General features: G+C 37.3%; 101 protein-coding genes, 14 pseudogenes and 3 other annotated features (2 of these 118 only partly in view). Of the genes and pseudogenes, 102 read left to right on the top strand and 13 right to left on the bottom strand.

Annotated features, from left to right (window positions below; translation table 11 throughout):
• Positions 1-349 carry the start of a COX15/CtaA family protein gene (locus ACEWFJ_RS08945; RefSeq protein WP_429719635.1) on the bottom strand. The gene continues 599 nt to the left of window position 1, outside the view, so 349 of the gene's 948 nt are visible here — the first part of the coding sequence; its start codon is at positions 347-349; its stop codon lies beyond the left edge, outside the window.
• A gap of 513 nt (positions 350-862) precedes the next feature.
• Between ACEWFJ_RS08945 and cyoE the strand changes: the two genes are divergently transcribed.
• From cyoE to ctaG, 6 genes and pseudogenes are all read left to right on the top strand, one after another.
• Entirely contained in the window at positions 863-1,786 is a 924-nt protein-coding gene (cyoE, locus tag ACEWFJ_RS08950) for a heme o synthase (protein ID WP_473691655.1), read from the top strand.
• 92 nt (positions 1,787-1,878) lie between these two features.
• Entirely contained in the window at positions 1,879-2,928 is a 1,050-nt protein-coding gene (coxB, locus tag ACEWFJ_RS08955) for a cytochrome c oxidase subunit II (protein ID WP_473691657.1), read from the top strand.
• 33 nt (positions 2,929-2,961) lie between these two features.
• The gene (ctaD, locus tag ACEWFJ_RS08960; RefSeq protein ID WP_473691659.1) at positions 2,962-4,824 is read left to right on the top strand and encodes a cytochrome c oxidase subunit I; all 1,863 of its coding nucleotides are present in this window, start codon (positions 2,962-2,964) and stop codon (positions 4,822-4,824) included.
• Complete coding sequence (locus tag ACEWFJ_RS08965; protein WP_098305624.1) at positions 4,824-5,447, top strand: cytochrome (ubi)quinol oxidase subunit III; 624 nt, start codon at positions 4,824-4,826, stop codon at positions 5,445-5,447. Before ctaD ends, ACEWFJ_RS08965 begins: the two co-directional genes overlap by 1 nt.
• A gap of 3 nt (positions 5,448-5,450) precedes the next feature.
• Positions 5,451-5,787, top strand: a pseudogene (gene ctaF / locus ACEWFJ_RS08970) (cytochrome c oxidase subunit IVB).
• 216 nt (positions 5,788-6,003) lie between these two features.
• On the top strand, positions 6,004-6,909 hold the full coding sequence (gene ctaG / locus ACEWFJ_RS08975) for a cytochrome c oxidase assembly factor CtaG (protein ID WP_473691661.1): 906 nt from the start codon (positions 6,004-6,006) through the stop codon (positions 6,907-6,909).
• A gap of 317 nt (positions 6,910-7,226) precedes the next feature.
• On the opposite strand, the gene ACEWFJ_RS08980 is transcribed toward ctaG, so the two are convergent.
• Entirely contained in the window at positions 7,227-7,592 is a 366-nt protein-coding gene (locus ACEWFJ_RS08980) for a YugN family protein (protein WP_098305618.1), read from the bottom strand.
• A 214-nt stretch (positions 7,593-7,806) separates the two neighbouring features.
• On the opposite strand from ACEWFJ_RS08980, the gene ACEWFJ_RS08985 reads away from it, so the two are divergent.
• The 6 genes from ACEWFJ_RS08985 to ACEWFJ_RS09010 all read left to right on the top strand — a co-directional run bounded on the left by ACEWFJ_RS08985 (position 7,807) and on the right by ACEWFJ_RS09010 (position 11,210).
• Positions 7,807-8,838, top strand: coding sequence for a CAP domain-containing protein (locus ACEWFJ_RS08985; RefSeq protein WP_473691663.1), 1,032 nt, complete (start codon positions 7,807-7,809; stop codon positions 8,836-8,838).
• Positions 8,839-8,924: 86 nt separating this feature from the next.
• Entirely contained in the window at positions 8,925-9,338 is a 414-nt protein-coding gene (locus tag ACEWFJ_RS08990; protein WP_473692402.1) for a YlbD family protein, read from the top strand.
• An 11-nt stretch (positions 9,339-9,349) separates the two neighbouring features.
• Positions 9,350-9,595 (top strand): YlbE-like family protein, encoded by a 246-nt coding sequence (locus ACEWFJ_RS08995; RefSeq protein ID WP_098305612.1) that lies wholly within the window; start codon positions 9,350-9,352, stop codon positions 9,593-9,595.
• A 76-nt stretch (positions 9,596-9,671) separates the two neighbouring features.
• Positions 9,672-10,244 carry a histidine phosphatase family protein gene (locus ACEWFJ_RS09000; RefSeq protein ID WP_429707299.1) on the top strand — a complete coding sequence of 191 codons (573 nt, stop codon included), beginning with the start codon at positions 9,672-9,674 and terminating at the stop codon, positions 10,242-10,244.
• A 76-nt stretch (positions 10,245-10,320) separates the two neighbouring features.
• Positions 10,321-10,773 (top strand): YlbF/YmcA family competence regulator, encoded by a 453-nt coding sequence (locus ACEWFJ_RS09005; protein WP_473691665.1) that lies wholly within the window; start codon positions 10,321-10,323, stop codon positions 10,771-10,773.
• 161 nt (positions 10,774-10,934) lie between these two features.
• Positions 10,935-11,210 carry a YlbG family protein gene (locus ACEWFJ_RS09010; protein WP_098305606.1) on the top strand — a complete coding sequence of 92 codons (276 nt, stop codon included), beginning with the start codon at positions 10,935-10,937 and terminating at the stop codon, positions 11,208-11,210.
• Between the two features lie 204 nt (positions 11,211-11,414).
• On the opposite strand, the gene ACEWFJ_RS09015 is transcribed toward ACEWFJ_RS09010, so the two are convergent.
• The gene (locus ACEWFJ_RS09015) at positions 11,415-11,804 is read right to left on the bottom strand and encodes a DUF7147 family protein (protein ID WP_098305602.1); all 390 of its coding nucleotides are present in this window, start codon (positions 11,802-11,804) and stop codon (positions 11,415-11,417) included.
• A gap of 440 nt (positions 11,805-12,244) precedes the next feature.
• Between ACEWFJ_RS09015 and rsmD the strand changes: the two genes are divergently transcribed.
• Positions 12,245-12,820 (top strand): 16S rRNA (guanine(966)-N(2))-methyltransferase RsmD, encoded by a 576-nt coding sequence (gene rsmD, locus ACEWFJ_RS09020; protein WP_098305600.1) that lies wholly within the window; start codon positions 12,245-12,247, stop codon positions 12,818-12,820.
• Positions 12,808-13,296, top strand: coding sequence for a pantetheine-phosphate adenylyltransferase (gene coaD / locus ACEWFJ_RS09025; RefSeq protein WP_473691668.1), 489 nt, complete (start codon positions 12,808-12,810; stop codon positions 13,294-13,296). Before rsmD ends, coaD begins: the two co-directional genes overlap by 13 nt.
• Here the strand turns inward: coaD and ylbJ are convergent.
• Positions 13,291-14,523 carry a sporulation integral membrane protein YlbJ gene (ylbJ, locus tag ACEWFJ_RS09030; RefSeq protein ID WP_098305596.1) on the bottom strand — a complete coding sequence of 411 codons (1,233 nt, stop codon included), beginning with the start codon at positions 14,521-14,523 and terminating at the stop codon, positions 13,291-13,293. The genes coaD and ylbJ overlap by 6 nt on opposite strands.
• 107 nt (positions 14,524-14,630) lie before the next feature.
• Between ylbJ and ACEWFJ_RS09035 the strand changes: the two genes are divergently transcribed.
• Positions 14,631-15,422: a patatin-like phospholipase family protein gene (locus ACEWFJ_RS09035; protein ID WP_141524950.1), complete on the top strand. Its 792-nt coding sequence runs from the start codon at positions 14,631-14,633 to the stop codon at positions 15,420-15,422.
• Positions 15,415-16,440, top strand: a complete 1,026-nt coding sequence (locus tag ACEWFJ_RS09040) for a SepM family pheromone-processing serine protease (RefSeq protein WP_473691670.1) — start codon at positions 15,415-15,417, stop codon at positions 16,438-16,440. The genes ACEWFJ_RS09035 and ACEWFJ_RS09040 overlap by 8 nt, the downstream gene beginning before the upstream one ends.
• A 115-nt stretch (positions 16,441-16,555) precedes the next feature.
• Here the strand turns inward: ACEWFJ_RS09040 and ACEWFJ_RS09045 are convergent, their stop codons facing one another.
• Positions 16,556-17,797 (bottom strand): nucleotidyltransferase, encoded by a 1,242-nt coding sequence (locus ACEWFJ_RS09045; RefSeq protein WP_473692404.1) that lies wholly within the window; start codon positions 17,795-17,797, stop codon positions 16,556-16,558.
• Between the two features lie 153 nt (positions 17,798-17,950).
• On the opposite strand from ACEWFJ_RS09045, the gene ACEWFJ_RS09050 reads away from it, so the two are divergent.
• From ACEWFJ_RS09050 to ACEWFJ_RS09060, 3 genes and pseudogenes are all read left to right on the top strand, one after another.
• The gene (locus tag ACEWFJ_RS09050; protein ID WP_429707307.1) at positions 17,951-18,451 is read left to right on the top strand and encodes a YceD family protein; all 501 of its coding nucleotides are present in this window, start codon (positions 17,951-17,953) and stop codon (positions 18,449-18,451) included.
• Between the two features lie 61 nt (positions 18,452-18,512).
• Positions 18,513-18,686 (top strand): 50S ribosomal protein L32, encoded by a 174-nt coding sequence (rpmF, locus tag ACEWFJ_RS09055; RefSeq protein WP_001984764.1) that lies wholly within the window; start codon positions 18,513-18,515, stop codon positions 18,684-18,686.
• Positions 18,687-18,815: 129 nt separating this feature from the next.
• Positions 18,816-19,336, top strand: a pseudogene (locus tag ACEWFJ_RS09060) (RsfA family transcriptional regulator).
• A gap of 29 nt (positions 19,337-19,365) precedes the next feature.
• Here ACEWFJ_RS09060 and ACEWFJ_RS09065 read toward each other — a convergent pair.
• The gene (locus ACEWFJ_RS09065; RefSeq protein ID WP_473691718.1) at positions 19,366-19,836 is read right to left on the bottom strand and encodes an N-acetyltransferase; all 471 of its coding nucleotides are present in this window, start codon (positions 19,834-19,836) and stop codon (positions 19,366-19,368) included.
• Positions 19,837-20,153: 317 nt separating this feature from the next.
• Between ACEWFJ_RS09065 and ACEWFJ_RS09070 the strand changes: the two genes are divergently transcribed.
• From ACEWFJ_RS09070 to pyrE, 40 genes and pseudogenes are all read left to right on the top strand, one after another.
• Positions 20,154-21,032, top strand: a complete 879-nt coding sequence (locus ACEWFJ_RS09070) for a 2-dehydropantoate 2-reductase (RefSeq protein ID WP_098305584.1) — start codon at positions 20,154-20,156, stop codon at positions 21,030-21,032.
• Positions 21,033-21,110: 78 nt separating this feature from the next.
• Positions 21,111-22,727, top strand: a complete 1,617-nt coding sequence (gene bshC / locus ACEWFJ_RS09075) for a bacillithiol biosynthesis cysteine-adding enzyme BshC (RefSeq protein WP_473691720.1) — start codon at positions 21,111-21,113, stop codon at positions 22,725-22,727.
• Between the two features lie 380 nt (positions 22,728-23,107).
• On the top strand, positions 23,108-24,040 hold the full coding sequence (gene rsmH / locus ACEWFJ_RS09080) for a 16S rRNA (cytosine(1402)-N(4))-methyltransferase RsmH (protein WP_473692406.1): 933 nt from the start codon (positions 23,108-23,110) through the stop codon (positions 24,038-24,040).
• A gap of 15 nt (positions 24,041-24,055) precedes the next feature.
• Positions 24,056-24,412, top strand: a complete 357-nt coding sequence (gene ftsL, locus ACEWFJ_RS09085; RefSeq protein ID WP_253630254.1) for a cell division protein FtsL — start codon at positions 24,056-24,058, stop codon at positions 24,410-24,412.
• 21 nt (positions 24,413-24,433) lie between these two features.
• Positions 24,434-26,594 (top strand): annotated as a pseudogene (locus ACEWFJ_RS09090) (penicillin-binding protein).
• 83 nt (positions 26,595-26,677) lie between these two features.
• On the top strand, positions 26,678-28,591 hold the full coding sequence (locus tag ACEWFJ_RS09095; protein WP_473691722.1) for a stage V sporulation protein D: 1,914 nt from the start codon (positions 26,678-26,680) through the stop codon (positions 28,589-28,591).
• 161 nt (positions 28,592-28,752) lie between these two features.
• A pseudogene (locus ACEWFJ_RS09100) lies at positions 28,753-30,229 on the top strand (UDP-N-acetylmuramoyl-L-alanyl-D-glutamate--2,6-diaminopimelate ligase).
• Between the two features lie 22 nt (positions 30,230-30,251).
• A complete protein-coding gene (gene mraY, locus ACEWFJ_RS09105; protein ID WP_473691724.1) occupies positions 30,252-31,223 on the top strand; it encodes a phospho-N-acetylmuramoyl-pentapeptide-transferase in 972 nt (323 codons plus the stop codon).
• Positions 31,224-32,576: a UDP-N-acetylmuramoyl-L-alanine--D-glutamate ligase gene (gene murD / locus ACEWFJ_RS09110; RefSeq protein WP_473691726.1), complete on the top strand. Its 1,353-nt coding sequence runs from the start codon at positions 31,224-31,226 to the stop codon at positions 32,574-32,576. It begins immediately after the preceding gene.
• Positions 32,577-32,850: 274 nt separating this feature from the next.
• Positions 32,851-33,947 (top strand): annotated as a pseudogene (gene spoVE / locus ACEWFJ_RS09115) (stage V sporulation protein E).
• 170 nt (positions 33,948-34,117) lie between these two features.
• Positions 34,118-35,221 (top strand): undecaprenyldiphospho-muramoylpentapeptide beta-N-acetylglucosaminyltransferase, encoded by a 1,104-nt coding sequence (gene murG, locus ACEWFJ_RS09120; RefSeq protein WP_429718139.1) that lies wholly within the window; start codon positions 34,118-34,120, stop codon positions 35,219-35,221.
• 50 nt (positions 35,222-35,271) lie between these two features.
• Positions 35,272-36,177 (top strand): UDP-N-acetylmuramate dehydrogenase, encoded by a 906-nt coding sequence (murB, locus tag ACEWFJ_RS09125; protein WP_473691728.1) that lies wholly within the window; start codon positions 35,272-35,274, stop codon positions 36,175-36,177.
• 98 nt (positions 36,178-36,275) lie between these two features.
• Positions 36,276-37,022 carry a cell division protein FtsQ/DivIB gene (locus ACEWFJ_RS09130; protein WP_473691730.1) on the top strand — a complete coding sequence of 249 codons (747 nt, stop codon included), beginning with the start codon at positions 36,276-36,278 and terminating at the stop codon, positions 37,020-37,022.
• A 103-nt stretch (positions 37,023-37,125) separates the two neighbouring features.
• Positions 37,126-37,277: pseudogene (locus tag ACEWFJ_RS09135) on the top strand (DUF1290 domain-containing protein); the annotation flags it as partial.
• 150 nt (positions 37,278-37,427) lie between these two features.
• Positions 37,428-38,746 (top strand): annotated as a pseudogene (gene ftsA, locus ACEWFJ_RS09140) (cell division protein FtsA).
• 39 nt (positions 38,747-38,785) lie between these two features.
• Positions 38,786-39,933, top strand: a pseudogene (ftsZ, locus tag ACEWFJ_RS09145) (cell division protein FtsZ).
• 401 nt (positions 39,934-40,334) lie between these two features.
• Positions 40,335-41,252, top strand: coding sequence for a sigma-E processing peptidase SpoIIGA (gene spoIIGA, locus ACEWFJ_RS09150; protein ID WP_473691732.1), 918 nt, complete (start codon positions 40,335-40,337; stop codon positions 41,250-41,252).
• 19 nt (positions 41,253-41,271) lie between these two features.
• A complete protein-coding gene (gene sigE / locus ACEWFJ_RS09155; protein WP_098305552.1) occupies positions 41,272-41,991 on the top strand; it encodes an RNA polymerase sporulation sigma factor SigE in 720 nt (239 codons plus the stop codon).
• Positions 41,992-42,181: 190 nt separating this feature from the next.
• Positions 42,182-42,961 carry an RNA polymerase sporulation sigma factor SigG gene (gene sigG, locus ACEWFJ_RS09160; RefSeq protein WP_473691734.1) on the top strand — a complete coding sequence of 260 codons (780 nt, stop codon included), beginning with the start codon at positions 42,182-42,184 and terminating at the stop codon, positions 42,959-42,961.
• 200 nt (positions 42,962-43,161) lie between these two features.
• A complete protein-coding gene (locus ACEWFJ_RS09165) occupies positions 43,162-43,440 on the top strand; it encodes a YlmC/YmxH family sporulation protein (protein ID WP_473691736.1) in 279 nt (92 codons plus the stop codon).
• 114 nt (positions 43,441-43,554) lie between these two features.
• Positions 43,555-44,364, top strand: coding sequence for a peptidoglycan editing factor PgeF (gene pgeF / locus ACEWFJ_RS09170; RefSeq protein WP_098305546.1), 810 nt, complete (start codon positions 43,555-43,557; stop codon positions 44,362-44,364).
• Between the two features lie 5 nt (positions 44,365-44,369).
• On the top strand, positions 44,370-45,044 hold the full coding sequence (locus ACEWFJ_RS09175) for a YggS family pyridoxal phosphate-dependent enzyme (protein WP_473692408.1): 675 nt from the start codon (positions 44,370-44,372) through the stop codon (positions 45,042-45,044).
• A gap of 19 nt (positions 45,045-45,063) precedes the next feature.
• Positions 45,064-45,525 (top strand): cell division protein SepF, encoded by a 462-nt coding sequence (locus tag ACEWFJ_RS09180; protein WP_473691738.1) that lies wholly within the window; start codon positions 45,064-45,066, stop codon positions 45,523-45,525.
• Between the two features lie 6 nt (positions 45,526-45,531).
• Positions 45,532-45,798, top strand: a complete 267-nt coding sequence (locus tag ACEWFJ_RS09185; protein WP_429707338.1) for a YggT family protein — start codon at positions 45,532-45,534, stop codon at positions 45,796-45,798.
• Between the two features lie 12 nt (positions 45,799-45,810).
• The gene (locus ACEWFJ_RS09190; RefSeq protein WP_473691740.1) at positions 45,811-46,584 is read left to right on the top strand and encodes a YlmH family RNA-binding protein; all 774 of its coding nucleotides are present in this window, start codon (positions 45,811-45,813) and stop codon (positions 46,582-46,584) included.
• 94 nt (positions 46,585-46,678) lie between these two features.
• On the top strand, positions 46,679-47,185 hold the full coding sequence (gene divIVA, locus ACEWFJ_RS09195; RefSeq protein WP_098305536.1) for a septum site-determining protein DivIVA: 507 nt from the start codon (positions 46,679-46,681) through the stop codon (positions 47,183-47,185).
• A gap of 51 nt (positions 47,186-47,236) precedes the next feature.
• Positions 47,237-47,456 (top strand) — a binding site (T-box leader).
• A gap of 82 nt (positions 47,457-47,538) precedes the next feature.
• Positions 47,539-50,304 (top strand): isoleucine--tRNA ligase, encoded by a 2,766-nt coding sequence (ileS, locus tag ACEWFJ_RS09200; protein ID WP_473691742.1) that lies wholly within the window; start codon positions 47,539-47,541, stop codon positions 50,302-50,304.
• Positions 50,305-50,432: 128 nt separating this feature from the next.
• Positions 50,433-50,765: a TraR/DksA C4-type zinc finger protein gene (locus ACEWFJ_RS09205; protein WP_473691744.1), complete on the top strand. Its 333-nt coding sequence runs from the start codon at positions 50,433-50,435 to the stop codon at positions 50,763-50,765.
• Between the two features lie 121 nt (positions 50,766-50,886).
• Positions 50,887-51,345 carry a signal peptidase II gene (gene lspA, locus ACEWFJ_RS09210; protein WP_098305530.1) on the top strand — a complete coding sequence of 153 codons (459 nt, stop codon included), beginning with the start codon at positions 50,887-50,889 and terminating at the stop codon, positions 51,343-51,345.
• 3 nt (positions 51,346-51,348) lie between these two features.
• Entirely contained in the window at positions 51,349-52,257 is a 909-nt protein-coding gene (locus ACEWFJ_RS09215) for an RluA family pseudouridine synthase (RefSeq protein WP_098305528.1), read from the top strand.
• Positions 52,258-52,457: 200 nt separating this feature from the next.
• Complete coding sequence (pyrR, locus tag ACEWFJ_RS09220) at positions 52,458-53,000, top strand: bifunctional pyrimidine operon transcriptional regulator/uracil phosphoribosyltransferase (protein ID WP_098305526.1); 543 nt, start codon at positions 52,458-52,460, stop codon at positions 52,998-53,000.
• A gap of 148 nt (positions 53,001-53,148) precedes the next feature.
• Entirely contained in the window at positions 53,149-54,435 is a 1,287-nt protein-coding gene (locus tag ACEWFJ_RS09225; RefSeq protein WP_473691747.1) for a solute carrier family 23 protein, read from the top strand.
• 148 nt (positions 54,436-54,583) lie between these two features.
• Positions 54,584-55,498 carry an aspartate carbamoyltransferase catalytic subunit gene (locus tag ACEWFJ_RS09230; protein ID WP_473691749.1) on the top strand — a complete coding sequence of 305 codons (915 nt, stop codon included), beginning with the start codon at positions 54,584-54,586 and terminating at the stop codon, positions 55,496-55,498.
• Complete coding sequence (pyrC, locus tag ACEWFJ_RS09235) at positions 55,482-56,768, top strand: dihydroorotase (RefSeq protein WP_473691751.1); 1,287 nt, start codon at positions 55,482-55,484, stop codon at positions 56,766-56,768. The genes ACEWFJ_RS09230 and pyrC overlap by 17 nt, the downstream gene beginning before the upstream one ends.
• The gene (locus ACEWFJ_RS09240) at positions 56,765-57,862 is read left to right on the top strand and encodes a carbamoyl phosphate synthase small subunit (protein WP_473691753.1); all 1,098 of its coding nucleotides are present in this window, start codon (positions 56,765-56,767) and stop codon (positions 57,860-57,862) included. Before pyrC ends, ACEWFJ_RS09240 begins: the two co-directional genes overlap by 4 nt.
• On the top strand, positions 57,847-61,065 hold the full coding sequence (gene carB / locus ACEWFJ_RS09245; RefSeq protein ID WP_473691755.1) for a carbamoyl-phosphate synthase large subunit: 3,219 nt from the start codon (positions 57,847-57,849) through the stop codon (positions 61,063-61,065). The genes ACEWFJ_RS09240 and carB overlap by 16 nt, the downstream gene beginning before the upstream one ends.
• Complete coding sequence (gene pyrK, locus ACEWFJ_RS09250; protein ID WP_429714154.1) at positions 61,062-61,841, top strand: dihydroorotate oxidase B electron transfer subunit; 780 nt, start codon at positions 61,062-61,064, stop codon at positions 61,839-61,841. The genes carB and pyrK overlap by 4 nt, the downstream gene beginning before the upstream one ends.
• Positions 61,838-62,749 (top strand): dihydroorotate oxidase B catalytic subunit, encoded by a 912-nt coding sequence (gene pyrD / locus ACEWFJ_RS09255; protein ID WP_154710753.1) that lies wholly within the window; start codon positions 61,838-61,840, stop codon positions 62,747-62,749. The genes pyrK and pyrD overlap by 4 nt, the downstream gene beginning before the upstream one ends.
• Before the next feature lie 2 nt (positions 62,750-62,751).
• Positions 62,752-63,467, top strand: a pseudogene (gene pyrF, locus ACEWFJ_RS09260) (orotidine-5'-phosphate decarboxylase).
• Positions 63,464-64,096, top strand: coding sequence for an orotate phosphoribosyltransferase (gene pyrE / locus ACEWFJ_RS09265; RefSeq protein WP_098305508.1), 633 nt, complete (start codon positions 63,464-63,466; stop codon positions 64,094-64,096). The pseudogene pyrF and the gene pyrE overlap by 4 nt, the downstream one beginning before the upstream one ends.
• A gap of 62 nt (positions 64,097-64,158) precedes the next feature.
• Here the strand turns inward: pyrE and ACEWFJ_RS09270 are convergent, their stop codons facing one another.
• Together ACEWFJ_RS09270 and ACEWFJ_RS09275 are read right to left on the bottom strand one after the other, a co-directional pair.
• A complete protein-coding gene (locus ACEWFJ_RS09270) occupies positions 64,159-64,413 on the bottom strand; it encodes a YbeF family protein (protein WP_255258074.1) in 255 nt (84 codons plus the stop codon).
• Between the two features lie 101 nt (positions 64,414-64,514).
• A complete protein-coding gene (locus ACEWFJ_RS09275; RefSeq protein ID WP_473692410.1) occupies positions 64,515-64,580 on the bottom strand; it encodes a 3-alpha domain-containing protein in 66 nt (21 codons plus the stop codon).
• Positions 64,581-64,820: 240 nt separating this feature from the next.
• Positions 64,821-65,045 (top strand) — a binding site (T-box leader).
• Positions 65,046-65,093: 48 nt separating this feature from the next.
• Positions 65,094-65,318 (top strand) — a binding site (T-box leader).
• 269 nt (positions 65,319-65,587) lie between these two features.
• On the opposite strand from ACEWFJ_RS09275, the gene ACEWFJ_RS09280 reads away from it, so the two are divergent.
• The gene (locus tag ACEWFJ_RS09280; protein WP_473691758.1) at positions 65,588-66,952 is read left to right on the top strand and encodes an amino acid permease; all 1,365 of its coding nucleotides are present in this window, start codon (positions 65,588-65,590) and stop codon (positions 66,950-66,952) included.
• 231 nt (positions 66,953-67,183) lie between these two features.
• Here the strand turns inward: ACEWFJ_RS09280 and ACEWFJ_RS09285 are convergent, their stop codons facing one another.
• Together ACEWFJ_RS09285 and ACEWFJ_RS09290 are read right to left on the bottom strand one after the other, a co-directional pair.
• Complete coding sequence (locus ACEWFJ_RS09285; RefSeq protein ID WP_098305502.1) at positions 67,184-67,714, bottom strand: DinB family protein; 531 nt, start codon at positions 67,712-67,714, stop codon at positions 67,184-67,186.
• Between the two features lie 187 nt (positions 67,715-67,901).
• Positions 67,902-68,567 carry a TetR/AcrR family transcriptional regulator gene (locus ACEWFJ_RS09290; protein WP_473691760.1) on the bottom strand — a complete coding sequence of 222 codons (666 nt, stop codon included), beginning with the start codon at positions 68,565-68,567 and terminating at the stop codon, positions 67,902-67,904.
• Positions 68,568-68,717: 150 nt separating this feature from the next.
• On the opposite strand from ACEWFJ_RS09290, the gene ACEWFJ_RS09295 reads away from it, so the two are divergent.
• Both ACEWFJ_RS09295 and ACEWFJ_RS09300 read left to right on the top strand, forming a co-directional pair.
• Positions 68,718-69,686 carry an aldo/keto reductase gene (locus ACEWFJ_RS09295; protein ID WP_473691762.1) on the top strand — a complete coding sequence of 323 codons (969 nt, stop codon included), beginning with the start codon at positions 68,718-68,720 and terminating at the stop codon, positions 69,684-69,686.
• A gap of 316 nt (positions 69,687-70,002) precedes the next feature.
• Positions 70,003-70,515: a DinB family protein gene (locus ACEWFJ_RS09300; RefSeq protein ID WP_473691764.1), complete on the top strand. Its 513-nt coding sequence runs from the start codon at positions 70,003-70,005 to the stop codon at positions 70,513-70,515.
• 262 nt (positions 70,516-70,777) lie between these two features.
• On the opposite strand, the gene ACEWFJ_RS09305 is transcribed toward ACEWFJ_RS09300, so the two are convergent.
• Complete coding sequence (locus ACEWFJ_RS09305; protein WP_473691766.1) at positions 70,778-71,845, bottom strand: M24 family metallopeptidase; 1,068 nt, start codon at positions 71,843-71,845, stop codon at positions 70,778-70,780.
• 396 nt (positions 71,846-72,241) lie between these two features.
• Positions 72,242-73,950 (bottom strand): annotated as a pseudogene (locus ACEWFJ_RS09310) (Rqc2 family fibronectin-binding protein).
• A gap of 104 nt (positions 73,951-74,054) precedes the next feature.
• Between ACEWFJ_RS09310 and ACEWFJ_RS09315 the strand changes: the two are divergent.
• The 17 genes and pseudogenes from ACEWFJ_RS09315 to spoVM all read left to right on the top strand — a co-directional run bounded on the left by ACEWFJ_RS09315 (position 74,055) and on the right by spoVM (position 92,204).
• Positions 74,055-76,775 carry a calcium-translocating P-type ATPase, SERCA-type gene (locus ACEWFJ_RS09315; RefSeq protein WP_473691768.1) on the top strand — a complete coding sequence of 907 codons (2,721 nt, stop codon included), beginning with the start codon at positions 74,055-74,057 and terminating at the stop codon, positions 76,773-76,775.
• A 97-nt stretch (positions 76,776-76,872) separates the two neighbouring features.
• A complete protein-coding gene (locus ACEWFJ_RS09320; RefSeq protein ID WP_098311139.1) occupies positions 76,873-77,748 on the top strand; it encodes a YicC/YloC family endoribonuclease in 876 nt (291 codons plus the stop codon).
• 66 nt (positions 77,749-77,814) lie between these two features.
• The gene (remA, locus tag ACEWFJ_RS09325) at positions 77,815-78,078 is read left to right on the top strand and encodes an extracellular matrix/biofilm regulator RemA (RefSeq protein ID WP_020059206.1); all 264 of its coding nucleotides are present in this window, start codon (positions 77,815-77,817) and stop codon (positions 78,076-78,078) included.
• A 13-nt stretch (positions 78,079-78,091) separates the two neighbouring features.
• Positions 78,092-78,708: pseudogene (gmk, locus tag ACEWFJ_RS09330) on the top strand (guanylate kinase).
• A gap of 1 nt (position 78,709) precedes the next feature.
• Positions 78,710-78,922: a DNA-directed RNA polymerase subunit omega gene (gene rpoZ / locus ACEWFJ_RS09335; RefSeq protein WP_473691771.1), complete on the top strand. Its 213-nt coding sequence runs from the start codon at positions 78,710-78,712 to the stop codon at positions 78,920-78,922.
• A gap of 382 nt (positions 78,923-79,304) precedes the next feature.
• A complete protein-coding gene (gene coaBC / locus ACEWFJ_RS09340) occupies positions 79,305-80,510 on the top strand; it encodes a bifunctional phosphopantothenoylcysteine decarboxylase/phosphopantothenate--cysteine ligase CoaBC (RefSeq protein WP_473691773.1) in 1,206 nt (401 codons plus the stop codon).
• Positions 80,507-82,912, top strand: a complete 2,406-nt coding sequence (gene priA, locus ACEWFJ_RS09345) for a primosomal protein N' (RefSeq protein WP_473691775.1) — start codon at positions 80,507-80,509, stop codon at positions 82,910-82,912. The genes coaBC and priA overlap by 4 nt, the downstream gene beginning before the upstream one ends.
• An 11-nt stretch (positions 82,913-82,923) precedes the next feature.
• A complete protein-coding gene (gene def, locus ACEWFJ_RS09350) occupies positions 82,924-83,400 on the top strand; it encodes a peptide deformylase (RefSeq protein ID WP_473691777.1) in 477 nt (158 codons plus the stop codon).
• A gap of 16 nt (positions 83,401-83,416) precedes the next feature.
• A pseudogene (fmt, locus tag ACEWFJ_RS09355) lies at positions 83,417-84,360 on the top strand (methionyl-tRNA formyltransferase).
• The gene (gene rsmB, locus ACEWFJ_RS09360) at positions 84,357-85,691 is read left to right on the top strand and encodes a 16S rRNA (cytosine(967)-C(5))-methyltransferase RsmB (protein ID WP_473691779.1); all 1,335 of its coding nucleotides are present in this window, start codon (positions 84,357-84,359) and stop codon (positions 85,689-85,691) included. Before fmt ends, rsmB begins: the two are co-directional and overlap by 4 nt.
• 57 nt (positions 85,692-85,748) lie before the next feature.
• Positions 85,749-86,783, top strand: a complete 1,035-nt coding sequence (rlmN, locus tag ACEWFJ_RS09365; RefSeq protein WP_473692412.1) for a dual-specificity RNA methyltransferase RlmN — start codon at positions 85,749-85,751, stop codon at positions 86,781-86,783.
• A 4-nt stretch (positions 86,784-86,787) separates the two neighbouring features.
• Positions 86,788-87,540, top strand: a complete 753-nt coding sequence (locus ACEWFJ_RS09370; protein WP_253630224.1) for a Stp1/IreP family PP2C-type Ser/Thr phosphatase — start codon at positions 86,788-86,790, stop codon at positions 87,538-87,540.
• Between the two features lie 8 nt (positions 87,541-87,548).
• A pseudogene (gene pknB, locus ACEWFJ_RS09375) lies at positions 87,549-89,518 on the top strand (Stk1 family PASTA domain-containing Ser/Thr kinase).
• Between the two features lie 133 nt (positions 89,519-89,651).
• On the top strand, positions 89,652-90,533 hold the full coding sequence (rsgA, locus tag ACEWFJ_RS09380) for a ribosome small subunit-dependent GTPase A (protein ID WP_473691782.1): 882 nt from the start codon (positions 89,652-89,654) through the stop codon (positions 90,531-90,533).
• A 2-nt stretch (positions 90,534-90,535) separates the two neighbouring features.
• Complete coding sequence (gene rpe, locus ACEWFJ_RS09385) at positions 90,536-91,180, top strand: ribulose-phosphate 3-epimerase (RefSeq protein WP_429716109.1); 645 nt, start codon at positions 90,536-90,538, stop codon at positions 91,178-91,180.
• A 236-nt stretch (positions 91,181-91,416) separates the two neighbouring features.
• Positions 91,417-92,058 (top strand): thiamine diphosphokinase, encoded by a 642-nt coding sequence (locus ACEWFJ_RS09390; protein ID WP_473691784.1) that lies wholly within the window; start codon positions 91,417-91,419, stop codon positions 92,056-92,058.
• 65 nt (positions 92,059-92,123) lie between these two features.
• The gene (gene spoVM / locus ACEWFJ_RS09395; protein ID WP_098309662.1) at positions 92,124-92,204 is read left to right on the top strand and encodes a stage V sporulation protein SpoVM; all 81 of its coding nucleotides are present in this window, start codon (positions 92,124-92,126) and stop codon (positions 92,202-92,204) included.
• 72 nt (positions 92,205-92,276) lie between these two features.
• Here the strand turns inward: spoVM and rpmB are convergent, their stop codons facing one another.
• Positions 92,277-92,465, bottom strand: a complete 189-nt coding sequence (gene rpmB, locus ACEWFJ_RS09400; RefSeq protein WP_000124776.1) for a 50S ribosomal protein L28 — start codon at positions 92,463-92,465, stop codon at positions 92,277-92,279.
• A gap of 372 nt (positions 92,466-92,837) precedes the next feature.
• On the opposite strand from rpmB, the gene ACEWFJ_RS09405 reads away from it, so the two are divergent.
• The 23 genes and pseudogenes from ACEWFJ_RS09405 to sucD form a co-directional block, all read left to right on the top strand.
• Complete coding sequence (locus ACEWFJ_RS09405; RefSeq protein WP_098309663.1) at positions 92,838-93,200, top strand: Asp23/Gls24 family envelope stress response protein; 363 nt, start codon at positions 92,838-92,840, stop codon at positions 93,198-93,200.
• A gap of 22 nt (positions 93,201-93,222) precedes the next feature.
• Positions 93,223-94,899, top strand: coding sequence for a DAK2 domain-containing protein (locus tag ACEWFJ_RS09410; RefSeq protein ID WP_473691801.1), 1,677 nt, complete (start codon positions 93,223-93,225; stop codon positions 94,897-94,899).
• Positions 94,900-95,472: 573 nt separating this feature from the next.
• The gene (gene recG, locus ACEWFJ_RS09415; protein ID WP_473691803.1) at positions 95,473-97,521 is read left to right on the top strand and encodes an ATP-dependent DNA helicase RecG; all 2,049 of its coding nucleotides are present in this window, start codon (positions 95,473-95,475) and stop codon (positions 97,519-97,521) included.
• 87 nt (positions 97,522-97,608) lie between these two features.
• Positions 97,609-98,199 carry a transcription factor FapR gene (gene fapR / locus ACEWFJ_RS09420; protein ID WP_098309771.1) on the top strand — a complete coding sequence of 197 codons (591 nt, stop codon included), beginning with the start codon at positions 97,609-97,611 and terminating at the stop codon, positions 98,197-98,199.
• Complete coding sequence (gene plsX / locus ACEWFJ_RS09425) at positions 98,196-99,188, top strand: phosphate acyltransferase PlsX (RefSeq protein ID WP_473691805.1); 993 nt, start codon at positions 98,196-98,198, stop codon at positions 99,186-99,188. Before fapR ends, plsX begins: the two co-directional genes overlap by 4 nt.
• A gap of 15 nt (positions 99,189-99,203) precedes the next feature.
• Entirely contained in the window at positions 99,204-100,148 is a 945-nt protein-coding gene (gene fabD / locus ACEWFJ_RS09430) for an ACP S-malonyltransferase (RefSeq protein WP_473691807.1), read from the top strand.
• A complete protein-coding gene (gene fabG / locus ACEWFJ_RS09435; RefSeq protein ID WP_336483135.1) occupies positions 100,148-100,891 on the top strand; it encodes a 3-oxoacyl-[acyl-carrier-protein] reductase in 744 nt (247 codons plus the stop codon). Before fabD ends, fabG begins: the two co-directional genes overlap by 1 nt.
• Before the next feature lie 154 nt (positions 100,892-101,045).
• The gene (gene acpP, locus ACEWFJ_RS09440; RefSeq protein ID WP_230573469.1) at positions 101,046-101,279 is read left to right on the top strand and encodes an acyl carrier protein; all 234 of its coding nucleotides are present in this window, start codon (positions 101,046-101,048) and stop codon (positions 101,277-101,279) included.
• Between the two features lie 60 nt (positions 101,280-101,339).
• A complete protein-coding gene (gene rnc, locus ACEWFJ_RS09445) occupies positions 101,340-102,077 on the top strand; it encodes a ribonuclease III (RefSeq protein WP_336483134.1) in 738 nt (245 codons plus the stop codon).
• A 66-nt stretch (positions 102,078-102,143) separates the two neighbouring features.
• Entirely contained in the window at positions 102,144-105,713 is a 3,570-nt protein-coding gene (gene smc / locus ACEWFJ_RS09450) for a chromosome segregation protein SMC (protein WP_473691810.1), read from the top strand.
• Between the two features lie 15 nt (positions 105,714-105,728).
• Complete coding sequence (gene ftsY / locus ACEWFJ_RS09455; RefSeq protein ID WP_473691812.1) at positions 105,729-106,718, top strand: signal recognition particle-docking protein FtsY; 990 nt, start codon at positions 105,729-105,731, stop codon at positions 106,716-106,718.
• Between the two features lie 221 nt (positions 106,719-106,939).
• Positions 106,940-107,272, top strand: coding sequence for a putative DNA-binding protein (locus tag ACEWFJ_RS09460; RefSeq protein ID WP_429707406.1), 333 nt, complete (start codon positions 106,940-106,942; stop codon positions 107,270-107,272).
• A gap of 12 nt (positions 107,273-107,284) precedes the next feature.
• Positions 107,285-108,634 (top strand): signal recognition particle protein, encoded by a 1,350-nt coding sequence (ffh, locus tag ACEWFJ_RS09465; protein WP_429714119.1) that lies wholly within the window; start codon positions 107,285-107,287, stop codon positions 108,632-108,634.
• 100 nt (positions 108,635-108,734) lie between these two features.
• Positions 108,735-109,007, top strand: coding sequence for a 30S ribosomal protein S16 (rpsP, locus tag ACEWFJ_RS09470; RefSeq protein WP_090912726.1), 273 nt, complete (start codon positions 108,735-108,737; stop codon positions 109,005-109,007).
• A 14-nt stretch (positions 109,008-109,021) separates the two neighbouring features.
• Positions 109,022-109,249, top strand: coding sequence for a KH domain-containing protein (locus ACEWFJ_RS09475; protein ID WP_429716121.1), 228 nt, complete (start codon positions 109,022-109,024; stop codon positions 109,247-109,249).
• A gap of 120 nt (positions 109,250-109,369) precedes the next feature.
• Positions 109,370-109,885, top strand: a complete 516-nt coding sequence (rimM, locus tag ACEWFJ_RS09480) for a ribosome maturation factor RimM (protein WP_473691814.1) — start codon at positions 109,370-109,372, stop codon at positions 109,883-109,885.
• Positions 109,885-110,619: a tRNA (guanosine(37)-N1)-methyltransferase TrmD gene (gene trmD, locus ACEWFJ_RS09485; RefSeq protein WP_473691816.1), complete on the top strand. Its 735-nt coding sequence runs from the start codon at positions 109,885-109,887 to the stop codon at positions 110,617-110,619. Before rimM ends, trmD begins: the two co-directional genes overlap by 1 nt.
• Before the next feature lie 142 nt (positions 110,620-110,761).
• Positions 110,762-111,106, top strand: coding sequence for a 50S ribosomal protein L19 (rplS, locus tag ACEWFJ_RS09490; protein ID WP_098309676.1), 345 nt, complete (start codon positions 110,762-110,764; stop codon positions 111,104-111,106).
• Between the two features lie 98 nt (positions 111,107-111,204).
• Positions 111,205-111,755, top strand: a pseudogene (gene lepB, locus ACEWFJ_RS09495) (signal peptidase I).
• 22 nt (positions 111,756-111,777) lie between these two features.
• Positions 111,778-112,641 carry a ribosome biogenesis GTPase YlqF gene (gene ylqF / locus ACEWFJ_RS09500; protein ID WP_154711794.1) on the top strand — a complete coding sequence of 288 codons (864 nt, stop codon included), beginning with the start codon at positions 111,778-111,780 and terminating at the stop codon, positions 112,639-112,641.
• A gap of 299 nt (positions 112,642-112,940) precedes the next feature.
• Positions 112,941-113,717 (top strand): ribonuclease HII, encoded by a 777-nt coding sequence (locus ACEWFJ_RS09505; RefSeq protein ID WP_473691819.1) that lies wholly within the window; start codon positions 112,941-112,943, stop codon positions 113,715-113,717.
• 192 nt (positions 113,718-113,909) lie between these two features.
• Positions 113,910-115,070 (top strand): ADP-forming succinate--CoA ligase subunit beta, encoded by a 1,161-nt coding sequence (gene sucC / locus ACEWFJ_RS09510; protein WP_098309680.1) that lies wholly within the window; start codon positions 113,910-113,912, stop codon positions 115,068-115,070.
• A gap of 20 nt (positions 115,071-115,090) precedes the next feature.
• Positions 115,091-115,343 carry the beginning of a succinate--CoA ligase subunit alpha gene (gene sucD / locus ACEWFJ_RS09515; protein ID WP_473691821.1) on the top strand. Its footprint extends 650 nt past the window's final position, so 253 of the gene's 903 nt are visible here — the first part of the coding sequence; it begins with the start codon at positions 115,091-115,093; the stop codon falls past the right edge of the window.

Here is a 115,343-nt window from a genome sequence, read left to right on the forward strand (position 1 = left end):
GAACTTGTCCCCATACAACTGCAGCTGCTCCCATGAGTGCTTGAGCTACTAAAAATGCGAAAGACAGAATGGCAAGGGTTTTTGTTTCCCGAACATGTCCGTAGTATTTCCAAGCTAAGACACATAGTAGTGTAACAAGAATCCCTGCAGAGCCTGAAGTAAGACGATGACTCAGCTCAATAATTGTGTGCATTGATAGGTGCGAGGAAAGCAATTCCCCGTTACATAGCGGCCAAGATTTACCACACCCTTGTCCTGAACCAGTCTTAGTAACTAATGCTCCGCCAAGGAGAACACATAATAAATCAAAACTCGTAATGACTGCTAACCATTTTATAAAACGTTGCAATCCTTTTCACCAGCTTCCTATTCTAAAGTTATTGTGTAATATTTTAATGAAATAAATATTATAGAAACAGAAATGCACTACAGTCCTATGATATATAAAATCTTATAAAATAGCAAAGGGGGACAGGAAAGGAGAAGGTAAGATGAAATAATACTAAAATCTAGAAAATAAATTGCTGATTTTAACAAAATTAGGGAATTTTATAAATAAATAAACGGAAATACATGCGGAATTTGACAAAATGGTTTATTATAAAAGATAATTACGTGCTATTATGAAGTGAGTAGGGAAAAACTTTTTAATCATAGACACAAAAAGTTCATGTTTTCTTCACAATTTTTTCATGAAATATGTTTTAATATATTCGAGTGAGAAGTGTATATTAATAGCAGAACCATAAAACAACATTTCTACTGTAATAATATTGTTATATAGAAGCTAAAGAGTGTTTTATTTCGAATAAAATGCTCATTGCAGAGTAATTATGATGAAAGTTTTAGAGGGGTTGAAACGATGAGCCATGCAACAAGTCAATTGCATGAGGAATCAACCGTAACGGATGTGCCGGAAACAAGTCGTGTACAAGATTTGTTAGCGCTTGTAAAAATGGGAATTGTAAATTCAAATACATTAACGGTATTTACTGGTTTTTGGTTGGCTCTACATTTTAATGGATTAAACTTTGTGGATCAGCTGGATAAAATGTTTTTCACAATTGCTGGTTCTGCACTTATTATGGCAGGATCATGTAGTTTGAATAACTACATTGATCGTGATATTGATCATTTAATGGAACGAACAAAAAATCGTCCGACAGTAACTGGAAAAATGAAACCCAATTTTGTATTAACATTCGGTATTGTACTATTATTATTAGGTTTCGTATTCTTGCTTTTTACAACACCGATGGCTGCATTTATTGGTTTTATTGGAGCTTTCACATATGTTGTTCTTTATTCATTATGGACAAAGAGAGCATATACACTTAATACAGTAGTAGGTAGTGTATCAGGAGCAGTTCCACCTTTAATTGGTTGGGCAGCTATTGATCCAAGTTTGAATCATCCTATTGCTTGGATGTTATTCTTAATTATGTTTATTTGGCAAATCCCACACTTCCTCGCTCTTGCGATGAAACGTGTTGAAGAATATCGCAATGCAGGTATTCCAATGCTTCCTGTTGTGTATGGATTTGATATTACAAAACGTCAAATTATGATTTGGACAGTATGCTTATTGCCACTGCCATTTTATATGAGTGCACTTGGAGTAACATTTATGATAATTGCAACATTGCTTAACATCGGTTGGATCGTGTTAGGGTTTTATGGCTACCGTAAGAAAGACGACATCAAATGGTCCGTGCAAATGTTTGTATACTCCTTGAATTACTTAACAATCTTATTTATTTCAATGATTGTTGTAACATTCTTCTAAGACAACGACATAAGGGGATTTCTTTACATTGAGATTTACTTTACTTACTATAAAGTACAATCTAAATAACAAAGAAAGTGGGGGTTGTTTGCATGAAGAAACAGTGGCGATTGCTTTCGCTTGTTTCACTAGTGGCTTTACTGTTAGGGGGATGCGGTAAAGCCTTTCAATCTACTTTGATTCCACAAGGTGAAGTAGCAAAAATGCAATATGATTTATTGTTATTAGCCAGTGCAATCATGGTTGGTGTCGTTCTTGTTGTTACGATTATTTTCTTATATGTAATTGTGCGTTTCCGTCAAAGAAAGGGACAGGAAAACTATATTCCGAAGCAAGTAGAAGGAAATCACAAGCTAGAAATTATATGGACAGTCATTCCAATTTTACTTTTATTGGTATTGGCTGTCCCTACTGTTACATATACGTTTAAACTTGCTGACGTTAGTGCAATGGAGAAAAAGAATATTGATAAAGATACAATCGTTGTTGATGTAACAGCGAATCTTTATTGGTGGGAATTTTCTTACAATAATGAAAAATTAGTAACTTCGCAAGATTTAGTCATCCCTACAGGTAAAAAAGTGTATTTAAATTTAAAGGGTTCTGATATTAAACATTCATTTTGGGTCCCATCTTTAGCAGGGAAAATGGATACGAATCCGGATAATACGAACAAAATGTGGATTAAAGCAGACAAATCGGGCACGTATAACGGTTTTTGTGCAGAATTTTGTGGACCATCTCATGCTTTAATGCAGTTTAAAGTTAAAGCTGTTGATGAAAGCGAGTACAAAAAATGGGTTGCTAGTATGAAAGACTTAGATGGCAAGAAAGCTGTTGCTTCTACGCAAGAGCAGGAAGGTAAACAAATCTTTGAAAAGAGTTGCATCGGTTGTCATGCTGTTGGATCAAATGATAGCAGACCGCCTACTGCACGTATTGCACCGAATTTAGCCAACTTCGCAGATCGTGATATGGTTGCAGGTATTGCTGAAAATAATGACGAAAATGTGAAGAAGTGGTTAAAAGACCCTGAAAGCATGAAACCAGGAAACAAAATGACTGGAAAATACGGTAATCTTACTGACGATCAAGTAGATGCATTAAATGCATACTTAAAAACATTAAAAGTTGAAAAGTAAAGAGAAACTATTTGCGAAGGGGAGGTTGAAAACGTGAGTTCTGTAGCAAAAAAACAGGGAGTGGGCTCTGTAATTTGGGATTATTTAACGACAGTAGACCATAAAAAAATTGCCATTCTCTATTTAATTGCAGGTGGGTTATTTTTTATCATCGGGGGAATAGAAGCATTATTTATTCGGGTTCAGTTAGCGATTCCAAACAATGCTTTTCTCGTTGGGGATATGTACAACCAAGTGTTAACAATGCACGGAACAACAATGATTTTCTTAGCGGCAATGCCACTTGTATTTGCAATGATGAATGCGGCGGTACCGCTTCAAATTGGTGCACGAGACGTTGCGTTTCCATTTATTAATGCTCTTGGATTTTGGCTGTTTTTCTTTGGGGGCGTATTTTTAAACTTAAGTTGGTTTTTAGGTGGGGCGCCTGATGCAGGTTGGACATCGTATGCATCGTTATCACTCGCATCAAAGGGACACGGTATCGACTTCTATGTCCTTGGTTTGCAAATTGCGGGTATTGGAACATTAATAGGAGGAATTAACTTCCTTGTTACCATTATTAATATGCGGGCACCTGGAATGACATATATGCGGATGCCGATGTTTACATGGACAACTTTTGTAACATCTGCACTTATATTATTTGCATTCCCACCACTTACAGTAGGCCTAGCCCTGTTAATGTTAGATCGTTTATTTGGCACAAGTTTCTTTAACCCAGCTTTAGGAGGAAATACGATTATATGGGAGCATTTATTCTGGATCTTCGGTCACCCAGAAGTATACATTCTTATACTCCCTGTTTTCGGAATATTCTCAGAAATCTTCGCGACATTCTCTAAAAAACGTTTATTCGGATATTCATCTATGGTATTTGCAACGGTATTAATTGGATTTTTAGGATTCATGGTATGGGCACATCATATGTTTACAGTAGGTCTTGGTCCAGTAGCAAATGCGATCTTTTCTGTAGCTACAATGGCAATTGCTGTTCCAACAGGTATTAAAATTTTTAACTGGCTCTTTACGATGTGGGGTGGAAGCATTCGCTTTACAACACCAATGATGTGGGCCCTTGGTTTTATTCCATCATTCGTTATGGGTGGGGTGACAGGGGTTATGCTTGCATCAGCTCCTGCTGATTATCAATTTCACGATAATTACTTCGTTGTAGCTCACTTCCATTACGTAATTGTTGGTGGGGTTGTGTTCGGATTATTTGCAGGTGCTCATTATTTTTGGCCGCTTATGTTTAATAAACTCCTAGATGAGACGCTTGGTAAAATTACATTTTGGTTGTTCTTTATTGGCTTTCATTTAACGTTCTTTATTCAGCACTTCCTTGGTTTAATGGGTATGCCGCGTCGCTATTTTACGTATTTGCCAGGACAAGGATTAGAAGTTGGGAACTTAATTAGTACGGTAGGGGCAGTATTTATGGCTCTCGGAACAATCGTACTGTTAGCTAATGTTGTAAAAACATCCTTTTCTAAAAAACAAGCTGGTCGCGATCCTTGGGATGGTCGTACATTAGAATGGTCAATTCCAGCGCCGACACCTGAGTATAATTTTAAGCAATTACCGTTTGTACGTGGATTAGATCCATTCTGGATTGAAAAACGTGAAGGGAAAAACGAAATGACGCCAGCAGAACCGGTTGGGGATATTCACATGCCAAACGGATCTTTCCTACCATTTGTCATTTCCTTAGGTTTATTTACTGCAGCATTTGGAGCGATGTATATGCACGCGGGGAAAGAGAAAATGTGGCTAGTAGTAGCGATTATTGGTCTTATTATTACATTTGGAGCAATGCTCTTACGATCTGTAATTGATGATCATGGATACCATATTCATAAAGAAGATTTAGAAGATAAAGGGGGCAAGGCGTAATGCATGCAGAGGAAAAATTAACAAATGAAACCTTTCCAGCAGAGCCTGAAAAAGCAACCCTCGAAGGAAAGAATAAATTTATTGGATTTTGGTTGTTTCTAGGAGGCGAGACAGTACTATTTGCGTCCTTGTTCGGAACATATTTAGCGCTGAAAAATTCAACAAATGGTGGACCATCATCACAAGAAATGTTTCAAATGCCGCTTGTGTTCATTATGACAATGCTTCTTTTAACGAGTAGTTTAACAAGTGTTTATGCAATATATCATATGAAGAATTTTAACTTTAAGCAAATGCAGCTTTGGCTTATTATCACTGTATTGCTTGGGGTTGGATTTTTAGGCTTTGAGATTTATGAATTTAATCATTACGTTCATGAGTTTAAACATACGATGAGAAGTAGTGCATTCGGTTCTGCATTTTATGCGTTAGTTGGTACGCACGGGTTACACGTACTATTTGGATTACTTTGGATTTTAACTTTAGTAATCCGTAATGCGAAGCGTGGCTTAAATTTATACAATGCTCCAAAGTTTTACGTCGCATCAATTTATTGGCACTTTATCGACGTAGTTTGGGTGTTTATTTTCACTGTAGTATATTTGATGGGAATGGTGGGATAAACAATGGCAATAAAACAAACAAATATAAATAATCCTAAAGTTGATCTTGCATATCGCAGAAAAAAGTGCGGAAGAAATGAAGCATCAAGTCATTACTTTTGGATTAATGATTTTTTTGACAGTCATTGCATTTGTAGCAGTCGCATATCCAAAAACATTTAGTCCGCTTTTTTCCGTACCACTTATTTTATTGTTAGCTGCTGTACAAGTTATTTTTCAATTGTATTATTTTATGCATATGAGTCATAAAGGGCATGAAGCTCCATCGATGTTTTTGTATTCAGGTTTAATAGTTGGGTTAATAACGATTTTAACTTTTACGACACTTATTTGGCTTTAAAAAGAAAGGGGATTGAATGTTTCATCAATCCCCTTTTACTTATCCTGCTATTCGCGGGCAGTAAGACCCCCACCTCAAGATTCAGAGAGAAGCGAGGAAGATAGGTGGGGGATAACTGCCCGTAAAAGCTCGATTGGTTCAACTAACCATCAGTGAGAGATGAAAAAGCTCTCCACTGATGGAAGTTTCACTTTATAAAAGGGAGGGTGTAAAAAAGTGAGCAACTTATGGATATTTGGTTTTGAAGCACTGTGGAGCCCAATCTTTTTTCTTTTTATGTTAGCTGTTGTGATTGGTTATCTTTTAATTATTGGGAAGTATCGATATCGCTTCCCAAATGGCGAAGAAGTAAGTAAACGGAAAATCTTTTATTTTATAAGTGGTATGTTACTTTTGTATTTTGTTAAAGGAGGGCCAATTGATTTGCTTGGACATATTGTGTTTAGTGCACATATGTTTGAAATGGCAATCATGTATATGGCTGTACCTCCACTGTTATTACTTGGATTACCGAATTGGTTGTTTCAATACATAACATCATTTCGATTCATTCGTATGATGTTACATATATGGGCAAATCCTATTGTAGCTTTACTTGTTTTTAACGGACTATTTTCTATGTATCACTTGCCGGTTGTGTTCGATGCAGTAAAGCAAAGCCAAATTGGACATCCAGTTGTTCTTGCTGTATTATTTTTTGCGGCTATGATGCTGTGGTGGCCTATATTTAATCCATTACCAGAATATCAAACACTAAGTGATATTAAAAAAATCGGTTACATGTTTGCTAATGGTATGTTATTAACGCCAGCTTGTGCACTTATTATTTTTGCAAATGTGCCATTGTTTGCGACCTATACAGATCCAAGTGTATGGATGAAGGCAATGGAACTTTGTGTACCAGCTGGAACGTTATCTAACTTAAATATTACAGGTCCTGACTTCTTACATTGGCTTCCTGTTCTAGAGGATCAGAAAACAGGAGGCATTATAATGAAGATTGTACAAGAAATTGTGTACGGTACAGTGATTGGGTATGTTTTCTTCTCATGGGCGCGTAAAGAACGAAAAAAGGATGCAGAACAGATTCATGCATTACCCCCGTATTTGCAGTCAAAATAAAGTAAACTTTCATAAGTGTGGGGATTCTTCATCCCCACACTTATGGAAAGCTCTCACCAATCGAACGCATGCTAGTAGTTATTCATGACCTGTCTTCTTTGATTTCCTTGAGTCTTGAGGTGGGAGCTTACTGTCTACGAATAGTGAGATAAATTTACAAAATAAAAAGAAGGTGTATCGTTATGTACACCTTCTTTTTGTTGTAACTGGTAGTAAGCCTTCTTTCAAGGGGGAACCTCGCTGCTTATGAGAGTATCATGGTTTGGGCAAATCATGAGTGGAGAATGCAGATCACCATTCACGGAAGTTTCATTTTATTATTCTATAATCGCTAAATCTTGCAACTCTTTTTCGATGTTTTGAAGTAATTGTTCACTTTTTTGAAGAACATTTTTTGGGAATTTTTCTTCTTCCCCGTACTCTACACCATGTGGATAATAATGTTTACCGAGAAGAGGTGTCAATAATTTAATTTGGGCATGTCGTCCTCCAACATCTCCTTCTATGGCAAAACCTTGTATACGTAAATAATACACATCTTTCAGCATTTCAAATTTATAGTCGTATGTAACTCTCTCGTAATCCCATTGTCCAGCTAGTACAAAATGATGCTTGTCCATTACCTCAGTTAGAAGTGTGAAGTCGACAACTGTACCTTCAAGTTTCGTATTTGTAAATTGCATGAAATAGCCTCCTTATAATAAACGTAAAATCCCCTTGAATTTATAATAGTACGAATAGTTAAAAAATACAATTCGTATGGAGAGAAAAGGTAGAATGTCTACTTTTATGCAAGAAATATGATATAGTGAACATAGTGTGGTACACACAAAATGGAGAAAAAACAGTTTTGTTTGTGTATACCTCAATTTCATGGGTATTCAGGAGGTATATAATTTGAAAATGTTGTTCCGTATTATAGTAATTACTATTCTTATTTTAGCGATTGATTTATACGGGAAATTACTCGTTTCTCAATATATATTACAATCCCCTCATTTAAAATCAGAGCATAAAATTGTGAAAATGAAAAAAGAAAATAAAGGTGTGCCAGAAACAATTCCACAGCTCCTAGGTAGTGACCCTGAAAATTTATTAGCGAATTGGGGCGAACCGGCGCGAATTGAACCATCTGCTTATGGTTATGAATGGTGGGTATATAATCAAGACTTATCGCACTATGTGCAGTTTGGAATTATAGATCATAAAATTGTTACGATTTATGTTGGCGGAGAGAAAGTGAATATTTCACCATTTCATATTGGTGAAAAGTATGAAGATGTTTATAAAAGGAATCCGTTTTCATATGAAATTTCACTTAAAATGGGAAAAAATAGTTATCAATTTGAATTGTCCGATGTTGAAGTAACAGAACAACCACTTGCTTCTATAGAAGGAGGGTGGGCGCAATTATATTTTGACCATTTTACACATAAGCTTGTCGGCGTTCGTTATATGGATGATGAAACATTAATAAAACAAAAGCCATATCAACTTGTTTATTCTGGAGAATTAACGAATCCACAACCATTATCACCAGAGCAAATGAAGCAAGTCGAACAAGGAAATGCACAGCAAATTTTAGATTTGACAAATATAATTCGTAGTCGTTATCACCTTCCATTATTAGTATGGGATCAACAAACGGCGGTAGTAGCATATGAACATAGTAAAGATATGAAAGATAACAATTATTTTTCGCATGATTCACCTTCGTTTGGAGCATTAGGTGATCGTTTGCAAAAAGGAAATGTATCATTCCAACTAGCAGGAGAAAACATCGCGACGCAGTATAGTGATGGAATTGCGGCAGTGCAAGGGTGGTTAAATAGCGAGGACCATCGAAAGAATTTACTAAACGAACAATTCACTGGTTTAGGAATTGGAGTGTATGATAATTTTTATACACAAAATTTTATTCAAAAGTAAGGTGTATGAATTGCCTAAAAATAGGCGAACCATGCGCCTTTTTTTCTTACAATATAGTAGAAGATACATCTGGTGAGGTGATTGTAATGACAGCGGTGAAAGGAGATTTACATCCTTCTATTCAAAAATTCAAAGAGTTTGTACGCCAGCATCCAAAGATGGTTCATGACGTTCGAAATGGAAAGAAATCGTGGCAACAATTTTATGAAGAGTGGTATTTACTTGGAGAACAAGATGATGTATGGAATCATTACAAGGTGAATGGAGAGGCAACTTCTTCTTCCGTACAAGAAGATCGCGAAGAAAAGTCTGGAGACTTTATGGGACAAATGGTATCGTTTTTTAAAAAGTTAGATGTGGAACAGGTGCAGCAACATTTAGCGAATATGACGACTGCACTTGGAAGCGTGCAGCAAGTTATTCAACAGTTTCAAGGGAACCAGGCAACAAAACAGCAGCGTAATTCTGAAAATAATCCGTTTTTCTTTCAAAAAGATTAGGAGGAAAAGTGATGAGAAAAGAACTCATCGAATTTGTAAGATCGAATGAAGATTTACAGAAATATATTCGGGAGCAACCGTCTTGGTATCGGAAACTTTCTAGAGATCCAAGCGAAAAAGATGCATTTGAATTGGCGGCCATGCAATATTTTAAAAAGACTATTCCAGACAAGGTAGCTAAGTTTCAAAATCAGTTATCGGTTGCTTCTATAATGATAGATATGTTTCAATATATGAAACAGCAAAACGTTAATTAGTTGGAAGTAAAAATTGTGTCCGTCATGCGAAACTTTTGTTACAATGAAAAAGAATTCTGGAAAAAGGAGTTACAGCATGACGGAAATTTGTTTAGTACGACATGGACAAACTGATTGGAATTTTCAAGAGATTATTCAAGGAAGAGAAGATATTCCTTTGAATGAAATTGGAAAACAACAAGCAGCGCAGAGTGCAGAAGCATTACGAGCTGAAACATGGGATGTAATCATTAGTAGTCCCTTAGTGAGAGCACACGAGACGGCACAAGCAATTGCTGATGCGATCGGGATAAATATAATTCAGCATGATGAACGTTTTATGGAACGTAATTTTGGTGCAGCGTCAGGGAAACCAGTTGATGAAGTAAGGCAGCTCATTGCTGATGGGAATGTCGAGGGGCTGGAAACAGAGGAAGAAATTGTAGAGCGTTGTTTTTCTGCATTAAAAGATGTTGCTTATCAGTATGATGGAAAACGAATTATTATTGTTGCGCACTCTCATGCAATTAAAGCGATTCTTCATGCGATTGTTCCAAAGGAAATTACGTTTAAAACGTCTTTAAAAAATGCGTGTATGAGTTATGTAAAACAATCAAAAGGGAAATGGACCGTATTAAGATACAATATTGCAGAACACATCTCTTTATAATTTGTTTTCAAGATGGGAAGCAAAGTTAGTAGTTCCGTTATAAATGTGATATGATTAGTATTCGGAGGTGTCTCTTATGATACTAGCGACGCTTGAGAGCGTAATGATTCTAGATGAAGCCGAACAATTAGCGAAAGCAGTTGTTTGTTCAGATATAGGTGAGCGTTATCGCGAATGCCATCATGCATTGCAGAAAAATCAAGAAGCACAAACATTAATTAAACAGTTTATAGCTCTGAAGGAACGATACGAAGAAGTACAGCGCTTTGGGAAATATCATCCAGATTTCACTTCAGTTTCTGCGCAAATGCGAGAATTGAAACGGGCAGTAGATTTGCATGAAGCGATAGTTGCTTTTAAAAAAGCAGAAAATGAATTGCAAAAGCTATTAGATGAAGTCAGTACAATGATTGGAATGGAAATCTCGACTTCTATTAAAGTTCCAACAGGGAACCCGTTCTTTGACGCAGGTGGATGTGGAGGCGGTTGTGGTTCTGGTGGTAGCTGTGGGTGCAAAAAAACGGGGTGATTTGCCCCGTTTTTTAGAATATAGAAGAAAACGGATACAAAAAACACCCGCTAGTATCTTTTGATGTTTGAAAAACTGATGAATAATTGTATGTAAAGTTATAAATTTCTGTGTGCTTTTTGTAAAATAAAAAGAATGAAATTATATAAAAGGAGAAAATTATGTTTGGGCAACGACAAAGTATGATTGTCTATCTAAATTCCTTAAAACACGCTAAAATTTTAAGGAAATACGGAAACATTCATTACATATCGAAGCGGTTTAAATATGCCGTTGTGTATTGTGATATGGAGCAACTGGAATATATGATGCAAAAATTAAATAAGCTTCCGTTTGTAAAAAAGGTAGAGCCATCTTATCGCCCATTTTTAAAAACGGAGTTCGAAAATTCTAGACCAGATCGTGCAAAAGAATATGATTATAATAAGATTGATTAAAAACCCACCAAAACTTTGGTGGGTTTTTCTTGTATTATTTGCATGTAGAACCAGTAAGATTTCCTAAATGGAAGTTTCACCTTACCTCGCTTTAACAGTCGGTAAGCTAATTTTTTCTAGGATGTTACATCAAACCGACTGTTAAAGTCCGATTGGTTCAACTAACCTTCTGGGAAAAAACAGTTCCCGGAAGGAAGTTTCACTTTATTGCATTGGCGGAATGAAATGGTTCATTCGTAAAATACCAATGAGATGGTTGAAATATAATTCTTTCTCTGGAAACATTGTCGATGGTTTGACTGTGAAAGAAACGACTTGTTTACCAATTTCTGAAGCGGTATTTTCAAACAAGGCAATGCGTTTGCTTTGTTTATCTTCTTCCACAGGAATTCCTTCTAGACATATGTATAATGGCTGAAAATTGCCTACTGCTGTTGGATGTAGAACAACAGCAAGGGAACAAACAGATTTATTATTTTTTAATGTGTGAAATTGTAACATATGAGATACACGGTGTTGGTTTGCCTTTGCGATTTCTAGTAACTCATATAAATCGGAGTAACCTTCACCTAGCTGAATAAAACGTTGAATCACGACTTTCCCCTCCTTCTTCTTCTTTTACTGTATCATTTCATTTTTGAAATGAAAAGAAGGTAAAGAAAAACCCTGCCGAAGCAGGGCCCTTCTTACACTAGTATGACTAGCAAGAAGGCAAAGGGAGAGGAGAAACCGGAGGAAGAACTTATGGGGAAACGTAAGTCTTCTCCGCGGTTGGCAACAACATCGAAGGTGATGTTGTTATCTTTATTTATGTCCAAACTATATAAAGATATACATTGTAAAATTAAAATTTCTCTTTTGCTTTTTATTTTTCTTTCGGGTGTTTTATGATAGGATAAAAAAGATGAATATACATAAAGTGAAACTTCTATCAGTGGAAGTCTTACTGTCCGTAAGTAGTAAGTAAGATTGAGCTTACACAAGAATGATTTACATGAACATCTGTTAGAAAGAGATAAAGGTAGTGACAAATTATGAGAGTAGTTTCAGGGAAGTGTAAAGGTCATCCTTTAAAAGCTGTACCAGGTAACACAACGCGTCCAACAACAGACAAGGTGAAAGAAGCCATTTTTAATATTATCGGTCCTTATTTTGACGGTGGTTTAGCTCTTGATTTGTTTGGAGGAAGCGGTGGTCTTGGTATTGAGGCTCTTAGTAGAGGGATAGATAAAGCTATTTTTGTTGATCGTGATGGAAAAGCTATAAAGGTTATCCATCAAAATTTAGAAAGCTGCAGGTTAGAAGCGCAAGCTGAAGTATATAGAAATGATGCAGAACGTGCTGTAAAGGCGCTTATGAAACGTGAGATATCATTCGACCTTGTACTATTAGATCCACCGTATAAAGATCAAAAGATTGTTTCTTTAATTAGTATAATGGATCAACACGGTCTATTGAAAGAAAACGGAATCGTTATGTCAGAGCATGGGGTAGATGTAGAATTACCTGAAACAATTGGAAGACTTGTGAAGGTAAGAGCTGAAAACTATGGTATTACAGCGATTTCGATTTATAAGTATGAAGGTGAGGGGACCGAATGGCAAGCATAGCAATTTCTTCGGGAAGTTTTGATCCGATTACGCTTGGACATTTAGACATTATTAAGAGGGGCGCAAAAGTCTTTAACGAAGTATATGTTGTTGTTTTAAACAATTCATCAAAGAAACCGCTTTTTACAGTAGAAGAGCGTTTAGAATTAATTCGCGAGGCGACAAAAGATATTCCGAATGTAAAGGTTGATTCACACAGTGGCTTATTAGTAGAGTATGCGAGGATGCGTAATGCAAATGCGATTTTACGCGGTTTGCGCGCCGTATCTGATTTTGAATATGAAATGCAAATTACATCCATGAATCGTAAATTAGAAGAGAATGTAGAAACATTTTTTATTATGACAAATAATCAATATTCCTTTTTAAGTTCAAGTATTGTAAAAGAAGTAGCGCGTTATGGTGGTAATGTTGCTGGGCTTGTCCCGCCAATTGTAGAAAGTGCTTTAAAAGAGAAATTTCAAACCCCGTTATGATGAACGGGGTTTTTTGCTATTGATAAGACGCAAGAATAGTAACATAACATATAAATATAAACAAAACAGTGTAAAGGTCGGACCATATGTAACTAGTGCGGCCCATCCTTTTGCCAACAGGGTAGATTGCTTAGATAAAAAGACTGGAATATCATATTGGGTAGGTGAAAAAGAATGTAATCTTTCATAAAGTGGTCCCCAAAATATATATGTATAGATTGGAGCAAGGATACTTTGAATAATTCGTGCGATAAAATATGGTTTAAAACGTATGTCGGTTTCTGCTAAAATACTGGCAACTTGAGCTTGAATTGAAAGACCGCTAAATGCTAAAACGAAACTTGTCATCATGGCTTGTTGTAAAATAGACGTATGCTCTGTTTGACTAATCATTTGGCTCCCGAGTGTCATTTCAAAAAGACCGGATAAAATGGGAAAACTAAAGTAAGGCGAAAGTTGAAATGCAACTAATATTTGTTTCATAATAAGGGCAAGGAAAGTTGTAATATGAAAAACAGTTAGCATTTTATTAAAAACAGAGAATAAAATAATAAACCCGCCAATCATAAGTAATGTTTGAATTGAAGAAGTGATAGCGTCACCGATTAATTTGCCAATGGGTCGTTTTTCTTGTAATCGAGTTTTATGAAGAACGGAAAAGGCGTGTCGTAATGGAATGGGCGTTGAATGTTTCTTCGTTTCTGTTTGTGTGTGTCTATCTTGGTAAAAACGCATGAGTAGTCCAACTGTAAAGTTACTGACATAATGGGCAGCTGCTAAAATTAGTCCTAGTTTTGGATTGTCAAAGAAACCAATCGCTACAGCGCCGAAAATAAATAATGGATTAGAAGAGTTTGTGAAAGACACAAGGCGCTCTGCTTCAATTTGTGTAAGTTGATTTTCTTGGCGTAATCGAGCGCTTAATTTTGCACCTGCAGGAAAACCAGAGGCCATCCCCATTGCCCATACAAATCCTCCGATACCAGGTACACGAAAGAGTGGACGCATAAGGGGTTCTAATAACACACCAATGAACTTTACAATCCCTAGTCCAATTAGAAGTTCTGCAATAATAAAAAAAGGTAGCAGCGAAGGAAAGACAACTTCCCACCATATATTTAAGCCTCGAATAGATGATTGCAGTGCCGCTTGGGGGTGGAGTACGAGAGAAACTGTAAAAAAAGTGACCGATATGGTGAGAAAGCCGGTTTTCCATTTTTCGTACATTTTGTATCCCCCTTTGTCCCAAATGTTCATTTCAGTATACGAGGATACATGGTGAAATTAGACCATAAGTATAAAAAGAGAGTGAAAAAATTTTGAGGGTGAAGAAGATGAGAGAGCCAAAAATTGGATTAGCACTTGGGTCAGGCGGTGCGAAAGGGTTTGCACATGTAGGTGTTATTAAAGTGTTAAGAGAGGCGGGGATACCTATTCATATGATTGCTGGGAGCAGTATGGGGGCGCTAATAGGTACGTTTTATGCTGCAGGATGTAACGTGGACCGTTTGTATCGTTTAGCAACAGTATTTAAGCGAAAATACTATTTGGACTTCACTGTACCTAAAATGGGGTTTATTGCTGGCAAACGTGTGAAGGATATGATTAAAATGTTTACATATAATAAAAAATTAGAAGAACTGGATATCCCGACAGCGGTTGTAGCAACTGATATTCTAAATGGTGAAAAGGTTGTCTTTACACAAGGCTCTATTGCAGATGCTGTCAGGGCAAGTATTTCTGTACCCGGCATATTTGTTCCAGAGAAAATAAATGGAAGGCTATTGGTTGATGGGGGAGTAATTGATCGTATTCCAGTATCGGTAGTGAAAAAATTGGGAGCTGATATTGTGATTGCCGTTGATGTATCCCCTATTAAGGTTAATGGAGAAGTTACATCTATTTACGATGTCATTATGCAAAGTATTGAGATTATGCAGCATGAACTTGTAGTAAATAGACAAATTGCATCAGATCTTATGATGCATCCAGCTGTAGAGCAATTTAGTTCACGGGCCTTTACGAATATAGAAGATATCATTCGTGTTGGAGAAGAAGAGGCGCAGCAGCATATTCAAACGATTTACACCTTGATTGAACAGTGGAAGGAGAAAAAGGATGTTTAAAAAATTTCGGTATTTATACGCATTACTCATTGGAGTTATAGTTGCAATGTTAATTGTGTTTGTTCCTCTGCCATATTATATTACAAAGCCAGGTATGGCAGAGAAATTAGAGCCGTACGTACAAGTTGAGGGAGGGAATAAAGAGAAGGGCGATTTTATGCTCGTTACAGTTTCAATGGGGCGAGCGAATGTTGTTAACTTTCTTTCTGCTAAATTTAATAAGTATGAAGAGATTTTAAAAAAGGAAGAAATTTTACAAAAAGATGAAAGTGATGAAGAGTATCAATTACGCCAAGTGTATGCAATGAAAGAATCTCAAGATGCGGCTATTTATAATGCCTATAAACGAGCAAACTATCCTGTTACGTTTGAAAATCAAGGTGTACTCGTAGCAGGAATTGCAGATGGTATGCCGGCTGCTGAAAAATTAAAACTTGGCGATCGTATTGTTGCTGTTGATGGACAACCATTTCAAACAGCAGAGGAGTTTATTGCGTACATGAAAACAAAAAAACAAAATGATGAAGTAACTATTAAGTATGTACACGAAAAGAATGAGAAAGAAGACAAATTTGTACTAAAACCAATTCCGCAAGATAAAAGTCGTGCTGGCATCGGAGTTTCTATTATTACGGATAAGAAACTTACAGTAAGTCCTAACGTGAAAATTGATGCGCATAAAATTGGAGGGCCTTCTGCTGGGCTTATGTTTACGTTAGAGATTTATAATCAGCTTGTGAAAGAAGATATAACAAAAGGTCACGAAATAGCTGGGACTGGAACAATAAACGAAAAAGGAGAAATCGGTCCAATTGGAGGTATTTCTCAAAAAATAGTTGCAGCTCATAATGCGGGTGCAGAAGTATTCTTTGCTCCAAATGAGAAGGGAGCAAAGAATTCAAATTATAAAGAAGCGGTGAAAACAGCTAAAGATATAAATACAAAAATGAAGATTATACCTGTGGATACGTTAGATGATGCCTTATCATATTTGGACAAAATGTCAGAAAAAAAGTAGATCCTCTCATTTAAGAGAGGATTTTTTTATCTCGCATTAACGGGCAGTAAGACCCCACCTAAAACAAAAAAAAGGTGGGGGTCTTACTGCTGGCATGAGCCCGGTTAGTTGAACTTTATAAAAATACATGTTGCGTTTCGTCATATCGAATCGGATGCTGCGTTATATCTCGCTTTATCATTTCACCGCAAAGGGGCTCTTGTAAAATAGAGAAATAAACAGCGCTTGCTTTTCGATCTATATCTAGAAGGGGATGCTGTAACGTTTTTGTATGAGAAAGCAAAGGGAGAGTTATTTGCTTTTTAATACTTGATATATATGTTTGTCCTTTCTGGGACATGCCAAGTAAACGTATATATTGTGCGTGCTGTTCTATGTGAGTTTTTTGCATTTCTTCTTTCGTTGTGTTTGTTAAAATATGCGTGCAAATACGCTGTAGCCGTGTCCATGTGTAACGTTTTGTTTTTAATACTTCCATAAATCTCATGAATGAGGTCGCTTCCCGAATAGAAGATAAAATCCGATTCTCCAATCCTTCCTCTACTTCATATATATGTTGTAATTGAGATGGTGACATTGTCAGGAGTTTATATTTTAGTAAGTGAAAATAATTCTCCCAGTTATGTAATAGGTGATAGGAATGTTTGTACTGCTCCAAAAGTAGCTTTGTTATATTTGGAACAAAGGGAGCAATTGCTGAAAAAGTTTTCTGTTCATGAAATAATTGTTTGCGAATGCTCGTTGCACTGGCAATTCGTTCATCTTGAAATGTTTCATCATGATAATGTGAAGCAAAACGCTTAATTGTACTTGCTTTTATTGAACTTTTCTGCTCAATAATTGCTTCTGTGTAATGCAGTCCTAAAATATTATTTGGCTCTGAGACATCAATAGTAGCCATGTTTTTTTGTAAGGATGCAAATGCCTCAGAAGTGGCTTTTGCATAACTCATTCCGGTTTTGGTATATTGTTGTACAAGATGATTAAATAAATCCTGCTCAGTCTGGCGTATAGTAATTGTATTGTGGAAATGTTCAATATTACCATTTTCGCTTCCAAAGCAAATCTCAGAGACGCGAAGAGCATCTAATATTGAAATAGCACCGTTGGCAAATGTTTCAGCTTTTTGCGTTGCAAAGGCATAGGGAAGTTCGACGACAACATCTATTCCATTTGCTAATGCCATTTGTGTTCGTGCCCATTTTGAAACTAGTGCCGGCTCTCCTCGCTGTAAAAAGGGCCCGCTCATAACAGCGATGATTATATCGGCATTTGTTAACTTTTTGGTTTGTTGCACATGATAAGCATGACCGTTGTGAAACGGATTATATTCAACAATAATGCCGCTAGCTTTTATAATAATCTCTCCTTTCAGTGTAGCATCTTTTCCTAAAACATGATAATCTATATATTATTTCCTATAATGACTCCATTATAGTGTAAAGAAAAAATATTGACAAATATACAACGGCTAGCTATAATTTTGTTTGTTGCCTTGAGGTGATATGATATGAAATGGTCCATCCATCAATTGAACAAATATCGACAAAAAGGACTCACGTTGGATGAGATGGTAGATGTAAGTGAGCTGAAAAATGTTGAGAAAGATGTTCGAGACGTTACTCCTGTTCATGTGACAGGTAGAGTTGATTTTGGCTCCAACAAATTTACGTTCCATCTACATATAACAGGAAGCATGGTATTACCATGTTCTAGAACGTTAGTAGATGTAACATTACCATTTGACATTGAAACAACTGAGGTGTTCTTAGTTTCGAAAGAAGATTACGAAACCGAAGCAGATTTTCATTACTTAGAAGGAGAAGTACTTGACTTACTCCCTGTAATTAAGGAAAATATACTATTGGAGATTCCAATGCAAATTTTCAGTGAGGATGTTTCAGACGGAACACCGATGCAAGGTCGAGACTGGCAAGTGATTTCGGAAAAAAGCGAAGAAAAGCCTGTTGATCCAAGATTAGCAGGACTTGCGAAGTTTTTTGACAAATAATCAGAAGACCGGTTCAGGCCTTCATATGAAAATAACTCTCTCTTTTAAGGAGGTGGGAAGAATGGCTGTACCTTTTAGAAGAACTTCTAAAACAGTAAAAAGAAAGCGTCGTACGCATTTCAAATTATCAGTACCTGGTATGGTAGAGTGCCCAAGCTGTGGTGAAGCGAAGTTAGCTCACCGTGTATGTAAAGCATGCGGTACTTACAAAGGTAAAGAAGTAATCAGCAAGTAATTGCGGAAATAAACGCAGGAGGGAAACCTTCTGCGTTTATTTTTTTAACTTTTTCTTTACATGTTATTCTTCTATCTTTTCTAGTAACTGCATATGTTTAATAAAAAATGCATAAGGAGGACTAGAGAGATGGCAACAACAAGACAAGATGCATGGACTGATGATGAAGATTTACTTCTGGCAGAAGTAGTGCTCCGGCATATTCGTGAAGGGGGAACGCAACTTTCTGCCTTCAAAGAAGTAGGAAGACATTTATCACGTACACCTGCTGCTTGTGGATTTCGCTGGAATTCTTACGTACGTAAACAATATAAAGAACTTATTGAAGAAGCAAAGCGGATAAGAAAAGCTGAAAATTATGAAGTGCAAGAACAAAAGAAAGAGAAAATAACTTCTCTTTCATTAACGTTAGAAGATGTAATTGTCTTTTTACAAAGATATAAGGAAGAAGAAGAAAAGACGGATTTATATAAAAAAATTGAAGTGTTGCAAAGGGAAAAAGAGGGGCTTTTGCAGCAGTTGTCGTTGTATGAAGAAGAGTATCGCACTTTATTTGATTATATTGACAAAAAAGAAGTGCGATGGTATTAGAGCCTTCCGAAAAAGAGAGAAAATTGGAAAAAGGAATACTTGAAAAAACATCAAAATAAAAACAGCTGAATTACAGCTGTTTTTATTTTTAAGCAGATTCACTGTTTGTAACCGCATTCAAATTTTCGTTTGGATGCCAGATGTAAAAATCTCCATCATCAATGGTTACTTTTTCGAAGTGTAATTTTTCCCAGAAAACAGCAGATTGTACGCGAGCAATTGTTTTGATAGGAAGGTGCAATTGTTTTGTATAATTGACCAGCATCTTACCAAATCCTTGTTTTTGGAATGTTGGCAACACTTCGAGTTTAAAAAGCTCTACATAAGGGCCAGTAAACAAATTGTTAACAGACGGTTGTTTCGTATACAAACTCATGCGTGCTATAAGAGAACCACCGTAATAAATTCCATAAAAAGGGGATTCACTATCGTTTTCGATGATATTTGCTTGTAAATCTTCTAACATAGATAATTCTTCAGCACCGCAACCTTTAAATTTTTTAAACTCTTCTAACGTTTTATAATTGATGAGCAAGCGCTCAACTTTGGGAAAGTGCATGTAATCACATCCTCTTCTTGGTGTAAAAATAAAGAAAAGTATAAATATTTATAATAGTATTATAACGCATTTTTTTATTTTTATGAAGAAAAGAGATAATTCTTTCAGTATTTTTTTGAAAAGTCTGCTAAACTTATTCTATAAACTATAAAGTGAAACTTTCATGAGCGGGGTTTCTTTCCTACTGATGGAAAGCTTTCGACAATTAGGCTTTTACGGACAGTCGTCCTCAATATGTCGCCTTCGCTTCTCCTGAATCTTAAGATGCGGGGTATACTGTCTGTGAATAGCGGGATAAAAATGGAGGCCTTTGTAGAATGGAGATTGGAATTGTTGGACCGGGAGCAATCGGGCTCCTTTTTGCATTTTATTTAGAAAAAAATCAGCAGGCTGTTACACTATATACACGAACAGTAGAACAAGCGGAACGATTGAACGAGTGCGGGATTACATGCGTACACAACGGTGTGAGAGAAACTGTATATCCGCTTGTAAGTCCTTTAGAGGATATAAAAAACAAAACACATGATTATACATTTGTTGCTGTGAAGCAATATCATTTGGAAGCAATATGGCCTTATTTGCAAGAAAATCGGCTTATTTTCTTGCAAAATGGGATGGGGCATCTTCATATATTGCAACAGATGCAAAATACCAGCGTTGCGGTAGGAATTGTAGAGCACGGGGCGAAAAAAGAAAATATTAGTACCGTCCATCATACTGGAATAGGCAGTACGAAATTTGGGCTCATACATGGAGAAGAGGAACAATTTGAATCTCTATTTACTGCATTCTCTTCCAGTCTATTTCCGATAGTGATTGAAAAAGACTGGAAGCAAACAATGCTGCATAAACTTGTCGTCAATGCGTGTATTAATCCCTTAACTGCATTGTTTGGTGTACAAAATGGTGAGTTATTGACAAATCCATCGTTTTACAAAGTGATGAAGCAAGTATTTTCGGAAGTGATGGAAATTGTAGGTGATTCAAAATGTGGTGAGTATTGGGAACGTGTATGTACAGTATGTAAAAATACGGCTCATAATACTTCATCTATGTTAATGGATGTACAAAATAATAGAAAAACAGAAATTGATGCAATTGTTGGTTATTTAATTCGAGAGGCAGAACAGCAACAAAAATCAGTTCCAACGCTCTCCTTTTTGTATCATTCCATAAAAGGATTAGAAAGATAAGAGATATTCTTTGCTTTTATAACGAACATTGACTACAATTTGGTTGGTGAGAGATCAGGATATGAAAGGAAGAAGTATATGGAGATAAAAGAAATCTCTGTCCCGCTTCAAGGAATTGTTGGGGACTATTTGAAACATAAAAAAGAGATTCAAGAATGCTTTGATTATCCGATAACGGAAGATGGCTTTGTAAGACGTATACATGATTTGCGAAATAGACAGTATCCAAGGCAAGAGTTAGTATCACATTTATTGCAATATAATCAAGAATTGAATGCGGGAGAAAAAACACTTCAAAATATCCATGCTTTGTTAGAGGAAGATACATATGTTGTTATTGGTGGACAACAAGCAGGGTTGTTAACTGGTCCTCTTTACACAATTCATAAAATCATATCTATTTTACAACTTGCAAAGGAAAAGGAAGCGGCGCTTGGGGTACGGGTTGTTCCTGTTTTTTGGATTGCTGGAGAAGATCATGACATTGATGAAATTAACCATGCGTTCGTTACGAAAAATGGAAAGGTGAAAAAGACAATTTTCCATGAACGCCATCCATATAAAGCGAGTGCTTCTGAAATGGAGATTTCTATTGAGGATTGTAAACGTTGGATAGAAGAAATCTTTAAAACATATCCAGAAACAAAATATACAAAAGACGTATTGGATTTTATAGATGAGTGTTTACAGCAATCGCGGACATATGTTGATTTCTTTGCGCATCTTATTACAAAGTTATTTACACACTCAGGTTTAATTCTTGTAGATTCTCATCATCCAATCCTTCGAAATATGGAAGTGCCTTTTTTCAAAGAAACATTAGCACGATATAAAAATGTGCAAGAAGGGCTTAATGCTCAGCAACGTGTATTACGTGAGCAAGGATATAAACCGATTATTGAAACAAAACAGAATGCTATTCATGTTTTTATGAAAATCAATGGAGAGCGTCTTCTGTTAGAAGAAGAAGAAGGACGTTTTATTTGTAAAGAGGGGATGTATTCATTTTCGTATGAGGAGCTCATAGAAAGGATGGAGAGTCACCCTGAACAATTTAGTAACAATGTTGTAACAAGACCGCTTATGCAAGAATTTGTTTTCCCTACGCTCGCATTTATTGGTGGGCCAGGAGAAATTGCATATTGGAGCGAATTACAACAAGTGTTTCATGCAATGGATTTTCAAATGCCACCGGTTGTGCCGCGTTTGACAATCAGTTATTTAGCGCGCGATATTGAAACTGATTTACAAGATTTGCAGCTACAAGAGAGCGAAGTGTTTAATAAAGGTATTACTGCACTCCGAGAAAAGTGGCTGTCTATGCAAGTTGAAGAGCCGATAGACAATCAATTTACTCATGCGGCGGAGCAAATCGGGGCGATTCATACATCTTTACAACAATTTGTACAAAAAGTAAATCCAGGTCTGCGAGATTTTGCAAAGAAAAATGAGTTGAAAATTATGCAACAACTTGAATTGTTAGAGCGAACACTTCGAGCGGATTTTGAGAGAAAACATGAAGTGCAGCTTAATAAATTCCGGCGAATTGAAAATTCTTTACAACCTCTATATGCGCCGCAAGAACGAGTATGGAATATTTGCTATTACTTAAATATTTACGGACTTGATTTTGTGGAAAGGGTTATGAAGCAAACTTTTAGTTGGACTGGAAAACAGCATATTATAAAATTATAAAATCTTGCTCTTAAGAGCAGGATTTTATTTTATTTTGTGGAATTAACTGTAAAATAATTTTATTTACTATGTAAATCTTAGCATGTAAAAGCTGAGAGCACTCTTTTTTTGAAGAACAGTACTTTTTTTGACAAAATGAAAGTAGGTTATTATCTTTTTCGACATGTTTTTATGTATTTTCCCGCAAAAGATGATAAAATTTAGTATATAATAAGGTGACATGACTATTAGTAGGGAGCTGTGTTCCCACTAATTGTCATCCATAACAATCAGACTCTTAGGGGCAGTTATCTCAATTCCTCATAATTTTGCGGATTGACTGTTAAAGCGGGATAAAAAGATGCGTCAAGAGGATTATTTTGCAAAAAGTAGGTGCAACAATGTTTAAACATGTAACAGTGCTTTTAAAAGAAACAGTAGATGGTTTAGAAATTAAACCAAATGGTACATATGTGGATTGTACGCTAGGAGGTGGAGGTCATAGTGCTTATTTACTATCTCAACTTTCCGAAGAAGGAAGACTAATTGCATTTGATCAAGATGAGATTGCAATTCAAAATGCAGAAGAAAAATTCTCTTCTTACAACGGCCAATTTATAACTGTAAAAAGTAACTTTCGCTATTTGAAGGAAAGATTATATGAATTAGGAATTACAGAAGTAGACGGTATTTTATTTGATTTAGGTGTTTCTTCCCCGCAATTAGATACACCAGAACGTGGATTTAGTTATCATCACGATGCTCCGCTTGACATGCGCATGGATCAAGATGCCCCATTAACAGCATATGACGTTGTAAATAGTTGGTCATATGAACAACTTGTAAGAATCTTTTTTCAATATGGTGAAGAAAAATTTTCAAAGCAAATTGCAAGGAAAATTGAAGCGTACCGTGAGAAAAAGCCAATTGAAACAACTGGAGAGTTAGTGGAATTAATTAAAGAAGGGATTCCAGCTCCGGCACGTCGAACTGGCGGACATCCTGCGAAGCGAGTATTCCAAGCAATTCGTATTGCAGTTAATGATGAATTGAAAGTGTTTGAGGAAGCGTTGGAAGCGGCGATTGACGTAACGAAAACAGGCGGACGAATTAGCGTTATTACATTCCATTCGTTAGAAGATCGCATTTGTAAAGTGACATTTAAAAAACATAGTACAACACCTCAGCTTCCACCAGGATTACCAATTATTCCTGATGAATACAAACCAAAGTTGAAGCTAATTACAAGAAAGCCAATTTTACCTTCTGATGTGGAATTAGAAGAAAATAACCGAGCGCGTTCTTCAAAGCTACGAATTGCTGAAAAATTATAAAAAGGAGAGAGAGGTATGACAAATTTAGCCGTTAAGTATAAAAAGCAGCAAGTAGAAGTACAATCTCAAGCTCCGCAGCAAGTGATACAGCCAGGTGCGAAAACAAAAATTACAAGAATTGAAAAATTATTGTATGTTGCATTTATTGGCTTTTTATTGTATGCATGTGTAGCATTTATTGGGAATAAAGCGGCGTTATATGAAGCTGATGCAAAAGTAACAAAAATGGAAAGCACACTTACAAAACAAAAAAATACAAATCAAGAATTACAGGCTGAAACTGAAAAGCTAACACGTTATGATCGCATTGCGGAAATTGCAAAAAAACATGGGCTTGAAATCAATGCGAATAATGTAAAAGGCTTAAATTAATCCAATAGGTGTGAAGAAGAGATGAATACACGTAAATTTCATACCAACAAAGGAGCAGGGTTCTTCATCAAGGTTTTTCTCCTGCTCTTTTTTCTGTTGTTAGCCCGCTTTCTTTATATTGAAGCAACAAAAACAGTGCATGGAGTAGATTTAGAGGCACTTGCGCAGCAAAAACATAATAAAAGCGGGGTACTCGAAGCAAATCGAGGAACCATTTATGATCAAAATGGTTATGTGCTTGCTCAAGATGCAAATTCATATAAGATGGTTGCTACTTTAAAAGGGCAAAATCATATAGAAGACAAAGAAGATGCTGCAGTGAAACTATCGAAAGTACTTGATGTAAGTAAAGAAGAAATTTTGAAGTACTTAAATAAAGACCTTACACAAGTAGAGTTTGGATCAATTGGAAGAAATTTAACGAAAGAAAAGAAGGACGAAATTGAAAGTTTAGATATAAAAGGAATTTCTTTTGTTACAGAAAAGGCAAGGGTATATCCGAACGGTGATTTTGCTTCGTACGTACTTGGATATGCTAAGCCGAATGATGAAGGAATTGGAGAAGGACAGTTCGGACTTGAAAAAAGTTTAGATAAATATTTGCGTGCTTCTAACGGAAGCGTAACGTATACGGGTGATACGAAAGGTGTCTCGCTAGAAGAGAAAAAATGATGTAAAGCCTCCTAAAAATGGAGATAATGTATATTTAACAATTGACCAACGTATTCAAAGCTTTCTAGAAGATGCGATGGAAGAAGCGGAAAAACATTATGATCCATCAATGTTAATCGGAGTTGTAGCGGATCCAAAAACAGGAAAAATTTTAGCGATGTCTAGTAGGCCAAGTTATGATCCAAATAAACGAGACATTGATTATTTTTTAAATGATCCCATTGCTAATGCTTATGAACCAGGTTCGACAATGAAAATCTTTACGTTAGCGGCCGCGATTAATGAAGGTGTATACAATGGCCAAGAGTATTATCAATCTGGTACGTACAAAGTAGGGAATTCGATAATTAAAGATCATAATAATGGTGCAGGATGGGGCTCTATTACGTTTGATGAAGGTGTTGAGCGCTCATCAAACGTTGCTTTCGCTATTCTAGGGAATGAAAAGTTGGGACCCGATCGTTTCCATCAATACATTCAAAAATTTCACTTAGATCAAAAGACAGGAATTGATTTGCCTGGAGAAGGTGAAAATACAATTTTATTTGATAAGCAAATTCAGCAGGTAACAACGGCATTTGGACAAGGTTCTACAGTAACTCCAATTCAACTTGTGCAAGCGGCTACTGCAATTGCTAACGACGGAAAAATGATGAAGCCGTATGTAGTTGATAAGATTGTAGATCCAACGGATAATAAAGTTGTCGAGGATCACAAACCGGAAGTGGTAGAAGAACCGGTTACAAAAGAGACTGCAGAACACGTAAGGCAATTGTTAGAACAAGTTGTAACATCACCTAAAGGAACGGGAACAGCGTATAAACTTGATAACTATTCTGTTGGTGGTAAAACCGGAACAGCACAAATTCCGGATGGAAAAGGCGGTTACATGACAGGACGAGAAAATTATATTTTCTCATTCCTTGGTATGGCACCAATAGATGATCCGCAGCTTGTTATCTATTTAGCAGTTAAGCAGCCTAAATTAAAAGATACTGAATACGGTGCACAACCGTTAGCTGAAATGTTTAAATCTGTAACGGAAAATAGTTTAGAGTATTTAAAGATTAAACCGAATGAAGTAAAAGATGTGAATAAACAAACAAAAGAGCAGCAAGCTGCTGTTCCAGATGTAACAGGCAAAACGATGGGAGAAGCAAAAGAAATATTAGAAAAGGCAAAGTTTCGACCTGTTGTGTTAGGAGAGGGAAAAGTTAAACAACAAGTGCCAAAAGCGAATGAAAAAACGTTACCGGGTGATCGAGTATTTTTAGTAGGAGATCAACCGAAAATGCCGAATATTAATGGTTGGGCACTTCGTGATGTCATGAATTTAGCGGAAGTATTAAATCTAGATTTGAAACTTTCAGGTACAGGATATGTAACAGAACAGAGTGTTGCTGAAGGTACGCCGTTAAAAGAACGAACTCCGTTAGAAGTAAAACTTGTTCCACCTCTTGAACCACAGCAAGAAGCGGAGAAGGAGCCAAGTAAAAAGGAAGGCACTTAACATAGGAAAAGTAGGCGTGTTCTAATTAAATACGTACAAGCATATATTGGAACAAGTGAAGCGTAAAGGAGGCTTGTTCCAATATGCGTGTATCGAATGTAACAGTAAGAAAACGGCTTATTTTTGTGCTTATATCTGGTATACTGATTTTTACAATTATCGATATTCGTCTTGGATATGTGCAGTTTTTTCTTGGGAATATGTTAACAGATCGTGCGAAAGATTCATGGAGCCGTAATATTACATTTGAACCTGAGCGAGGGAAAATTGTAGATCGAAATGGTGTAGAGCTGGCAACAAATAAAAGTGCACCAACTGTCTTTGTGGTACCAAGGCAAATTGAAAAACCAGCAGAGACTGCAGAGAAATTAGCTGCAGTTTTAGGTGTGTCGAAAGAAGAAATCTATCAGCGTCTTACGAAAAAAGAGTCCATAGTGAGATTAGACAAAGGCGGGCGGAAAATTTCTCATGACAAGGCAAAAGAAGTTAGGGCTTTAAGTTTAAAAGGTGTATATATCGCTGAAGATTCCATTCGATATTATCCGTTTGGAAAATATCTATCACATGTGCTTGGATTTGCTGGGAGTGATAACCAAGGACTTATGGGGCTGGAGTCATATTATGACAAAGAATTAAATGGTGACAAAGGATATGTTCGTTTTTTTGCTGATGCGAAAGGACAGCGTATGCCGAACATTGGTGATGATTATAAAGAACCTGGAGATGGCTTGGATTTAAAGTTAACAATTGATTCACGTATTCAGACGATCATGGAGAGAGAATTAAATATTGCGGATTCGACGTATCATCCAGATGGAATGATAGCAATTGCTATGAACCCAAATAATGGTGAGATTTTAGGTATGTCTAGCCGACCAAGTTTTGATCCAGCAGATTTCAGAAGTGTTTCACCGGAAGTATTTAACCGAAATCTACCTGTATGGAGTACATATGAACCAGGATCCACATTTAAAATTATTACACTTGCAGCTGCTTTAAATGAAAATTTAGTAGACTTGGAGAAAGATACGTTTTATGATGATGGAGCGGCAGAAGTTGGCGGTGCAAGATTACGTTGCTGGAAAGCAGGGGGACACGGTAGCCAAACATTTTTAGAGGTTGTTCAAAACTCTTGTAACCCAGGGTTTGTAGAGCTTGGAGAACGTCTAGGAAAAGAAAAGCTGTTTCAATATATTCGTGATTTTGGATTTGGTGAAAAAACGGGCATTGATTTACAAGGAGAAGGTAAAGGGATTTTATTTGATTTAAAAAAAGTAGGGCCTGTTGAGCAAGCGACGACAGCATTTGGGCAAGGGGTGTCTGTTACCCCTATTCAACAAGTTGCAGCAGTAGCTGCTGCTGTAAATGGAGGCACGTTATATAAGCCGTACATTGCGAAAGAGTTTATAGATCCAACTACGAATAAAGTGATTAGTAAAACAACGCCTGTTGCGAAGAGACAAGTTATTTCCAAGGAAACATCTGAAAAAGTGCGTTATGCACTTGAAAATGTTGTGGCAAAAGGTTCAGGTAAAGGTGCTTATATTGATGGTTATCCTGTCGGAGGAAAGACTGGTACAGCCCAAAAAGTAAAAGATGGGAAATATTTAGATAACAACTATATCGTGTCATTCATTGGATTTGCACCAGTAGATGATCCGCAAATTGTTGTGTATGTCGCAGTAGACAATCCAAAAGGGGTTACACAATTTGGCGGGGTTGTAGCTGCACCAATCGTTGGGAATATCCTTCGTGATGTTTTGCCAGTGATGGGAGTAGAGCCTAGAAAAGAGCAAATTGAAAAGAAATTAACTTGGGATGAGACGCCTTTAATAGAAGTTCCTAATGTAGTAGGCATGGATCGAAAGGAATTACAAAATCAACTTGTTGATTTACAATTGGATGCTAGCGGCGAAGGAGACAAAGTGGTCGAACAATCTCCAAAGCCCGGCACGAAAGTAAAAGCAGGATCAAAGGTTCGAATATACTTTAATTAAGTACGAAGTGCTTATTTACGATACAATAACATTCAACTAACTAGCAGTGAGACACTTGTTTCTCACTGCCTGTTAATTAATAAATTATGCTCTTATATATGGAGTTCTTTGAAACTATCCATTTATAAGAGATAAATAAAGAGTAGAGAGGGTTTAAAGAAATGAAGTTGCATACACTTGTATCAAGTTTGCATGATTTTCCGGTTGTTCCAAAAGAAAATCCGGAAATTACATCTATTGAAGCGGATTCGCGTAAAGTGACAAATGGAAGTTTATTTGTATGTATAAAAGGTTTCACGGTTGATAGTCATGAATTTGCCAAGCAAGCAGCCGCGCAAAGGTGCGGCTGCTATTGTTGCGGAAAGACCTATTGATGTTGACGTTCCAGTTGTACTTGTTAAAGATACAGTACGTTCTTTAGCGGTGTTAGCAGATTATTTTTATGGGCAGCCAACGCAAAAGTTACATTTAATTGGAATTACAGGTACAAATGGAAAGACAACAACATCGCATATAATGAACGAAATTATGCGTGCGCATGGACATAAAACAGGATTAATTGGAACAATTAATATGAAAATAGGTGACGAAACGTTTGAAGTGAAAAACACAACACCAGATGCATTAACATTACAAAAGACGTTCCATAAAATGATTGAACAAAATGTAAATAGTGCTGTTATGGAAGTATCTTCACATGCGTTGCACCTTGGAAGAGTACATGGATGTGACTACGATGTAGCAGTGTTTACGAATTTAACGCAAGATCACTTAGATTATCATAAAACAATGGAAGAGTACAAACATGCAAAGGGCTTATTATTTGCACAGCTTGGTAATAGCTATTCTCATAACCGTGTAAAATATGCTGTATTAAATAATGACGATGCCGCAGCAATAGATTATATGAAAAGTACGGCAGCGACGGTAATTACGTATGGTATTGATACGAAAAGTGATGTAATGGCGAAAAATATTGAGATGACAAATGCTGGCACGGCTTTTACACTGGTAACTCCGAATGAAAGCATCGAGATTACGATGAAGTTAATTGGGAAATTTAATGTCTATAATGTACTAGCTGCAACTGCAGCATGTCTCGTTTCTGGTGTAGCTTTACAAACGATTATTGATGTTGTGAAAGAATTAAAAGGTGTACCTGGGCGTTTTGAAGTTGTTGATAGAGGTCAAGATTTTACAGTCATTGTTGACTATGCGCATACACCGGATAGTTTAGAAAACGTATTGATGACAACGAAACAATTTGCAAAAGGAAATGTGTATTGTATCGTTGGCTGTGGTGGGGATCGAGATCGTACGAAACGACCAATTATGGCGAATGTCGCATCTCAGTACGCAACGCACGCAATTTATACATCAGACAACCCACGCAGCGAACAGCCCAAAGCAATTCTTGATGATATGATAGAAGGTATAAAAGGGAATAATTATGAAGTGGTTGTTGATCGAAAAGAAGCGATATCTCGTGCTGTTGCTGAGGCAAAAGCTGGAGATATTATTATAATTGCTGGTAAAGGTCATGAAACATATCAAATTATCGGTACAGAAGTACATCATTTTGACGATCGTGAAGTTGCTGGGGAGGCAATTGCACAACGTTTAAGCATGAAAGAATAACAACAAGAGAGGGGGACTAAATATGCTTGAACAAGGATTATTAATTACAGTTGGGGTGGCATTTTTAATTTCTGTTGCGTTGTCACCAATTTTTATTCCATTTTTACGCCGTTTAAAGTTTGGACAGAGCATTCGTGATGAAGGTCCGAAGTCACATCAAAAGAAATCTGGAACACCGACTATGGGCGGAATTGTTATTTTTATTTCAATTATGATTACGTCTATTATTATGATGTTTAAGTTTCAAAAGAGCGCTGAGACATATTTATTGCTTCTAGTTACATTTGGTTATGGTTTAATCGGATTTCTTGATGATTACATTAAAGTTGTTAAAAAAAGAAATCTTGGTTTGACATCAAAACAAAAATTAATAGGGCAGTTTGTTATTGCGGTAGCTTTCTTTATCATTGCAAAGGGCCAAGGATTTGATACACATTTAAGTATTCCAGGAACAGAAATTAAGTTTGACTTACACTGGGCATACTTTATTCTTGTTCTCTTTATGTTGATAGGAGCTTCAAACGCAGTTAACTTAACTGATGGGCTAGATGGATTATTAGCAGGAACAGCTGCCATTGCATTTGGTGCGTATAGTATTATTGCTTTTGCTCAGGAGCAGTACACAATTGCTATTTTTTGTATGGCAGTTGTTGGAGCTGTATTAGGGTTTTTAGTATTTAATGCTCATCCTGCAAAAGTATTTATGGGAGATACAGGATCTTTAGCACTTGGTGGTGCTTTAGCTGCTGTTTCAATTTTAACGAAAACAGAGTTATTATTAGTTATCATTGGTGGGATGTTTGTTATTGAAACGCTTTCTGTTATTATTCAAGTCGTTTCGTTTAAAACACGAGGAAAGCGTGTATTCAAAATGAGTCCGCTTCATCACCACTATGAATTATGCGGTTGGTCAGAATGGCGCGTAGTTGTAACGTTCTGGTCAGTAGGGCTTTTATTTGCAATGTTAGGAATTTATATCGGGGTGTGGATGTAATTGAAAACGATAACTGACTATCAAAATAAAAATATTCTTGTATTAGGTATGGCAAAAAGCGGTTATGCTGCAGCTGTTTTATTAAAGAAGCTTGGAGCAAATGTAGTTGTAAATGATAGCAAGCCGCTAGCTGAAAATCCGTTAGCGATAGAGTTGCAAGGTCAAGGCGTGGAAGTTGTATGTGGTGGTCATCCCTTAGAATTATTAGAGAAAAATATTTCTCTTGTTGTAAAAAATCCAGGGATTCCGTATTCTAATCCGTTACTTGTCGCGGCAAAAGAAAAAAATATTCCGATGGTAACAGAAGTAGAATTAGCATATCGCATTTCGGAAGCACCGTTTATTGGGATTACAGGGTCTAATGGAAAAACAACGACAACAACATTAACATTTGAAATGTTAAAAGAAGGAGAAAAACATCCTGTTATTGCTGGAAATATCGGTACGGTAGCATGTGAAGTTGCACAAGATGTAACTGAACAAGAAGTGGTTGTAACAGAACTTTCTTCATTTCAATTAATGGGTATTGAAACGTTTCAACCGAAGATTGCAGTGCTTTTAAACTTATTTGAAGCACACTTAGATTATCACGGTACGAAGAAAGAGTACGGTTTAGCAAAAGCGAATATCTTTAGAAATCAAACTGAAAATGACTATAGCGTCATTAATGCTGACGATGAAGATGTAATGATGTTGTCTGAGCAAAGTAAAGGACAAAAAGTGTACTTTTCTACGACGAAAATTATTGAAGACGGCGCTTGTGTAAAAGATGGTGCTCTTTACTTTAAAGGTGAAAAAGTTATTGATATTTACGATATTGTATTACCGGGTAAACATAATTTAGAAAATATACTAGCTGCTATGAGTATTGCAAAGCTTATGGGCGTTGCTAATGAAGCGATTATAGCAGTCTTAAAACGTTTTACAGGTGTAAAGCATCGTTTAGAGTATGTAACGACGATTGGAAACCGTAAGTTTTATAATGATTCAAAAGCAACAAATATGCTGGCGACAGAAAAAGCATTGTCTGCATTTACGCAACCAGTAATTTTATTAGCGGGTGGGCTAGATCGTGGTAATGAATTTGATGATTTAATCCCATACTTTGGGCATGTGAAGGCACTGCTTACATTTGGACAAACTGCACCTAAGCTTGTGAAAGCTGCAGAAAAGGCTGGAATGAAAGTTATTAAATGTGTCGATAATGTGGAACAAGCGGTACAAGAAGCATATGCTCTTTCAGAAGAGGGAGACGTGATTCTTTTATCTCCTGCATGTGCAAGCTGGGACCAATTTAAAACATTTGAAGAAAGAGGAGACATGTTTATACAAGCTGTGCATAAGCTAGTATAAAGTGAAAGAATCATCAGTGGATTGTTCCTACTGATGATTCTTTTATAGGTAGATAAAATGAAACTCCTATTGGCGGGATCTTTCTTCGTCTTCCACTGATGAAAAGCTTTCACCAATGGGGTTCTTACAGGGAGTTATCTCACACCTATCTTCTTTGATTTCTTGCAATCTTGAGGTGGGAGTCATACTGCCTGCAAGTAGCCAGAGATAAATGATGCTTCGTTTGTGAAAAAGTAGGGCTAACGAAAAGCTGCTTTCAAAGAGGTGATGCTCATTGCCAACAAAGAAGACTCCTGATTTTATTCTTATTATTGTGACATTGTTACTTTTGACGATAGGACTGGTGATGGTATACAGTGCTAGCGCTGTATGGGCTTCGTATAAAATGGGAGATTCATTCTTTTTTGCAAAACGTCAATTGTTATTTGCTGGTCTTGGTGTCGTTGCTATGTTTTTTATCATGAAGATTGATTATTGGGTGTGGCGTACATACTCCAAGGTGATTTTACTTATCTGTTTCGTTCTTCTTATTCTAGTTTTAATTCCTGGAATTGGACTGGTACGAGGCGGAGCTCGAAGTTGGATTGGTGTAGGTGCATTCTCTATTCAGCCTTCTGAGTTTATGAAGTTTGCGATGATTATTTTTTTAGCGAAATTTTTATCGGAAAAACAAAAAATGATTACGTCTTTCAAACGAGGATTACTTCCTGCGCTTAGTTTCGTGTTTGTTGCATTTGGTATGATTATGTTACAACCCGATTTGGGGACAGGAACGGTAATGGTTGGAACATGTGTTGTTATGATTTTTGTTTCGGGAGCACGTATTTTTCATTTTGCAATGTTAGGATTGATAGGAGTTGCAGGATTTGTAGGGCTTATTGCATCAGCACCGTATCGAATAAAGCGTATTACATCATATTTAGATCCATGGTCGGATCCGCTAGGAAGTGGATTTCAGATTATTCAATCGTTACTTGCAATCGGACCGGGGGATTATTTGGGCTCGGTCTTGGACAAAGTAGACAAAAATTTTTTTACTTACCAGAGCCGCAAACAGACTTTATTTTTGCGATACTATCCGAAGAATTAGGTTTTATTGGTGGTTCGTTTGTGTTATTATTATTTAGTCTGTTGTTATGGCGTGGGATTCGTGTAGCGTTAGGAGCGCCAGACCTATACGGTACTTTTTTAGCAGTCGGGATTGTGGCGATGATTGCGATTCAAGTGATGATTAACATCGGTGTTGTAACTGGATTAATGCCGGTTACAGGAATTACCTTGCCATTTTTAAGCTATGGTGGGTCTAGCTTGACCCTTATGTTAATGGCGATTGGAGTATTACTAAATATAAGTCGTCATTCTCGCTACTAAACCCTGTTGTTATGACAGGGTTTTTCGTATGTGAAAACGGAAACAAAGCGATTGATATACGAATGGCATACATAAAATGAAACTTCTATCAGTAAGGTTAGTTGAATCAATTAGACTTTTACTGCCCGTGAGCAGCGGGATAATAGAAAAAAGAAGCGGAGGAACAGGCAGTGCGAGTATTAGTCAGCGGTGGTGGAACAGGTGGGCATATTTATCCAGCTCTTGCGTTAATTCGAGAAATCAAAAAAATACATCCTGAGGCAAGATTTTTATATATTGGTACGGAAAATGGTTTGGAAAGTAAAATTGTTCGCAAAGCCGGCATTCCATTTCAATCCATTGTTATTAGCGGATTTAAACGGAAATTATCAATGGATAATGTGAAAACGGTGATGCGTTTTGTAAAAGGTGTACAAGATAGTAAACGTTATATTCGCCGTTTTAATCCAGATGTTGTAATTGGAACAGGTGGTTATGTATGTGGTCCAGTTGTATATGCAGCTGCCAAACTTGGTATTCCAGCAATTGTACATGAACAAAATAGTGTACCTGGTGTAACAAATAAATTTTTGAGTCGCTACGTGAATAAAGTAGCGGTTTGTTTTGATGCGGCAACAGAACATTTCCCGCAAAATAAAGTTGTGATGACAGGAAATCCTCGTGCTTCGGAAGTAATGAACCAAAATGGTATGAAAGGCAAGCGTTCGGTGGGATTATCTCTTTCAAAAAAATCAGTATTAATTTTTGGAGGAAGCCGAGGCGCTAGACCGATTAACGATGCGTTTTTAGAAGCAATTGAACAATTTGGTAATAAAAATTATGAAGTATTGTACGTTACAGGTGAAGTACATTATGATAAAGTAATGGAAGCTGTGAAACAAAAAGGGAATCCGCAAAATGTTATTATTAAGCCGTTTATTGATAATATGCCAGAAGTACTTACTGGGATAGACCTTGTTGTTTCGCGTGCAGGTGCTACAACGTTAGCTGAATTGACAGCTTTAGGGAAACCCAGTGTCTTAATTCCGAGTCCGTATGTAACAAACAATCACCAAGAGAAAAATGCTCTTTCTGTTGTTGATAAAGGAGCAGCAAAAATGCTTCTTGAAAAAGATTTAACAGGTGAAACGCTTATTGGTGATATTGATGAAATTTTACTAGATGTACAAAAATTACAAAATATGAAACTAGCTGCAAAGCAGTTAGGAATGCCAAATGCAGCAAACAAGTTGTTTGAAGTTATGAAAAAACTTGTAGAAAATAACGTTAGGTGAATGCCCTGCATACTACTGTAGTACGGAGACTTAATATGGGGGAGAGCATCATGAAACAATTAGCAAAGGAACTTATGGAAGCACAGGTAGGAAAAGTACTAGAAAACGAACCATTAGCTCGCTATACAACTATGAAAATAGGTGGTCCAGCGGATATTTTAGTGGTTCCAAGTAGTGTTGAAGGTGTGGAAAAATCGTTAAAGCTTGTGAAAAAGCATGGGACAAAATGGACTGCAATTGGTCGCGGTTCCAACCTTCTTGTATCGGATAAAGGTATTGAAGGAGTTGTGATTCGATTAGGAGAAGGACTAGATCATTTAGAAGTAGATGGTGTTACTGTACGAGTAGGTGGAGGGTATTCTCTCGTTAAACTGTCAACTTTATTGAGCCGCCAAGGATTAGCAGGATTAGAGTTTGCTAGTGGTATTCCTGGAAGCGTAGGCGGAGCTGTTTATATGAATGCAGGTGCTCATAAATCGGATATGTCTGAAATTTTGACGAGAGCTCGTGTTATGTTTGAAGATGGAACGATTGAATGGCTAACGAAAGATGAGCTAGAATTTTCTTATCGCACATCTGTTTTACAAAAGAAGCGTCCTGGCATTGTATTAGAAGCAGAGTTACAATTAAAAGCAGGTAATCGTGAAGACATTATCGCGATTATGCAAAAGAATAAAGATTATCGCCGTGATACACAACCTTGGAATCACCCATGTGCAGGAAGTATTTTTAGGAATCCACTACCAAATTATGCTGGTAATTTAGTTGAAAAGGCTGGACTACGTGGTTATCAAATTGGCGGTGCAAAAATTTCGGAAATGCATGGGAACTTTATTGTTAATACAGGAACAGCTTCTGCGCAAGATGTTCTTGATTTAATTGCTTTTGTGAAGAAAACGATTAAAGAACAATTTGATGTTAATATGCATACAGAAGTAGAGATAATTGGAAGATAATAGTTGTTTGTCCCACCCATTGTCATTTATGATATAATAGAAAGAGAAGAACGGCATGCATAACATGCCGTTCTTTATGTTACATAGGGGGATCGTACATGAAGAATAGTAAAGTTATTAAACTACAAGATCGTGTACCAAAATTAAAAAATCAAAAGAAGAAGAAACAGGTAAATAAACGATTAATTTTATATGTATCGATTTTATTTTTATTGGTGCTTTTTTTAATTTATTTTCGATCTCCGCTTAGCAATATAAAGAAAATTACGGTTCACGGCAATCACTATATGACAGATGAACAAATAATGGAGCAAGCAGGCATTACACATAAAACAAGCTATTTTCGTGTAGCGACACAGCAAGCAGAAACAAATTTAAAGAAGCAAAAAGAGATTAAAGAGGCTCATGTAAAGAAAAAATTTCCAAATCAAATTGTTATCGATGTTGAGGAATATGTGACAATTGGCTACATTAATAAAGAAGGAAAACTGTATCCGCTTTTAGAAAATGGAAAGTCACTAGATGCTCTCTCGAATGGGAAATTGCCAATTGCTGCCCCGATTTTCGTTCCATTTGAAGAAAAGAAAATGAAAGAATTGATTGCTGAATTAGAAAAATTAACACCAACTGTTCTTCGGTCTATTTCTGAAATTCATTACAAGCCAACAGATTTGTACGCAGATCATCTTACATTATATATGAATGAGGGATATGAAGTAAGTACAGTAATTCAAGATTTTGCAAAACGAATGGAAGCTTATCCTCTTATTATTAAAAACTTATCACCAGATAAAAAGGCAATTATTCATTTAGAAGTAGGGGCATATACGGAATATGTGAATTAATCAATAAGGGATTAATAAAGCAGATATTTTAACTGTAAAATTGTTTTTTCAAAGAGATATAGGAATTTACTCTTAGAAAATATGTGATTAAGTCATATTTTTCTTTGTTTTCTTTTTTAATATAATCTTAGCTGCAAGTTTAGCTTTTCTAGGAGTACATCTTGGTGTAGACTTATACTTGGCAGCAATCTTTGTAGTCGGATAAGGTTGTTTCAAAATATAGCAGTGATTTGCATCTTACTGTTGGAAAAATGAAAGAATGCCAAATAAAAATAAGAAAAATATAGTGTTAAAAAAGGGAAACACATAAATACGTTGAATATTTTTCTTATAACATAGTAAAACAACGATTGTTGTTCCATATATTGAATTTTGTGGTATAAATAAAGAAGGAGGTGCCAAAGAATGAACAGCAATGAAATATATGTTAGTCTTGACATCGGTACATCCAATGTTAAAGTTATTATTGGCGAGATGGTCAATGACGCTTTAAACATTATTGGTGTTGGAAATGTAAAGTCAAATGGTTTAAAAAAGGCTCCATTGTTGACATAGATGAGACTGTGCAATCGATTAAAAAAGCGATTGAACAAGCTGAACGCATGGTGGGGATACACATTGAACGCGTTGTTGTGGGTGTAAACGCAAATCAAGTACAGCTTCTTCCTTGTCATGGAGTAGTCGCTGTTTCAAATGAAGATCGTGAAATCGGAAACGAAGATGTGCTTCGTGTACTTGATGCAGCGCAAGTTGTGTCAATTGCACCAGAGCGTGAATTTATTGATGTGGTACCTCGACAGTTTATCGTAGACGGTCTCGATGAAATTAATGATCCGCGCGGAATGATTGGTGTACGTTTAGAAATGGAAGGCACATTAATTACAGGCTCGAGAACATTGTTACATAATTTACTTCGATGTGTAGAAAAAGCGGGTCTTGAAATAATTGATATTTGCCTTCAACCATTAGCAGCATCAACAGTTGCTTTGTCAAGTGATGAGAAAAATCGAGGTGTTGCTCTCGTTGACATCGGTGGAGGTTCAACAACGTTATCCATTTTCCAAGATGGAGAATTACAAACAGCAAGCATATTACCGATTGGCGGAGATCATATTACAAAAGATATAGCCATTGGATTGAAAACATCAACGGAAAATGCCGACCAAATTAAACTAAAATATGGACATGCTTTTTATGATACAGCATCTGAGGAAGAGTTATTTACTGTTTCAATTATGGGCAGTGATCAAACAGAGCAATATTCTCAAGTAGAGTTAGCAGATATCATTGAAGCTCGTGTAGAGGAAATTCTTATGTTTGTACAAGATGGGGTGCAAAAACTTGGTTTGAAACAGTTACCGGCTGGTTATGTACTTACTGGTGGTGTTGTTTCTATGTCAGGTATTCTTGATCTTGCCTACGATATTCTACATGAAAATGTTCGTATTGCAACGCCAGATTATATAGGTGTACGTGAACCGCAATATACGATTGGTGTTGGACTTATTAAAAATGCCTATCAAAAAGCTAAGTTACGAGGAAAAAGTGTTCAGGAGAAGCAGGAAAGTTATGAATTACAACATGCACCAGTGCCTGCTGCAGTGCAACAACCTGTAAAACAAAAGCCGCGTAATAACAATAACAATAACAATAACAATAATAATAATAATAATGAACGAATGATGTCAAAAGTGAAGCGTGTATTCCGATATTTATGGGAATAGATTTGAGCGCGAAAAATGAGGTTCTAGGGGGATTTCGACATGTTAGAGTTTGATACTACTCAAGATCAAATGGCAAATATAAAAGTTATCGGTGTTGGCGGCGGCGGAAACAACGCTGTCAATCGTATGATTGAGCATGGTGTACAAGGTGTAGACTTTATTGCAGTAAACACAGATGCACAAGCTTTAAATTTATCAAAAGCTGAAACAAGAATGCAAATCGGTGGCAAATTAACGCGCGGGCTTGGTGCTGGTGCAAACCCTGAGGTAGGAAAAAAGCCGCTGAAGAAAGTAAAGAACAAATCCAAGAAGCACTTCGTGGGGCGGATATGGTTTTCGTAACAGCTGGTATGGGCGGAGGAACTGGGACTGGTGCAGCTCCAGTTATCGCACAAGTTGCAAAGGAGTTAGGAGCACTAACAGTTGGTGTTGTAACACGTCCATTTACATTTGAAGGCCGTAAGCGTGCAACGCAAGCTGCATCTGGTATCGCAGCGTTTAAAGAAAATGTAGATACATTAATCGTAATTCCAAATGACCGTTTACTAGAAATCGTTGATAAAAATACACCGATGCTTGAAGCGTTCCGTGAGGCTGATAATGTATTGCGCCAAGGTGTTCAAGGTATTTCTGATTTAATTGCTACGCCAGGTCTCATTAACTTAGACTTTGCAGATGTAAAAACAATTATGTCTAACAAAGGTTCTGCATTAATGGGTATTGGTGTGGGGACTGGTGAAAGCCGCGCTGCGGAAGCTGCAAAACGTGCAATTTCTAGTCCATTGCTAGAAACATCTATTGATGGTGCACAAGGTGTTATTATGAACATTACAGGTGGCACAAACTTAAGTTTATATGAAGTACAAGAAGCAGCAGATATTGTAGCTTCAGCTTCAGACCAAGAAGTAAATATGATCTTTGGTTCTGTAATTAATGAGAGCTTAAAAGATGAAATTGTTGTAACTGTAATTGCAACAGGTTTTGATGATAGCATTTCAATGCAGCCACCAAAGCCAATTATTCGTCCTACAGCGACTACTAAAAATGTGCAACAGCCAGTACAACCAGTTAAACAACGTGAAATAAAGCGTGAAGTGAAACGCGAAGAGCCGGTTTTAAATGAGCGTAGTGCAGACGTAGACGACATTGACATTCCAGCATTTTTACGTAACCGTCGCAGACGATAATTGAATTGAAATTTTATCGCGACTAATAGTCAGTTAAATATCTTGATTTTTAAATAAAAAAGAAGGCCTTTTTAGGCCTTCTTTTTTTATTTCTATATGTTCTCTCTATCCCGCTATTTGCGGGCAGTAAGCCCCCATCTCAAGATGCAGAGAATAGCGAAGAAGATAGGTAGGGGAAGCTGCCCGTAAAAGCCCGATTGGTTCAACTAACCATCAGTGAGAACCCCACTGATGGAAGGTTCACTTTATCCTAGCTAGAAGGACTATTTGGTAGTTTTTAAACATGACAAATTATGCCTGAAAGCTTCAAAATAACAAAAAATCCCTTCCGTGAATTGACACACTTTTCCATAGGATATGCATTATACTAGTCTAAACTTTATAAAAAAGAGGTGAACCGTTTGGTCGTTTACGCCGATATTATTTGGTTATTAAACGTCTGCATTGATTTCCTTTTACTTTTATTAACAGCAATTGTTTTAAAGCGAAAAGTAAAAAGATGGAGACTTGCACTTGGCGCATGTATCGGTTCAACAATTGTTATTTTTGTATTCACACCGTTAGCATCTGTGATGACGCATCCTGTAATGAAATTATTATATTCATTCCTCATTGTGTATACTGCATTTGGTTTTATTCGTTTTCGGACATTTCTACAGACCGTTTTAACGTTTTATTTTGTGACATTTATGGTGGGAGGCGGCCTTGTTGGAACACATTTTTTTCTTCAAACAAATGACATGGTGAATGGACTTATTTCTACAAAATCCATTTCATATGGTGATCCTGTAAGTTGGGTGTTTGTTATGATTGGCTTTCCGATTATGTACTATTTTTCTAAAAAGAGAATTGCAGATGTAGAAGTGACAAAAATCCATTATGAGCAAATTGTGAAAGTAGATATCAAAATTGACATAAATGATATTCAACTAGATGGATTGATTGATAGTGGAAATCAATTGTATGACCCGCTTACAAAAACACCAGTTATGATTATACATGTTTCTTCTTTAGAACATGTGTTTCCAAAGTGGTTAATAGAACAGGTTCAAATGAAAACAACAATTCCATATATACCAGATGAAGAATCACAGTGGGCAACACGTTTGAGGTTAATTCCTTATCGTGCTGTAGGTGTTAATCAACAATTTTTGTGGGCAATTAAACCTGACATTGTACGAGTTTATCATGAAGGTACTACTGTTACCGTAAATAAAGTATTAATTGGTTTAAATACACAGCAACTATCAGCAAATGGTGAGTATCAATGTATTTTACATCCAAAAATGTTATTGTCTCAAAAAGTGACAATTGCTTAATGAAAAAAGGAGGGATTTTATGTTGAAATTAAAATTTCGTTTAACTTATCTTTGGTATAAATTATTACTAAAACTTGGAATTAAGACCGATGAAATTTATTATATCGGTGGAAGTGAAGCGTTACCACCTCCATTAACGAAAGAAGAAGAAGAAATATTGCTGCAAAAACTGCCAAAGGGAGATGAAACAGCGCGATCGCTTTTAATTGAACGCAATTTACGTCTTGTTGTATACATTGCTAGGAAATTTGAAAATACAGGAATTAATATTGAAGACCTGATTAGTATTGGAACCATTGGTTTAATTAAAGCGGTTAATACATTTAATCCGGAAAAGAAAATTAAACTTGCAACATATGCTTCAAGGTGTATTGAAAATGAAATTTTGATGCATTTGCGACGAAATAATAAAAATCGTTCAGAAGTATCATTTGATGAGCCTCTTAATATTGATTGGGATGGAAATGAACTATTGCTATCAGATGTCCTTGGAACGGATGAAGATATTATTACAAAAGATTTGGAAGCAACTGTTGACCGCCATTTACTTATGAAAGCATTACATCAATTAAATGATCGAGAGAAGCAAATTATGGAACTTCGTTTTGGATTAGATGGTGGAGAAGAAAAAACGCAAAAGGATGTTGCGGATATGCTTGGTATCTCACAGTCTTATATTTCGCGTTTAGAAAAACGGATTATTAAAAGGCTTCGTAAAGAATTCAACAAAATGGTATGAAGTTAAGCATTCTCTAACGAATATTTTTTACTTGGGGTGCTTGGTCGATTGCTTTTTTATAAGTAATTTAATTTTCATTTTAGAAAAAAACGTTTCATTTAGTAATGCGGGATAAATGAATATATGCATAAAATTCCCTCCAAAGGAGATACTTTACACTGTACAGCAACTCCCGATAGGAGGGAACACTTTGACGAGAAACAAAGTAGAAATTTGCGGTGTTGATACATCTAAACTTCCAGTATTAAAAAATGAAGAAATGCGACAGCTATTTCGAGAAATGCAAAGCGGTGATATAAGCGCAAGGGAGAAACTAGTAAACGGAAACTTACGTCTTGTACTGAGCGTCATCCAAAGATTTAACAACAGAGGGGAGTTTGTTGATGATTTATTTCAAGTTGGCTGCATTGGACTTATGAAATCCATTGATAACTTTGACTTAGGCCAAAATGTTAAATTTTCAACATATGCTGTACCCATGATTATTGGAGAAATCCGAAGATATTTGCGTGATAATAACCCAATACGCGTCTCGCGTTCATTGCGTGATATTGCGTATAAAGCATTGCAAGTACGAGAAAAGCTTATTGCTGAAAATTCGAAAGAGCCAACAGCGATGGATATAGCAAAAGTACTTGATGTGACGCACGAAGAAATTGTGTTTGCGCTTGATGCGATTCAAGATCCAGTTTCATTATTTGAGCCAATATACAATGATGGTGGAGATCCAATTTTTGTGATGGATCAGCTAAGTGATGATAAACAAAGGGACGAGCAATGGGTCGAAGAATTAGCATTAAAAGAGGGAATGAAGCGATTAAATGAACGAGAAAAGATGATTATTCGCAAGCGTTTCTTTCAAGGAAAAACACAAATGGAAGTAGCGGAGGAAATTGGGATTTCTCAAGCGCAAGTGTCACGTCTTGAAAAATCAGCAATTAAACAAATGAATAAAACAATTCAAGGCTAAGGTCTCATCATTTATGATGAGACCTTTTAAAGTTTTGAAGAGAGATTCTGCTCATAGGAAGAATGGTGGGTTCATATAATGGCTATAAAGAAAAGATTTTGTACGTGAAGGGTGTACCCCTTACTGCTGGAAGTTTCACTTTATGCATTGAGGTGGAATTATGATTGTCAGTTAAGTATGAAACAAAGGAGAGGATGGCAATGATACGTATTTCAGAATTTCAAATGAAGGATGTTGTCGATGTGTCAGACGGAAAGAAACTTGGAAATATTGGAGATATTGATATTGATATGAAGACGGGGAAAATTCAAGCAGTTATTATTACAAAACAAGGGAAAATGCTAGGTATATTTGGAAAAGAAGAAGAATTTGTAATTCCTTGGAAACAAATTGTGAAAATAGGAGAAGATGTTATCTTAGTTCGAGCGGATCATATTAATAAAATAACAGAAACAATACAAACACCGACAATTTCTTAAAGAATATTACAAATTCCTTTTTTTTTATGTTGTCATTATGGAAAAATAAAAGTATGGTAAAATAGACAAGAAGTACCATACTTTTTATGTTATTTTATTATAAGGAGCCTTTTTATGAGAGAACCATTTACATATAAGGACGGTATGTTACATTTACATGTTTGGGAAAAACTTGGACCCATCATAGCTGGATTTACTACAAAAGAAGGTGGAGTGAGCACCGGACCGTTTCATACAATGAATCTAGGGCTACACGTCCATGACAAAGTGGAAGATGTTCATGAAAATCGGCGTCTTTTAGCAGAAAAGTTACATGTTTCATTAGAAAAGTGGATTTGTTCTGAACAGGTTCATGACTATCATGTTGCAAAAGTAGGAAAGCAAGAGAAGGGAAAAGGAGTCTTTTCCTATAAAGATGGTATCCCGAATACAGATGGCATATATACGACAGATACAGACGTGTTATTAACATCTTGTTATGCGGATTGTGTTCCATTATATTTTTATTCGCCATCTTATAAAATGCTTGGACTTGCACATGCCGGCTGGAAAGGAACCGTAAAAGGAATTGCAAGTGAAATGATTAGAAAGTGGAAAGACGAAGGGATACCGCTTGATGATATACATGTTGCCATTGGTCCGTCTATTGGTGCGTGTTGTTACGTGGTGGATGAACGTGTGTTATCTGCGGCTAAACAAGTGATTCATAGTTCTGTTCCATATGAAATGATTTCTGATGGACAGTATGCAATTGATTTAAAAGAAATAAATCGTTTGCTCTGTTTGCAAGCTGGGATTAAGGAAGAGCATATCGCCATGTCCTCTCTTTGTACAAGCTGTGAAACGCAATTATTTTTCTCACATCGCCGCGATCATGGAAAGACGGGAAGAATGCTTAGCTTTATCGGTTTTAAGGAGGAGTGAAAGCAGTGACAGTACAAGGAAATTTAACATATGTTAAACAAGAAGTTGAACAAGCATGCCAACGAGTGAATAGATCTTTAGATGAAATTACACTTGTGGCTGTTACTAAAACGGTAGGTATTGAAAAAACAAATGAAGTAGTACAAGCTGGGCTTGTGCACCTTGGTGAAAATCGTAATGAAGGCTTTTTACAGAAATATGAGTATTTCGGAAACAAAGCGACGTGGCATTTTATCGGTTCATTGCAATCTAGAAAAGTAAAAGAGATTATAAATGAGATTGATTATTTACATTCACTTGATCGTCTTTCACTTGCAAAAGAAATTCAAAAACGAGCAACTAAATTAATTCGCTGCTTTGTACAAGTGAAAACTTCAGAGGAAGAGTCCAAACAAGGGATAGCTATAGATGAAACGATTAAGTTTATTCGCGATTTACAGCAATTTGATAAAATTGAAGTTGTTGGACTTATGACAATGGCACCTTACACGGATGATGAAATGCAAATTCGTAGTTATTTTCAAATGTTGCGTAAACTGCAAAAGCAAGTACAAGATTTAAACTTATCACATGCTCCGTGTACGGAGTTATCGATGGGAATGTCAAATGATTATACAATTGCAATTGAAGAAGGCGCTACATTTATTCGTTTGGGGACGATTTTAGTAGGAAAAGAATAGAGGGAAGGAGAATTTTATTATGAGTTGGTCAAAAGTAAAGTATTTCTTTTTTGACACACCAGAAGAGCGAGAAGCGCATTATGCTTATGAAAAGGAGCAAAATGAAATGAAAAAACAGCAGGAACCAGAGCAGGATATTCCGCTTACAAAAGTACAACCGAAACAAAACGTGGTAAGTATTGAAACAGCAAAACACCCTTCAAAAGTTGTTTTATTAGAGCCGCGTACGTATTCAGAGGCACAGGGTATTGCTGATCATTTAAAAGGTCGCCGTGCAGTTGTGATTAATTTACAGCGCATGTCTACAGATCAAGCATTACGTATCATTGACTTTCTAAGTGGCACTGTATATGCAATCAGCGGGGACATTCAAAAATTAGGTCCAAAAACATTTATATGTACGCCGGATAATGTAGACATTGTTGGAGCAATTTCTGAATTGTTCGGTGAAGAGGAAGACACAAATATAAAGAGGTGGTAGTGCGCTATGCTGATGATTTTACAAATTTTGCTCTATGTAATAAAAATTTATTCTTGGGCGCTTATTATCTATATCCTACTATCTTGGTTTCCGGGAGCAAGAGAATCAACATTCGGAGAATTTTTAGCACGCATTTGCGAGCCGTATTTGGAACCGTTTCGCCGCTTTATCCCATCAATTGGAATGATTGATATTTCACCAATTGTAGCAATTATTGTACTAAATTTAGCTAGTTCAGGATTGATACGCGTATTTGAATTTTTTGTGAGGTAAGAGGATATATACATGAGCATCTATGAACATTTTAGATCTGAAGAAACAGTTTTCGTTGATAAAGTGTTAGAATGGAAGCAAGCGGCAGAGGAATATCATCAAGTGAAACTTACTGATTTTCTTGACCCACGTGAACAGCAAATTGTTTCTATGATTGTTGGACATCAAGGAGATGCTGCGTTTCAGTTCTATGGAGCTACTCCGAGTGCAGAAAGAAAGCGGGCATTAATTTATCCAACTTATCTTATGCCGAATGAGGAAGAGTTTCAAGTAGAAGTATTAGAAATTGACTATCCTTCTAAATTTTATACACTGGAACATCGTCAAATATTAGGAGCATTTATGTCTCTTGGATTAAAGAGAGAAAAATGCGGAGATATTTGGCTCCAACAAAATCGTGCCCAAATAGTAGTTGCAAAAGAAGTTGTTTCGTACATAGAAATGAATTTACAATCAATTGGAAGAACAAAAGTGTCTTTAGCACCTGTGTCATCTGATCATGTGTTACATATGCAAGAACAGTGGGATGAAAAATCGGGGACAGTTTCGGCGCTTCGATTAGATGTACTAATAGCGGAAATGTTTCATATATCTCGTCAAAAAGCACAGCCATTTATTAAAAATGGTCTTGTAAAAGTGAATTGGAAAGTAGTTGAGCAATCTGCGTATGATTGTTTTCCAGGAGATGTATTTTCTGTCAGAGGTTATGGCAGGGGTAAATTACTCACTGTTGATGGAAAAACAAAACGCGATAAATGGAGAATTTTGTATGGAATCTTAAAATGATTTCTTTTTTTAGAAGGAAAATCTCCCATTTTGTCGAAGAAAAGATATAATTAAAAAAAGGAAATTTTAGATAACCTACTTGGAGGTGGCGTTTGTGCCGTTAACACCGTTAGATATTCATAATAAAGAATTTAGTCGTGGCTTTCGCGGCTATGATGAGGATCAAGTAAATGAATTTCTTGATCAAGTCATTAAAGATTATGAATTAGTGATTCGTGAGAAGAAAGCGTTAGAAGAAAAAGTCGCACAACTAGAAGGGAAATTAGAGCATTTCTCCAATATTGAAGATACATTAAATAAATCTATTGTTGTAGCGCAAGAAGCAGCAGAAGAAGTAAAACGTAATGCACAAAAAGAAGCAAAGTTAATTGTTCGTGAAGCAGAGAAAAATGCGGACCGTATTATTAACGAAGCGTTAGTAAAATCAAGAAAAGTGGCATTTGACATTGAGGAATTGAAAAAGCAAGCGAAAGTGTTCCGTACACGTTTCCGTATGCTAATAGAAGCACAGCTTGAAATGTTAAACAATGATGATTGGGACAAGCTAATTGAGTTAGAAGAAGAAGTAGATGAACTTCTTAAGAAAGAAGAAACAGTGTAAGCTTGACGTTTTTCTCATTATTACATATAATTCTATACAACATAATTTTTTAGAAAAACGAAGATAGGGATAAGTACTTTTTTCATACCTTATATAGCGAACTGAGGACGGTGGAAGCTCAGAATAAGGAGAGAATGGGAATATCACCCTGGAGTTCCTCGCTGAATAATAAAGTAAGCGCAGGCGTGTATTCGCGTTAAGAATATAAAGAGGATTGCTATATGTAGTAGTCTACTAGGGTGGTACCGCGGGAGACCTTCTCGTCCCTTTTTTGGGGGATGAGAAGGTCTCTTTTTTATTCCATTTATTTAGAAAAAATGCCTTTCTTTTATATATTTAAGGAGGAGTTAAGCATGGAGTACAAAGATACATTATTAATGCCAAAAACAGAATTTCCAATGCGTGGAAATCTACCGAAACGTGAGCCTGTAATGCAAGAAAAATGGGCTGAAATGGACATTTATGAAAAAGTACAAGAACGTACAAAGGGACGTCCACTATTCGTACTACATGATGGACCTCCATATGCGAATGGTGACATTCATATGGGACACGCGTTAAATAAAGTGTTAAAAGATTTTATTGTACGCTATAAATCAATGAACGGTTTTTCAGCACCATATGTACCAGGTTGGGATACGCATGGATTACCAATCGAGCAAGCTTTAACAAATAAAGGCGTTAAGCGTAAAGAAATGACAGTTGCTGAGTTCCGTAAACTTTGTGAAGAATACGCATATGAGCAAGTAAGCCGTCAGCGTGAGCAATTTAAACGTTTAGGTGTACGTGGTGATTGGGATAATCCATACATTACATTAAAGCCAGCGTACGAAGCACAGCAAATTAAAGTATTTGGTGAAATGGCGAAAAAGGGCTACATTTATAAAGGTCAAAAACCTGTTTACTGGTCTCCGACAAGTGAATCTGCATTAGCAGAAGCGGAAATTGAATATAAAGATAAAAAATCTGCATCTATTTACGTAGCATTCCCTGTAAAAGATGGAAAAAATGTTTTAGAAGGTGACGAGAAGTTCATTATTTGGACAACAACACCTTGGACATTGCCAGCTAACTTAGGTATTTCTGTTCATCCAGAACTTGAATACAGTATCGTAAAAGTAGATGATGCAAAATATATCATTGCTTCTGAGCTACTCGAAACAGTTTCAAAAACATTAGAGTGGGAAAACACAGAAGTTGTTAAAACAGTAAAAGGTAGCGAGCTTGAGTATACAGTGGCTAAGCATCCATTTTATGACCGTGATTCTTTAGTTATGCTTGGTGAACATGTTACAACAGATGCTGGTACAGGTTGTGTACATACAGCACCAGGACACGGGGAAGATGACTTCCTTGTTGGGAAACAATATGGCTTAGAAGTTCTTTGTCCAGTTGATGATAAAGGTGTATTAACAAGTGAAGCGCCTGGATTTGAAGGGTTATTCTACGATAAAGCAAATAAACCAATCACGGAAAAATTAGAAGAGGTTGGTGCATTATTAAAATTAACATTTATTACGCATTCTTATCCACACGACTGGAGAACGAAACAACCAATTATTTTCCGTGCAACTGCACAGTGGTTTGCATCTATTGAAGCATTCCGCAGTGAATTATTACAAGCTGTAGAGGAAACAAAGTGGGTACCAGCATGGGGTGAAACACGCCTTCATAACATGGTTCGTGACCGCGGTGACTGGTGTATTTCTCGACAACGTGCGTGGGGTGTTCCGATTCCTGTATTCTATGCAGAAAACGGTGATCCAATTATTACAGATGAAACGATTAATCATGTAGCAGAGTTATTCCGTGAACATGGTTCGAACGTATGGTTCGAACGTGAAGCGAAAGACTTATTACCAGAAGGCTTTACACATCCATCTAGCCCAAATGGCGAATTCCGTAAAGAAACAGACATTATGGATGTATGGTTTGATTCTGGTTCTTCTCATCAAGCTGTATTAGAAGAGCGTGATGACCTGCAGCGTCCAGCTGATTTATATTTAGAAGGATCTGACCAATATCGCGGTTGGTTTAACTCTTCATTATCAACAGCAGTTGCGGTAACAGGTAAAGCGCCGTATAAAGGTGTCTTAAGTCACGGCTTCGTACTTGATGGTGAAGGTCGTAAAATGAGTAAGTCTATCGGGAACATTGTTGTACCGAAGAAGATTATGGATCAACTAGGCGGCGATATTTTACGTTTATGGGTATCTTCAGTTGATTATCAATCTGATGTACGTATTTCTGATGATATCTTAAAACAAGTAGCAGAAGTATATCGTAAAATTCGTAATACATTCCGTTTCTTATTAGGAAACTTAGCTGACTTTAATCCAAGTAAAGATGTGGTACCGGCTGCAGAACTTCGCGAAGTAGACCGCTACATGTTAGTGAAATTAAATGACTTAATTACAAAAGTAAAAAATGCTTATGAAACGTATGAATTTGCAGCTGTATATCATGCGATTCATAACTTCTGTACAATTGATTTAAGTTCATTCTATTTAGATTTTGCAAAAGATATTTTATATATCGAAGCAGAAAATAATCATGATCGCCGTGCAATTCAAACGGTATTATATGATGTTCTTGTTGCATTAACAAAACTTGTAACGCCAATTTTACCTCATACAGCAGATGAAGTATGGCCATATGTTCCTGGTGTAGTAGAAGAAAGCGTCCAGTTAACTGATATGCCGGAAGCTATGGAAGTAGAGGGTGCGGAAGAGTTAAAAGTAAAATGGGATGCATTTATGACACTTCGCGATGATGTATTAAAAGCGTTAGAAGTGGCACGTAATGAGAAAGTAATTGGTAAATCGTTAAATGCGAGCATTACCCTATTCCCAACTGCAGAAATGAAACAAATGTTAGAGTCTATTAGCGAAGATTTAAAACAGTTGTTTATTGTTTCTGAGTATAAACTTGGTGGAACAATGGAAGAAGCACCAGCTGATGCACCGAAATATGAACATACAGCTGTTGTTGTAGCACAAGCAACTGGTGAAACGTGTGAACGTTGCTGGGTTGTATCTGAAACAATAGGAAGTAATGCAGATCATCCAACGTTATGTGAACGCTGCGGAGAAGTTGTAAAAAAACATTATGTAAAATAATGAAATGAAAAAATCGACTGCCTTGTATGCAGTCGATTTTTTCTTCCTTGGAAGGAAAAATGTGTGTGCGGTAATCGTGTGCTTTTCGGATAAACTAACGATACATTCCAGCCGGGAGGGACGCGCTTGTGACTGACACATACATGGAGATTCAAGAAGAGCTACAATTAATGCAACGAGAGCTACAGGAGCGATTAGCAAAAGAAGAGACGTATGCGTATGATGTAGAATTTGGAGAGGAATTGCTAGGTATAGCCAAAATAGATGTGAAAAATAAATTATTATTGCATGATATGAGAGAAGATTTAAAAGATGTAGAGCGAGCACTTTGGAAAATGGAAATAGGCATGTATGGAATTTGTGAAGAAACCGGACAAAGAATGACACTTAGACAATTAAAAGGTATGCCAACAGCACGTACAGTTCATGAATGTTTCTATGAAAAAGTAAAAACAATTTAAAGACAACAATATTATATTACCTAATTCATTTTATTTTATGCTCCTTTACGATGCTTCATTGTGAAAACATAGCAGCTATGCTAAAATTTTGAGGTACACTGTCATTGTGGGGGAAACGAAAATGATATATTATTTAATAGCATTATTTGTGATTGTCATTGATCAAGTATCAAAATGGATTATCGTAAAGGAAATGGATTTAGGTGAGAGTATTCCGATTATTGATAATGTACTGTACATAACGTCTCACCGCAATACCGGAGCCGCATGGGGCATTTTAGAAAATAGAATGTGGTTCTTTTATGTTATCACAGTCATCTTTGTTATTTTTATTGTGATTTATATGCAAAAATTTGCAAAGACAGACAAGCTTCTCGGCATTTCGCTTGGACTTATTCTAGGCGGAGCAATTGGTAATTTTATTGATCGTGTATTCCGAAAAGAAGTTGTTGATTTTATTCATACGTATATTTTCTCATACAACTTCCCGGTATTTAACGTTGCAGATTCGGCATTATGTGTTGGTGTTACGTTAATTATTATTCAAACATTACTAGAAGGAAAGAAAACAAAGGAGTAAATAATGAGCGAAGTAGTACAAGTAACAGTTACAGAAGAGCAAAAAAACGAACGGATTGATAAATTTGTTGCAGGGGTGAACAATGAATGGTCTCGTTCACAAGTGCAACAATGGATTAAAGATGGTGTTGTAACCGTAAACGGAAAAGACATCAAAGGGAACTATAAAGTAAAAACAAATGATGAAATTACAGTTACTATTCCAGAACCAGAGTCATTAGATATTCTTCCAGAAGATATGAATTTAGAAATTTATTATGAGGATAGTGATGTACTTGTCGTAAACAAGCCGCGTGGCATGGTTGTACACCCTGCGCCAGGGCATACGAGCGGTACGTTAGTAAATGGTTTAATGTATCACTGTAAAGATTTATCGGGTATTAACGGTGTAATGCGCCCAGGAATTGTGCATCGCATTGATAAAGATACGTCTGGATTATTGATGGTGGCAAAAAATGATATGGCACATGAAGCGCTTGTAAATCAGCTTGTGGCAAAAACAGTAACAAGACGCTATCAAGCGATTGTTCATGGTGTTATTCCGCATGATAAAGGAACAGTTGATGCGCCGATTGGACGTGATAAACAAGATCGTCAAAGTATGACTGTTGAGGAAAATGGAAAACATGCTGTAACTCATTTCCGTGTATTAGAGCGTTTTAATAATTTCACTCATGTGGAGTGTCAACTAGAAACAGGTCGTACGCATCAAATTCGTGTACATATGAAATATATTGGGTACCCACTTGCAGGTGACCCGAAATATGGTCCAAAGAAAACGTTTGATATAAATGGTCAAGCATTACATGCAGGTATTTTAGGTTTCGTTCACCCGCGTACAGGTGAATATTTAGAATTTGAAGCACCAGTTCCACAAATTTTTGTAGATCTTTTGGATGAGTTGCGAAAATAATATTGACAATCGTTATAAAAACTGCCATAATAACAGCAGTTGAATAAGTCCTTTAACACAGCCCCGTGAGGTTGAGAAGGTAACGGTTTGAAATACGTAGGGTACGTATACCCTTTTTCAAAAAAATCCTCTCGCACACGACGAGAGGATTTTTTTATACCATTCCTCTCACGCAAGAAAAAAGCTTGGAGGTGAAGAGCATGAAAGAAAAAGCAGTGGTACTAGATGATCAAATGATTCGCCGTGCTTTAACACGCATTAGTCATGAAATTGTAGAACGCAATAAGGGTGTTGAAAATTGTGTTCTAGTTGGGATTAAAACACGCGGCATTTTTATCGCACAGCGTTTAGCAGAACGAATTAGTCAAATTGAAGGAAAAGAGATGGCAGTTGGTGAATTAGACATTACATTATATCGTGATGACTTGACACTGCAATCTAAAAATAAAGAACCGCTTGTAAAAGGTTCGGATATTCCGGTTGATATTACGAATAAAAAAGTTATCCTTGTTGATGATGTATTATATACAGGAAGAACTGTGCGAGCTGCAATGGATGCTCTAATGGATATTGGAAGACCATCGCAAATTCAGTTAGCTGTTCTTGTAGATAGAGGTCACCGTGAACTACCAATTCGCGCTGATTATGTAGGAAAAAACATTCCAACATCAAGCGAAGAACGTATTGAAGTAGGACTTCAAGAAACAGACAAACAAGATCGAGTAAGCATATACGAAAAATAAAGCCCTTTTAAATGTAGTCCTGTGAGGCTGCCAAAGGGTCTTGGCTTTCATATGTCTAATTTGACATACGAAAGTATAGGACTCTTTGTGCATAGGGCGCAAAGAGTTTTTTTATTGCAAGTTTTCAACATTGGAGGAGGATATAATAATGGAACAAAAGCCAGTGTTAGACATTCATGAAGTACCGAAACCAGGAAAATGGTTACTGTTAAGTATACAGCATTTATTCGCTATGTTTGGAGCGACAGTGCTTGTTCCATTTTTAACAGGATTAAGCCCAGCGGTTGCTTTAATCTCGAGCGGACTAGGAACGCTAGCATTCCTGCTAATCACGAAAGGGCAAGTTCCAGCTTACCTCGGATCATCATTTGCATTCATTGCACCGATTATTACAGCAAAAGCAGCAGGCGGCCCAGGAGCAGCAATGCTTGGCGGAATGATGGCAGGACTTGTCTATATGTTGATTGCACTTGCGATTAAAAAATCTGGATCTAATTGGATTATGAATCTCTTGCCCCCAATCGTAGTTGGTCCAGTTGTTATGGTAATTGGACTTGGGCTTGCACATACAGCAGTAGATATGGCAATGAATAATGCAGATGGAAAATATAGCTTTACACACTTTTCAGTTGCACTTGTCACATTAGCAATTACAATCATCTGCTCAATCTTTGGAAGAGGATTCTTAAGCATCATACCAGTTTTAATAGGAATCATAGGCGGTTACATCTTTGCTTACTTCCAAGGCTTAGTCGATTTGAAACCAGTAATTGAAGCGAAATGGTTTGATGTACCGGATTTCGTAGTGCCATTTGTCACATATACACCAGAATTTTCGTGGAAAATAGCATTAGTAATGGTACCTGTTGCAATCGTTACAGTTTCAGAACATATTGGACATCAAATTGTACTTGGAAATGTCATAAATAAAGACTTAATTGAAAAGCCAGGCTTACACCGCTCTATTATGGGAGATGGAATTGCAACATTCATTGCTTCAGCAATTGGAGGACCGCCAAATACGACGTACGGTGAAAATATTGGAGTGCTTGCAATTACAAGAGCATACAGCGTATATTTATTCGTTGGATCAGCAATATTGGCAATTATGTTCGGATTTATTGGTAAAATTTCAGCTCTTATCCATTCGATCCCAACACCAGTTATGGGCGGAGTTTCAATCTTACTATTCGGTATTATCGCATCAAGCGGTTTACGCATGATGGTAGATGAGAAAACAGATTTCGGGGATAAACGAAATTTAGTAATAGCATCAGTCATACTTGTAATTGGCATCGGTGGTGCAGTGCTTCATATCGGTCAATCATTCCAAGTAGAAGGCATGGCTCTTGCAGCAATTGTAGGGGTAATCCTAAACTTAGTACTACCTGAACTGAAACAAAAACAACAACAATCAAAGAACATTGCTTCATAAGAACAACCTTTTAATTCAGTCCTGTGAGACCGAAAAGGGTGTGTAATTTGTTACACCCTAGTCTCGCACGGCTAGGGTATTTTTATGCAATTATTGTTATATAAATACAAAGATGCTATGATAAAAATCAGAAAGATGAGGGATGACAATGAACCATTTGTTAACGATGAGTGAATTATCGGAGCAGGAGATTTCAGAAATCCTAAAAGATGCAGAAGATTTCGCAAGTGGAAAAGGAATAAGAACGAAAGAGCAAACGTTTGTTGCAAACTTATTCTTTGAGAACAGTACGAGAACACGTTTTAGCTTTGAAGTAGCAGAGAAGCGATTAGGGCTCGATGTTCTGAACTTCTCGGCAGAGTCTTCTAGCGTACAAAAAGGAGAAACACTTTACGATACGATAAGAACACTTGAATCAATCGGAACAAAAGCAGTGGTCATCCGCCATCAACAAGATCGCTACTTTGATGAGCTAAAGGATCAAGTAAACATTCCAATCTTGAATGCTGGCGATGGATGTGGAAATCATCCAACGCAATGTCTTCTAGATCTTCTAACAATTAAACAAGAGTTTGGAGGATTTGAAGGATTAAAGATTGCGATTGTTGGAGATATTCGCCATAGCCGAGTAGCACGTTCTAATGCTGAAGCTTTAACAAAACTAGGAGCAACGATTTACTTTGCTAGCCCTGAAGAGTGGAAAGATGAAACGAACACATTTGGAACATACAGAAGTTTAGATGAACTTGTTCCAGAAGTTGATGTGATGATGTTACTTCGTGTGCAACATGAGCGTCATGATCATTATGAAACAGATATCATGAAAGAGTATCATGAGCAGCACGGACTAACAATTGAACGAGAAAAGCGTATGAAACAAGGAAGCATTATTATGCATCCAGCTCCTGTAAACCGTGATGTAGAAATTGCAAGTGAACTCGTTGAGTGTGAGCGTTCACGCATATTCAAACAGATGGAAAATGGAGTTTACGTAAGAATGGCTGTACTAAAACGCGCATTACCAAATGTATTAGGAGGAATAAAACATGAACTATTTATTTAAAAATGGACGTTATTTGAATGAAGAAGGAAAAATCGTAGCAACAGATCTTCTCGTACAAGACGGTAAAATTGCGAAAGTAGCAGAAAATATTACGGCAGATAATGCTGAAGTAATCGATGTAAACGGAAAATTAATTGCACCTGGATTAGTAGATGTACACGTTCATCTTCGCGAACCAGGTGGTGAACATAAAGAAACAATTGAAACAGGTACACTTGCGGCAGCAAAAGGTGGATTTACAACAATTTGCGCAATGCCAAATACACGTCCAGTACCAGACAGCAGAGAACATATGGAAGACTTGCAAAAACGAATTAAAGAAAAAGCGCATGTAAATGTACTGCCATATGGAGCGATTACAGTACGCCAAGCAGGTTCTGAAATGACAGACTTTGAAACATTAAAAGAACTTGGAGCATTCGCGTTTACTGATGATGGAGTAGGCGTACAGGATGCAAGCATGATGCTGGCAGCGATGAAGCGTGCAGCAAAATTAAATATGGCAGTTGTTGCACACTGTGAAGAAAATACGCTAATCAATAAAGGGTGTGTACATGAAGGCAAGTTTTCTGAGAAACACGGCTTAAACGGTATCCCATCAGTATGTGAGTCAGTACATATTGCCCGGGACATATTACTTGCAGAAGCAGCAGGGTGTCACTATCACGTATGTCACGTAAGTACAAAAGGATCTGTACGTGTGATTCGTGATGCAAAGCGTGCTGGAATTAAAGTAACAGCAGAAGTAACACCGCATCACTTAGTATTATGTGAAGATGATATCCCAGGTATGGATCCAAACTTTAAAATGAATCCACCGCTTCGAGGAAAAGAAGATCATGAAGCGTTAATCGAAGGATTATTAGATGGAACGATCGATATGATCGCAACTGACCACGCACCGCATACTGCGGAAGAGAAAGCACAAGGGATTGAAAGAGCACCGTTTGGAATTACTGGTTTTGAAACAGCATTCCCACTACTATATACAAACCTTGTGAAAAAGGGAATTATCACATTAGAACAGTTAATTCAATTCTTAACAGAAAAACCAGCTGATACATTTGATTTAGAAGCAGGCCGACTGCAAGAAGGAAGAGCTGCTGATATTACAATTATCGATTTAGAACAAGAAGAAGAGATTGACCCAACAACATTCTTATCAAAAGGAAAAAATACGCCATTTGCAGGCTGGAAGTGTCAAGGATGGCCGGTTATGACATTAGTTGGCGGTAAGATCGCATGGCAAAAGGAGAGTGCATTAGTATGAAAAGACAGCTTATATTAGAAGATGGAACAATTTTAATTGGAGAAGGTTTCGGAGGAGAAATCGAAAAGTCAGGTGAGGTTGTATTTACAACTGGAATGACTGGATATCAAGAAACATTATCTGATCCATCATACTGCGGTCAAATTGTAACATTTACGTACCCATTAATCGGAAACTACGGCATTAACCGTGATGATTTCGAATCAATTCATCCATCTGTAAATGGTTTAATAGTAAACGAAATTTGTGCTCACCCATCTAACTTCCGTAATGAAATTTCGTTAGATGATTATTTAAAAGAAAGAAACATTCCAGGATTAGCAGGAATTGATACAAGAAAATTAACACGAAAAATTCGTCAATATGGAACATTACGCGGACGTCTTTGCAACATGGATGCGGATGTAGAGTACATCGTTAGCCAATTGAAAGCAACTGTCTTTACAGATCATGTGAAACGCGTATCAACAAAAGATCCATATCCAAGTCCAGGTCGTGGTCATCGTGTTGTACTTGTAGACTTCGGTATGAAACACGGTATTTTACGAGAATTAAATAAACGTGATTGTGATGTAATTGTTGTACCTTACAATACAACGGCGCAAGAAATTTTACGCCTTAGCCCAGATGGAATTATGTTAAGTAATGGACCTGGGGATCCAAAAGATGTGCCAGAAGCAATTGAAATGTTAAAAGAAATCATCGGAAAAGTACCTTTATTCGGGATTTGCCTTGGCCATCAATTATTCGCTCTAGCATCTGGTGCGAATACAAGCAAGTTAAAATTCGGTCACCGTGGTTTAAATCACCCAGTAAAACACCTTGCAACTGGAAAAGTAGCAATCACTTCTCAAAACCATGGTTACGCAGTAGAAGAAGAGTCAGTTAAAAATACAGATCTTGAAATTACGCATGTTGCTTTAAACGACGGTACAGTAGAAGGTCTTCGTCATAAGAAGTTCCCAGCATTTACAGTGCAATATCATCCAGAAGCATCAGCAGGACCAGAAGATGCAAATGATTTATTCGAAGATTTCTTAGCAATGATTGAAAACTTCAAGAAAGAAGGGGAAGAGTTATGCCAAAACGCCTAGACATTAACACAATTTTAGTAATCGGATCAGGACCAATTGTAATTGGGCAAGCAGCAGAGTTTGATTACTCTGGTACACAAGCTTGTCAATCTCTTAGAGAAGAAGGTTACAAAGTAATCCTTGTTAACTCTAACCCAGCAACAATTATGACAGATACTGCAACAGCAGATAAAGTATATATAGAACCATTAACATTAGAATTCGTAAGCCGTATCATTCGTAAAGAACGTCCAGATGCAATCCTACCAACATTAGGTGGTCAAACAGGGTTGAATATGGCTGTTGAACTTGCGAAATCAGGCATACTTGAAGAGTGCGGAGTTGAAATTTTAGGAACAAAATTATCAGCAATCGAGCAAGCGGAGGATCGTGATTTATTCCGTACATTAATGCAGGAATTAAATGAACCAATTCCATCTAGCACCATTATTCATACGCTAGAAGAAGCACATGAATTTGTAAAAGAAATTGGTTATCCAGTTATTGTTCGCCCAGCATTTACAATGGGGGGAACAGGTGGCGGAATCTGTAGTAATGAAGAAGAACTAATTGAAATCGTATCAGGTGGATTAAAACATAGTCCAGTAACACAATGTTTATTAGAAAAGAGTATTGCTGGTTGTAAGGAAATTGAATATGAAGTAATGCGTGATTCCAATGATAATGCCATCGTAGTATGTAATATGGAAAACATTGATCCAGTTGGTGTGCATACAGGGGATTCTATCGTTGTTGCACCAAGCCAAACGTTAAGTGATCGTGAATATCAAATGTTACGTAACACTTCATTAAGAATTATTCGCGCATTAGGAATTGAAGGTGGATGTAACGTTCAGCTTGCACTTGATCCACATAGCTTCCAATACTATGTAATCGAAGTAAACCCGCGTGTAAGTCGTTCGTCTGCACTAGCATCTAAAGCAACTGGATATCCAATTGCGAAGCTAGCGGCGAAAATTGCAGTCGGTTTAACATTAGATGAAATTGTAAACCCAGTAACACAAAAAACATACGCTTGCTTCGAGCCGGCATTAGACTATGTTGTTTCAAAAATTCCGCGCTGGCCATTTGATAAGTTTGAATCAGCAAACAGAACGCTTGGTACGCAGATGAAAGCAACAGGTGAAGTTATGTCAATCGGACGTAACTTAGAGGAATCATTATTAAAAGCGGTTCGTTCTCTAGAGCTTGGCATTTATCACTTAGAGTTAGACCACTTAAAAGAGCTTGATAAAGAAACAATGAAAAAACGCATTATTAAAGCTGATGATGAGCGACTGTTTGTTGTAGCAGAAGCAATCCGTCAAGGTGTAACGAAAGAAGAAATTAACTCATGGTGTGAAATGGACTTCTTCTTCTTACAAAAAGTTGAAAACATCGTAAATATGGAACGCAAAGTAAAAGAAAATGTAGGAAATATGGAAGTATTACAATCTGCGAAAAAAATGGGCTTCAGTGATCACTACATTGCAGCTGCTTGGAATAAAACAGAGCGTGAAATTTACGATATGCGTAAAGAAAGCAATATGACTCCTGTTTATAAAATGGTAGATACTTGTGCGGCAGAGTTTGAATCTGCAACACCATACTACTACAGCACATACGGTGACGAGAATGAATCGATTGTAACAGATCGTAAGAGTGTAGTTGTACTAGGATCTGGTCCAATCCGTATTGGTCAAGGTGTTGAGTTTGACTATGCAACAGTTCACTCTGTATGGGCAATTAAAGAAGCTGGATATGAGGCAATCATTGTTAATAACAACCCAGAAACAGTTTCAACAGACTTCAGTATTTCTGACAAATTATACTTTGAACCACTAACAATCGAAGATGTAATGCACATCATTGATTTAGAGAAGCCAGAAGGTGTTATCGTCCAATTCGGTGGACAAACGGCAATTAACTTAGCTGCTAAATTAGAAGAACATGGTGTGAAAATTTTAGGAACATCACTTGAAGATTTAGACCGTGCAGAAGATCGTGATAAGTTTGAAGCGGCTTTAACACAGCTTGGTATCCCGCAACCAGTTGGTAAAACAGCAACGACTGTAGAACAAGCGGTAGCGATCGCTGACAAAATTGGTTACCCAGTATTAGTAAGACCATCTTACGTACTTGGTGGACGTGCAATGGAAATCGTATATCGTCAAGAAGAACTGCTGCACTACATGAAGAACGCAGTTAAAGTTCATGCGGATCACCCAGTATTAATTGACCGTTACATGGTTGGTAAAGAAATTGAAGTAGATGCAATTTCAGACGGTGAAAATGTATTCATTCCAGGTATTATGGAACATATTGAACGCGCTGGAGTTCACTCTGGTGACTCAATTGGAGTATACCCACCACAAAGCTTATCTGCAAAACTGAAAGAACAAATTATCGAAAATACAATTGCACTTGGACGAGGATTAAACATTGTTGGATTACTAAATATCCAGTTTGTAGTATTCAAAGATGAAGTGTATGTAATTGAAGTAAACCCACGTGCGAGCCGTACAGTACCATTCTTAAGTAAAATTACAGGCGTACCGATGGCAAATATCGCAACGAAAGTTATTTTAGGTCAAAACCTAGTAGAGCAAGGTTATGAAACTGGCTATCGCCCAGAAGAGAAGGAAGTATACGTAAAAGCTCCAGTATTCTCATTTGCAAAACTACGCTCAGTTGATACAACATTAGGACCTGAAATGAAATCAACAGGGGAAGTAATGGGTAAAGATTTAACGCTTGAAAAAGCATTATATAAAGGACTTGTTGCTTCTGGAATTAATATTCCAACGCACGGATCAGTAATCATTACTGTAGCTGATAAAGACAAAGAAGAAGCGATGGAAATTGCAAAACGCTTCCATGAAATCGGCTATAACTTATTAGCAACAGCAGGAACAGCACAATCGTTAACAGAGCAAAACATTCCGGTGCAAGTTGTAAACAAAATTGATTCTGAAGACTACAACTTACTTGATATTATCCGTCAAGGAAAAGCACAGTTTGTAATCAATACATTAACAAAAGGAAAACAACCAGCGCGTGATGGCTTCCGTATTCGTCGTGAGTCTGTAGAAAATGGAGTAGCATGCTTAACATCACTAGATACAACAAGAGCAATCTTGCGCGTACTAGAATCTATGACATTCTCAGCTCATGCTATGAAAGAAATTGCGCCAACCCAGCGTCACGAGGTGGTACATGCATGATGCAAAAGCAAAATATGATCGTCGTTAACCAAACAGAAATCGCAAAAAACATTTATGAATTAGTGCTTCAAGGTGATCTTGTACAGCAAATGAACGAACCAGGGCAGTTTGTACACATTAAAGTCGCAGAGGGCATCACGCCCCTTCTGCGCCGCCCAATTAGTATTTGTAATGTTGATCAAGAAAAGAACGAATTTACAATGCTATATCGTGCGGAAGGACAAGGAACAAAAACATTAGCGAAGAAAAAGCAAGGTGAACTTGTAGACGTATTAGGACCATTAGGTCATGGATTTCCTGTAGAAGAAGCGGAATCTGGACAAACGGCTCTATTAGTTGGCGGGGGAATTGGTGTACCACCACTATATGAATTGTCACAGCGTCTTGTAGCAAAGGGAGTACGCGTTATTCACATCTTAGGTTTCCAAACAAAAGATGTTGTCTTCTACGAAGAGAAATTTGCAGAGCTTGGCGATACGTATGTTGCAACAGTAGACGGTACACATGGTACAAAAGGATTTGTAACAGATGTAATTGATAGCTATGGAATTGACTTTGACATTCTATACTCATGTGGACCTTTAGCGATGCTACGGGCACTAGAAGGACGCTATAAAGAGAAAAAAGCCTACATTTCACTAGAAGAACGTATGGGCTGTGGTATTGGAGCGTGTTTCGCATGTGTATGCCACTTGCAAGAAGATCCAAGTGGACATTCTTACAAGAAGGTGTGTAGTGACGGGCCAGTATTTCCAATCGGGGAGGTTGTACTATGAACAGGTTGCAAGTTGAATTACCAGGATTATCATTAAAGAATCCAATTATCCCAGCATCTGGTTGCTTTGGATTTGGTCGTGAGTATGCGCAGTTTTATGATTTAAGTGTACTTGGATCAATCATGATTAAAGCAACAACGGAACAACCTCGTTATGGAAATCCAACGCCTCGTGTTGCAGAAACACCAGGCGGAATGCTAAATGCAATCGGGCTTCAAAACCCAGGATTAGAAAAGGTAATGACGTCTGAATTACCATGGCTAGAGCAATTCGATCTTCCGATTATTGCGAACGTTGCGGGCTCACAAGCTGAAGATTATGTAGCAGTAGCAAAGGAAATTTCGAAAGCACCAAATGTTCATGCACTAGAATTAAATATTTCTTGTCCAAACGTAAAAACAGGCGGTATCGCTTTTGGTACAGTTCCAGAAATTGCTGCTGATTTAACGAAGCGAGTAAAAGAGGTTTCTGAAGTACCGGTATATGTGAAATTGTCACCGAACGTGGCAAACATTGTGGAGATTGCAAAGGCAATCGAAAATGCAGGTGCGGACGGATTAACGATGATTAATACATTGCTTGGTATGCGTCTAGATTTAAAAACAGCAAAACCAATTTTAGCAAATCGTACAGGGGGACTATCAGGCCCAGCGATTAAGCCAGTGGCGATTCGTATGGTGCACGAAGTGAGTCAAGCTGTTAACATTCCAATTATCGGAATGGGCGGTATTGAATCAGCGGAAGATGTAATTGAGTTCTTCTACGCTGGTGCAAGTGCAGTAGCCGTTGGAACAGCAAACTTCGTCGATCCGTTTGTATGTCCAACAATTATTGAAGAATTACCAGCACTTTTAGATGAATTAGGATTTGAACACATTTCGGAATGTCAGGGAAGGAGCTGGAAGTAAACATGTCACAGTCGCTAATTGTTGCACTGGATTTTCCAGGTAAAGCAGAGGTAGAACAGTTTTTAAGTCACTTTGAAGGGGAACAATTATTTGTCAAAGTTGGTATGGAACTGTTTTACAAAGAGGGACCTGCTATTATTACGTACCTAAAAGAAAAAGGACATCAAATCTTTTTAGATTTGAAGCTTCATGATATTCCGAACACAGTGAAAAGCGCAATGCGCAATTTAGCTAGTTTAGAAGTTGATATGGTAAACGTTCATGCTGCTGGGGAAGCAGTATGATGAAAGCGGCGCTTGAGGGATTAGAGGAAGGTAAGAAAGAAGGAAAAGAGAGACCGATTTGTATTGCAGTTACACAACTAACAAGTACATCGGAAGAAGTAATGAAAAAAGAGATCGGCATTGAGAAAACGTTAGAAGAAGCGGTTGCTCATTATGCGAAATTAACGAAAGAAAGCGGTCTGGACGGTGTTGTTTGTTCAACGCTGGAAGTACCAAAATTGCGTGAAGTATGCGGAGATGCTTTCGTAACAGTAACACCGGGGATTCGTCTTGCAAGCGATGATGTAAATGATCAAGTTCGCGTAGCAACGCCAAAACGTGCGCGTGAACTAGGCTCTAGTTATATCGTAGTAGGACGTAGTATTACAAAAGCAGAAAATCCGCGCGCAGCGTATCAAATTGTAAAAGAACAGTGGGAGGGTGTAACAGTATGAAAAAACAAATCGCATCTCATTTATTAGATATCGGAGCAGTATTCTTACAACCAAATGATCCATTTACATGGTCTTCTGGAATGAAATCACCAATTTATTGTGATAATCGTTTAACATTATCATATCCAGAAGTACGTCAAGCGATTGCAGCAGGATTAGAAGAATTAATTCAAACACACTTCCCAACTGTAGAGGTTATTGCAGGAACAGCAACAGCAGGGATTGCACATGCTGCTTGGGTAAGCGATCGTATGAACTTACCAATGTGTTATGTACGCAGCAAGGCAAAAGGGCATGGTAAAGGAAACCAAATCGAAGGTAAAGCAGAAAAAGGCCAAAAAGTTGTCGTAGTAGAAGATTTAATCTCAACTGGCGGCAGTGCAATTACTTGTGTAGAGGCACTTCGCGAAGCTGGTTGTGAAGTATTAGGAATCGTATCAATCTTCACATACGAACTTGAAGCAGGAAAAGAAAAATTAGCAGCAGCAAACGTTGCATCATACTCTTTAAGCGACTACAGTGCACTTACAGAAGTAGCAGCAGAAAAAGGTATGATTGGCGAAGCAGAAACGAAAAAACTACAAGAATGGCGCAAAAATCCAGCTGATGAGGCTTGGATTACAGCATAATAATAAAAGAAAACACGACCGTGGGGGAAACTCGGTCGTGTTTTCTTTATGCAATTATACGGTTATTGCTTTTTTTCTACCTCTTTGTCTCCTTTTACAAATAATAACGTCATATAAGAAACAAGAAACGAAAAAATACTATACATCCCTACCCAAAAGAAAAATGATCGATTAAATAACGCTACTGCTACAATAAGAAAAATCGCAAACGTAATAATAGGCATTATATAATACGTCTTTGTAATTCGTGTACCAATAACAGAAAAAATAAAGACGAGTAATGGACAAACAAATAATACGAATATAAATTCACTCATGCGCTGTCCTCTTTTCTATAAATTTATTATTTTCCTGTTAAACGTTTTTCTGCACTCGTTTCTTTTCCTCCTAATCGCTTTGTAAATGTATTTCGCCAGCTTTATGACAAGGAATTAACTGCTAATATACGTTGTAGTCCTTCTATATTATGTTTATCGTGGTGCATGATTTCATTTGCGAAGGCAATTGTTATGTGATGTTCATTTTGTTCTATTAATTTAATTTTATCAGAAGGGGAAACGGTTCCTCTCTCTAATACTCGTACGAAAAATTAGTAAATCCTGTATTTTTGTAATGGTTAAGATGATGTTTCGTAAAGGATATGGGTATAGTTAACAGAAAATTACAGGAATAAAAAATATTGATTTTTTATTATATTTATTATAGGATACTTTATAAGTAAATAAGAAAAGCGATGAATGGAATAAAGTAGTGTATGTTCTCCCTGTTAAAGAGAGCTGACGGTTGGTGTAAGTCAGTACATAGAACAGCATGAATTACAATCCAGGAGCATCTTCTTCGAGCGAATTGTAAGGGGAAGACGGTGAAGAGCCGTTATAAAGAATGAAGAGATTGACATATAAAGTTTGTCAATAATTAGGGTGGTACCGCGAATAAAGTCGTCCCTACTGATTAATTTCAGTAGGGATTTTTTGTATTTTCATAACAACTAAATAATATATAAGCGATGAATGGAATAAAGTAGTGTATGTTCTCCCTGTTAAAGAGAGCTGACGGTTGGTGTAAGTCAGTACATAGAACAGCATGAATTACAATCCAGGAGCATCTTCTTCGAGCGAATTGTAAGGGGAAGACGGTGAAGAGCCGTTATAGAGAATGAAGAGATTGACATATAAAGTTTGTCAATAATTAGGGTGGTACCGCGAATAAAATCGTCCCTACTGATTAATTTCAGTAGGGATTTTTTATTTGCTTTTAAAAGTAAAAGTACCTAAATGTATGAATGATGATTATGTTTTTGGGAGGCTTCATTGTGGATGAGGCTTACAGGCCTTTATTCTTAAAAAATGGATTTTGATCATATAAATCAATTCATTCACCAAGTAAAAATAGTGATGTAAAGGAGGTGAATAGCCATGGAAGATGGCTATTATTATTTAAAATTACTTGCAAAGCAATTAAAAAAATTAGGAACGGAAAGAGGAAAAAAGAATGAAGAAAGATGGCTTAAAGAAAGAGTTATTACCTAGACATGTTCAATTTTTAGCGTTAGCGGGAATGATTGGTACGGGCATTTTCAAAGGGAGTGGAGATACTCTAGGGATTGCCGGGCCTGGTGTAATTGTTTCGTACTTACTTGGTGGGGTATTAATGATGATTGTTATGGTGGCTTTAGCTGAAATGGCTGTTGTTTATCCAAATCAGAATGTTCAACATTTAGTTCATAAGGCTTTTGGATTTCATGTATCATTTGTAGTTGGATGGCTATACTGGATTAACTGGACGCTTGTTACAATTGTAGAAATATTAGCTGCAGGCTCTTTTTTACAATTTTGGTTTTCGAATGTACCTCTTTGGTTACTAAGTGCTATTTGTGCGCTTTTAGTTGTGGGAATTAACAGTTTTCAGGTAAAATTTTATGGCGAAATGGAATTTTGGTTTGCTAGTATAAAAATTCTGGCACTTGTATTATTCATCCTTTTAGGTGGAGCAGTCTTATTCGGACTAACGAGTTTTGCTCCATCGACACCAACGGAACATTTACTTGGGCATGGGGGATTCTTTCCAAATGGTATTAAAGGGGTATTTAGTGCTTGTTTTATTGTCATGTTTTCATTCGGAGGATCTGAGTTAATAGGGGTAGCAATTTCTGAGACAAAAGACGCTGAAAAGGTTTTGCCTAAAGTGATAAAGGGTGTTGTTTGGCGCGTAATCATATTTTATATCTTGCCCATTACAATTATTGCGGGATTAATACCTTGGAATGAAGTTGCAGGAAATGAAAGTCCATTTATACAAGTAATGAATGCCATTGGTATCCCAGGTGTTGCACACATTATGAATTTTGTTTTATTAACTGCAGTTCTTTCAGCTGCGAATTCAGGAGTTTTTGCTACTTCCAGAACAATGGTTGCGTTAGCTGAAAAAGGAGAAGCGCCAAAAATATTGAAACATACTGCGAAATCAGGTGCACCAATCATTGCAATCTCTTTAAACGGCTTATTATTATTGATAGGTGCAGGACTAGCATTCTTTGCTCCAGATAGTATTATCGGAACAATGATGACAATTCCAGGATTTACAATGTTATTGCTTTGGTTAAGTATTTGCTTTGCACAACTTAAATTACGTCCTACCTATCCAACGATGCCTAACTTTAAAATGAAGTTATTTCCAACTACGACTATTATTGGAATCGTGGGATTATGTGTTATTTTCATAGGCTCAACGTTTAGTAATGGAATTTCAGTCGGAACAGTGGTTTGTTTTACAACTTTAGCAATTTTAATTGGTTTGGCTTTACTTAAAGGACGGAGTAGAAAGAAAGAAGACACACAACTAAAACATATAAGCTAAATTCATGATGGGAATAAATATAATATATTAATCCAATAATCATCAGAGCACGCTTCTACTGAATAGGCGTGCTCTGTCGTGTTTGAAGATAAAGAGTATGAGTCTGGGACAAAAGAAAGTATATAATTTCATTTACTGTAATAAGAGTGTCTTTTACTTTAATAAAATAAATCAAAATCATAACAAAAAGCTGTACTACTTCACATATACAGTAATACAGCTTTTTGTATATTATTTTACAGAATGAGCTTGTTGCATCTTTTTAATGATTCGAATTTGCCCACGATGACTTAGTTCATCCTCAAATACATGAAACCATTTGAAATAATTGTTTGCCGGCTTGTCTTCCCAAAAAGGAGTTGTTTTAAATAACCATTCGTTTGGAAGTGATTGAAATGTAGCGATTGTTTTATCGCGCACTTCTTGTAACGTGTTGATGTAGAATTCCAGAGGCTGGTTTTTAATTTTCTGGCGTCCGAGATTGCCTAGTTCAACACCTGGTAACCAGCGTTCTAGTTCTTCCTCTGTTGGTTCTCTGTCTTCAAATGTATGAATTTGATAATAAAATTCGACAGCTGCCATGTGATACAGAAGCATACCGATTGAATTTGCATTTTCATCATATAAATAGTCTAATTCTTCAATTGTTAAATCTTGAACAGCACGTAAAGTTGAGAGGCGTGCATAGTTCATCATCGAAACAAGTTTAGAAAAATCGTCGCTTAATCCGTCAATCTTATCAATTAAAAATAAATTTTCCATAGAAATCCCCCTGTTATGAAATACAGACCTGTATTTAATTTCTCCAAATAGGAGGAGATTCCTGTTTTATTGCGTAAAACAAAATGAAAGCAGCTCTATAATTCATATTTTTAGTATGAATTATAGAGCTGCTTTTTCGTGTATTTAAGTTCACCCTAGACGAAACAAGTGTTAGTTGGTGTCCTGTCTATATATAATTGGATACTTTTTGCACGATGTATTGTATCGTTGATTTCATTTTTTCATCATCTACATTATTTCTATATTCATGGTGGATGACTTGATGTTTTTTCAGCACATAATAATCAAAGAGTGCTTGATATAAAGTCATATTGTTTTGAATTAAAATTGTAGGTTCAAAGAGCTTTCGTAGTAGTACATCGTCTTGGATAAGGATAAGTACTGGATTTACAGTGTTGAACACTTCGTTTTCTATATGTTCCTCATAGAATTTTTTTAATTTATTATTTCGTTCGTTTTGAGCTTGTATGATTTGTTCGTATAGTACTGGAGCATTATGTTTTAAATCTAATAGCAAGGTATCAGATATGTAAAAAGCAATGAGTAATGATTGTTCAAATGTTTTTTGAAATCGTTCTCCAAATGGAACTGTTTCTTCAAAAATTGTTTGATCAATGCTAGTAATATATTCGGCATAAATGTTGACGATGTATTGGATAATCTCTTCTTTTGATGAGAAATATTTGTACATCGTTGCTTTACTAATATCCATATAACGAGCAATATCATCTGTTCGTAACGGGCTTATTCCTTGTTTTTTTACGATCGGTAATAATTTGAAAATGAGCTTTTTTCTCATTTCTACTTGATTATCAATACTGTTATTTAACATAACAACCCTCCTTACAATTCATTTATTATAAATAAATTTATGAATTTATACAAATTGAACTAATTAAACTAAAATAGTAAAAATAGTTTACTTGTTTTCTGGTGTATGTTATTCTCTTTTTACATCATCTTTTCGAAAGAAGGCGAACTTATGAAAAAGAAGAAGTTAGGTTCACAAGGATTAGAAGTATCGGAAATGGGATTAGGTTGTATGGGGATGTCTGAATTTTATGGTCAGACAGATGAGATAGAGGCGACTAAAACAATTCATCGAGCTCTTGAGCTTGGAATTACAATGTTCGATACAGCGGATATTTATGGATATGATGAAGAGGGAATGGGAACAAATGAAAAACTAGTAGGGAGAGCGTTACAGGAATTTCGGCATGATGTGAAAATTGCAACGAAGTTTGGAGCGCTGCGAAATGCAACAAAAGCGTTAGGATACAACGGTTCCCCTCAATATGTGAAGGAAGCATGTGAAGCAAGTTTAAGAAGATTAGGGACAGACTACATCGACTTATATTATTTACACCGCGTTGACCCCAATACACCAATTGAAGAAACTGTAGGTGTGATGGCGGAATTAGTGCAAGAAGGAAAAGTACGTTATATTGGACTGTCTGAAGTAACAGGTGAGCAATTAAAAACAGCTCATGCAATTCATCCAATTTCAACTGTTCAAACAGAATATTCTCTTTGGTCTCGTGATCCAGAGAAAGATATTTTAGGGGTTTGTCGTGAATTAGGCGTTGGATTTGTTCCATATAGTCCACTTGGCCGCGGATTTTTAACGGGTAATTTAACAAGCCGTGATCAATTAACACCTGATGATTGGAGATACTATAATCCACGTTTTTCAGAAGAAGCATTTGCTTCTAATATGAAAATTGTTGAAGGAATTAAACAGTTTGCTTTAGAGAAAGAATGTACGCCTGCACAATTAGCGCTTGCCTGGGTCGTTGCACAAGGTGAAGGAATCGTACCAATTCCAGGTACAAAGCGAGTGAAGTATTTAGAGCAAAACATAGCGGCTCTTGAAATAACTTTAACAAAAGAAGAACTAACATACTTAAATACGATTGCACCTATTGGTGATACGTTTGGTAATCGATATTAAGATTGGTAATCTATAAAGTGAAACTTTAATCAGTGGGGGTTTTCTTCATCCCCCACTGATTATTAGTTGAACCAATCGGGCTTTAACGGGCAGTTTATCTCCCACCTTACTTCTTTAGAAAAGCGGAAGCGGCTCGCTCAGAATCGCAGGACGTTGGAGCCCCCGACAGAGAGGCGCTTTTTGCCTCGTTCGAGGGGGCGAAACGACCGGAGATTCTAGCCGCTAGAGCTGGACAATGCTTTCGCTGAATTTTGAGGTGGGAGTATTACTGCCCGTTAATGCGGGATAAAAAATCAATCGAAAAGGATGAGATGATGTGCATACAGAAAGCAAGCATTTGCTGAATGAATCATTTGCTAGAACGTTAGTAAAATCATTACAAGGAGAACGCGGGCATATTCCAATTAAAAATGCAATTGCAGATATAGATTGGGAACTATCAGGAAAACAAGTAGAAAACATTCCGTATTCCATCTATCAACTAGTGATGCATATGAAGTATTGGCAAGATTTCCTCTTACGTGGTTTACATGGAGAAAAACCACAACTTCCAGCGCACGTGAAGGAGAGTTGGCCAGTTGAAAATATGGCGAAAAATCAAGAAGAATGGGCGGAGATTATAAGACAATTTCTAGCGGGAATCGATACTGCTTGTACAATTGCTCAAACTACAAAACTTGATGATCCTTTAGCACATTATCCAGATGTAACGCGGGCCGATACGTTACGTAATATTGCTTCACATAATAGTTACCATTTAGGAGAAATTGTATTGCTGCGTCGTTTATTTGAGGCATGGCCTCCACCGAGTGGCGGTTATCCAGTTTAAGAAAACAAAAGAATATAGCTTTTCTCACTAAGTCATAGGGAAAGAAAATAGGTTCTGATTACTTGTTGATGTGGAACAAAAATAACAGGCTTCTTCATATTGAAAGAAGCCTGTTATTTTTTATAATTATTTTCCCTGATAGTAATCGACCATCTCAAGGTTATGCAAAAAAAGAAGATAGGTGAGAGGGTCCGTAAAAGTTCGATTGATCAGATTTAATGAATAGTGGAGTGAAGAAAACCCCGCTATTCAAAGTTGCACTTTACCCCAGAACAATAAGTTCTCTATTAGCGTGTGTAATCACTTCATGCCCGGTTTTCGTAATGACAATATCATCTTCAATTCTGCAACCGCCCCAATTTGGGATATAAATACCTGGTTCTACGGTTACAACCATTCCTTCTAGCAGTGTGTCTGTACTATCTTTTGATAATCTAAGAGGTTCATGAAGTTCTAAGCCAACTCCATGGCCCGTTGAATGACCGAAGTATTCACCGTAGCCATGTTCAGTAATGTAATTTCTTGTAATATCATCGATTGTTTTTGCCGATTCACCTGGGCGAATTGCCTCAGTGCCGCGCTTTAAAGCTTCAAGTACAATGTTGTATATCTTTACAAATTCCTCAGAACAGCTACCAATTGCAACAGTGCGCGTTAAATCAGAGCAATATCCGTTATAAAGTGCACCAAAATCTAATGTAACAATATCCCCGTCTTCAATGATTTTACTTGTAGCTACCCCATGCGGGAGAGAAGAGCGAGTGCCAGAGGCTACGATAATGTCAAATGATGAAGAGGAAGCCCCTTGTTTTCGCATGAAAAATTCTAATTCATCTCTTACATCCCATTCAGATACACCAGGTTTAAGGAAGCTTGTAATATGTTGAAAGGCATCATCCGCGATGCGAGCTGCAATTTTAATCATTTCGATTTCAGTCTCTTCCTTCACGGTACGAATCGTCTCTATTATTTCATTTACATGAACAAGTTCGATATTTATATAATTTTGTAACGCTGTATATTGTTTCAGCGTCATATTATTTTCTTCTACACCTAATTTGTTTATTTGTAATCTGTTTACTTGCGCGGCAATTTCTTGTTCTATGTTCCCTTTATGCATAACAATTTCTGCTTCGTGTACTTGTGCTTTTGCTTGATCTGTATAACGGAAATCTGTAATAAATACTGCATTTGTAGGAGAGAGTAAGACAACTCCAGCAGTACCTGTAAATCCAGATGCATATCGGCGGTTTTCTTTTTTGGTAATCAGTAATCCGTCTATTCCGTATTGATGTAGCTGTTCTTGTATTTTTTTGATTCTTGAAGTCATGTTAATTCCTCCCTTTCATCTCCTTATATAAAGCAATAATAGTGCCAATCTTTTTTTATAAGAGAGAAAATCTTTTATCCCGCATTAACGGGCAGTAAGACCCCCACCTCAAGATTCAGAGAAAAGCGAAGAAGATAGGGGGATAACTGCCCGTAAAAGCCAGATTGGTTCAACTAACCATCAGTGGGATGAAGAAAACCCCCACTGATGGAAGTTTCACTTTATCCCGCATGAGTAGGGAGTAAAGCTCTGCGAAGAAAAGAGTTTTTTATATCGATGTCAAATAATATAGACACAAAAGCTTATTTTGTGTCTATATTATTTGACATCACAAATGATTGTGTAAAAAATGAAAGACAAAGAGATGATTACAATATTGTAATCATCTCTTTGTTTTTAAGCTTTCAACTTCATAACAGTATCCGCATCAGGTGTTACATACACCGTTTGCTGGTTATCATACGTAACAAATCCAAGCTTCGCTCCGCTCGGCTTTTTCACATGACGAATTTTTGTATAATCGACTGGAACTGAGCTCGATTCCTTTGCTTTACTAAAGTAAGCAGCGAGCTTTGCCGCTTCAATTAATGTTTCTTCGCTTGGCTCTAATGAACGAATGACAACGTGTGAGCCTGGAATGTCTTTCGTATGAAGCCAAAATTCATCACGGCGTGCAAGTTTATTTGTTAAATAGTCGTTTTGTTTGTTATTTTTTCCGACTAAAATCTCTGTTCCATCACTTGCAATATATTTGTCTAATACAGGTTTTGCTGGTTTCTTTTTTGCATTTTTTGACTTGCGATTACGCATATATCCTTCTTCGGCTAGTTCTTCACGAATTTCTTCAATATCTTTAGAAGAAGCAGCCTCCATTTGCTGTAGTAAACTATCAAAGTAAAATATTTCTTCATTTGTTTTTTCAATTTGCTCTTCAACGATTACTACAGAATTTTTTGCTTTTTGATATTTTTGGAAATAACGCTGTGCATTTTCTGACGGTGTGCGTAATGGATCTAAGGTGATCTTTACAGTTCCGCTATTTTCATCATAGTAATTGATAACCTCAACTTCTTTGTCGCCTTTTTTCACTGCATACATATTGGCTGTAAGCAATTCACCAAATAGTTGATATTTATCTGCTTTACTTGCGTCTTCTAAAGTTTTTTGCAATTTAATTAATTTTTTTCGTTTTTTGCTTTTTCATTTTGCATAAAACGTTCTAAATCATGGGCTTGTTGCTTTACGCGGTCACGCTCTGCTTTCCCGAAGAAGAAACGATCTAGTAATTCGCTTACAGATGAGAATGCTTTCTCTTCACCTTTTAAGTGTGAAAGTGGGAATAAATAAAAGAATTCTTTTCCCTTAGCTATGATCATCGAAGGAGTATACTGATGTTTTAGTAATAGTTTTTGTAATGTAAAAAATACTTCGGATAATGCATTTTCATTCATCATTCCAGCTTTTGCAACTACTTCTTTTGCAAATAGGGGAGAAATCCCCATAAAAGCTCCTACGAGTTGTTTATCCATATTTCCTGCTAAAAAGTCTAGCGGTCGAATAAATTCTTCTTGCGTTTCAATTTGCAATGGATTGATTTTCTGTTGTGCAGGCGGTGCAATATATTCAGCTCCAGCATATACAGTGCGGTGACGGTTTACCGCTAAGGAAACGTGTTTTAGGCTATCCAAAATTATATTTGTTTTGGAGTCTACTAAAATGATATTGCTATGACGCCCCATTATTTCAATAATTAATGTTTTTAATGATTCATCACCAATTTCATTGCGACTACGAATAGTAATTTGGATGATTCGTTCTAAATCAATTTGTTCAATTTTCTCAATAAATCCACCTTCTAAATGTTTACGAAGAAGCATGCAAAACATTGGCGGCAATGCAGGAGAATCGTAATTTTGTGTTGTAAGGTGCATGCGCGCGTGCGTTGGGTGTGCGGAAAGAAGTAGTTTTTGATTTTTTCCGTTTGCCCGAATATGTAACAAAATTTCATATTTTGACGGTTGATATATTTTTGAAATTCTTCCTGTTTGAAGAGAATTTGCAATTTCGTGTGTGATCGCTCTTGTAAATAATCCATCGAATGCCACGTTGAACACTCCTTTCTCACTAAAAGTTAATTATAGCATTTTTTCGGACGAGGCTGAATAAGCTTTCATTAGAGCATGTCTGCAATCAGGAGGTAGGTGGCGAGATGAATTGGTATGAACTGCGTGCACATGAAGTTGAAGAACGAACGAATACAAATGTAAAGACAGGGTTGACAGAGCAAGAGGTGCAAGGTCGACTAAAAAAACTTGGCCCAAATGAACTTCAAGAAGCAAAACGGCCTTCTGCACTTGTCGTGTTCTTAGCACAATTTAAAGATTTTATGGTACTTGTTTTGTTTGGAGCAACGATTATTTCTGCTTTTTTAGGAGAATATGTTGATGCAATTGCTATTGTTGCAATTGTCATTATCAATGGAATTCTCGGTTTCTTTCAAGAGAGAAAAGCAGAGAAATCGTTGGAAGCATTAAAAGAGCTTGCCGCCCCGCAAGTAACTGTACTTCGAAATGGAAAGTGGATGAAAATTCCTTCGAAAGGCCTTGTGCTTGGGGATATTATTAAATTTTCAAGCGGGGATCGTATCGGTGCTGATGTGCGCCTCATTGAAGCTTCGAGTCTATATATTGAAGAATCAGCATTAACAGGAGAATCCGTGCCAGTGCAAAAGAAAATTGATGTTTTGCATGGTTCGGATGTTTCAATTGGTGATCAAACAAATATGGCATTTATGGGTACTATGATTACAAGAGGATCCGGCATTGGAGTTGTTATTGGCACAGGAATGAATACAGCAATGGGACAAATTGCAAATATGCTGCAAAATGCGGAGCAAAATGAAACGCCGCTGCAGAGAAGACTTGAGCAGCTGGGGAAAATTTTAATTATCGTCGCATTAATTTTAACGGCACTTGTTGTATTAGTTGGTGTTTATCAAGGTAATGAAATGTACCATATGTTTTTAGCAGGTGTTTCGCTTGCTGTTGCAGCGATTCCGGAAGGATTGCCTGCGATTGTGACAGTAGCACTTTCACTTGGCGTTCAGCGTATGATTAAGAAAAAAGCAATTGTAAGAAAGCTTCCAGCGGTTGAAACGTTGGGATGTGCATCTGTCATTTGTTCAGACAAAACAGGGACAATGACGCAAAATAAAATGATGGTTACACATGTCTGGTCGAGTGGTGAAATCTGGAATGTAACGGGGCAGGGCTATGAACCAAAAGGTGAATTTATAAAAGATGAAAAGAAAGTAAACCCAACAGCGGCCCGTTCCTTATATCAACTCCTCACATTCGGATGCTTATGTAACAACGCAAATATTGTGAAAAAGAAAAAAACGTATGTATTAGACGGTGACCCGACAGAAGGGGCGCTCGTTGTAGCAGCGATGAAGGCTGGCATTTCAAGAGAAGGTATAAAGGATCAATTTGAAATTATTCATGAGTTTCCGTTCGACTCAACGCGGAAAATGATGAGTGTAATTGTTCGTGACAAAACAGGGAAAAAATTTGTGATAACAAAGGGAGCACCTGATGTTTTATTAAAAATGAGTCAAACTATTTTATGGGGAAATAAACAGCAGCCATTAACAGAATTGTACAGAAACGAAGTGCAAACGGCGATTTATCACTTAGGAAGTCAAGCACTTCGTACAATTGCAATTGCTTTTAAACCATTAAAAACAACTGATCACATTCAAAATGAACAAGAAGCAGAACAAGATTTAATGTTTATTGGATTGCAAGGAATGATTGATCCGCCAAGACCAGAAGTGAAGCAAGCGGTGCAAGAATGTAAAGATGCGGGTATTAAAACGATTATGATTACAGGAGACCATAAAGTAACAGCGATGGCAATCGCTGAGCAGCTTGGAATTTTACCATCTGGTGGCCGCGTTGTGGAAGGAATTGAACTCGCAAACATGTCGGTTGAAGAATTAGAAGATATTGTGGATGAAACGTATGTCTTTGCACGTGTTTCTCCGGAACATAAATTGAAAATTGTGAAGGCGCTGCAAAATAAAGATCATATTGTGGCGATGACCGGTGATGGTGTGAATGATGCCCCTGCTATAAAAGCAGCTGATATTGGGGTAGCGATGGGAGTTACGGGGACAGATGTCGCAAAAGAGGCATCATCTCTTGTGTTATTAGACGATAACTTCGCTACTATAAAAGCAGCAATTAAAGAGGGAAGAAATATTTACGAAAACATTCGGAAGTTTATTCGTTATTTATTAGCATCAAATGTTGGAGAAATTTTAGTTATGTTATTTGCGATGATACTAGCATTACCATTGCCGCTCGTACCAATTCAAATATTATGGGTGAATTTAGTAACAGATGGTTTACCAGCAATGGCACTCGGGCTTGATGCACCAGAAGGTGATGTTATGCGTAGGAAACCGCGTCATCCAAAAGAAGGAGTATTTGCGAGAGGACTTGCATGGAAAATTGTTAGCCGCGGTTTTTTAATCGGTGCTATGACACTCTTAGCGTTTATTATTGCACACAATCAAAATCCAAATGAATTAAAGTATGCACAAACAGTTGCTTTTGCAACACTTGTTTTAGCACAGCTTATTCATGTGTTTGATTGCCGCAGTGAGCATTCTGTATTTCACCGTAATCCATTTGGAAATATGTACTTAGTAGGAGCGGTGCTTATTTCGATTTTACTAATGTTGGTAGTGATTTATTATCCACCATTGCAACCGATCTTTAGTACCATGCCAATTAAAGCGAGAGATTGGCTCTTGATTGTTGGTCTTTCTTCTATTCCAACATTCTTATTAGTGGGATCTTTACTAACCGGGAAGCCTGAAAAGAAGAAACCAATTGTATATAAAAGAGGTGTAAACTTGAAATAGTAAATGGGATAAAAGTATGATATAATTTCAAAAGGTAGTAGAGTAGAGTCTCTATTACCTTTTTCATTGAGTAAGATCATGGCTTGGATGTGATAAAATGATTTCGAGTATGACAGGGTTTGGACGCGCAAAGGTAGAAAGTGATGCGTTTCAAATTACAGTAGAAATGAAGTCGGTCAATCATCGCTTTTTAGAGATGAATATTCGTCTTCCGAAGCAAATGATGGTGTTCGAGGATAAAATCCGTAAATTAATTGCAGAACAAGTTGGCCGCGGACGTATTGAAGTATCGATTATTGTTGAAGGGGAAGGGCTCGTTGAACGGAAATTACGCGTGGACTGGTCCCTTTTAGAGCAATATAAGCTCATTATGGAAGAAGCGAAGGAGAAATTTCAATTACAGGATTCGATTACATTACAGCAGCTTATTGCTATGCCGGAAGTGACAGCAATTGAAGAAGTTGAGAATGTAAATGAAACGTTTGAACATAGTTTGTATGAAGCGGTTCGCCGCGCAGCTAGTATGTTAAAAACGATGCGTGATGGTGAAGGAGAACGACTGCATAAAGATTTGGAGCATCGTTTGCAAGAAATTCACACGTGCGTGCATGCCATTGTTCCCTATGCGCCGTCAGTCATTCAAAAATATCGTGAGCGTTTGGAGAACCGTTTGAAAGAATTACATAATCAAGAATTAGAGGAACAACGATTACTTACAGAGATAGCGGTGTTTACAGACCGCTGTGATATTCATGAAGAGTTAGTTCGACTGCAAAGTCATTTAGAACAATTTCAAGAGGCGCTGCAAAGTACAGAACCGGTTGGAAGAAAGATGGACTTTATTGTACAAGAGATGCATCGTGAAATAAATACAATTGGTTCGAAAGCAAATGACTTAACAATTTCAAAATATGTTGTTGAAATGAAAAATAATCTTGAAAAAATTCGTGAACAAGTACAAAATATTGAGTAGCTGTCAATTGTATACGGAGTTATACGAGAGAGAGAAATCGGATAGACTTACTAGGAGGCGCAAACTATGGCCATGCGGTTTTTAAATATTGGATATGGAAATATCGTATCTGCACATCGAATTATTTCCATTGTAAGTCCGGAATCAGCACCGATTAAAAGGTTAGTACAGGAAGCTCGCGAACAAAATGTGCTGCTTGATGCTACTTATGGTCGAAAAACACGAGCAGTTATTGTTATGGATGATGGACATATTGTATTAAGTCCAATACAACCAGAGACAATTGCTCATCGATTAAATAATAAAGAAGATTTAAGTGACGAAGGGTAGGTTTAACATATATATGAGAAGTAGAAGAGGGTTGCTCATTGTTCTTTCAGGGCCTTCTGGGGTTGGAAAAGGAACGGTTCGAAAGGAATTGTTCAGTCAAGAAGATACAAATTTACAGTACTCTATTTCTATAACAACGCGCAAACCACGTGAAGGAGAAGTAGATGGTGTTGATTATTTCTTTAAAACGAGAGAAGAATTTGAAGAGATGATTCGTAACAATAAATTGCTTGAATGGGCGGAGTTTGTTGGAAACTATTACGGAACACCAATTGATTATGTAGAGCAGACATTGCAGCAAGGAAAAGATGTTTTCTTAGAAATCGAAGTGCAAGGCGCGATTCAAGTAAAGAAAGCTTTTCCAGAAGGAGTATTTATCTTTTTAGCTCCTCCAAGTTTATCGGAACTAAAAACCGCATTGTTGGTCGTGGTACAGAAACAGAAGAAGTAATTCAAAATCGTTTAACAGTAGCAAAAGAAGAAATCGAAATGATGGATGCTTATGACTACGTAGTAGAAAATGATGAAGTGGAACTTGCTTGCGAACGTATTAAGGCAATTGTGATAGGTGAACATTGTCGCCGTGAGCGAGTAGCAAAATACTATAAAGAAATGACGGAGGAAATATAATATGTTAAACCCATCTATTGATGCATTGTTACAAAAAATTGATTCTAAATATACGCTAGTAACAGTAGCTGCAAAGCGCGCTCGTGAAATGCAAGAGCATAACGATTGTGTTGTTGAACAACCAGTATCTCATAAGTGTGTAGGAAAAGCATTAGAAGAGATTAATGCACAATTATTAAACTACCAACCAAGTGAAGATAATGACCAAAAATAAAGCTTTCTTTTCGACAAATAGAGGCATAGATACTATACTTTTCTATGTAACAGTAACAACCTATTTACAAGTAGGTTGTTATTTTTTTACGATATAGATAAATCAACATTAAAAAAACGACATGAAAGCTTTCTTTTTAGGTGGGCGAGAGCATCTGGCCATGCATAGAAGCGGTCAGGGCCTTTTTCTGCCACATGCGAAGTGAAAACAAAGAGAGAAAGCGAGTGCAGGTTCTTCTACATAGCAGCAATCTATATGTCGAAAAATCAAAATGAATTCATATAGGATGGAGAATAACGGCAGCTTGTATTTTATGTTGTGATGGTGAATGATTTGAATTTCGAGTAGGACTAAGTTTCATAAAAGAAAGAGGACGAGACCTATGCTAAAAGGGAAAAAAATACTTTTATGTGTTACAGGAGGCATTGCTGTATTTAAAGCAGCTGCGTTAACAAGTAAATTAACACAGGCAGGTGCGCTTGTGAAAGTAATAATGAGTGAGTCGGCAATGAAGTTTGTTACACCGCTTACATTTCAAGCGCTTTCTCGCCATGATGTATATACAGATACATTCGATGAAAAAGATTCAGCAGTGATTGCTCATATTGATTTAGCAGACTGGGCTGATGTTGTTCTTGTTGCACCAGCGACAGCAAACATTATTGGTAAATTAGCAAATGGTCTTGCAGATGATATGATTTCAACGACGCTTCTTGCAACTACAACTCCAGTGTGGATTGCACCTGCCATGAATGTTCATATGTACGAAAATCCAGTTGTTCAAAAAAACATGCAAACATTAAAAGAATTAGGTTATACATTTATTGAGCCTGGTGAAGGATTTTTAGCTTGTGGATATGTTGCTAAAGGTCGATTAGAAGAACCGGAAAACATTGTAGCAATGTTAGAAGTACATTTTTCACAAGGGAAGCCACTTCAAGGAAAACGGATATTAGTGACGGCGGGACCAACGCGTGAGAAGATTGATCCAGTTCGCTTTATGACAAATTTCTCATCTGGCAAAATGGGTTATGCGCTTGCGGAAGTTGCGGCAAGTCTTGGAGCAGAAGTCATTCTTGTTTCTGGTCCAACAGCACTAACGCCACCTGCGAATGTAACAACAATACAAGTACAATCAGCGCAAGATATGTTAGATGCGGTTTTACATCATTATTCCAATATGGAAATTGTGATCAAAACAGCTGCCGTTGCAGATTATCGGCCGAAAATCGTTTATGATGAAAAAATGAAAAAGAAAAATGGCGATACGGTTATTGAACTTGAACGCACGATAGATATTCTTAAAACATTAGGTGAACGAAAAGAACATCAATTACTCATTGGTTTTGCAGCAGAAACAACAAATGTTGAAGAGTATGCAACGAAAAAATTACGTGAGAAAAATGCTGACATGATTGTTGCTAATGATGTAAAAGCAGAAGGTGCAGGGTTTGGTACGGATACAAATATTGTTACGATGTATAAACGAAATGGCGCTATGATTAAATTGCCACTGCTAACAAAGCAGGAGGTAGCTAGAGAAATTTTACTACAAGTTGAAAAAATGCTGGAAGAGGATCCCGCATGAAATTTGCAAGCGTAATTGTTGATGTTCCAGCAAGGCAAACGGATAGGCCATTCGATTATATAATTCCTAAGCGCTGGGAAGATCTTGTCCAAACAGGCATGCGAGTTGTTGTTCCATTTGGACCACGAAAATTACAAGGATTCGTTATTGACATAAAAGATACAGTAGATGTAGATGTAAATAGGTTGAAAACATTGCATGAACTGTTAGACGTAACACCTGTATTGAATGCAGAATTGTTGCAACTTGGAAATTGGCTTACGGAAGAAACACTTTGTTTCACAATTTCAGCGTTCCAAGTTATGCTGCCAGCAGCGATTAAAGCGACATATAAAAAGCAGTTGCATCTCCATCGTTCTGAAGATATAGCTGAGAATGTAAAATTTCTCTTTCAAGGAAAAGAAAGTATCGATTGGAGTGTGCTCGATGAACAACCACATTTGTACCGTGCAGTCCGAACAGAAATTGCTAAAGGAACAGTGGAAGTTGTCTATGAAGTAAAAGATAAGGCGCAAAAGAAAAAACAAAAAATGATCCAGCCTGTGTTGTCTTATGAAGAATTAGAGGAAGCGGCCTTTAACTTAAAAAGTAAAAAACAGCAAGATATATTGTATTACTTTATGGAGCATTATCGGTCCATACCGTTAAAAATAATAACGGAAGAATTGCAAATTACAGATGCTCCGATAAAATCTCTTGTGAAAAAGGGTCTGTTAGCTGAAAAATATGTGGAGATATATCGAAATCCGTATGATGACGATGCTTTTGAGCGCACAAAACCATTCCCGCTTACAGAAGAACAACAACAAGTTATTGCACCGATCTTAACTTCTATTACAAAAGAGAAACATGAGACATTTTTACTGTACGGTATAACTGGGAGCGGAAAAACGGAAGTGTATTTACAGTCAATTGAAGAAGTGTTGCGAAAAGGAAAAGAAGCTATTGTACTTGTACCGGAAATTTCGTTAACTCCCCAAATGGTTGATCGCTTTAAAGGGCGCTTTGGTTCGCAAGTTGCAGTTCTTCATAGTGCGCTATCTGTTGGGGAAAAATATGATGAATGGCGTAAAATCCTGCGAAAAGAAGTAAAAGTAGTTGTAGGGGCACGTTCAGCAATTTTTGCACCATTTGAGAATTTAGGAATCATTATTATTGATGAAGAACATGAATCAAGTTACAAACAAGAGGATAATCCGCGTTATCATGCACGTTCTGTTGCAATTTGGCGGGGAAAATATCACAATTGTCCTGTTGTACTAGGAAGTGCCACACCTACACTAGAATCGTTTGCTCGTGCAAAAAAAGGTGTATATGAGCTGCTTACAATGACAAAGCGTATGAATGAAAGGGATTTGCCGACAGTTGAGATTATTGATATGAGAGAAGAACTTCGGGAGGGAAATCGTTCTATGTTTTCTCAGCTTCTTCATGAGAAAATAGCGGATCGGTTAGAGAAAAAGGAACAAATGGTGCTCTTTTTAAACAGAAGAGGTCATTCGACATTTGTCATGTGTCGTGATTGCGGTTATGTAGTACAATGTCCGCACTGTGATATTTCACTTACATATCACAGGATGAATAATCGCTTGAAATGTCATTATTGTAGTTATGAGGAAAATTTGCCAAATGCTTGTCCTGCTTGTAATAGTTCCTATATCCGCTTCTTTGGGACAGGAACACAAAAGGTTGAAGAAGAAATTACAAAACTGTTTCCCGAAGCGCGCGTCATTCGAATGGATGTTGATACGACAAGTCGTAAAGGGATGCATGAAAAGCTCCTGAAGTCCTTTGGTGCAGGAGAGGCAGATATTTTACTTGGAACACAAATGATTGCTAAAGGTCTGGATTTTCCGAATGTGACGCTTGTAGGTGTATTAACAGCAGATACGATGCTGCATTTGCCGGATTTTAGAGCGAGCGAAAAAACATATCAGCTTTTAACGCAAGTGAGCGGCCGAGCCGGACGTCACGAACTTCCAGGTGAAGTCGTTATTCAAACGTATACACCCGAGCATTATAGTGTACAATTAGCGCAACAGCAGCAGTATGATATGTTCTTTGAACGCGAGATGTATATGAGGAAAATTCGGCAATATCCACCATATTATTATGTGGCATTAGTTACAGTATCTCATCCAGAATTATTAAAAGCAGTGCAGGTAACAGAGAAGATCGTTGGTTTTTTACGGCAACATTGTGCCCAGCAAACGGTGATTTTAGGTCCGGTTGCTTCGGCAATTCCTCGTATAAAAGATAGATATCGCTACCAATGCGTGATAAAATACAAACGGGAACCAAACTTAAAGTACGTGCTCAAAATGGTAAATGAACATTATCAGGCAGAAATGCAGAAAGACTTGCAAATCTCAATTGATTTTAATCCAACTATGTTAATGTAGCGGAGGAAAAAATGGCAACGTTAGAAATTGTAAAACATCCAAATGAAGTATTAGAAACGCCGTGTGAACGTGTTATAAATTTTGATAAAAAGTTAGTGAAGCTTTTAAAAGATATGCACGAAACAATGCTGATTGCAGATGGTGTTGGTTTAGCAGCACCACAAGTTGGCGTAAGTCTGCAAGTTGCTGTTGTAGACATTGATGATGATAACGGGAAAATTGAGTTGATTAATCCTGTTATTTTAGAACAACGTGGTGAACAAGTAGGTCCCGAAGGCTGCTTAAGTTTTCCGGGGCTTTTTGGTGATGTAACACGTGCCGAGTATATTAAAGTACGTGCCCAAAATCGCCGTGGAAAAGTATTTTTACTAGATGCAGACGGGTTTTTAGCTCGTGCAATTCAACATGAAATCGATCATTTACACGGTGTATTATTTACATCTAAAGTAACGCGATATTATGAGGAAAATGAATTAGAAGAGATGTAAAAGGAGAGTTTTTTGAATGGTGAAAGTTGTATTTATGGGTACACCGGACTTTTCAGTGCCGGTGCTTTGTCGTCTTATTGAAGATGGATATGATGTGATTGGTGTTGTGACACAGCCGGATCGTCCAGTAGGCAGAAAAAAGGTTATGACACCAACACCTGTTAAAGTGGAAGCAGAAAAACATGGTATTCCGGTGTTACAACCTTTAAAAATTCGTGAAAAAGATGAATATGAAAAGGTGTTGGCATTAGAGCCTGATTTAATTGTGACAGCTGCGTTCGGGCAAATTGTGCCAAACGAAATTTTAGAAGCACCGAAGTACGGATGTATTAATGTCCATGCTTCATTACTCCCAGAACTTCGCGGCGGTGCACCTATTCATTATTCCATCATGCAAGGAAAAGAAAAACAGGCATTACGATTATGTATATGGTTGAAAAATTAGATGCTGGTGATATTTTAACGCAAGTAGAAGTAGAAATTGAAGAACGTGAAACAACTGGTTCATTATTTGATAAATTAAGTGAGGCTGGAGCGCACTTATTATCAAAAACTGTTCCGCTGTTAATACAAGGGAAATTAGAACCAATTAAACAAAACGAGGACGAAGCAACATTTGCTTACAATATTAAACGTGAGCAAGAAAAGATTGATTGGATGAAAACAGGTGAAGAGGTTTACAATCATATTCGTGGTTTAAACCCATGGCCAGTTGCTTATACGACTTTAGCGGGGCAAGTTGTAAAAGTATGGTGGGGAGAAAAGGTTTCTGTAAAGGAGCAAGCTGAAGCAGGAACAATTATAGCAGTTGAAGAAGATGGCTTTGTTGTGGCAACAGGAAATAAAACGGCAATTAAAATTACCGAGTTGCAACCATCTGGTAAAAAGCGCATGAGCTGTTCACAATTTTTGCGTGGAACAAAGCCTGAAATTGGTACGAAGTTAGGAGTAGACGCATGAAACAAAATGTTCGTGAATTAGCTCTTGACGGTTTATTACAAGTTGAAAAAAGCGGCGCATACAGTAATTTGCTTTTGAACAATCTTATTGAAAAAAGCAACATTGATAAAAAAGATGTTGGATTGTTAACAGAAGTTGTATATGGAACAATTCAAAGACGTGATACGCTTGATTATTATTTACAGCCGTTTTTGCGAAAAAAGATTGAACTATGGGTAAAAGTGCTACTTCGCTTATCTTTATATCAAATGTTATATTTAGATCGTGTTCCAGAGCGAGCAGCAATTCATGAAGCGGTTGAAATTGCAAAACGCCGTGGTCATAAAGGAATTGCAGGGCTTGTGAACGGAGTACTCCGTTCCATTCAGCGTGAAGGCGTTCCATCATTAGATGAGATTAAAAGTTCTGAAAAGCGACTTGCAATTGCAACAAGCCATCCAGAATGGCTTGTAAAAGAATGGATAGAAGTATACGGAATTGAAACGGCACAAAAAATGTGTGAAGTAAACCAACTTCCACCAGTTCCAACCGCTCGAGTAAATGTAGCGAAAGGGTCTGTAGAAGAGGCGCTTAAAACACTAGAAACAGAAGGAATTCAAGCAAAATATGGTGATTTGTCAGAAGATGCAATTCAAATTGAAAAAGGAAATATAGCTCATACAAAAGCATTTCAAGAAGGATTGCTATCTATTCAAGATGAAAGTTCTATGCTTGTGGCTCGTGCGCTTAATCCGGAAGCGGGAGATATTATCCTTGATAGTTGCGCTGCTCCTGGCGGGAAAACAACGCATATTGCAGAACGCTTGCAAGGAACAGGGAAAGTCATTTCTCTTGATTTACATCCACACAAAGTGCGTTTAATTCAGCAGCAAGCAAACCGTCTTCAATTGGAAAATATAGAAGCGAAAACGCTCGATGCACGGAAAGTACAAGAGCATTTTGAACAAGAGAGTTTTGATAAAGTATTAGTAGATGCTCCGTGCTCTGGATTTGGTGTAATTCGCCGGAAACCAGATATTAAAATTGGAAAACAAAAAGAAGATAGTGAAAGACTTGCAAATATTCAGCTATCCATTTTAGAAAAGGTAGCTCCTTTGTTGAAAAAGGGAGGACGCCTTGTTTATAGTACGTGTACAATTGAAAAAGTAGAAAACGAACAAGTAGTAGAGCTGTTTTTACAATCACACCCTGAATTTGAATGGGATACAACAATGAAAGAACGATTGCCAAAAGCCGTGTATCCGTATGTAGTAGAAGGTGGAGTGCAAATTTTACCGCATTACTTTGCGACGGATGGATTTTATATTGCTTGTTTAAGAAAGAAGGTGTAGCATCATGGAAACAACTGTGAAAAAACAAAAAAAGAATTAGAAACAAACAAACCGTCTATTTATTCCCTGCAGCTTCATGATATGGAACAATGGTTAAAAGAACAAGGAGAACCTAAATTCCGTGCTGGTCAAATTTTTGATTGGCTTTATAAAAAACGTGTAATAACTTTTGAGGATATGTCAAACCTTTCTAAAGGATTGCGTGAAAAATTGTCGAATTCCTTTGATATTACAACTTTAAAAACATTAGTAAAGCAAACATCTTCAGATGGAACAATTAAATTCTTATTCCAACTGCATGATGGCTATTCTATTGAAACAGTATTAATGCGCCATGATTACGGAAATTCAATTTGTGTAACAACACAGGTTGGTTGCCGAATTGGCTGTACGTTTTGCGCATCAACACTTGGCGGCTTAAAACGCAATTTAGAGGCTGGTGAGATTGTTGCACAAGTTGTCGAAGTACAACGTGAGCTAGATACTACAGATGAGCGTGTAAGCTCTCTTGTTGTTATGGGAATCGGAGAACCGTTTGATAATTATGACAGCTTAATGGCGTTTTTACGTATCGTGAATCATGAAAAAGGACTTCACATTGGAGCGCGTCATATGACGGTATCAACAAGTGGAATTATCCCGAAAATTTATAAGTTTGCTGAAGAAAATATACAAATTAACTTTGCGGTTTCCTTACATGCTCCAAATACAGAACTGCGATCAAAATTAATGCCAATTAACCGGGCATACAAGCTACCAGATTTAATGGAAGCTATCAAATATTACATCGAGAAAACAGGGCGCCGTGTTTCATTTGAATATGGTTTATTTGGAGGAGAAAACGACCAAGTAGAACATGCTGTGGAATTAGCTCAGCTGTTAAAAGGTGTGAAATGTCATGTTAACTTAATTCCAGTTAACTATGTACCAGAACGCGATTATGTGAGAACACCGCGCGAACAAATTTTCTTGTTTGAAAAAACATTAAAAGATCGTGGTGTTAACGTAACGATTCGTCGTGAACAAGGTCATGATATTGATGCAGCCTGCGGTCAATTGCGTGCAAAGGAGCGCAAAGAAGAGACGAGGTGAGATAATGAAAACCGTGTTTCTATCAGATAAAGGAAAAGTTCGTCAACATAATGAAGATAGTGCAGGAGTATTTCATAATCTAGATGGAGATGTTTTAGCTGTTGTAGCAGATGGAATGGGAGGTCATCGAGCAGGCGACGTTGCCAGCTCGATGGCAATCCAACTGTTCCATGACTATTGGAAACAAACGTACAATATGGATACGCCTAAAAAAGCAGAACAATGGTTACATAATCATGCTCAAATTATTAATGAACGAGTATATAAATATTCTGGAGAACATCCAGAATGTAGTGGAATGGGAACGACAATCGTTGCTGCTATATGCACAGCTGCTTTTGTTACAATTGGCCATATTGGAGATAGCCGCTGTTATATGTTATCGGACGATTATATGTCACTTGTAACCGAAGATCATTCCCTTGTAAATGAACTCGTTCGACATGGAGAAATTTCAAAAGAAGATGCTGAATATCATCCAAGGAAAAATGTTTTACTGAGAGCGCTTGGTACGGAAGAAACCGTTATATTAGATGTGAAAACTTTAGTATTAGAAGAGGGAGATCTATTGTTACTCTGTTCTGATGGATTATCTAATAAAGTTGCAATGAGTCGTATGAAAGAGATTTTACAATCTGATGAGCTTTTACAAACAAAAAGCGAACAACTTGTGCAGCTTGCAAATGACCTTGGCGGGGAAGATAACATTACTCTTGTCATTATTGATTATGCGGATTCGGCGAACGAAAGTAGGTGAATTACAACGTGATGATTGGAAGACGCCTAAATGACCGTTACAAGCTGCTTAAAATGATTGGTGGCGGGGGAATGGCCAATGTATATTTGGCGCATGATGACATACTTGATCGCGATGTAGCTGTAAAGATGTTGCGGCTTGATTATTCAAATAACGAGGAATTTATTAAGCGTTTCCATCGAGAAGCGCAATCGGTTACAACGTTGTCGCATCCAAATATTGTTAATATGTATGATGTCGGAGAAGAAGATGGAATTTATTATCTTGTGATGGAATATGTACCTGGCCAAACGTTAAAGCAATACATACAACAGCGAGGTCTTCTTCCTGTAGGAGAAGCGCTTGATATTATGGAACAATTAACTGCTGCGATGGCCCATGCGCATCATTTTGAAATTGTTCACCGTGATATTAAGCCTCATAATATTTTAATTCGAAGTGACGGTGTTGTGAAGGTTACAGATTTTGGTATTGCAACAGCGACAAGCGCAACGACGATCACACATACAAATTCTGTTCTTGGTTCTGTTCATTATTTATCTCCTGAACAGGCAAGAGGCGGTGTTGCCAATAAGCAATCAGATATTTATTCACTTGGAATTGTGATGTTTGAACTATTAACAGGAAGGCCGCCGTTTTCCGGAGAATCTGCTGTTTCTATTGCTCTTAAACATTTGCAAAATGAAACACCATCTCCGAAAAGGTGGAATCCTGATATTCCACAAAGTGTAGAAAATATTATTTTAAAAGCAACAACGAAAGACCCATTTCATCGCTATCAATCTGCAAATGCAATGAAACGTGATATTGAAACAGCATTATATCCAGAGCGAATAAATGAACAACCTTTCCATATACCTGAAGATATGGAAGCAACAAAAGCAATTCCTATTATTCAGCAGGAGCAATTGATAAATACGAATAGTGAAGAAACAATTATTTTATCTGGAAATTCGAAAGAAGAAAAGCAGCAGAATGAACTAAAACAAGAAGAACAACAAAAAAAGAAAAGCAATCGATGGCTCAAGATTTTACTTACGACTTTCATATTTTTAGTTGTGTGTGGAATATTGGCAGTGACAGTTATTCCAGGTTTCTTTATTCCAAAAGAAGTTAAAGTGCCTGATGTATCTGATATGACATATGAAAAAGCTGTCAATACACTTGTTGATAAAGGATTCGAATTGACGGGACCGCAAGTTATATATACAGATGAAATCGAAGAAGGTAAGGTCATTAAAACAAATCCAGCTGCAGGAAGAGTTGTGAGAGAGAATACAAAAATTACGATTTTTCAATCAGGTGGAAAACAAAAGAAAAAAATGCCTAATTTAATTGGGAAAGAATATAGTCAGATAAAAGATGAATTGACTCAATATAAGGGTGTTGTTCCTTATTATATTGAAAGCGAAAAGCCGAAGGATGAAATTGTAGAACAAATTCCTGAAGCAGGACAATCTATTGTAGAGGAAGAGCAAGAAATAAAAGTGTGGATTAGTAAGGGTCCGAAACAAATTCGACTCGTTGATTTTTCTGGTTGGACAGAAAATAGTGTGAACAGCTATTTGAACGAGAAAAAGCTTGTGCCAGAAATAAGGAGAGAGTATTCAGATACAGTTGATAAAGGGCTTGTTATTTCACAATCACCAAAGCCAGATACGAATTTAAAAGAAGGGGCAAAAGTAATAATTGTTGTCTCTGAAGGACCAAAAGAAAAGCCGACGAAAACTGTAAAAGTCGACAATATTCCAATTGAGTATCAAGCACCGGCAACTGGAGAGAAAAAACCACAAACAATTGAAATATATAAAGAAGATATGCAGAATACTATGGATAAGCCGTTTGAAACGAGAACGATAACGGAGTCTACGACAATTTCTCTTGATTTTGTTATTCAAGAAGGAAAAAAGGACGTTATAAAATTGTTCGTGACGGAACGACGTTAATTGAAAAAGATGTTCTGTATCCAACAGAATAAAGTGAAACTCCCGTTAGGAATGCTTACAAATGGTGAGTTGAACGAATCTCGTTCTAAAGTTCAGTATGAATATCTATGAAAAGAAGTTGGCTTTTTATGTTCTTTAGAACAAGATAAATGAAGGAGAGAATGTATGCCAGAAGGGAAAATTATAAAAGCTTTAAGTGGATTCTACTATGTGCAGCATGAAGAGGGGGTAACGCAGTGCCGCGGACGTGGTGTATTTCGTAAACATAAAATTACACCGCTTGTTGGCGATCAAGTCGTATTCCAAGCTGAAAATCCGAGTGAAGGATACGTTCTAGAAATATTAGAGCGAAAAAATGAACTTGTGCGCCCACCGATTGCCAACGTTGATCAAGCGCTGCTTGTGTTTTCTGCAGTAGAACCAGAGTTTAATCCATTGTTATTAGACCGTTTTTTAGTTTTAATTGAGTTTCATAATATTAAACCAATTATTTGTATTAGTAAGATGGATTTAATAGATGAGAAAACACGTGAAACGATTGAAGCGTATGCGCAGGATTACATTGCAATTGGTTACGATGTGGTATTTACTTCAACGACAACTTCAGAGAGTATAGAAGTGTTAAAGCCGTTTTTACAAGGTTGTGTTTCTGTTGTAGCGGGTCAATCTGGTGTAGGGAAATCTTCTCTTTTAAACGTGCTACGTCCAGATTTAGCGTTAAAAACGAGTGGAATTTCAGCTCATTTAGGCCGGGGTAAGCATACGACAAGGCATGTGGAATTAATTGAAGTAGGGAGCGGCCTTGTTGCGGATACACCTGGGTTTAGTTCGCTGGATTTTATCGATATGGAAGTAGAAGATCTCACATATTGTTTTCCAGAGTTGAAAGAACAGAGTCAATACTGTAAGTTTAGAGGTTGTACACATCTTTCTGAACCGAAGTGTGCGGTGAAAGATGCTGTAGAAGAAGGTAGCATTACACGCTATCGTTATGAGCACTATATGCAATTCGTTGAAGAAATTAGAGAGAGAAAGCCGAGGTATTAATGATGATTAAAATTGCACCATCGATTTTATCAGCAGACTTTTCAAGATTGGGAGAAGAAATTAAAGATGTAGAAAAAGGTGGAGCAGATTACATACATGTCGATGTAATGGACGGGCATTTTGTTCCAAATATTACGATTGGTTCGTTGATTGTAGAAGCAATTCGTCCAATTACTTCTTTACCACTAGATGTCCATCTTATGATTGAAAATCCGGATCAGTACATTCCTGCTTTTGCGAAAGCGGGAGCGGATATTATTACAGTACATGTAGAAGCGTGTCCACACTTGCATCGTACGATCCAATTAATTAAGTCGCAGGGTATTAAAGCCGGTGTTGTTTTAAATCCACATACACCAGTTTCGATGATTGAGCATGTATTAGAAGATACAGATATGGTGCTACTTATGACGGTAAACCCAGGCTTTGGTGGTCAAAAGTTCATTCATTCTGTATTGCCAAAAATTAAACAAGTTGCTGATATGGTTCGTGAACGCAATTTACAAGTAGAGATTGAAGTTGATGGCGGCGTTAATGTAGAAACAGCGAAATTATGTGTAGAAGCAGGAGCGAATGTTCTCGTTGCAGGATCTGCTGTATACAATCAAAAAGATCGCGGGGCAGCAATTGCAGCTATTCGCGGATAAAGTGAAACTTCCAGCAATGGGGCCTTTCTTCATCCCCCACTGCTGGAAGTTGAACCAATCGGGCTTTTACGGGCGGTTATCTCCCACCTATCTTCTTCGCTTTTCTCTGCATCTTGAGGTGGGGGCTTACTGCCCGTTAATGCGGGATAAAAATGAATTTGTAGGTAAATTGGTTAAAGAAAAAAGGTAATCTAGCTATTGGTAGATTGCCTTTTTTCTATAGAAGGAGAGAGAACATGATTATTCATATTTTAGCTGGAGGTCCAGTAGAGTGTTGTGCAGATTTTTCAAAATACGAGAGTGAAGAGGTTGTATGGGCAGCTGTTGATCGAGGAGTATATCATTTGTTGCAGCTTGGAATAATACCACAAGTAGCTTTTGGTGATTATGATTCTGTTACAGAAGAAGAGTTAGTATGGATGCAAAAACAGAAACGAGATTTGCATATTGTGCCGAAAGAAAAGGATCAAACGGATTTGGAGATTGCAATTAATTGGGCTTTAGAGCAAGAGTCAGAACAAATTCGGATTTTTGGTGCAACAGGTGGAAGATTGGATCATAGTTTAGCCAACATTCAAATGTTACTAAAAGGTTTACAAGCAAATGTAAACATGAGCATTGTAGATTATAAAAATGAAATTTCTGTTAAAGAATCGGGTACATATACAATGGAAGAAAATTCATTATTCCCTTACATATCTTTTGTTCCTGTTACAGAAATAGTAACTGGAATTACACTTCGCGGTTTTAAATATCCTCTTACAGATAAAACGATAAAATGGGGATCGACACTTTGTATTAGTAATGAACTCGTTGCGGAAAAAGGTACTTTTTCATTTACTTCTGGCATATTAATGGTGATAAGAAGCACTGATTGAAGAACTACTTTTGTTGCTACGTCATATAGTAAACAAGTGGAGTAATGGGGATTAGGAGGGAAACCATGAGATTTTATACAATTAAGTTGCCGAAATTTCTTGGTGGAATTGTTCGCGCGGTGTTAAATACCTTTAAAAAGGAATAAAAAAGCACCTGTTACCGGTGCTTTTTTCATGAGGATAATAAAAAAAGAGCCAATAGGCTCTCTTTTTTATTATTAAACACGTTCGATTTTGCCAGATTTTAATGCTCTAGCAGAAACGTAAACACGTTGAACTTTACCGTCAATGCGTACGCGAACTTTTTGAAGGTTAGCGCCCCATTTACGTTTTGTAGCGTTCATTGCGTGAGAACGAGAGTTACCAGAACGAGCTTTTCTTCCAGTAATAGCACAAACACGAGCCATCTATATTTCCCTCCCTTAACTACCGTAACTTACGTAATTTTCAATGTTAGTCTTTTATGCGATGCTAAAAACACTACTATAATTTAACACAACTAAAAAGAGAATGCAACAGTGTATAAGAAAGAAATCAAGAAAAATTACTTGACACTACAAGTAAGAAAAGCGGAAATCAAGAAAAATCACTTGACATATCATAGGGGTATGTGTTGTATAATAACAATGGACTATTTTGCTCATCATAAAAAGAAGTGCTATATTATTCTATAAGTACGAGAGCGAAAGTAAAGAACGTTGGAATTTTTTTGAAAAGATTATATGATAGTAATTAAAGTAGTCTAGCTCACTTTCACCATTTCTAAAGGGGGAAAAGAGATGTCAATTGAAATCAAAACAAAGTACGGTCAAATTGATATTAGTACAGAAGTAATTGCAACAATTGCTGGGGGCGCTGCAGTAGATTGCTACGGCATCGTTGGTATGGCATCAAAAAATCAATTAAAAGATGGATTAACAGAAATCTTACGAAAAGAAAATTTCACAAGAGGCGTTATTGTTCGTAAAGAGAACGATGAAGTACATATTGACATGTATATTATCGTGAGCTATGGTACAAAAATTTCAGAGGTAGCACACAATGTTCAAACGAAAGTGAAGTATACATTAGATCAAACAGTAGGACTAGCTGTAGATTCTGTAAACATCTACGTACAAGGAGTTAAAGTAACAAACTTGTAATGTGCATTAAGGAGGAAAATCTGTGTCAATTCAAAAAATTGATGGGAAGCGTTTAGCCCAAATGATTCTGCAAGGGGCAAATAATTTAACAAATAACGTCAAGCTAGTTGATGCTTTAAACGTTTTTCCAGTTCCAGATGGCGATACCGGTACAAACATGAATTTATCGATGACTTCAGGAGCGCGAGAAGTAAAGAAAAATCCTTCTGAGCATGCTGGGAAAGTCGGAGTGAGCCTAGCGAAAGGATTATTAATGGGAGCACGCGGGAATTCTGGCGTAATTTTATCTCAACTTTTCCGTGGTTTCTCAAAATCTATTGAGCAAAAGGAAATGTTAACAACAGTTGACTTTGCTGATGCTTTAGAAGCTGGTGTAGGAACTGCATATAAAGCAGTTATGAAACCGATTGAAGGAACGATTTTAACTGTTGCAAGAGAAACGAGTGAATATGCAGTCACAGTTGCGAAAAAACAACGCGACTTTGTTTTGTTTATGGAAGAAGTTGTGAAAGAGGCGAACGCATCTTTAAATCGTACGCCGGATTTATTACCTGTATTAAAGCAAGTTGGTGTTGTAGATAGCGGTGGTAAAGGCCTTGTTGTTGTGTATGAAGGATTTTTAGCTGATTTAAAAGGTGAAACAATTACTTCTGATGAGCCAGTGCAACCATCTATGAATGAAATGGTACGTGCAGAACATCACCGTAGTGTACAAAGCCAATTGAGTACAGAAGATATCACATATGGCTACTGTACAGAATTTATGGTCAAGCTAGACGAAGAGAAGATGAAAGAACAGAACTTCTCTGAGCAAAAATTCCGTGAAGATATTAGTGCATATGGTGATTCATTGCTGGTTGTAGCTGATGATGAAATCGTGAAAATTCACATTCATGCAGAGCATCCTGGAGATGCAATGAACTACGGACAACGTTATGGTAGCTTAATTAATATTAAAGTAGAAAATATGCGTGAACAACATACGGCTTTGTTAGATGAGCCTGCAATGATGCATGAAGAAGCGAAACAACCTGCAGAAAAGCAGACTTATGGAATTGTAACGGTGGCCATGGGGTCTGGTATTAAAGAATTGTTTGAAAGTATCGGTGCGACGGTAGTTATTGAAGGCGGTCAAACGATGAACCCAAGTACAGAGGATATTGTAAAAGCGATTGAAGAAGCTAATGCAGAAAAAATTATTATTTTACCGAACAACGGTAATATTGTAATGGCTGCAGAACAAGCTGCTTCTATAGTGAACCAAGAAGTAATCGTTGTTCGTTCGAAAACAGTTCCGCAAGGTATGGCGGCGATGCTTGCTTTCAATCCAGCAGGAATGCTTGAAGAAAATGAAGTGAATATGAACGAAGCGCTTGCTCATGTGAAGACAGGTCAAATTACGTATGCGGTTCGTGATACAGAGATTGATGGCGTGACAATTCACAAAGATGATTTTATGTGCATTGCAGACGGGAAAATTGTATCAACAGATACAGAAAAATTGAACGCTGCGAAAAAGCTGTTAGAAAATATGCTTGATGAAGATGCAGAAATCTTAACGATTTTACAAGGCGAGGATGCATCGGAAGAAGAAGTAGCTGCATTAGTAGCATTTGTAGCAGAAAACTTTGAAGATGTAGAGGTAGAAGTTCATAATGGAAATCAACCTATATATTCTTTCATTTTTTCTGTAGAATAAGGTGAAACTTCATCCCTGTTGATGGTTAGTTCCACCAATCTAGATTTGCAGGTAGCGTATCTTTATTGAAAAATGGGATTACTCTCTGTATTAGGGTGAGACAATATAAATGATGAGAGGGCCTTACTAACTAATACAGTGAGGCTCTCTTTCTTATTTATCCCGCTATTCGCGGGCAGTAAGACCCCCACCTCAAGATTGAGAGAGAAGCAAAGAAGATAGGTGGGGGATAACTGCTCATAAAAGCCCGATTGGTTCAACTAACCATCAGTGGGGGATGAAGAACCTCCCACTGATGGAAGTTTCACTTTATAATAAGTGTTGTTATTAAGAAAATGGTAGGAAAATAGAAACAGCTATTTAGATGAAATTTGAATTGGTATATATGAGTACATAAAGGTGAAACGACTACTACGCTCTACTAATGCTATGGTAGAATAGGAGAGGTAGCGACTGCATATTCGATATGAAAATAGGGATATGTAATTATATATGATATAACGTGTGAAGAAAGAAAATATGTGTTGGTGTATGTGAATGGTTAGGAATAAGATTTGACGGGGCGTGAAGATCTTGAGTGAAGTTGTGCAAGTTCCTATTACGGATGTGAAAGGGATTGGAGAAGAAACGGCTGTATTATTAAATGAGATGGGGATTTTTACGGTTTCTCATTTGTTAGAACATTTTCCGTATCGTTACGAAGACTATGCAATGAAAGATTTAGCTGAAGTTAAGCATGAAGAACGTGTAACGGTGGAAGGGAAAGTACATAGTGCCCCTCTTTTGCAGTATTATGGAAAAAAGAAATCACGTCTCACTGTTCGTGTTCTCGTTGGGCGTTATTTAATTACAGCGGTATGCTTTAACAGACCGTACTATAAGCAAAAATTAAATATTGATGAAACAGTCACAATAACTGGAAAGTGGGATCAACATCGTCAAACGATTTCAGTGTCTGAACTTCACTTTGGACCAGTTGTTCGTCAGCAAGAAGTAGAACCGGTATATTCAGTTAAAGGAAAATTGACGGTAAAACAGATGCGTCGTTTTATTGCACAAGCTTTTAAAGAATATGGTTCTTTTGTGAAAGAAGTACTGCCAGATGGGCTGTTGTCCCGCTACAAATTATTATCTCGTTATGAGGCGCTGTATGCCCTGCATTTTCCTAGCGGACAAGAAGATATGAAACAGGCGCGCCGTCGTTTTGTATATGAAGAATTTTTCTTGTTTCAATTAAAGATGCAGGCACTTCGCAAAATGGAACGAGAAAGCTCAAAGGGTGTAACAAAAAGTGTCTCTCTTGAGCAGTTAGAAGAGTTTATAGAAGCGCTGCCCTTTCCGTTAACAAATGCGCAGTATCGCGTTGTTTCGGAAATTATGAAAGATTTGCAGTCGCCGTATCGAATGAATCGCTTATTACAAGGGGATGTAGGTTCTGGGAAAACGATAGTTGCCGCAATTGCTTTATATGCTGCGAAATTAGCTGGATATCAAGGGGCATTAATGGTACCGACAGAAATTTTAGCGGAGCAGCATTATCAATCACTCGTATCTATATTTTCTTATTTTAATATGAACATTGAGTTATTAACAAGCTCTGTAAAGGGAGCGCGTCGCCGTGAAGTATTAGCTAGGCTAGAACAAGGAGAAATTGATATTCTCGTTGGAACGCATGCTCTAATTCAAGATGAAGTTATATTTCACAGACTTGGGCTCGTTATTACGGATGAACAACATCGTTTTGGTGTAGCGCAGCGCCGCGTTTTAAGAGAAAAAGGTGAAAGTCCAGATGTTTTATTTATGACAGCGACACCAATTCCTCGTACATTAGCAATTACTGCGTTTGGTGAAATGGATGTATCAATCATTGATGAGATGCCAGCAGGTCGTAAAGTGATTGAAACGTACTGGGCGAAACACGATATGTTTGAACGTGTTCTTGGATTTGTCGAGAAAGAAGTGAACAAAGGACGACAAGCATATGTCATTTGTCCGTTAATTGAAGAATCAGAGAAACTAGACGTACAAAATGCAATTGATTTGCATAGTATGCTGACCCATCATTATCAAGGGAAATTTCAAGTTGGATTGATGCATGGGCGCCTTTCTTCTCAGGAGAAAGACGAAGTAATGCAACAATTTAGCGAAAATAAAGTGCAAATTCTCATTTCGACAACAGTTGTAGAAGTTGGTGTGAACGTGCCGAATGCAACAATGATGGTTATATATGATGCAGAACGTTTTGGATTATCGCAACTTCACCAACTTCGTGGTCGTGTGGGGCGTGGAAGTGAACAATCTTACTGTATTTTAATTGCTGATCCGAAATCGGAAACGGGAAAAGAGCGCATGCGCATTATGACAGAGACAAATGACGGCTTTGTGTTATCAGAAAAAGATTTGGAGCTGCGTGGTCCTGGAGATTTCTTTGGAAGTAAGCAAAGTGGTTTACCTGAATTTAAAGTAGCTGATATGGTACATGATTATCGAGCATTAGAAACTGCTAGGCAGGATGCTGCTTTACTTGTTGATTCAACTGCATTTTGGCAAAGTGAGCAGTATGAAATGCTACGGAAATATTTAGAGAAATCAGGTGTTTTTCAAGGAGAAAAGCTGGATTAAAGCGGAAGAAACAAAAAAATGTTGCATTCTGTATTTAATGCTTATATACTACTGTTAGTACCTAGTCATAAAAATGGATGGTGCGGAATGAAAAAAAGAAGGAAAAAAGAAAGACAAGAGTTGTTACAACAAACAATAGAAGCAAATCCGTTTATTACGGATGAGGAATTGGCTGAACAATTTCAAGTGAGTATTCAAACGATTCGTCTCGATCGTATGGAACTTTCAATTCCGGAATTGCGAGAACGAATTAAACATGTGGCAACGAAACAACATGAAGAAGATGTAAAATCCTTGCCCCTTGATGAAGTGGTAGGAGAAATTATTGATATAGAATTAGATAGACATGCGATTTCGATTTTTGAAGTGAAAGAGGAACATGTCTTTAAACGTAATCAAATTGCTCGTGGGCATCACTTATTTGCGCAAGCGAACTCATTAGCTGTTGCGGTTATTGATGAAGAACTAGCTTTAACTGCGAAGTCTACCATTCGATATATTCGTCCTGTAAAATTAGGAGAGCGTGTTGTTGCAAAAGCGCGTGTTGAAGATGTGGAGAATGATAAAGGACGGACGGTTGTCAAAGTGCAAAGTTTTGTTGGAGATGAACTTGTTTTTAAAGGCACTTTTGAAATGTATCGGTCTAGTAATTATAGTGAGGAAGGTAACAACTTATGAGAATCGCAATAGATGCAATGGGTGGCGATCATGCGCCGAAATCTGCCGTACTTGGAGCAATGAAAGCAACTAAACAATACGCAGACTTACATATTACATTAGTTGGAAAAGAAGACGAAATTCGTAAGTATTTAACAAGTGAAGAACGTATTACTGTACTGCATACAGATGAAGTAATTGAAGGAACGGATGAGCCGGTACGAGCGGTACGTCGCAAAAAACAAGCTTCGATGGTACTTGCTGCGCAGCAAGTAAAAGAAGGTGCAGCTGATGCTTGTATTTCCGCAGGGAATACGGGGGCTCTTATGGCAGCTGGATTATTTGTAATTGGACGTATAGAAGGGATTGAGCGCCCAGCTCTTTCGCCTACTATGCCAACAGTAGACGGTAATGGCTTTGTTATGTTAGATGTTGGAGCAAACGTCGATGCAAAAGCAATTCATTTATACCAATATGCTGTAATGGGATCTGTATATGCAGAGAAAGTGAGAGGAATTGCTAATCCTCGCGTAGGTCTTTTAAATGTTGGAACTGAGGATGGAAAAGGAAACGAGCTTTCTAAGCAAGTTTTTGCAATGCTAAAAGATGCACCGATTAACTTTGTTGGAAATGTAGAATCACGAGACTTATTACAAGGTGTAGCTGATGTGGTTGTTTGTGATGGATTTACCGGAAATGTTGCCCTTAAAACATTAGAGGGTACTGCACTTGCATTATTCTCGATGCTAAAAGAGCAATTAATGAGTTCGTTTACAAGTAAACTAGCGGCGGCGGTATTAAAACCAAAGCTTATGGTGTTAAAAGATAAAATGGATTATTCAGAGTATGGAGGAGCTGCTTTATTTGGATTGAAAGCTCCTGTCATCAAAGCGCATGGTTCTTCCAATGACCAATCGATTTTTAGCGCGATTCGTCAAACTAGAGAAATGGTAGCGAAGGAAGTTATTCCTACTATTACGAGTGTAATAGAGGAGGAGCCGCTTCAATAATGAGGAGGATTTGAAATGGGAAAACTAGCATTTCTTTTTCCAGGACAAGGTTCACAGGCAGTTGGAATGGGAAAACAATTAGCAGAAAGTCATGAAGAGGTTGCGAAAGTATTTCATCAGGCTGATGAAATTTTAAAAGATTCTCTTTCATCACTTATTTTTGAGGGACCTCAAGAAACGTTGACGTTAACAACAAATGCACAACCAGCATTGTTAACGACAAGTATTGCAATTTTAAAGGCATTGGAGCAATATGAGATTAAACCTGACTATGTTGCAGGACATAGTTTAGGTGAGTATAGTGCACTAGTAGCAGCGGGTGCTATGTCATTTGAAGATGGTGTATACGCTGTAAGAAAACGCGGTGAGTACATGGAAGAAGCTGTGCCGAATGGCGAAGGTGCAATGGCAGCTATTCTGGGAGCGGATCCGGATATGTTAAAGCAGGTGACTGAAGAGGTGACGCAGGAAGGATATGCTGTTCAAGTTGCGAATATGAACAGCACGAAGCAAATTGTCATTTCTGGTACAAAGCAAGGTGTGGAATTGGCTTCAGAAAGAGCGAAAGAAAATGGTGCAAAACGTGCAATTCCACTGCGCGTTAGCGGTCCGTTTCATTCATCGCTTATGAAACCAGCGGCTGAGAAGTTTCGCGGTGTACTAAATGAAATTTTAATTCACGATGTGAAGATTCCCGTTGTTGCAAATGTAACAGCAGATTGCATTACTCGTAAAGAGGACATTCAAGAAAAATTAATTGAACAACTTTATTCCCCTGTATTATGGTACCCATCTATTGAACGAATGGTAGAGCTTGGTGTGGATACATTTATTGAAATTGGACCTGGGAAAGTTTTAGCTGGTCTTATGAAATCAATCGCTCCGTCTGCGAAAGTATATGCGATATATGATGAGGAGACGATGAAGGATACCATTTCAAAACTGAGAGGAGAAGGCTAATGTTATTAAAAGATAAAGTTGCATTAGTAACGGGAGCATCTCGCGGAATCGGCCGTGCAATTGCACTAGATTTAGCAAAACAAGGTGCGAAAGTAGTTGTAAACTACGCAGGAAACGAATTAAAAGCAAATGAAGTTGTAGATGAGATTAAAAAATTAGGTTCAGAAGCAATTGCAGTTAAAGCAAATGTTGCTAGTAGCGAAGAAGTGACTGATATGGTAAAACAAACTGTTGATACATTTGGTCAAATTGATATTCTTGTAAATAACGCTGGTATTACAAAAGACAATTTATTAATGCGCATGAAAGAAGAAGAATGGGATGCTGTTATTAATACAAACTTAAAAGGTGTCTTTTTATGTACAAAAGCTGTATCTCGCTATATGATGCGTCAACGCCACGGTCGTATTATTAATATCGCTTCTGTTGTCGGTGTTACTGGAAATCCAGGACAAGCAAACTACGTTGCAGCAAAAGCAGGTGTAATTGGATTAACAAAAACTTCAGCAAAAGAGCTAGCAAGTCGTAATATTACAGTAAATGCAATTGCTCCTGGATTTATCGTAACAGATATGACAGATGTATTGGCGGAAGATGTGAAGAATGAAATGTTAAAACTAATCCCAATTGCAAAATTTGGAGAAGCAGAAGATATTTCAAATGCGGTTGCATTTTTAGCATCAGATGCGAGCCGTTATATCACTGGGCAAACACTTCATGTTGACGGCGGCATGGTGATGTAAAAGGAAAAACTACAGAAATAAGTTGATTTCATCTAGCTTTTCTGTACAATATTAAATATAATGGCTTGAGAAGATCGAAAAAATAGTGATCTAATTTATAGATAAATTTAAAAAAGTAATTGTTTGTCAATACTTTTAAAGGAGGTGAATGAATATGGCAGACGTTTTAGAGCGTGTAACGAAAATTATCGTAGATCGTCTAGGAGTAGACGAAACAGAGGTAACAACAGCTGCAAACTTTAAAGAAGATTTAGGTGCTGATTCTCTAGATGTAGTAGAACTTGTAATGCAACTAGAAGATGAGTTTGAAATGGAAATTTCTGATGAGGACGCAGAAAAAATTGCTACTGTTGGCGATGCTGTGACTTACATAGAGAGTCATCTATAATGCTTGATGAAGTCCCGTTTATATACGGGGCTTTCTCAGCATATATATCTGGAGGGACCTATGCCGTACAGAAAGTATAGAGATAAGAAGTATGAAGCGAAATATCGCGAGGCTTTTAAAAAGTTTCAAGCGAAAATAGGTATTACATTTACAAATGAAAAATTGTTGATACAAGCATTTACGCATTCATCGTATGTGAATGAGCATCGGAAAAAGCCACATGAAGATAATGAGCGTCTTGAATTTCTTGGTGATGCGGTATTAGAACTGACGGTTTCGCAATATTTGTTTCAAAAATATCCGACAATGAGCGAGGGAGAATTAACAAAACTTCGCGCGGCTATTGTATGTGAACCTTCTCTCGTTCGTTTTGCGAATGAGCTGGCATTTGGTAATCTTGTCCTTTTAGGAAAAGGGGAAGAAATGACAGGAGGTCGCGAACGTCCAGCGTTATTAGCGGATGTCTTTGAAGCGTTTATTGGTGCACTTTACTTGGACCAAGGTTTAGACAAGGTATGGGGATTTTTAAAAACAGTTGTTTATCCGAAAATTAATGAAGGTGCTTTTTCTCATGTGATGGATTTTAAGAGTCAACTACAAGAATTAATTCAGCGTGATGGTAGCGGTAATATAGAATATCAAATTTTGCAAGAAAAAGGACCAGCCCATAATCGAGAGTTTGTATCGCGTGTTACATTAAACGGCGAAGTATTAGGGCTTGGAAGTGGAAAGTCTAAGAAAGAGGCAGAACAGCATGCTGCCCAAGAAGCGTTAGAAAAATTAAAAGAGCATTCATAGAGAATCTATAGAGAATCCCCCTTATACTTAGGGGGATTCCTTGTGCATAAAGGGGGAAGGCCTTTCGTGTTTTTAAAACGGTTAGAGATAGCAGGATTTAAATCTTTTGCAGAACGTGTATCGATTGACTTTGTACCAGGTGTAACGTCTGTAGTAGGTCCAAATGGAAGCGGAAAAAGTAACATTACAGATGCCATTCGTTGGGTACTTGGTGAACAATCCGTAAAGTCGCTGCGCGGTGCGAAAATGGAAGATATTATTTTTTCGGGTAGTGATACACGTAAAGCGTTGAATGTTGCTGAGGTAACATTAACATTAAATAATGAGGATCAGCGTCTGCCGATTGAATATAACGAAGTAAGTGTAACAAGACGAGTATATCGTTCAGGAGATAGTGATTTTCTTATTAATAAACAACCTTGTCGTTTAAAAGATATTGTAGATTTATTCATGGACTCAGGTATGGGACGTGAAGCATTTTCTATTATCAGTCAGGGAAAAGTAGAAGAGATTTTAAGTAGTAAAGCGGAAGATCGCCGTAGTATTTTTGAAGAAGCAGCTGGTGTACTGAAATATAAAATCCGTAAAAAGAAAGCGGAAGGAAAATTAGCGGAGACGCAAGATAATTTAAATCGTGTAGAAGATATTATTCATGAATTGAGTGATCAAGTTGAACCTCTCGAAAGACAAGCTTCTATTGCAAAAGACTATCTTGAGAAAAAAGAAGAATTAGAAAAAGTTGAAGCGGCATTAATTGTGTATGAAATTGAAGAGTTACATGAAAAATGGGAAGCGCTTCGCGAGCAATTTAAACATAACAAAGATGAAGAAGTGAAATTATCAGCACATCTTCAAAAAAATGAAGCGGATTTAGAAGAAGTGCGTGGAAATGTACAAGCCATTGATGAATCTGTTCAATCTTTGCAAGAGGTTCTTCTTCTTTCTAGTAAAGAACTTGAAAAATTAGAAGGACAACGCGAGTTGCTGAAAGAAAGAAAGCACAATGCAACAACACATTGTGCACAGTTAGAAGCACTCATTCATGAATTAACAGATAAAGTTTCTGTATATGAAGGCAGTGTTGCGCAAGGAACAGACGAATTAATGAAATTAGCAAATCATGTGAAAGAGTTAGAACAGAAACTGCATGATAATGAAAGATTGTTGTCTACATATGTACAAAATTTAGATGAGCAAATTGAGTATTTAAAAGGTGATTATATTGAACTTTTAAATCAACAGGCAAGTTATCGAAATGAACTTTCTATGTTAGAGGAACAATTTAAACAAAGAGATTTCAAAAACCAGCGCCTTGACGAAGAAAATGGAAAATATGTGCAGATGGGCATAGAAATTGCACAGAAAAAATCAACGTTCGTTGAAAAATATGAACATATAAAAGAGCAAATTACAAATCTGCTGTCAAATATGAAGCAAACGGACATTGCACTTGGAAAATGTAAAGAACAATATAGTGAAAATGAGAGCAAATTGTATCAAGCATATCAATACGTTCAGCAAGCGCGTTCTCGTAAAGAAATGCTTGAAGAAATGCAAGAGGATTATTCAGGATTTTATCAAGGAGTCCGTGAAGTATTAAAGGCACGTGATAGCCAGTTGCATGGTATTGAAGGTGCAGTTGCAGAACTTCTTACTGTACCGAAAAAGTACGAAGTGGCAATGGAAATTGCGCTTGGAGCAGCAATGCAGCATGTTGTTGTACAAACAGAAGAACATGCGCGCCGAGCAATTGCATTTTTAAAGCAAAATCGTCATGGACGTGCGACCTTTTTACCGCAAAGTGTAATTAAAGGGAGAGCACTTAGGACAGAGCAGCTTCGGATTGTAAACCAGCACTCATCATTTATAGGAGTAGCTTCAGAGCTTGTGCAGTACAATAATAAATATGAAAATGTTATTACAAATTTATTAGGTACTGTAATTGTCGCTCATGATTTAAAAGGAGCGAATGAATTAGCAAAGCAGCTACAATATCGTTATCGTATTGTTACATTAGAAGGCGACCTTGTAAATCCAGGGGGTTCAATGACGGGTGGTGCTGTGAAGCAAACGAATTCATCTTTATTAGGACGTCAACGTGAGTTAGAAGAGTGGAACGAAAAGTTGACAGATATGGAAGAAAAGACGGCGAAGCTAGAAAACTATGTCAAAGAGCTAAAACAAGAAATACAAGAAAAAGAAGTGCAGATGAAAGAACTTCGACAAAGCGTCGATGAAAAGCGTGTAGATGAACAAACATGTAAAGAAGAGATTAATCAGTTAGAACTAGAAGAGCATCGCATTAATGAACGCTTATCTATTTATGATTTAGAGCTAGAAGGATTTTTGCAAGATCAAGTGAAGATACAAGGGCGGAAAACAGAGCTAGAAAAAACGCTTACAGAGCTGCAAGAAAAAATTATGCAGCTTGATACAACAATTAAAGAATTAACAAAGCAAAAGAGTGAGCAACATTCTTCGAAAGAAAAAGTGCAGATAGAAATTACGGAGTTAAAAGTGCAAGTAGCTGAAAAGCAACAACGATTATCAAATCAAAAAGAGACAGTAGACCGCCTCACAAAAGAACAAGATGAGACGAAAAAGAATCTTATAAAGACAAAAGAAGATTTAGCATTCTTGAAACAAGAAATGACATCGAATTCCAGTGGTGAAGAGCAAATTACAAGTATGATTCAAAAGAAAACCCACGATCGAAATCAAACTGTTGAATTAATTAGCTCACGCCGTGAACAACGTCTTGATTTACAAGGGCGACTAGAATATTTAGATTTAGAAGTAAAAGAAGCGAAACGTCAGCATAAATATTTGCTTGATGTATTAAAAGATGAAGAAGTAAAAATAAATCGTTTAGACGTGGAGCTAGAAAATCGCTTGCAGCACTTACAAGAAACGTATACCATTTCTTTTGAAGCGGCGAAACAAAAGTATACGATGACAATGTCTGGTGATGAAGCTCGTAAAAAAGTGAAATTAATTAAATTATCCATTGAAGAACTTGGGACAGTAAACTTAGGTTCAATTGATGAATACGAGCGCGTATCTGAGCGTCATACGTTCTTATTAGAGCAGCGTGATGATTTGGAAGAGGCGAAAACAACACTGCATCAAGTAATTGACGAGATGGATGAGGAAATGAAAAAACGCTTTTCTTATACATTCCAAGCAATTCGTACAGAATTCCAGTTTGTGTTTAGTGAATTATTTGGCGGAGGGCGCGCGGATTTAGTTATGACAAACCCGCAAGATTTATTAAATACAGGAATTGATATTGTTGCACAGCCACCAGGAAAGAAATTGCAAAATTTAGGTCTTCTTTCTGGAGGAGAACGAGCATTAACAGCAATTGCATTGCTGTTTAGTATTTTAAAAGTTCGTCCTGTACCGTTTTGTGTACTTGATGAGGTTGAAGCAGCGCTGGATGAAGCGAACGTTGCTCGTTTTGCGCAGTACTTGAGAAAGTTTAGTGATGAAACACAATTTATAGTTATTACACACCGAAAAGGAACAATGGAAGAATCAGATGTACTATATGGTGTAACGATGCAGGAATCTGGCGTTTCCAAGCTTGTATCCGTTCGTTTAGATGACGGAGCAGAAGTTGTGACAAGTGAATAGAAAGGATGGGAAAGAATGAGCTTTTTTAAAAAATTAAAAGAAAAAATTTCAAAACAAACAGATACGGTATCAGAGAAGTTTAAACAAGGTTTAGAGAAAACGAGAAATTCTTTTGCTGACAAGGTAAATGACTTAGTATATCGTTATCGTAAAGTTGACGAAGATTTCTTCGAAGAGTTAGAAGAAATTCTAATTGGTGCGGATGTGGGAGTGTCCACAGTAATGGAATTAATTGATCAATTAAGAGATGAAGTGAAACGTCGTAATATCCAGGACCCAAAAGAAGTACAAGCTGTTATCTCTGAAAAACTAATTGAGATTTACAAAGGAGACGGCAACTTTAATAATGAATTAAATGTACAAGATAACGCATTGACAGTTATTTTATTTGTTGGGGTAAACGGTGTTGGGAAAACAACGACGATTGGAAAAATGGCACATAAATTTAAATCGGACGGCAAATCTGTATTATTGGCAGCTGGTGATACATTCCGTGCTGGTGCGATTGAACAGCTAGAAGTATGGGGAGAACGTGTTGGTGTAGATGTAATTAAGCAAGGATCAGGTTCGGATCCAGCAGCTGTTATGTACGATGCAATTCAGGCTGCAAAATCACGAAAAGTTGATGTGTTGTTATGCGATACAGCAGGCCGTTTGCAAAATAAAGTTAATTTAATGAAAGAGTTAGAGAAAGTAAAACGTGTAATCGAACGTGAAGTTCCTGAAGCTCCTCATGAAGTATTACTTGTCATTGATGCAACAACAGGACAAAATGGTTTAAGTCAAGCGAAGACATTCCGCGAGGCGACAAATGTAACAGGCATTGTCCTAACGAAATTAGACGGAACTGCTAAAGGTGGAATTGTATTAGCAATTCGTAATGAGATGGATGTACCGGTAAAATTTGTCGGCCTTGGAGAACAAATGGATGATTTACAAGCATTTGATCCAGAACAATATGTATATGGACTATTTGCAGACTTTGTAGAAGCAGAAGTGGAATAAAGCAAGGTTTTTATTAGTGATAGACTTTATCTGCTACTAATAGTTTGCTGAATTTACGTATATCTAAGTAGAAAATGTTTTTGGTAAAAAATAAGAGGCGGTGCTTGCCGCTTCTTATTTTTAAATTTAAATAAGATGTTAAGAAAAAACTTGACACACTTTTGCTCTCCATGTAAACTAATTCATGTAAAGGTAATTCACTTAACAAAGGGTGATTCAACATGCTCGAAAAAACAACGAGAATGAATTATTTATTTGATTTTTATCATTCGTTGTTAACGCCAAAACAAAGAAGTTATATGTCACTTTACTATCTTGATGATCTATCGCTTGGTGAAATTGCAGAAGAATTTGAAGTGAGCCGCCAAGCAGTGTATGATAACATTAAACGGACAGAAGCGATGCTTGAAGAATATGAAGAAAAGTTATTGTTACTTCAAAAGTTTCAAGAAAGGCAGCAACTTGTTGCAAAGTTAAAGCAGCTAATCAGCGAAGAAGAGCATGTAGATGAACAAGTGAAACAAGTTGTTGAAGCTATCGAAAAATTAGATTAGGAGGGCGGCAATATGGCATTTGAAGGATTAGCCGACCGACTTCAACAGACAATGCAAAAAATTCGCGGCAAAGGGAAAGTAACTGAAGCCGACGTAAAAGAAATGATGAGAGAAGTTCGCCTTGCTCTTTTAGAGGCAGACGTTAACTTTAAAGTAGTAAAAGATTTTGTTAAGCGTGTGTCTGAACGTGCTGTCGGACAGGATGTAATGACAAGTTTAACACCTGGACAGCAAGTTATTAAAGTAGTACAGGAAGAACTTACAGAATTAATGGGTGGGGAGCAGAGTAAAATTGCTGTCTCTAACCGTCCGCCAACTGTTATTATGATGGTTGGTTTGCAAGGTGCAGGTAAAACGACGACAACAGGTAAGCTTGCGAATTTGCTTCGTAAAAAGCATAATCGTAAACCGATGTTGGTCGCGGCTGATATTTATCGCCCAGCAGCAATTAAACAGCTTGAAACACTCGGTAAGCAATTGGATATGCCGGTTTTCTCTTTAGGCGACAAGGTAAGTCCTGTTGAAATTGCCAAGCAAGCGATTGCAAAAGCTAAAGAAGATCACCATGATTATGTTCTTATTGATACAGCAGGCCGTCTGCATATTGATGAGGAGCTCATGGATGAATTAGCACAAGTTAAAGAAGTAGCCAATCCAGATGAAATTTTCCTTGTTGTTGATGCAATGACAGGACAAGATGCGGTAAATGTGGCTCAAAGTTTCCATGAACAGCTTGGTTTAACAGGTGTCGTGTTAACAAAATTAGATGGTGATACGCGCGGAGGTGCAGCACTATCTATTAAAGCTGTTACAAACACACCGATTAAATTTGCTGGTATGGGTGAGAAATTAGATGCATTAGAGGTATTTCATCCAGAACGTATGGCATCTCGTATTTTAGGTATGGGTGATGTTCTGACGTTAATTGAAAAGGCGCAGGCGACAGTTGATGAAGAAAAAGCAAGAGAACTTGAGCAAAAAATGCGTACACTTTCCTTTACGTTGGACGATTTTTTAGAGCAATTAGGACAAGTGCGTCAATTGGGACCGCTTGATGAACTTCTTAATATGCTTCCTGGTGCCGGGAAAATTAAAGGATTAAAAAATGTTCAAGTTGATGAAAAGCAAATTGGGCACATTGAAGCGATTATTCGCTCAATGACGAAATTAGAGCGTGAACAACCGGAAATGATTAACGCCAGTCGTAAGAAACGTATCGCTAAAGGTAGCGGTACAACTGTACAAGAGATCAATCGTCTTTTGAAACAATTTGAAGATATGAAAAAGATGATGAAAACGATGTCTGGTATGCAAAAAGGTAAGAAAAAAGGACTAGGTGGCATGAAGTTTCCATTTATGTAAGGAAAAAAGATGGCTCTGTTAAGAAATTTTACTTTACAAAGGGTCACTCTTTTTGCTAATATTATTATCTGTGTGAAATATATTCGGAGGTGCTTTATAAATGGCAGTTAAAATTCGTTTAAAACGTATGGGAGCTAAAAAATCTCCTTTCTATCGTGTAGTTGTTGCAGATTCTCGTTCTCCTCGTGACGGACGTTTCATCGAGGAAATTGGAACTTATAATCCAGTTGCTCAACCAGCTGAAGTTAAAATCAACGAAGAAGCAGCATTAAAATGGTTAGGAAACGGTGCGAAACCATCTGATACAGTTCGTAACCTGTTCTCTAAACAAGGTATCATGGAGAAATTCCACTTATCTAAACAAGGTAAGTAATTCGAACAATGGCTATGGCAGGGTTAATCGAAACAATTGTTAAACCCCTTGTGGATCATCCTGAAGATGTAAAGGTTACACAGGAACTGTACAACGGAGAGATGAAGTATCGATTAATCGTACATCCTGAGGATGTGGGTAAAGTCATTGGGAAACAAGGGCGAGTTGCAAAAGCAATTCGAACGATCTTATATGCAGCGGGACATCATCAAAATGAGAAAGTAACGCTGGAAATTCAATAAGTATAAAAAGGGCGAGGATCTGTTCCTCACCCTTTTTTAACATTTTAAGATAAATCGCATCTTCGGCATAGAGAATGGAGATGCTAACGACATATAACAAACAGGGGTGACGTGCTGTTTATGACAAAATGGTTTAATGTAGGGAAAATTGTAAATACTCACGGAGTTAAAGGAGAAGTACGTGTAATCTCTCGGACGGATTTTCCGGAAGAACGCTATAAAGTAGGAAACACATTGTACATATGGCAAGAGAAAGAGGCTGAGCCACTAGCTGTAAAGGTAACTTCTCATCGTCAGCATAAATCTTTTGATTTACTGACTTTTGAAGGTTATAACAATGTAAATGAAGTAGAGCAATTGAAAGGCTCTTTATTAAAAGTCCCAGAGGAGCAGCTTGGAGACTTGGCTGAAGGAGAGTATTATTATCACGAAATTATTGGTTGTGCTGTTGTAACAGAAGACGGAGAAACAATCGGTACGATTAAAGAAATTCTTTCTCCTGGCGCAAACGATGTTTGGGTCATCAAACAACCAAAAGGCCAAGATGTTTTAATTCCATATATTGAGGAAGTTGTTTTACAAGTAAACATTGATGAAAAGCTTGTAACAATTCAAGTAATGGAAGGATTACTGTAATGAAAATCGATATTTTAACATTGTTTCCAGAAATGTTTACGGGTGTTTTTGGTTCTTCTATATTAAAAAAAGCACAAGAAAAGGAAGCTGTGCAACTAAGAGTTGTGAACTTCCGTGATTATTCAACCAATAAACATAATAGTGTCGATGACTACCCGTATGGCGGGGGAGCGGGGATGGTGTTAACACCACAGCCAATTTTTGATGCGGTAGAACAGTTAACGAAGGAAACAGAGAGTAAACCGCGTATTGTGTTAATGTGTCCGCAAGGAGAGCGTTTTACGCAAAAGAAAGCTGAAGAGTTAGCGCAAGAAGAACATATAATTTTTGTTTGTGGTCATTATGAAGGGTATGATGAGCGTGTTCGCGAGCACCTTGTAACAGATGAAATTTCAATAGGAGATTATGTATTAACAGGCGGAGAATTGGCATCTATGGTTATTACAGATAGTGTTGTCCGTCTATTGCCTGATGTCCTAGGAAATCAACAATCACAAATAGAAGATTCATTTAGTACAGGCTTACTCGAACACCCGCATTATACAAGACCAGCGGATTTTCGTGGAATGAAAGTACCAGATGTACTTACGTCTGGTAATCATAAATATATTGAAGAATGGCGTCATAAAGAATCACTTCGTCGTACGTATATGCGCCGCCCTGATTTATTAGAAGAACGTAGTTTATCAAAACAAGAAGAAAAATGGTTGGCGGAATTGAAAGAAGAGAAGTAAAAAAATGCTATTGCAACAGAACGAGCAATATGCTATTATAACACTTGTGCTACTTATAGAGAGTAGCCGTTAACAACGGTGTTCCGCTGTAATTTATGAAATGACTTTGCAAGAGCATCTGTTTGGAAGGAGAGAATTGAATATGCAACAATTAATCGCAGACATTACAAAAAATCAATTAAAAACTGATTTACCTTCATTCCGTCCTGGTGACACTTTACGCGTACACGTAAAAGTAGTAGAGGGTACTCGTGAGAGAATTCAGATTTTTGAAGGTGTTGTAATTAAACGTCGTGGTGGCGGAATTAGCGAAACATTCACAGTTCGTAAGATTTCTTACGGTGTAGGTGTTGAACGTACATTCCCAGTTCACACGCCAAGAATCGCGAAAATCGAAGTACTTCGCCGTGGTAAAGTACGTCGTGCTAAGTTATACTACTTACGCAACCTTCGCGGTAAAAAAGCACGTATTAAAGAAATTCGATAAGACATGTATGGGAGCTTGTATTTGCAAGCTCCTTTTTCCAATCTAGCTTTATTTTCGCTCGTATACAAACAGCTTACATAATTGTGGAGGGGAACCGCATGACAAAACAAAAAAGTACGCTTTGGGAATGGATAAAAGCCATTTTAATCGCTGTTGTCTTAGCTTGGATTATTAGACAGTTTTTCTTTGCTCCGATTCTTGTAGATGGTGTATCTATGTCACCAACTCTTCATGATCGTGATCGAATGATTGTCAACAAAATTGGATACCACATTAGCGAACCAAAACGCTTTGATATTATTGTGTTTCAAGCAACGGAAGATAAAGATTACATTAAACGTGTCATTGGTTTGCCGGGTGATCAGGTAGAATATCGAAACGACACACTCTATATTAACGGAAAGCCGTATGAAGAGCCGTATTTAGATGAGGAAAAAAGCAGCTTTCTGAAGGCCCGCTAACATATGATTTTAAGCTTGAAGAAATTACAGGGAAGACAACGGTTCCTGAAGGAGAATTATTTGTATTAGGAGACAATCGCCGTTTTAGTAAAGATAGTCGTACAATTGGAACAATTTCAATAGACCAAGTGATTGGGAAAGCTAATATGTTATATTGGCCATTAAAAGATGCTCGTATTGTAAAATGAACGTAGAAAAGAAGGTGGAAATATGGTAATTCAATGGTTTCCAGGTCATATGGCCAAAGCAAGGCGGCAAGTAACAGAAAAGTTAAAATTAATCGATGTTGTAATTGAACTTGTTGATGCAAGATTGCCATTATCATCACGAAATCCGATGATTGATGAAATTATTACGCATAAGCCAAGGCTTGTCGTTTTAAATAAAGCGGATATGGCAGATGATCGTGTAACAAAGGAATGGATTGCGTATTTTGAGGGAAAAGGTCATAAAGCAATTTCTATTAACGCGCAAGCTGGACAAGGTATGAAAGAAATTACAGCAGCATGTAAGGAACTGGTGAAAGAAAAGTTTGATAAGATGATTGCAAAAGGTATTAAACCGCGAGCAATTCGCGCTTTAATTGTTGGTATTCCGAACGTTGGAAAATCAACATTAATTAATAAATTAGCAAAGAAAAATATTGCGAAAACAGGCGATCGTCCAGGTGTAACAACGGCCCAGCAGTGGATTAAAGTAGGGAAAGAAATGGAATTACTAGATACGCCGGGTATTTTGTGGCCGAAATTTGAAGATGAAATGGTTGGGCTTCGTCTTGCGACGACTGGTGCGATTAAAGATTCTATTTTAAATTTACAAGATGTGGCTGTATATGCACTTCGGTTTATGGAGAAACAGTATCCAGAACGTTTGAAAGAGCGTTATAAGTTAAATGACATCCCAGAAGATATTGTGGAACTATTTGATGCAATTGGAAAGAATAGAGGCTGTTTAATGGGTGGAGGACTTGTTGATTATGACAAGACATCAGAACTTGTTCTTCGTGAGCTTCGTGGTGGTAAACTTGGAAAAATGACATTTGAAACACCAGAAGAAATAATAGAAGAAGCATAAAGTGAAATTTTCATCAGTGGGGATTTTCTTTATCTCCCCTGATGAAAAGCTCTCACCAATCGGGCTTATATCCCCCGCTTATCTTCTTCGCTACTCTCTGAATTTTGCGGGGGATATTACTGCACGTTAGTGCGGGATAAAGCTAGATTTCTAGTTTGTTCGTTTCATTCATTTAATTTTTACTGGTAGTTATTTTAAACCCGGTGTCTTTCGTTCTTCTGAATACAGAGATAATATTAAACGGGAAAGAAAAAGGCGCGCTTTTGCACGCCTTTTCTTATTTGGAGGAGGAACTGTGTATGTCTAAAAAACAAACAATTCAAGAAATAGAAGAGCTATTGCAAGAAATTGTACAAGAAGACGACGAACGTTTTGCTATGTTATTAGCAGATGAACGAAAAGGTGTGCAAAGACTCATTACAAAATGGAAAAAACAACAAGGGGATAAAGAAAAAGAAAAACAAAAATTTATTGAGATGTCAATTTATGAAGGTGCTCTCCGGCAAAGAGGGATAGTATCTATTGCTGGTATTGATGAAGTAGGAAGAGGACCGTTAGCGGGGCCTGTTGTTGCTGCTGCTGTTGTGCTTCCAGAAGATTTCTATATACCAGGTTTAAATGATTCGAAAAAGCTGAGTGAGGCGAAGCGTGAGCGGTTTTATGGTGAAATTCAAGAGAAGGCATTAGCAATCGGGATTGGGATTATACCACCTAATGTAATCGATGAAATAAATATTTACCAAGCGACGAAACAAGCGATGCTGGATGCTGTTGCAAATTTATCTTGTACACCAGAGCATTTGCTAATTGATGCGATGGAACTTCCGACTTCAATCCTTCAAACGTCTATTATTAAAGGAGATGCGAAAAGCATTTCTATTTCGGCTGCATCTGTAATTGCGAAAGTAACGCGTGATCGCATGATGAAGGAGCTTGGAAAACGATATCCGCAGTATGGATTCGAGCAACATATGGGTTATGGAACGAAACAGCATTTACAAGCGATTGAAAATTATGGTGTGTTAGATGAGCATCGAAAAACGTTTGCTCCAATTAAAGATATGATTAAAGAATAAGCTGTAATCTACAGCTTATTCTTTATTTTTGTATATTAACATTACTATTTTCGAAAAAAGAATAAAGCGATTTCAGTTTTCTGACACTTTATTGTAGACAGCGTGGCAATCATTTTATACAATGGCAATGTAGTGTTTAAAAACATTAAAAAACTTTTCGAGTAAAATAGGAAAATAGGGGAGGATGGGACCATGAATATCCACGAGTATCAGGGGAAAGAAGTCCTTAGAAACTATGGGGTAAGCGTTCCGAACGGGAAGGTTGCCTTTACAGTAGAAGAAGCTGTAGAAGCAGCGAAAGAATTAGGAACGAGTGTATGTGTAGTAAAAGCACAAATTCATGCTGGCGGACGCGGCAAAGCCGGCGGTGTAAAAGTAGCAAAGAACTTAGATGAAGTTCGTACATATGCAGAGGAAATTCTAGGGAAAACGCTTGTAACTCATCAAACAGGTCCTGAAGGTAAAGAAGTAAAGCGCTTACTTATCGAAGAAGGATGCGACATTAAAAAAGAATATTATGTTGGTCTTGTATTAGATCGTGCAACTTCTCAAGTTGTGTTAATGGCGTCTGAAGAAGGCGGCACAGAAATTGAAGAAGTAGCAGAGAAAACACCAGAAAAAATCTTTAAAGAATATATTGATCCTGCGGTAGGCTTGCAAGGCTTCCAAGCACGTCGTATTGCATTTAATATCAATATTCCAAATCAGCTTGTTGGACAAGCTGTTAAGTTTATGATGGGCTTATACCGTGCGTTTATTGAAAAAGATTGCTCTATTGCAGAAATTAACCCGCTTGTTACAACAGGTGACGGAAAAGTTATGGCGTTAGATGCAAAATTAAACTTCGATTCTAATGCTTTATATCGTCATAAAGATATTTTAGAACTTCGTGATCTTGATGAGGAAGATCCAAAAGAAGTGGAAGCTTCTAAATATGACCTAAACTATATTTCATTAGATGGAAATATTGGTTGTATGGTAAATGGTGCAGGACTTGCGATGGCAACGATGGATATTATTAAACATTATAGCGGCGATCCAGCTAACTTCTTAGATGTTGGTGGCGGTGCTACAGCTGAAAAAGTTACAGAAGCTTTCAAAATTATTCTTTCTGACAAAAATGTAAAAGGTATTTTTGTTAACATTTTCGGTGGAATTATGAAATGTGATGTAATTGCGGAAGGTGTTATCGAGGCAACAAAACAAGTGGGCCTTGAATTACCACTTGTTGTTCGTCTTGAAGGTACTAATGTAGAGTTAGGAAAGAAAATTTTAAATGAATCTGGTTTAAATATTGTTGCAGCAGAATCTATGGCAGACGGTGCACAAAAAATTGTTTCACTAGTAGGCTAATAGAAAGCGGGGGAGAAAAAATGAGCGTATTAGTTAATAAAGATACAAAAGTTATTGTACAAGGTATTACAGGTTCTCAAGGTTTATTCCACACAAAGCAAATGATTGAATATGGTACAAAAATCGTCGGTGGTGTAACTCCTGGTAAAGGTGGTACTGAAATCGAAGGTGTACCAGTATTTAATACAGTAGAAGACGCTGTAAAAGCAACAGGTGCAAACGCTTCTGTTGTATACGTTCCACCTGCTTTTGCTGCGGATGCAATTATGGAAG

The organism is Bacillus sp. EA-CB0995 (genome assembly GCF_055814245.1).

What these genes read in the sequence shown, in the direction of transcription:
- cyoE (WP_473691655.1), top strand. Translation starts at nt 863, where the DNA reads ATGAGCCATGCAACAAGTCAATTGCATGAGGAATCAACCGTAACGGAT.
- coxB (WP_473691657.1), top strand. Translation starts at nt 1,879, where the DNA reads ATGAAGAAACAGTGGCGATTGCTTTCGCTTGTTTCACTAGTGGCTTTA.
- ACEWFJ_RS08965 (WP_098305624.1), top strand. Translation starts at nt 4,824, where the DNA reads ATGCATGCAGAGGAAAAATTAACAAATGAAACCTTTCCAGCAGAGCCT.
- ACEWFJ_RS08980 (WP_098305618.1), bottom strand. Translation starts at nt 7,592, where the DNA reads ATGCAATTTACAAATACGAAACTTGAAGGTACAGTTGTCGACTTCACA.
- ACEWFJ_RS08990 (WP_473692402.1), top strand. Translation starts at nt 8,925, where the DNA reads ATGACAGCGGTGAAAGGAGATTTACATCCTTCTATTCAAAAATTCAAA.
- ACEWFJ_RS08995 (WP_098305612.1), top strand. Translation starts at nt 9,350, where the DNA reads ATGAGAAAAGAACTCATCGAATTTGTAAGATCGAATGAAGATTTACAG.
- ACEWFJ_RS09000 (WP_429707299.1), top strand. Translation starts at nt 9,672, where the DNA reads ATGACGGAAATTTGTTTAGTACGACATGGACAAACTGATTGGAATTTT.
- ACEWFJ_RS09005 (WP_473691665.1), top strand. Translation starts at nt 10,321, where the DNA reads ATGATACTAGCGACGCTTGAGAGCGTAATGATTCTAGATGAAGCCGAA.
- ACEWFJ_RS09010 (WP_098305606.1), top strand. Translation starts at nt 10,935, where the DNA reads ATGTTTGGGCAACGACAAAGTATGATTGTCTATCTAAATTCCTTAAAA.
- rsmD (WP_098305600.1), top strand. Translation starts at nt 12,245, where the DNA reads ATGAGAGTAGTTTCAGGGAAGTGTAAAGGTCATCCTTTAAAAGCTGTA.
- coaD (WP_473691668.1), top strand. Translation starts at nt 12,808, where the DNA reads ATGGCAAGCATAGCAATTTCTTCGGGAAGTTTTGATCCGATTACGCTT.
- ylbJ (WP_098305596.1), bottom strand. Translation starts at nt 14,523, where the DNA reads ATGTACGAAAAATGGAAAACCGGCTTTCTCACCATATCGGTCACTTTT.
- ACEWFJ_RS09035 (WP_141524950.1), top strand. Translation starts at nt 14,631, where the DNA reads ATGAGAGAGCCAAAAATTGGATTAGCACTTGGGTCAGGCGGTGCGAAA.
- ACEWFJ_RS09040 (WP_473691670.1), top strand. Translation starts at nt 15,415, where the DNA reads ATGTTTAAAAAATTTCGGTATTTATACGCATTACTCATTGGAGTTATA.
- ACEWFJ_RS09050 (WP_429707307.1), top strand. Translation starts at nt 17,951, where the DNA reads ATGAAATGGTCCATCCATCAATTGAACAAATATCGACAAAAAGGACTC.
- rpmF (WP_001984764.1), top strand. Translation starts at nt 18,513, where the DNA reads ATGGCTGTACCTTTTAGAAGAACTTCTAAAACAGTAAAAAGAAAGCGT.
- ACEWFJ_RS09065 (WP_473691718.1), bottom strand. Translation starts at nt 19,836, where the DNA reads ATGCACTTTCCCAAAGTTGAGCGCTTGCTCATCAATTATAAAACGTTA.
- ACEWFJ_RS09070 (WP_098305584.1), top strand. Translation starts at nt 20,154, where the DNA reads ATGGAGATTGGAATTGTTGGACCGGGAGCAATCGGGCTCCTTTTTGCA.
- bshC (WP_473691720.1), top strand. Translation starts at nt 21,111, where the DNA reads ATGGAGATAAAAGAAATCTCTGTCCCGCTTCAAGGAATTGTTGGGGAC.
- rsmH (WP_473692406.1), top strand. Translation starts at nt 23,108, where the DNA reads ATGTTTAAACATGTAACAGTGCTTTTAAAAGAAACAGTAGATGGTTTA.
- ftsL (WP_253630254.1), top strand. Translation starts at nt 24,056, where the DNA reads ATGACAAATTTAGCCGTTAAGTATAAAAAGCAGCAAGTAGAAGTACAA.
- ACEWFJ_RS09095 (WP_473691722.1), top strand. Translation starts at nt 26,678, where the DNA reads ATGCGTGTATCGAATGTAACAGTAAGAAAACGGCTTATTTTTGTGCTT.
- mraY (WP_473691724.1), top strand. Translation starts at nt 30,252, where the DNA reads ATGCTTGAACAAGGATTATTAATTACAGTTGGGGTGGCATTTTTAATT.
- murB (WP_473691728.1), top strand. Translation starts at nt 35,272, where the DNA reads ATGAAACAATTAGCAAAGGAACTTATGGAAGCACAGGTAGGAAAAGTA.
- ACEWFJ_RS09130 (WP_473691730.1), top strand. Translation starts at nt 36,276, where the DNA reads ATGAAGAATAGTAAAGTTATTAAACTACAAGATCGTGTACCAAAATTA.
- sigE (WP_098305552.1), top strand. Translation starts at nt 41,272, where the DNA reads ATGTTGAAATTAAAATTTCGTTTAACTTATCTTTGGTATAAATTATTA.
- ACEWFJ_RS09165 (WP_473691736.1), top strand. Translation starts at nt 43,162, where the DNA reads ATGATACGTATTTCAGAATTTCAAATGAAGGATGTTGTCGATGTGTCA.
- pgeF (WP_098305546.1), top strand. Translation starts at nt 43,555, where the DNA reads ATGAGAGAACCATTTACATATAAGGACGGTATGTTACATTTACATGTT.
- ACEWFJ_RS09180 (WP_473691738.1), top strand. Translation starts at nt 45,064, where the DNA reads ATGAGTTGGTCAAAAGTAAAGTATTTCTTTTTTGACACACCAGAAGAG.
- ACEWFJ_RS09185 (WP_429707338.1), top strand. Translation starts at nt 45,532, where the DNA reads ATGCTGATGATTTTACAAATTTTGCTCTATGTAATAAAAATTTATTCT.
- ACEWFJ_RS09190 (WP_473691740.1), top strand. Translation starts at nt 45,811, where the DNA reads ATGAGCATCTATGAACATTTTAGATCTGAAGAAACAGTTTTCGTTGAT.
- ileS (WP_473691742.1), top strand. Translation starts at nt 47,539, where the DNA reads ATGGAGTACAAAGATACATTATTAATGCCAAAAACAGAATTTCCAATG.
- lspA (WP_098305530.1), top strand. Translation starts at nt 50,887, where the DNA reads ATGATATATTATTTAATAGCATTATTTGTGATTGTCATTGATCAAGTA.
- ACEWFJ_RS09215 (WP_098305528.1), top strand. Translation starts at nt 51,349, where the DNA reads ATGAGCGAAGTAGTACAAGTAACAGTTACAGAAGAGCAAAAAAACGAA.
- pyrR (WP_098305526.1), top strand. Translation starts at nt 52,458, where the DNA reads ATGAAAGAAAAAGCAGTGGTACTAGATGATCAAATGATTCGCCGTGCT.
- ACEWFJ_RS09225 (WP_473691747.1), top strand. Translation starts at nt 53,149, where the DNA reads ATGGAACAAAAGCCAGTGTTAGACATTCATGAAGTACCGAAACCAGGA.
- ACEWFJ_RS09230 (WP_473691749.1), top strand. Translation starts at nt 54,584, where the DNA reads ATGAACCATTTGTTAACGATGAGTGAATTATCGGAGCAGGAGATTTCA.
- pyrC (WP_473691751.1), top strand. Translation starts at nt 55,482, where the DNA reads ATGAACTATTTATTTAAAAATGGACGTTATTTGAATGAAGAAGGAAAA.
- ACEWFJ_RS09240 (WP_473691753.1), top strand. Translation starts at nt 56,765, where the DNA reads ATGAAAAGACAGCTTATATTAGAAGATGGAACAATTTTAATTGGAGAA.
- carB (WP_473691755.1), top strand. Translation starts at nt 57,847, where the DNA reads ATGCCAAAACGCCTAGACATTAACACAATTTTAGTAATCGGATCAGGA.
- pyrK (WP_429714154.1), top strand. Translation starts at nt 61,062, where the DNA reads ATGATGCAAAAGCAAAATATGATCGTCGTTAACCAAACAGAAATCGCA.
- pyrD (WP_154710753.1), top strand. Translation starts at nt 61,838, where the DNA reads ATGAACAGGTTGCAAGTTGAATTACCAGGATTATCATTAAAGAATCCA.
- pyrE (WP_098305508.1), top strand. Translation starts at nt 63,464, where the DNA reads ATGAAAAAACAAATCGCATCTCATTTATTAGATATCGGAGCAGTATTC.
- ACEWFJ_RS09270 (WP_255258074.1), bottom strand. Translation starts at nt 64,413, where the DNA reads ATGAGTGAATTTATATTCGTATTATTTGTTTGTCCATTACTCGTCTTT.
- ACEWFJ_RS09280 (WP_473691758.1), top strand. Translation starts at nt 65,588, where the DNA reads ATGAAGAAAGATGGCTTAAAGAAAGAGTTATTACCTAGACATGTTCAA.
- ACEWFJ_RS09285 (WP_098305502.1), bottom strand. Translation starts at nt 67,714, where the DNA reads ATGGAAAATTTATTTTTAATTGATAAGATTGACGGATTAAGCGACGAT.
- ACEWFJ_RS09290 (WP_473691760.1), bottom strand. Translation starts at nt 68,567, where the DNA reads ATGTTAAATAACAGTATTGATAATCAAGTAGAAATGAGAAAAAAGCTC.
- ACEWFJ_RS09295 (WP_473691762.1), top strand. Translation starts at nt 68,718, where the DNA reads ATGAAAAAGAAGAAGTTAGGTTCACAAGGATTAGAAGTATCGGAAATG.
- ACEWFJ_RS09305 (WP_473691766.1), bottom strand. Translation starts at nt 71,845, where the DNA reads ATGACTTCAAGAATCAAAAAAATACAAGAACAGCTACATCAATACGGA.
- ACEWFJ_RS09315 (WP_473691768.1), top strand. Translation starts at nt 74,055, where the DNA reads ATGAATTGGTATGAACTGCGTGCACATGAAGTTGAAGAACGAACGAAT.
- ACEWFJ_RS09320 (WP_098311139.1), top strand. Translation starts at nt 76,873, where the DNA reads ATGATTTCGAGTATGACAGGGTTTGGACGCGCAAAGGTAGAAAGTGAT.
- remA (WP_020059206.1), top strand. Translation starts at nt 77,815, where the DNA reads ATGGCCATGCGGTTTTTAAATATTGGATATGGAAATATCGTATCTGCA.
- rpoZ (WP_473691771.1), top strand. Translation starts at nt 78,710, where the DNA reads ATGTTAAACCCATCTATTGATGCATTGTTACAAAAAATTGATTCTAAA.
- coaBC (WP_473691773.1), top strand. Translation starts at nt 79,305, where the DNA reads ATGCTAAAAGGGAAAAAAATACTTTTATGTGTTACAGGAGGCATTGCT.
- priA (WP_473691775.1), top strand. Translation starts at nt 80,507, where the DNA reads ATGAAATTTGCAAGCGTAATTGTTGATGTTCCAGCAAGGCAAACGGAT.
- def (WP_473691777.1), top strand. Translation starts at nt 82,924, where the DNA reads ATGGCAACGTTAGAAATTGTAAAACATCCAAATGAAGTATTAGAAACG.
- rsmB (WP_473691779.1), top strand. Translation starts at nt 84,357, where the DNA reads ATGAAACAAAATGTTCGTGAATTAGCTCTTGACGGTTTATTACAAGTT.
- ACEWFJ_RS09370 (WP_253630224.1), top strand. Translation starts at nt 86,788, where the DNA reads ATGAAAACCGTGTTTCTATCAGATAAAGGAAAAGTTCGTCAACATAAT.
- rsgA (WP_473691782.1), top strand. Translation starts at nt 89,652, where the DNA reads ATGCCAGAAGGGAAAATTATAAAAGCTTTAAGTGGATTCTACTATGTG.
- rpe (WP_429716109.1), top strand. Translation starts at nt 90,536, where the DNA reads ATGATTAAAATTGCACCATCGATTTTATCAGCAGACTTTTCAAGATTG.
- ACEWFJ_RS09390 (WP_473691784.1), top strand. Translation starts at nt 91,417, where the DNA reads ATGATTATTCATATTTTAGCTGGAGGTCCAGTAGAGTGTTGTGCAGAT.
- spoVM (WP_098309662.1), top strand. Translation starts at nt 92,124, where the DNA reads ATGAGATTTTATACAATTAAGTTGCCGAAATTTCTTGGTGGAATTGTT.
- rpmB (WP_000124776.1), bottom strand. Translation starts at nt 92,465, where the DNA reads ATGGCTCGTGTTTGTGCTATTACTGGAAGAAAAGCTCGTTCTGGTAAC.
- ACEWFJ_RS09405 (WP_098309663.1), top strand. Translation starts at nt 92,838, where the DNA reads ATGTCAATTGAAATCAAAACAAAGTACGGTCAAATTGATATTAGTACA.
- fapR (WP_098309771.1), top strand. Translation starts at nt 97,609, where the DNA reads ATGAAAAAAAGAAGGAAAAAAGAAAGACAAGAGTTGTTACAACAAACA.
- plsX (WP_473691805.1), top strand. Translation starts at nt 98,196, where the DNA reads ATGAGAATCGCAATAGATGCAATGGGTGGCGATCATGCGCCGAAATCT.
- fabD (WP_473691807.1), top strand. Translation starts at nt 99,204, where the DNA reads ATGGGAAAACTAGCATTTCTTTTTCCAGGACAAGGTTCACAGGCAGTT.
- fabG (WP_336483135.1), top strand. Translation starts at nt 100,148, where the DNA reads ATGTTATTAAAAGATAAAGTTGCATTAGTAACGGGAGCATCTCGCGGA.
- acpP (WP_230573469.1), top strand. Translation starts at nt 101,046, where the DNA reads ATGGCAGACGTTTTAGAGCGTGTAACGAAAATTATCGTAGATCGTCTA.
- rnc (WP_336483134.1), top strand. Translation starts at nt 101,340, where the DNA reads ATGCCGTACAGAAAGTATAGAGATAAGAAGTATGAAGCGAAATATCGC.
- ftsY (WP_473691812.1), top strand. Translation starts at nt 105,729, where the DNA reads ATGAGCTTTTTTAAAAAATTAAAAGAAAAAATTTCAAAACAAACAGAT.
- ACEWFJ_RS09460 (WP_429707406.1), top strand. Translation starts at nt 106,940, where the DNA reads ATGCTCGAAAAAACAACGAGAATGAATTATTTATTTGATTTTTATCAT.
- ffh (WP_429714119.1), top strand. Translation starts at nt 107,285, where the DNA reads ATGGCATTTGAAGGATTAGCCGACCGACTTCAACAGACAATGCAAAAA.
- rpsP (WP_090912726.1), top strand. Translation starts at nt 108,735, where the DNA reads ATGGCAGTTAAAATTCGTTTAAAACGTATGGGAGCTAAAAAATCTCCT.
- ACEWFJ_RS09475 (WP_429716121.1), top strand. Translation starts at nt 109,022, where the DNA reads ATGGCAGGGTTAATCGAAACAATTGTTAAACCCCTTGTGGATCATCCT.
- rimM (WP_473691814.1), top strand. Translation starts at nt 109,370, where the DNA reads ATGACAAAATGGTTTAATGTAGGGAAAATTGTAAATACTCACGGAGTT.
- trmD (WP_473691816.1), top strand. Translation starts at nt 109,885, where the DNA reads ATGAAAATCGATATTTTAACATTGTTTCCAGAAATGTTTACGGGTGTT.
- rplS (WP_098309676.1), top strand. Translation starts at nt 110,762, where the DNA reads ATGCAACAATTAATCGCAGACATTACAAAAAATCAATTAAAAACTGAT.
- ylqF (WP_154711794.1), top strand. Translation starts at nt 111,778, where the DNA reads ATGGTAATTCAATGGTTTCCAGGTCATATGGCCAAAGCAAGGCGGCAA.
- ACEWFJ_RS09505 (WP_473691819.1), top strand. Translation starts at nt 112,941, where the DNA reads ATGTCTAAAAAACAAACAATTCAAGAAATAGAAGAGCTATTGCAAGAA.
- sucC (WP_098309680.1), top strand. Translation starts at nt 113,910, where the DNA reads ATGAATATCCACGAGTATCAGGGGAAAGAAGTCCTTAGAAACTATGGG.